At 62.4% G+C, this 82,316-nt stretch carries 72 protein-coding genes, 1 tRNA gene and 2 pseudogenes; 32 read left to right on the forward strand and 43 right to left on the reverse strand.

Features of this window, described 5'->3' with window-relative positions:
* Nucleotides 1-362: 362 nt before the first annotated feature.
* Nucleotides 363-746, forward strand: coding sequence for a DUF982 domain-containing protein (locus LB529_RS25975; protein ID WP_224712720.1), 384 nt, complete (start codon nucleotides 363-365; stop codon nucleotides 744-746).
* Nucleotides 747-777: 31 nt separating this feature from the next.
* Here the strand turns inward: LB529_RS25975 and cysQ are convergent, their stop codons facing one another.
* Genes cysQ through cysD form a run of 3 tightly spaced genes read right to left on the reverse strand, consistent with a single transcriptional unit; the run spans nucleotide 778 to nucleotide 4,410 of the window.
* A complete protein-coding gene (gene cysQ, locus LB529_RS25980; protein ID WP_224712755.1) occupies nucleotides 778-1,557 on the reverse strand; it encodes a 3'(2'),5'-bisphosphate nucleotidase CysQ in 780 nt (259 codons plus the stop codon).
* A gap of 7 nt (nucleotides 1,558-1,564) precedes the next feature.
* Complete coding sequence (gene cysN / locus LB529_RS25985) at nucleotides 1,565-3,502, reverse strand: sulfate adenylyltransferase subunit CysN (protein WP_224637737.1); 1,938 nt, start codon at nucleotides 3,500-3,502, stop codon at nucleotides 1,565-1,567.
* A 2-nt stretch (nucleotides 3,503-3,504) separates the two neighbouring features.
* Nucleotides 3,505-4,410, reverse strand: a complete 906-nt coding sequence (gene cysD / locus LB529_RS25990; RefSeq protein ID WP_263497406.1) for a sulfate adenylyltransferase subunit CysD — start codon at nucleotides 4,408-4,410, stop codon at nucleotides 3,505-3,507.
* A 442-nt stretch (nucleotides 4,411-4,852) separates the two neighbouring features.
* Here cysD and LB529_RS25995 point away from each other — a divergent pair, with 442 nt between their 5' ends.
* Nucleotides 4,853-6,145 (forward strand): O-antigen ligase family protein, encoded by a 1,293-nt coding sequence (locus LB529_RS25995; RefSeq protein ID WP_224712722.1) that lies wholly within the window; start codon nucleotides 4,853-4,855, stop codon nucleotides 6,143-6,145.
* Entirely contained in the window at nucleotides 6,142-7,086 is a 945-nt protein-coding gene (locus tag LB529_RS26000; protein ID WP_224712723.1) for an NAD-dependent epimerase/dehydratase family protein, read from the forward strand. Before LB529_RS25995 ends, LB529_RS26000 begins: the two co-directional genes overlap by 4 nt.
* Before the next feature lie 13 nt (nucleotides 7,087-7,099).
* Here the strand turns inward: LB529_RS26000 and LB529_RS26005 are convergent, their stop codons facing one another.
* From LB529_RS26005 to LB529_RS26015, 3 genes are all read right to left on the reverse strand, one after another.
* The gene (locus tag LB529_RS26005; protein ID WP_224604923.1) at nucleotides 7,100-7,636 is read right to left on the reverse strand and encodes a sugar transferase; all 537 of its coding nucleotides are present in this window, start codon (nucleotides 7,634-7,636) and stop codon (nucleotides 7,100-7,102) included.
* Between the two features lie 3 nt (nucleotides 7,637-7,639).
* Nucleotides 7,640-8,551: a glycosyltransferase family 2 protein gene (locus LB529_RS26010; RefSeq protein ID WP_318012581.1), complete on the reverse strand. Its 912-nt coding sequence runs from the start codon at nucleotides 8,549-8,551 to the stop codon at nucleotides 7,640-7,642.
* 93 nt (nucleotides 8,552-8,644) lie between these two features.
* Nucleotides 8,645-10,678, reverse strand: a complete 2,034-nt coding sequence (locus tag LB529_RS26015; RefSeq protein WP_224712724.1) for a UDP-N-acetylglucosamine 4,6-dehydratase — start codon at nucleotides 10,676-10,678, stop codon at nucleotides 8,645-8,647.
* Nucleotides 10,679-11,249: 571 nt separating this feature from the next.
* On the opposite strand from LB529_RS26015, the gene LB529_RS26020 reads away from it, so the two are divergent.
* From LB529_RS26020 to LB529_RS26035, 4 genes are read left to right on the forward strand one after another with little or no spacing between them, the layout of a single operon-like run.
* Complete coding sequence (locus LB529_RS26020) at nucleotides 11,250-12,380, forward strand: DegT/DnrJ/EryC1/StrS family aminotransferase (protein WP_224712725.1); 1,131 nt, start codon at nucleotides 11,250-11,252, stop codon at nucleotides 12,378-12,380.
* On the forward strand, nucleotides 12,377-13,315 hold the full coding sequence (locus LB529_RS26025; protein ID WP_224515524.1) for a glycosyltransferase family 2 protein: 939 nt from the start codon (nucleotides 12,377-12,379) through the stop codon (nucleotides 13,313-13,315). Before LB529_RS26020 ends, LB529_RS26025 begins: the two co-directional genes overlap by 4 nt.
* Nucleotides 13,312-14,262, forward strand: coding sequence for a WxcM-like domain-containing protein (locus LB529_RS26030; RefSeq protein WP_224712726.1), 951 nt, complete (start codon nucleotides 13,312-13,314; stop codon nucleotides 14,260-14,262). Before LB529_RS26025 ends, LB529_RS26030 begins: the two co-directional genes overlap by 4 nt.
* Nucleotides 14,252-14,632: a hypothetical protein gene (locus LB529_RS26035; protein ID WP_224712727.1), complete on the forward strand. Its 381-nt coding sequence runs from the start codon at nucleotides 14,252-14,254 to the stop codon at nucleotides 14,630-14,632. The genes LB529_RS26030 and LB529_RS26035 overlap by 11 nt, the downstream gene beginning before the upstream one ends.
* 81 nt (nucleotides 14,633-14,713) lie before the next feature.
* Here LB529_RS26035 and LB529_RS26040 read toward each other — a convergent pair whose 3' ends face one another.
* The 10 genes from LB529_RS26040 to LB529_RS26085 form a co-directional block, all read right to left on the reverse strand.
* A complete protein-coding gene (locus LB529_RS26040; RefSeq protein WP_224712728.1) occupies nucleotides 14,714-16,453 on the reverse strand; it encodes a capsular polysaccharide synthesis protein in 1,740 nt (579 codons plus the stop codon).
* Nucleotides 16,389-17,852 (reverse strand): ABC transporter ATP-binding protein, encoded by a 1,464-nt coding sequence (locus tag LB529_RS26045; RefSeq protein ID WP_224712729.1) that lies wholly within the window; start codon nucleotides 17,850-17,852, stop codon nucleotides 16,389-16,391. Before LB529_RS26045 ends, LB529_RS26040 begins: the two co-directional genes overlap by 65 nt.
* Nucleotides 17,842-18,630, reverse strand: a complete 789-nt coding sequence (locus LB529_RS26050) for an ABC transporter permease (RefSeq protein WP_224712730.1) — start codon at nucleotides 18,628-18,630, stop codon at nucleotides 17,842-17,844. The genes LB529_RS26045 and LB529_RS26050 overlap by 11 nt, the downstream gene beginning before the upstream one ends.
* On the reverse strand, nucleotides 18,627-19,544 hold the full coding sequence (locus LB529_RS26055) for an NAD-dependent epimerase/dehydratase family protein (RefSeq protein ID WP_224712731.1): 918 nt from the start codon (nucleotides 19,542-19,544) through the stop codon (nucleotides 18,627-18,629). Before LB529_RS26055 ends, LB529_RS26050 begins: the two co-directional genes overlap by 4 nt.
* A 79-nt stretch (nucleotides 19,545-19,623) precedes the next feature.
* Nucleotides 19,624-23,928 (reverse strand): glycosyltransferase, encoded by a 4,305-nt coding sequence (locus LB529_RS26060; protein ID WP_224712732.1) that lies wholly within the window; start codon nucleotides 23,926-23,928, stop codon nucleotides 19,624-19,626.
* A complete protein-coding gene (gene rfbD / locus LB529_RS26065) occupies nucleotides 23,925-24,833 on the reverse strand; it encodes a dTDP-4-dehydrorhamnose reductase (RefSeq protein ID WP_224712733.1) in 909 nt (302 codons plus the stop codon). Before rfbD ends, LB529_RS26060 begins: the two co-directional genes overlap by 4 nt.
* Nucleotides 24,830-25,990 (reverse strand): dTDP-glucose 4,6-dehydratase, encoded by a 1,161-nt coding sequence (gene rfbB, locus LB529_RS26070; RefSeq protein WP_224712757.1) that lies wholly within the window; start codon nucleotides 25,988-25,990, stop codon nucleotides 24,830-24,832. The genes rfbD and rfbB overlap by 4 nt, the downstream gene beginning before the upstream one ends.
* 14 nt (nucleotides 25,991-26,004) lie before the next feature.
* The gene (rfbC, locus tag LB529_RS26075; protein ID WP_224632402.1) at nucleotides 26,005-26,559 is read right to left on the reverse strand and encodes a dTDP-4-dehydrorhamnose 3,5-epimerase; all 555 of its coding nucleotides are present in this window, start codon (nucleotides 26,557-26,559) and stop codon (nucleotides 26,005-26,007) included.
* Entirely contained in the window at nucleotides 26,552-27,442 is an 891-nt protein-coding gene (gene rfbA, locus LB529_RS26080; protein ID WP_224526296.1) for a glucose-1-phosphate thymidylyltransferase RfbA, read from the reverse strand. Before rfbA ends, rfbC begins: the two co-directional genes overlap by 8 nt.
* Before the next feature lie 221 nt (nucleotides 27,443-27,663).
* Nucleotides 27,664-28,254 (reverse strand): biotin transporter BioY, encoded by a 591-nt coding sequence (locus LB529_RS26085; protein WP_224526298.1) that lies wholly within the window; start codon nucleotides 28,252-28,254, stop codon nucleotides 27,664-27,666.
* 222 nt (nucleotides 28,255-28,476) lie between these two features.
* Here LB529_RS26085 and LB529_RS26090 point away from each other — a divergent pair, with 222 nt between their 5' ends.
* Nucleotides 28,477-29,385 (forward strand): MBL fold metallo-hydrolase, encoded by a 909-nt coding sequence (locus LB529_RS26090; RefSeq protein ID WP_224712734.1) that lies wholly within the window; start codon nucleotides 28,477-28,479, stop codon nucleotides 29,383-29,385.
* Here LB529_RS26090 and LB529_RS26095 read toward each other — a convergent pair whose 3' ends face one another.
* The gene (locus tag LB529_RS26095) at nucleotides 29,386-30,171 is read right to left on the reverse strand and encodes a DUF1499 domain-containing protein (protein ID WP_224712735.1); all 786 of its coding nucleotides are present in this window, start codon (nucleotides 30,169-30,171) and stop codon (nucleotides 29,386-29,388) included.
* Nucleotides 30,172-30,253: 82 nt separating this feature from the next.
* Nucleotides 30,254-31,882: a fatty-acid--CoA ligase gene (locus tag LB529_RS26100; RefSeq protein WP_224712736.1), complete on the reverse strand. Its 1,629-nt coding sequence runs from the start codon at nucleotides 31,880-31,882 to the stop codon at nucleotides 30,254-30,256.
* 189 nt (nucleotides 31,883-32,071) lie between these two features.
* Between LB529_RS26100 and LB529_RS26105 the strand changes: the two genes are divergently transcribed.
* Nucleotides 32,072-32,428, forward strand: a complete 357-nt coding sequence (locus tag LB529_RS26105) for a hypothetical protein (protein WP_095766801.1) — start codon at nucleotides 32,072-32,074, stop codon at nucleotides 32,426-32,428.
* 204 nt (nucleotides 32,429-32,632) lie between these two features.
* The gene (locus LB529_RS26110) at nucleotides 32,633-33,022 is read left to right on the forward strand and encodes a DUF427 domain-containing protein (protein ID WP_095766800.1); all 390 of its coding nucleotides are present in this window, start codon (nucleotides 32,633-32,635) and stop codon (nucleotides 33,020-33,022) included.
* Between the two features lie 83 nt (nucleotides 33,023-33,105).
* Here LB529_RS26110 and LB529_RS26115 read toward each other — a convergent pair whose 3' ends face one another.
* The 4 genes from LB529_RS26115 to ppdK form a co-directional block, all read right to left on the reverse strand.
* Nucleotides 33,106-33,843 carry a polysaccharide deacetylase family protein gene (locus LB529_RS26115; RefSeq protein WP_095766799.1) on the reverse strand — a complete coding sequence of 246 codons (738 nt, stop codon included), beginning with the start codon at nucleotides 33,841-33,843 and terminating at the stop codon, nucleotides 33,106-33,108.
* A gap of 135 nt (nucleotides 33,844-33,978) precedes the next feature.
* Nucleotides 33,979-35,079: a glycosyltransferase family 9 protein gene (locus tag LB529_RS26120; protein WP_140846208.1), complete on the reverse strand. Its 1,101-nt coding sequence runs from the start codon at nucleotides 35,077-35,079 to the stop codon at nucleotides 33,979-33,981.
* Between the two features lie 310 nt (nucleotides 35,080-35,389).
* On the reverse strand, nucleotides 35,390-36,493 hold the full coding sequence (locus LB529_RS26125; protein WP_224712737.1) for a glycosyltransferase family 9 protein: 1,104 nt from the start codon (nucleotides 36,491-36,493) through the stop codon (nucleotides 35,390-35,392).
* A 119-nt stretch (nucleotides 36,494-36,612) separates the two neighbouring features.
* Nucleotides 36,613-39,297, reverse strand: coding sequence for a pyruvate, phosphate dikinase (gene ppdK, locus LB529_RS26130; protein ID WP_224712738.1), 2,685 nt, complete (start codon nucleotides 39,295-39,297; stop codon nucleotides 36,613-36,615).
* A 214-nt stretch (nucleotides 39,298-39,511) separates the two neighbouring features.
* On the opposite strand from ppdK, the gene LB529_RS26135 reads away from it, so the two are divergent.
* The 5 genes from LB529_RS26135 to LB529_RS26155 all read left to right on the forward strand — a co-directional run bounded on the left by LB529_RS26135 (nucleotide 39,512) and on the right by LB529_RS26155 (nucleotide 43,923).
* Nucleotides 39,512-39,856, forward strand: a complete 345-nt coding sequence (locus tag LB529_RS26135; RefSeq protein ID WP_095766795.1) for a VOC family protein — start codon at nucleotides 39,512-39,514, stop codon at nucleotides 39,854-39,856.
* Between the two features lie 201 nt (nucleotides 39,857-40,057).
* On the forward strand, nucleotides 40,058-41,482 hold the full coding sequence (locus LB529_RS26140; protein WP_224712739.1) for a phosphomannomutase: 1,425 nt from the start codon (nucleotides 40,058-40,060) through the stop codon (nucleotides 41,480-41,482).
* 99 nt (nucleotides 41,483-41,581) lie between these two features.
* Nucleotides 41,582-42,565, forward strand: a complete 984-nt coding sequence (gmd, locus tag LB529_RS26145; protein WP_224637712.1) for a GDP-mannose 4,6-dehydratase — start codon at nucleotides 41,582-41,584, stop codon at nucleotides 42,563-42,565.
* Nucleotides 42,566-42,660: 95 nt separating this feature from the next.
* Complete coding sequence (locus LB529_RS26150) at nucleotides 42,661-43,617, forward strand: NAD-dependent epimerase/dehydratase family protein (protein WP_224712740.1); 957 nt, start codon at nucleotides 42,661-42,663, stop codon at nucleotides 43,615-43,617.
* A 231-nt stretch (nucleotides 43,618-43,848) separates the two neighbouring features.
* A tRNA-Gln gene (locus LB529_RS26155) sits at nucleotides 43,849-43,923 on the forward strand.
* Between the two features lie 86 nt (nucleotides 43,924-44,009).
* Here the strand turns inward: LB529_RS26155 and LB529_RS26160 are convergent.
* The gene (locus tag LB529_RS26160; protein ID WP_224628571.1) at nucleotides 44,010-44,519 is read right to left on the reverse strand and encodes an anthrone oxygenase family protein; all 510 of its coding nucleotides are present in this window, start codon (nucleotides 44,517-44,519) and stop codon (nucleotides 44,010-44,012) included.
* 249 nt (nucleotides 44,520-44,768) lie between these two features.
* Here LB529_RS26160 and LB529_RS26165 point away from each other — a divergent pair, with 249 nt between their 5' ends.
* Nucleotides 44,769-46,481 carry an HAD family hydrolase gene (locus LB529_RS26165; RefSeq protein ID WP_224712741.1) on the forward strand — a complete coding sequence of 571 codons (1,713 nt, stop codon included), beginning with the start codon at nucleotides 44,769-44,771 and terminating at the stop codon, nucleotides 46,479-46,481.
* A gap of 31 nt (nucleotides 46,482-46,512) precedes the next feature.
* Here LB529_RS26165 and smc read toward each other — a convergent pair whose 3' ends face one another.
* The 3 genes from smc to LB529_RS26180 form a co-directional block, all read right to left on the reverse strand.
* The gene (gene smc / locus LB529_RS26170) at nucleotides 46,513-49,971 is read right to left on the reverse strand and encodes a chromosome segregation protein SMC (protein ID WP_224712742.1); all 3,459 of its coding nucleotides are present in this window, start codon (nucleotides 49,969-49,971) and stop codon (nucleotides 46,513-46,515) included.
* 63 nt (nucleotides 49,972-50,034) lie between these two features.
* Nucleotides 50,035-50,781: a DsbA family protein gene (locus LB529_RS26175; protein ID WP_140847337.1), complete on the reverse strand. Its 747-nt coding sequence runs from the start codon at nucleotides 50,779-50,781 to the stop codon at nucleotides 50,035-50,037.
* A 154-nt stretch (nucleotides 50,782-50,935) separates the two neighbouring features.
* Nucleotides 50,936-51,445 (reverse strand): DUF721 domain-containing protein, encoded by a 510-nt coding sequence (locus LB529_RS26180; RefSeq protein WP_224637707.1) that lies wholly within the window; start codon nucleotides 51,443-51,445, stop codon nucleotides 50,936-50,938.
* Nucleotides 51,446-51,477: 32 nt separating this feature from the next.
* Here LB529_RS26180 and mutY point away from each other — a divergent pair, with 32 nt between their 5' ends.
* Genes mutY through LB529_RS26195 form a run of 3 tightly spaced genes read left to right on the forward strand, consistent with a single transcriptional unit; the run spans nucleotide 51,478 to nucleotide 53,649 of the window.
* Entirely contained in the window at nucleotides 51,478-52,632 is a 1,155-nt protein-coding gene (gene mutY, locus LB529_RS26185; protein WP_224712743.1) for an A/G-specific adenine glycosylase, read from the forward strand.
* Between the two features lie 10 nt (nucleotides 52,633-52,642).
* Nucleotides 52,643-53,254: an HAD family hydrolase gene (locus LB529_RS26190; RefSeq protein ID WP_224628566.1), complete on the forward strand. Its 612-nt coding sequence runs from the start codon at nucleotides 52,643-52,645 to the stop codon at nucleotides 53,252-53,254.
* An 11-nt stretch (nucleotides 53,255-53,265) separates the two neighbouring features.
* Nucleotides 53,266-53,649, forward strand: a complete 384-nt coding sequence (locus LB529_RS26195) for a hypothetical protein (protein ID WP_224712744.1) — start codon at nucleotides 53,266-53,268, stop codon at nucleotides 53,647-53,649.
* 8 nt (nucleotides 53,650-53,657) lie between these two features.
* Here LB529_RS26195 and LB529_RS26200 read toward each other — a convergent pair whose 3' ends face one another.
* On the reverse strand, nucleotides 53,658-54,791 hold the full coding sequence (locus LB529_RS26200; protein ID WP_224712745.1) for a site-specific DNA-methyltransferase: 1,134 nt from the start codon (nucleotides 54,789-54,791) through the stop codon (nucleotides 53,658-53,660).
* A 173-nt stretch (nucleotides 54,792-54,964) separates the two neighbouring features.
* Here LB529_RS26200 and LB529_RS26205 point away from each other — a divergent pair, with 173 nt between their 5' ends.
* Nucleotides 54,965-55,654 carry an HAD family hydrolase gene (locus tag LB529_RS26205; protein WP_224712746.1) on the forward strand — a complete coding sequence of 230 codons (690 nt, stop codon included), beginning with the start codon at nucleotides 54,965-54,967 and terminating at the stop codon, nucleotides 55,652-55,654.
* Between the two features lie 16 nt (nucleotides 55,655-55,670).
* On the opposite strand, the gene LB529_RS26210 is transcribed toward LB529_RS26205, so the two are convergent.
* Nucleotides 55,671-56,132: a cupin domain-containing protein gene (locus LB529_RS26210; RefSeq protein WP_224605950.1), complete on the reverse strand. Its 462-nt coding sequence runs from the start codon at nucleotides 56,130-56,132 to the stop codon at nucleotides 55,671-55,673.
* A 109-nt stretch (nucleotides 56,133-56,241) separates the two neighbouring features.
* Between LB529_RS26210 and LB529_RS26215 the strand changes: the two genes are divergently transcribed.
* Nucleotides 56,242-57,804 (forward strand): winged helix-turn-helix domain-containing tetratricopeptide repeat protein, encoded by a 1,563-nt coding sequence (locus LB529_RS26215; RefSeq protein WP_224712747.1) that lies wholly within the window; start codon nucleotides 56,242-56,244, stop codon nucleotides 57,802-57,804.
* 60 nt (nucleotides 57,805-57,864) lie between these two features.
* Here LB529_RS26215 and LB529_RS26220 read toward each other — a convergent pair whose 3' ends face one another.
* Nucleotides 57,865-58,608 (reverse strand): hypothetical protein, encoded by a 744-nt coding sequence (locus LB529_RS26220; protein ID WP_224712748.1) that lies wholly within the window; start codon nucleotides 58,606-58,608, stop codon nucleotides 57,865-57,867.
* Nucleotides 58,609-58,736: 128 nt separating this feature from the next.
* Here LB529_RS26220 and thrC point away from each other — a divergent pair, with 128 nt between their 5' ends.
* Genes thrC through LB529_RS26240 form a run of 4 tightly spaced genes read left to right on the forward strand, consistent with a single transcriptional unit; the run spans nucleotide 58,737 to nucleotide 64,941 of the window.
* Nucleotides 58,737-60,134: a threonine synthase gene (thrC, locus tag LB529_RS26225; protein WP_224712758.1), complete on the forward strand. Its 1,398-nt coding sequence runs from the start codon at nucleotides 58,737-58,739 to the stop codon at nucleotides 60,132-60,134.
* 14 nt (nucleotides 60,135-60,148) lie between these two features.
* Nucleotides 60,149-61,441 (forward strand): M16 family metallopeptidase, encoded by a 1,293-nt coding sequence (locus LB529_RS26230; RefSeq protein WP_095766779.1) that lies wholly within the window; start codon nucleotides 60,149-60,151, stop codon nucleotides 61,439-61,441.
* Nucleotides 61,442-61,456: 15 nt separating this feature from the next.
* Complete coding sequence (locus tag LB529_RS26235) at nucleotides 61,457-62,053, forward strand: GNAT family N-acetyltransferase (RefSeq protein WP_140541542.1); 597 nt, start codon at nucleotides 61,457-61,459, stop codon at nucleotides 62,051-62,053.
* Between the two features lie 2 nt (nucleotides 62,054-62,055).
* Nucleotides 62,056-64,941, forward strand: coding sequence for an EAL domain-containing protein (locus tag LB529_RS26240; RefSeq protein ID WP_224605069.1), 2,886 nt, complete (start codon nucleotides 62,056-62,058; stop codon nucleotides 64,939-64,941).
* Between the two features lie 241 nt (nucleotides 64,942-65,182).
* Here LB529_RS26240 and LB529_RS26245 read toward each other — a convergent pair whose 3' ends face one another.
* Nucleotides 65,183-65,791 (reverse strand): YqgE/AlgH family protein, encoded by a 609-nt coding sequence (locus LB529_RS26245; protein ID WP_095767156.1) that lies wholly within the window; start codon nucleotides 65,789-65,791, stop codon nucleotides 65,183-65,185.
* A gap of 125 nt (nucleotides 65,792-65,916) precedes the next feature.
* Between LB529_RS26245 and LB529_RS26250 the strand changes: the two genes are divergently transcribed.
* From LB529_RS26250 to LB529_RS26260, 3 genes are all read left to right on the forward strand, one after another.
* Nucleotides 65,917-66,723, forward strand: a complete 807-nt coding sequence (locus LB529_RS26250; RefSeq protein ID WP_318012582.1) for a protein-disulfide reductase DsbD domain-containing protein — start codon at nucleotides 65,917-65,919, stop codon at nucleotides 66,721-66,723.
* Nucleotides 66,724-66,860: 137 nt separating this feature from the next.
* Nucleotides 66,861-67,343 carry a peroxiredoxin gene (locus tag LB529_RS26255; RefSeq protein WP_140847305.1) on the forward strand — a complete coding sequence of 161 codons (483 nt, stop codon included), beginning with the start codon at nucleotides 66,861-66,863 and terminating at the stop codon, nucleotides 67,341-67,343.
* A gap of 90 nt (nucleotides 67,344-67,433) precedes the next feature.
* Entirely contained in the window at nucleotides 67,434-67,910 is a 477-nt protein-coding gene (locus LB529_RS26260) for a DUF2938 domain-containing protein (protein ID WP_224628551.1), read from the forward strand.
* Between the two features lie 3 nt (nucleotides 67,911-67,913).
* Here the strand turns inward: LB529_RS26260 and LB529_RS26265 are convergent.
* The 12 genes and pseudogenes from LB529_RS26265 to coxB form a co-directional block, all read right to left on the reverse strand.
* Nucleotides 67,914-68,506 (reverse strand): annotated as a pseudogene (locus LB529_RS26265) (histidine phosphatase family protein).
* A 37-nt stretch (nucleotides 68,507-68,543) separates the two neighbouring features.
* Nucleotides 68,544-69,074, reverse strand: coding sequence for a ribonuclease HI (rnhA, locus tag LB529_RS26270; RefSeq protein ID WP_095766771.1), 531 nt, complete (start codon nucleotides 69,072-69,074; stop codon nucleotides 68,544-68,546).
* The gene (locus LB529_RS26275; RefSeq protein WP_224712750.1) at nucleotides 69,071-70,033 is read right to left on the reverse strand and encodes a homoserine kinase; all 963 of its coding nucleotides are present in this window, start codon (nucleotides 70,031-70,033) and stop codon (nucleotides 69,071-69,073) included. The genes rnhA and LB529_RS26275 overlap by 4 nt, the downstream gene beginning before the upstream one ends.
* A gap of 6 nt (nucleotides 70,034-70,039) precedes the next feature.
* Nucleotides 70,040-71,044: a 4-hydroxy-3-methylbut-2-enyl diphosphate reductase gene (gene ispH, locus LB529_RS26280; protein ID WP_140541535.1), complete on the reverse strand. Its 1,005-nt coding sequence runs from the start codon at nucleotides 71,042-71,044 to the stop codon at nucleotides 70,040-70,042.
* Nucleotides 71,045-71,181: 137 nt separating this feature from the next.
* On the reverse strand, nucleotides 71,182-71,937 hold the full coding sequence (locus LB529_RS26285) for an SURF1 family protein (protein ID WP_224712751.1): 756 nt from the start codon (nucleotides 71,935-71,937) through the stop codon (nucleotides 71,182-71,184).
* Nucleotides 71,934-72,320 (reverse strand): DUF983 domain-containing protein, encoded by a 387-nt coding sequence (locus tag LB529_RS26290; RefSeq protein ID WP_224712752.1) that lies wholly within the window; start codon nucleotides 72,318-72,320, stop codon nucleotides 71,934-71,936. The genes LB529_RS26285 and LB529_RS26290 overlap by 4 nt, the downstream gene beginning before the upstream one ends.
* Before the next feature lie 84 nt (nucleotides 72,321-72,404).
* A complete protein-coding gene (locus LB529_RS26295) occupies nucleotides 72,405-73,286 on the reverse strand; it encodes a cytochrome c oxidase subunit 3 (RefSeq protein WP_140847288.1) in 882 nt (293 codons plus the stop codon).
* 1 nt (nucleotide 73,287) lies between these two features.
* Nucleotides 73,288-73,917: a cytochrome c oxidase assembly protein gene (locus LB529_RS26300; protein WP_095766766.1), complete on the reverse strand. Its 630-nt coding sequence runs from the start codon at nucleotides 73,915-73,917 to the stop codon at nucleotides 73,288-73,290.
* Nucleotides 73,917-74,108 (reverse strand): hypothetical protein, encoded by a 192-nt coding sequence (locus LB529_RS26305; RefSeq protein WP_140541531.1) that lies wholly within the window; start codon nucleotides 74,106-74,108, stop codon nucleotides 73,917-73,919. Before LB529_RS26305 ends, LB529_RS26300 begins: the two co-directional genes overlap by 1 nt.
* Nucleotides 74,105-75,049: a heme o synthase gene (locus LB529_RS26310; protein WP_224605091.1), complete on the reverse strand. Its 945-nt coding sequence runs from the start codon at nucleotides 75,047-75,049 to the stop codon at nucleotides 74,105-74,107. Before LB529_RS26310 ends, LB529_RS26305 begins: the two co-directional genes overlap by 4 nt.
* A 76-nt stretch (nucleotides 75,050-75,125) precedes the next feature.
* Nucleotides 75,126-76,775: a cytochrome c oxidase subunit I gene (ctaD, locus tag LB529_RS26315; RefSeq protein ID WP_095766763.1), complete on the reverse strand. Its 1,650-nt coding sequence runs from the start codon at nucleotides 76,773-76,775 to the stop codon at nucleotides 75,126-75,128.
* 38 nt (nucleotides 76,776-76,813) lie between these two features.
* Nucleotides 76,814-77,815, reverse strand: a complete 1,002-nt coding sequence (gene coxB / locus LB529_RS26320) for a cytochrome c oxidase subunit II (RefSeq protein ID WP_411962584.1) — start codon at nucleotides 77,813-77,815, stop codon at nucleotides 76,814-76,816.
* Nucleotides 77,816-78,026: 211 nt separating this feature from the next.
* Between coxB and LB529_RS26325 the strand changes: the two genes are divergently transcribed.
* The 4 genes from LB529_RS26325 (at nucleotide 78,027) to LB529_RS26340 (ending at nucleotide 81,478) form a co-directional block, all read left to right on the forward strand.
* Nucleotides 78,027-78,566 (forward strand): invasion associated locus B family protein, encoded by a 540-nt coding sequence (locus LB529_RS26325; RefSeq protein ID WP_095766761.1) that lies wholly within the window; start codon nucleotides 78,027-78,029, stop codon nucleotides 78,564-78,566.
* Between the two features lie 77 nt (nucleotides 78,567-78,643).
* Entirely contained in the window at nucleotides 78,644-79,111 is a 468-nt protein-coding gene (locus LB529_RS26330) for a YbjN domain-containing protein (RefSeq protein ID WP_224712753.1), read from the forward strand.
* 99 nt (nucleotides 79,112-79,210) lie between these two features.
* Nucleotides 79,211-80,623, forward strand: coding sequence for a metalloprotease TldD (gene tldD, locus LB529_RS26335; RefSeq protein WP_224712754.1), 1,413 nt, complete (start codon nucleotides 79,211-79,213; stop codon nucleotides 80,621-80,623).
* A gap of 195 nt (nucleotides 80,624-80,818) precedes the next feature.
* On the forward strand, nucleotides 80,819-81,478 hold the full coding sequence (locus LB529_RS26340) for a transglutaminase-like cysteine peptidase (protein ID WP_224526378.1): 660 nt from the start codon (nucleotides 80,819-80,821) through the stop codon (nucleotides 81,476-81,478).
* A gap of 246 nt (nucleotides 81,479-81,724) precedes the next feature.
* Here the strand turns inward: LB529_RS26340 and LB529_RS26345 are convergent.
* Nucleotides 81,725-82,316, reverse strand: a pseudogene (locus tag LB529_RS26345) (hypothetical protein); the annotation flags it as partial.

An 82,316-nucleotide genomic window follows, 5' to 3' on the forward strand; every position in this document is an offset into this window, starting at 1 on the left:
GAACGCCCACGGTTGCCGATAGGCATCGACAACATCGTCATCCGGCACTTAACCGTGGGCGAGGCGAAGGTCGACCTGAATTTCCAGCGCGTCGGCGACCGGGTCGTCTGCTATCTCGGCGAGCGGCACGAGGGCCTAGTGCCGCTGGTCGTTCGCTCTTAGCAACCGGGACAGCAGGGCCTGCTATCGATGCTCACTGTAGCATCCAGGTGCTGCTGGTGATGTCTCGCAGCCTCCTCTTGAACTGAAAAGAGCTGCTTCCAATCTTTTCTCTTGTCCCCAGCCGGGCGTGCAGGTGTTCGAATATTAGCGGTGCATCTGCGGAAATGACCAACGGGGTCAGTTGTTGAAGGGAGGTCACTATGGAAAGTGATGCTTTCAAGCAGTCAGTTTTCGTAGGGGAGAATGGCTACATCCAAAAGATCGACTGCGTGATGGATGCCATTGAGTTTTTGGAAGAATGGCCTGTGGAGAGACGCGGCCTGCTTCACGCGGCGGCCTGCGAGGCGTGCTACTCGGCCTATGACGGTCGGAAACCAGTCGAGGCCGCGCACAAGACCTTTATGACTTGGGCCCGCAAGGTTGGCGTTATCGAGGAGGTGCCCACAGCACCGCCGTGGATGACTGGGCCAAAGATCAGCAACGCAGAGCTCTTGGGAGGGGCTCGAAAGGGCTCCTCGTCAGGCGCAGCTTGCGACGAAACGCGCCGGAGCGAAACGCAAACGTCGGCGCGGATCCCCTTCTGACCTGCCGGCCATCCCCCCTCAAGCGGCGAGGTTACGCGCCCTTCCCCGTCGCGATGAAATGCGGGTTGGCGAAATCGCTGTCGCTGGCCTGGTTACGCTTGCCGTAGATCAGCGGCTCGCCGTCTAGTGTCCGCGTCATGCCACCAGCGGCGCGCAGCACTGCGTCGCCGGCGGCCGTGTCCCATTCCATGGTGCGGCCGAAGCGCGGATAGACGTCGGCTTCCGCCGCGGCGAGCAGGCAGAATTTCAATGACGAGCCGATCGAAACGATCTCCGCGGCGCCGAGATCGCGGATGAATTCCTCGGTTTCCGGCGTGTTGTGCGAGCGGCTTGCCACGACCGCGAGCGGCGTGCCCCCTGCCCGCACCGTGATCGGCCGGCGGCCGGCGATGCGATAGTCGGCATCGACCTCCAGCGCCTCGGCCTTGCCGGGTCGCCCGGAGAAAAAGCGTCCCGTGCACGGCGCGAAAACGACGCCGACTTCCGGAACGCCATGGCGGATCAGCGCGATGTTGACGGTGAAATCGGTGCGGCGGTTGACGAATTCCTTGGTGCCGTCGAGCGGATCGATTAGGAAGAAGGCGCCGTCGAGATCGGGCGTTGCAATTCCCGCTGCGACCTCCTCCTCGGCCACGCAGGGGATGTCCGGATAGGCGGCGCGCAGGCCGGCCAGGATGATCTTCTCGCTTTCGCGGTCGGCTTCCGTTACCGGCGAAGAATCGGCCTTGCTGTCGACGGCGCAGCCTTCGTGGAAGACGCGCATCACCTCGCGCCCCGCTTCCAGCGCCAGGCGCTCGAAGACGCCGAGCATCGCCTCGTCAGATGCCGCCGCCATTGTCATACTGCTCCTCGGCAATGTCGCGCTCGGTCAGCCAGCGTTCCAAGGCTTCCGCCATCTCCTGCGGGCTCCTGCCCAGAGTCTGCAGGTGAATTTCCGGGTTCTCCGGCGTCTCATAGGGAGAATCGACGCCGGTGAAATTCTTGATCTCGCCGCTCAAGGCGCGCGCGTAGAGGCCTTTCGGATCGCGGCGGGCGCATTCCTCGAACGGGGTGTCGACGAACACCTCGACGAACTCGCCCTCGGCCATCAGCTCGCGTGCCATGCGCCGCTCGGCGCTGAAGGGCGAGATGAAGGAGACGATGACGATCAGGCCGGCATCGGCCATCAGCTTGGCCACCTCGGCGACGCGGCGGATGTTCTCCACGCGGTCGGCGTCGGTGAAGCCGAGATCGCGGTTGAGGCCGTGGCGGACATTGTCGCCGTCGAGGATGTAGGTGTGGCGGCCGGACGCGAACAGCTTCTTCTCGAACAAATTGGCGATGGTCGACTTGCCTGAGCCGGAGAGCCCGGTGAACCAGAACACGGCCGGGCGTTGGTTCTTCAGGTCGGACCGGCCGCGCTTGCCGACATCGAGCGACTGCCAGTGGATGTTTTCGGCACGGCGCAGCGAATGCAGGATCATACCGGCGCCGACGGTGGCGTTGGTGATGCGGTCGATCAGGATGAAGGCGCCGGTGGTGCGGTTTTCGGCGAAGGGATCGAAAGCGATCGGCGCGCGCGTCGACAGGTTGCAGACGCCGACCTCGTTGATGTCGAGCGACTTCGCCGCCTCATGCGCGAAATCGTTGACGTTGACCCGGTATTTCAGGTCGGTGACAGTCGCGCTCACCTGGTCGGTTTCGGTGCGCAGGATGTAGGAGCGGCCGGGCAGCAGCGCCTGCTCGTCGAACCAGACGATGTTGGCGGCGAACTGGTCGGCGACCTGCGGACGCGCGGCCGGCGACACCAGCAAGTTGCCGCGCGATACCTCCACTTCGTCCTCGAGGACGAGCGTGATCGCCTGGCCAGCGACCGCCTGCTCGAGGTCGCCGCCTTGCGCGACGATGCGCTTGACTCGGGACGCCTTGCCGGATTTCGCGACGACGACCTCGTCTCCTTCAGAGACGGTGCCCGAGGCGATGGTGCCGGCAAAGCCGCGGAAATCGAGGTTCGGACGGTTCACATACTGGACGGGGAAGCGAAACGGCAGCTCGACGGCGGCCTCGTCGACAGACACGGTTTCCAGATGCTCGATCAGCGACGGCCCGGAATACCAGGGCGTGCGCTCCGAGCGGCTGGTGACGTTGTCGCCAAAGCGCGCCGACATCGGGATCGGCGCGACGCTCATGAAGCCCAGTTCCTTGGCGAATTCGCCGTAGTCGGCGACGATCCGGTCGAACACGGTCTTGTCGAAGCCGACGAGGTCGATCTTGTTGACCGCAAGCACGATATGCCGGATGCCGAGCAGCGAGGCGATGATGGAGTGACGCCGGGTCTGGCGAAGCACGCCCTGGCGCGCGTCGATCAGCACGATCGCGAGATCGGCGGTAGAGGCGCCCGTCGCCATGTTGCGCGTGTACTGCTCGTGGCCGGGCGTGTCGGCGACGATGAACTTGCGCTTCGGCGTGGCGAAGAAGCGATAGGCGACATCGATGGTGATGCCTTGCTCGCGCTCAGCCTCCAGCCCGTCGACCAGCAGCGCGAAGTCGATGTCGTCGCCGGTGGTGCCGTGCTTGCGCGAATCCTTCTCGAGCGCGGCGAGCTGGTCCTCGAAGATCTGCTTGGTGTCGGAGAGCAGCCGGCCGATCAGCGTCGACTTGCCGTCGTCGACCGAGCCGCAGGTGAGGAAGCGCAGCAGCGACTTCTTCTCCTGCGCGGCCATGTAGTCGCGGATCGAATCGGTCGGGGCGAGGCTCTTGGCCATCATGTGGCGCATTATCAGAAATACCCTTCGCGCTTCTTCTTTTCCATGGAGCCGGCCTCGTCGCGGTCGATAAGGCGGCCCTGGCGCTCGGAGGTGCGTGCGGTCAGCATCTCGCCGACAATGGCTTCCAGCGTGTCGGCATCCGACTCGATCGCGCCGGTCAGCGGATAGCAGCCCAGCGTGCGGAAGCGCACCAGGCGGTTCTCGACCGCCTCGCCGGGATGCAGTTGCAGGCGGTCGTCATCCTTCATGATGAGCATGCCGTCGCGCTCGACCACCGGCCGCTCCTTAGCGAAATAGAGCGGCACGATCGGGATGTTCTCCTGCAGGATGTACTGCCAGATGTCGAGCTCGGTCCAGTTGGACAGCGGAAAGACGCGGATCGATTCGCCCGGCGCGATGCGGGTGTTGAAGATCTTCCACATTTCCGGCCGCTGGTTCTTCGGGTCCCAGGCATGCTGGGCGTTGCGGAAGGAAAAGATGCGCTCCTTGGCGCGCGACTTCTCCTCGTCGCGGCGGGCACCGCCGAAAGCGGCGTCGAAGCCATATTTGTCGAGCGCCTGGCGCAGCGCCACCGTCTTCATGACATGGGTGTGGGTGTTGGAACCATGGTCGAACGGATTGATGCCGTCGCGCACGCCGTCCTCGTTGACGTGGACCAAAAGGTCGAAGCCTAGCTTCTGCGCCATCTGATCGCGAAAGGCGATCATCTCGCGGAACTTCCAGGTGGTGTCGACATGCAGGAACGGGAAAGGCGGCTTGGCCGGATAAAAGGCCTTCATCGCCAGATGCATCAGCACGGAAGAATCCTTGCCGACCGAATAGAGCATCACCGGCTTGGAGAAAGACGCCGCGACCTCGCGGAAGATGTGGATGGATTCGGCCTCGAGCCGCTGCAGATGCGTGAGCGCGATATTCATGGGGCGTCGAGCGTTCTCTCGTGCCGTGGAGCGGAAATCTTGCATCGCAGGGGCAATCCGATGCCGCCCAGGCGCAGATTTCACTTCAGACAAACTGTTTCGTGCGGGCGTTCTAACAGATCGGTGCCGCCGATAACAATGCAAGACCGGCACGGCGCGCGGTGATTGGAGAACGAATTTTCCAAACACGCCCGGCAAAGCGGAAAATCCTGCCGGAGCCATCGAAAACGCTTAGCGGGAAAAGCCGTGGCGCCTAGACAATTCGGGAACTCGCCGGACCGGGGGATTTCTGTCGCAACATTGTCGACCGCACTATCGCGGATCGGCGCCAGCCGCTATATGGGCTCGGGGTACGGGCAAGGCGCGGCAAACGGAGACCGGCGAGGCGGCCTTTGGCTGGCTCCATGGATCCGGGCGCAACCTGGAATTGCGAAGCAAGCATTTGAACCCGTCTACAACGCTCCGGCGCCATCTCACGCCCGCACAGATCAACATCTATTTCTCGATCGTCTGCTTTTTTTCGCCGCCGGTGCTTGGATCGCTGGTCAGCATCGCCTTCAATGCCGGTGGCGTGTGGTCGGCGATGCTGGTCGCCGCGAAGCGGCGACGCTTCAATATCGACCGGCCGATGCTCGCCGTCACGGCGGCGATCTATGCCTATTGCGCGGCCATGGTTCTCGCTTCGATCGTCAACGGCACGCTGGCTGCCGATTTGCGGTTCTTCCTGCCGTTGATCACCTTCCTGCTTTTCCCCCTCTCCTATTCGACGTGGAGCATCACCGAGAAGACCGCGCTGGCACGCATCGCCATTCTGGCCAGCACCGCGGCCTGCTTCGGCGCGCTCGCGATGGCCGTGTTCCAGTCCCACCGGCTCGGTGTGAGGGCGGAGGGCGGCGCCGGCAATCCAATCGTCTTCGCTACCGTCACGTGCCTTGCCGCCGTGACATGCCTTGCCGGCGCGCTGTCAGGCATCGAGAAACGCTGGAAGCTACTGGTCCTGGCAGCGATAGCCGGAGCCCTGGCGATCGTCTATTCGGGATCGCGCATGATCTGGGTGGCCATACCGGTTGCCGGCATCGTCGTGCTTCTCATCAACCGCCGCCGGTTTACCGGCGCCAGCGTGGCGCGCTTCGTGGCGATCGGCGTCGTGGTCGCCCTTGTGATTGCCGCCATCGGCTCTCGCGTCATCCTGGACCGGGCCGATTTCCTGGTCAGCGACTGGGATGCGCTGAATGCCAATGGCGACCATTCGACCGCGCTCGGCTTGCGCGTGGCGATGTGGGAAATCGGTTTTGCCGCGTTTCGCGAGATGCCGATTTTCGGCCACGGCATCTCGGCAAGCCGGGCGCTGATGAAGCACGGCTTGCAGGACCAGTTCGGCCTACAGCAGGGTTTCAGCCATTTCCACAACGGCTTCCTGACGGCGCTGGTCGAGGCCGGCCTGCTGGGGGCATTGGCCCTGGCGTCGATCTTCGTCGTTGCCGCACGGAACGCGGCACGGACGCTGCGCCGCAGCGCCGATCCGGTGGAGAGGTTCGGCGCGACGATGATCCTGGTCGCCGTCATCACCTATCTCACCGGCGGAATGGCCGGAATCCTGGTCGGCCACGATATCCTCGACGCGACGCTGATGGTGTTCCTGATCTCGGGAACCTACCTCGCTTCCGGACGGACGATAGAACCGACCGGAAAAAGCGCGCCCACCATGGCGCCGGGCGCCAGCCCGCAACCATGAAGGTCCTGGTCACCGGCGCGACGGGCTTCATTGGACGCCGGATCGTCAGCCGGTTGAGCGAGGCCGGATTCGACATACGGATCGCATCGCGCCTGCCGCAGCGGGTTGCAGGCGAGGACGATGCCGTCGCGCTGCCCGCTGCCGATGCACCGCAGGAGGCCTTTCTGACCCTGATGCGTGACGTGACGCATGTCGTCCACTGCGCGGCGCTCAATAATGACCGCAGCGCCGGCGCGGCCGACTTGCGAGCCGTCAACGTGACGCTGACCGGACAGCTCGCCCAGGCCGCCGCCACGCGCATCGACGGGCGCTTCGTCTATCTCTCCTCGATTCGCGCCGTGGTGGGCGCAAGGTTCAGCGGCACGATCGACGAGGCCACGCCCCCTGCCCCGCAATGCGCCTACGGGCGCTCCAAGCGCGAAGGCGAGATCGCAATGCTGGAGGCTTTTGCAACGGCCGGACGCGCCGGCGCGACGGCGCTGCGGTTGGCGCCGGTCTATGGCGAAGGCATGAAGGGAAATCTGCGCGGGCTGATGCGGTTGGCCGCCACCGGCCTGCCGCTGCCGACAGCCGCTCTGACGGCGGTTCGTTCGCTCGTCTCGCATGACGCCGTGGCCGGCGCCGTGACGCATCTTTTGAGCCGTCCCACGGCGCCGCTTCCAACTTATGTGCTGGGCGATGCTTCGCCGGTTGCGGTGTCCGAAATCGTCACCGCGTTCCGGCGCGGATATGGCCGGCCGGCCCGGCTTCTTCCCGTGCCGGCCTGGCCGTTCCGAATGCTGACCACGCTCAGCGGCAGACGGGCCGCGTGGCAAGCTCTGGTGGCGACGCAGGTCTGCGATTCGTCGTTGCTTGCGTCGGAAGGCTGGGAACGGGAGGCCGACACACTCGGCCGGCTTGAAGAACTGGCGCGACAGAGGAGCCGTTCGCCGCTTCCGTGAGCGGTGAACCGCTCTATGTGCGGAAGAACGTGCCCAGCAATATCTTGAGGTCCAGACCGGTCGAGGCGGCCTTGATGTAGGCCGCGTCGGTTTCAGCGCAAAGTCTTGGATCGGACATGTCGATGCCCTTGACCTGCGCCAGCCCTGTGATGCCTGGAAGTGCTGCCAGCACGCCCAGTTCCTTGCGCCGTTCGATCAGTTCCGCCTGCGTCGGCAGGCATGGACGAGGACCCACAAGACTCATCTCGCCCTTCAGCACGTTCCAGAGCTGCGGCAGCTCGTCGATCTTGGTTGCGCGCAGAACCTTGCCGACCGCGGTGACCGAACCGGACGGCGCCTCGTGGGTGGGCAAGGAAGGGGTTTCCCGATACATGGTGCGCAGCTTGTGACAGGCGAAGAGGGCTCCTCCCCGGCCGACGCGGATCTGCGAGAAGATGGCGGGGCCGGTCGACGTCGCCCGGATCGCCAGCATCGCGACAAGCAGGACCGGCGACGCCAGCGCCAGCATCGGAACGGCGACCGCCAGGTCGAGCGCGCGCTTTGCCGTCATGGCTCAGATCCGGCGCCAGAGGAAAGCGACATAGAGCCCGACCGTGCCCATGAATGTCTGCCGGTAGACACCGCTTTTGCCGAGCAGGCCGAAGCGCCTGAGGATATTGCCCTTGCGTGCCCTGATGAACAGGCGAAGGCAAAGCGCTGCATCGCGCGCGATGAGGTCGCGGTTGACGGCTAGGCCGCGCAGATTGGTGTCCGTCCAGGTGGCGAACTGGCCCTTGAACAGACGGCCCAGCCTTGAAAACCTCGCTTTCCATGAAACGTTGGCGCCGACGAGGTTTGCCGCGTGCTGGCGGTATCTGACCAGCGGCCGCGGCTCGTAGCGGACTTTGCCGCCGGCGGCGGTGACGATGAGATAGGCCCACCAGTCATGGCTGACGAATTCGGTTCTGGCCGACGCTTTTGCCAGAAGGTCGCGCGCCTTGCGGTTGAAGAGCATGGTGTTGCCGCCGGCGATGCTTTGCACCAGCGCGTTGCGGAAGGACGGCGGGCGGCGAAAGAGCGGCGAGTAGCCGGCCGGAGCGCCGGCCTCAGAGATAGTCGCCGTGCGCGAGCAGAACAGGAGCGGCGTTTCCATGTCCTCTCCCTCCATCCAGCGGATGGCGGCCTCCAGCCGATCCGGCTCCCAGACATCGTCCTGGTCGCAAAAGGCGTAGCAGTCGGCATCGATGCGCGGATCGAGGATCATGGAGCGGAAATTGGCGGCGAAGCCCCTTCGCGGGCCCTGCAAAAGTGTCAGCGACCCCTTGGTCCAGCGCGATCGCCACGCCTCGACGATCGCGGCCGTGGCGTCCGACGAGCCGTCGTCGGAAACCCAGAGATCGACGAGCGGCCAGGATTGCGTAGCCAAGGATTCCAATTGTTCGCCGATATAGGCCGCGCCATCCTTCGTGCCCATGAGAACGGCCACGCGCTGATCTTTTCTGGTCACGGCTTTGGAATCACTTGCCCGCGAGGTGCTTGAAAGGTTTTCAATATCTAATTGCGGGCCCGCGGCAAAGTTTTAACCGACCTGCCCGGCCGCTTTCGGCACCGCCTCTTCGCGCACGCCGCCCATGTCTTCTTCCGCCCGATAGAGCCCGGCCAGGATGGCAAGTGCCGCGGTCTTGTCGCGAGCTTGCATCGCGGCCGCCAGCGCCGGCAGGGCCGCCTCAATCCTCGGCCATTCGACGACGCCGGTCCTGAGGCCGAAGATCTTGGCGGTGTCGAGCTTGACCACCTCCTCGTTCTCGGCGTGCAGCGTCTCGTGCAGCTTCTCGCCTGGCCTGATGCCGGTGAAGCGGATCGGAATATCGGTGTAGGGGCTTTTGCCGGCCATGCGGATCATGGTTTCGGCGACTTCGAGGATCGGCACCGGCTTGCCCATGTCGAGCATGTAGATGGCGTAGTCGTCCTTGCCCTGGCGCTGCTCGGCATCGGCGGCCGACATGATGACGAGATCGACGGCCTCGGCCATGGTCATGAAATAGCGGGTCATGCGCCGGTCGGTGATGGTGACCGGCCCGCCGGCCTCGATCTGCGCCTGGAAGACCGTCGCCACCGAGCCGTTGGAGCCGAAGACGTTGCCGAAGCGCACGGCGATGAATTTCGTGCCCGAATGACGCAGATCAACGGGGCCGGCATGGCCGTTCGCCGCGCCGGCACGCGGTGGCGGCGAGGCCGCCTGGGCCTCATGCAGCGAGGACACGATCTGTTCGGCCGCACGCTTGGTGACGCCCAGCACCGAGGTCGGGTCGACGGCCTTGTCGCTGGAAATCAGCAGGAACTGTGGCACCCCGCATTCGGCGGCGATTTCGGCGCAGGCGAGCGTGCCGAAGACATTGGTCTCGATCGCCGCTTCCCAATTCTCCTCGAGCAGCGGCACATGCTTCAGCGCCGCGGCATGAAAGATAATCGCGGGTTTGAACTCGCTGACGAGGCGCGTCATGTGAGGCCGGTCGGCGACGTCGACGATGCGGCTGGTCAGCCGGTCGCGGTCGGCGTCGTCGGTCTGCTGATCGAGCTGGAAAATGCCGAATTCGGAATTGTCGGCCACCAGCACCGCCTCGGCGCCCAGCTCTAGCGCGCGCTTGACGAGCACGCGGCCGATGGAGCCGGCGCCGCCGGTGACCATCACGCGCTTGCCGCCGAGGAAGGCGCTGATGCGCGTGGTATCGGTGGCGACCGCCGAACGGCGCATGATGGTTTCCATCTCGACGGCATCCAGAACCAGCTTGCCGCCCTGCCCCAGTTCCGACAGGCCTGCAAACTGGACGACGGCGATGCCGCTGTGGCGGGCGACGCGCACCAGCTCGGCATAGTCTTCGATCTCGCGCTCGACCCCCTGGCCGAAGATCAGGAGGTCGAGGCTTTGCGTGCCTTTGACATAGTCTTCCAGCACCTCGACCAGGCGCGGTCGCAGCGCCACGACCGGAACGCCCTGGATCCGCGTGCCGAGCGGCGCGGCGCTCTCGGTGGCCATGATGCCGGCGATGGCGTATTCGGCGGGCTGAGCCGTGCGGGTGAAGCGCACGATCAGATCCGCCTCGCCCAGCCGGCCGATGAACAGCGCCTGCTTGGTCGAGGCATCGCCGGCGGCGCGGCGCAGGATGCGCCAGCTCGCGCCGTCGCGCAGGAAGCGATAATAAAGCCTGGGCGCGGAGATAATAGTGAAGGAGACCAGGAAGAAGACGATGAACTGGCGCTCGTTGAGGCCGGCGACCGGCTGGAAGAAGAAACGGAAGGCAAGCGAGGCCAGATAGAGCACCACCGTCAGGCTGCCGCAGCCCTTGAGGATGTTGAAGAAGTCGGGCGTGGAGGCAAAGCGCCAGACGGTGTTGTAGAGGCCGCTGGATCGGAACAGCAGATGGGCGATGAGCACGATGAGCGCCCAGCAGGCCAGCCCGCCGACGGAGAACGCGTCGAAGGAAAGCCGCGACTGCGAAAGGATGAGACTAAGCGCCACTGCGACCAGGACCATGACGAGATCCTGGACCATGATGATGGCGCGCCGCATCCTCGGTCGGAGTTCCGATACGGCTTCTACGTATGCGGTCATTGGGCAGTACTGACTCCAGGCGCGGGGGATACTATCAGAACGGCCGCGGACAAAACATCGCCCACCGCCACTTCAGATTGCAATCCCCAACCCCGTCACCCGGTTACCGCCTTAGCGCGGAGAGGGCGGGAGGGCTAGAGGTTTTTTGGGCAATATTCGATTGTGCGAATGATTTGACTTGAAGCCGGAATAACTCAGGCTGGATTGCCAGTCGTTCAGAGAAACTGTCAGGCCCCTAACAGGGGGAGCTAATAAATGTCACGATGTGACGATCCGGCTTCCATCATTGGCTTCAGCGAGCTCGGCGGGCGGTCGAGTGGAGTCGCTGACGGCGGTCCCGATCAGGTCTGCCGAAGCGGCATTGGCCAGCCCCTAGGCCCACAGCGTTCCCCAAAATGACGCCAGCCTGTTGCGACCGAGCCGGAATCTCAATAGTTGTGCATGCGGTTCTGGCTTCCGCTGTTTCCGCGATGCAAGTATTCTCGGTTGTTTTATATTAGAATTATCTGAATTTCCGAATGCTTTGCAGGCGAACACGCCGGAACGAAGAAGACACGCTGTCGAGTTGTCGATGATGAAGCCGAATGCCGTTCCGATGAATGATCTCAAGCGTCTGTACCAGCGCTATGAGGTTGAAATCGCGCGCGAAGTAGCAAGCACGCTGCGGTCCGGATGGTGGCTCAATGGCGCGGCAGGGAAGCGATTCGCAGCGAACTTTGCGACGTTTGCAGGAGCCTCGGATTGCATCCTCGTCGCAAACGGAACGGACGCCCTTGAACTCGCTTTACGCTCTATCGTCGGGCTTGGCGATGCGCATGGACGCGAGGTGATCCTGGCGGCGAATGCCGGGGGATATGCCAGTTGCGCGTGCTGGCACAACGACCTCATTCCACACTACGTCGATATCGAACCAGCCAGCCAACTTGCAAGCGTCCAATCGGTGCTGGAAGCGGTGAGCACCGACACGGCTGCGATTGTCGCTACCCATCTTTACGGCGGCGTGGTCGATGTACCTGCCATCCGGGCGGGACTTGTCAATGCCGGCATGTCGCACATCCCAGTCATCGAGGATTGCGCCCAGGCACATGGTGCTCGCATCAGAGGTGAAACGGCTGGATCACTTGGAGACATCGCCACTTTCAGCTTCTATCCCACCAAAAATCTCGGCGCGATGGGTGACGGCGGCGCGGTTCTCACCTCCAACCCAAGACTGGCGGACCGCGTTCGTCAGCTTCATCAATATGGCTGGAGTTCCAAATATCATGTGGCCCTGCCGGGAGGGCGCAACTCTCGCATGGACGAGGTTCAGGCCGCGATTTTGGATGTGCTCCTTCCGGACTTGAACAGCCGCAACGAACAACGCCGCAGCATCGTCAGCCGATTTAGGGCCGTCACCGGACGCCGGCTCAAATTCCTCGACGGCGGCAACGGCGCCGTCGCACACCTCGCGGTCCTGCTGTGTGACGACCGGGACGCATTCCGCACCTTCATGAAGGAGCGCGGCGTCGATACCGATGTCCACTATCCCGTGCTCGATTGCGATCAGGTTGGTTGGGCTGCCCTGCCCATGAAAGGGACCGAAAATCTTGCGATCTCCAGGGCAAGCATCAGTCGTCTCTGTTCCGTCCCGTGCTATCCGGACATGACGAATGATGAGGTCGAGCAAGTGTGCAGGGCCCTCAGCGACTGGGAGGCAATGTGACTGCGCGCTCTCTTGTTTTTCCCATTTACCGCAATGAGCCGAACATCCCTTCCCTGTTGCGGGCCGTCGCCGATTTCGACGCCATGTATGAGGGCGACATCGAGTTTGTTTTTGTCATCGATGGGTCGCCGGACCAGTCGGGCGGCCTGCTGGTCAGGGCCTTGAAGGACGCCAGCTACAAATACAAGATCATCTTTCACAGCCGGAATTTTGGTTCCTTCACGGCCATTCGGACGGGGCTTGAGCACGCATCCGGCAAACATGTGGCCGCGATGGCTGCCGACCTCCAGGAGCCGCCCGAGCTCATTGTCGAATTCTTTTCGATGCTCGAAAAGGACACGGCCGACGTCGTGTTTGGCCGCAGAACCGGCCGCGACGACCCCCTTCTGACACGCTTCCTGTCCCGGGCCTTCTGGAGCGTTTACCGCAGGCTGATTATGCCCAGCATGCCGAGCGGCGGGGTCGATATATTTGCCTGCAACCGCCAGGCGCTCAATGCGATCCTGTCAATCGAGGAGCCAAACAGTTCGCTTGTGGTTCAGCTGTTCTGGGTCGGATTCAGACGGGAGTTCGTGCCTTACCGGCGGCGCGAGCGGGAGCATGGGAAGAGTGCCTGGGGCATTGGGCGCCGGCTCAGATATATGATGGACTCGATCTTCTCGTTTTCCGACTTTCCGATCGTTTTCATACTCTGGGTAGGAATTGCGGGCTGCGTGCTCAGTCTTGTGTTTGCGGCAATCACCGTCGTCGCCCGCTTGCTTGGCAAAATCGACCCGGCCGGATACACGACGCTGGTGCTGCTGATCGCGGGGTTTGGATCAGCGATCCTCGCGGTGCAAGGCATCCTTGGCTGTTATCTTTGGCGGGCGGTTGAAAATACCAAATCGCGCCCATTGCGGATAATAAGCCGCATTGTCGACGGGACGTCCGCATGAACGACAAACCATTTTTTGTCCATGACCGCGGGATCTGCGAAAGCACGCGCGTCGGCAATGGCACACGCGTATGGGCGTTTGCCCATGTGCTCCCTGGGGCCGTGATCGGCGCGAACTGCAACATCTGCGATCATGTCTTCATCGAAAACGACGTGACCGTCGGCGATGACGTCACGATTAAAAGCGGCGTTCAGCTATGGGACGGCATTCGGCTGGGCAATCGCGTGTTCGTTGGTCCGAATGCGACCTTCACCAACGACCGCTTCCCGCGTTCGAAACACTATCCGGAGCAGTTTCTCCAGACGATCGTCGAGGACGGCGCGTCGATCGGGGCCAACGCAACAATCCTGCCCGGCATAACGATCGGCCGCCAGGCGATGATCGGCGCCGGCGCCGTAGTGACCAAAAACGTCCCGGCAAACGCCGTGGTGGTTGGAAATCCGGCCGTCATCGTCGGCTATCAGACCGGCCCGCAGGTCGAGCCTGTGATGACGCAAGCGGCCCCCGGCGCCGCGGGCGACAGAATGGCGCTGGGCGTCGGCGGATGCGAGCTCTGGCGGCTGCCGCACTTCAGCGACCTTCGCGGCGAGCTGGCCCCCCTCGAGTTCGGACACAACCTGCCTTTCAAGCCCTTGCGCTCGTTTCTCGTTTACGGCGTTCGTTCCGACAAGGTCAGGGGCGAGCATGCGCACCGCCAGTGCCACCAATTCCTGATTGCCACCCATGGCCGCCTGTCGGTGGTCGTCGATGACGGTCACAGCAGAAAGGAAGTGTCGCTGGCGGATCCCTCGGTCGGACTCTATCTGCCGCCCGGCGTGTGGGGCATCCAGTACAAGTTCCAGCCGGACACGGTCTTGCTGGTCATGGCCTCGCATCCATATGATGCAAGCGATTATATCAGGGACTATTCGGATTTCCTCGCTACGGTCAGGCCGGATGACCACTGACCGGATAGGCTCGGATGCGCTTCGTTTTCTTGCTGCGGGAGGACTGAACACCGCGCTGACGAGTGCCGTCTACTTTACTGGCTTGACGATCCTGTCGTCGGGCATTTCGTACACGATTGCCTGGCTGGCAGGCCTCGCATTCGTGATGGTGTTCTATCCGGACCGCGTCTTTCCTGGCGGGCGCACCAGCTTCGTGGATCGGCTGGCGGTCGGCGGCTCGGTCGCGGTGGTGTTTGTTGCCGGGTTGACAACCCTTCATCTTCTTGAGCGGGCGCTGCAAAGCCGAGCGGCGGCGTTCTTTGCAACACTTGTCGTCACCACGATGCTCAATTTCCTGGTTTCTCGATGGATACTGCGCAGACGATACTGATACGCCCCTCCTCGATCCGGGCGGCGTTGTCGGTGACCATGAAGCCGGCGATGGCGTATTAGGTTAGCAAGCCCACGCCCATTAAAGGGGCAATATATCCGAGGATGCGATCGGACCTAGCATGTTACTCGGCCGTATATGCAATGCGTCCAAAGCGGACTTCAACCGGTCATGAAGCATAAGCTTTATCATTCCGACATCGATTGGAGCTGGCTCCCAATCGACGTCGTCCAACTCATGCATCTGATATATCCGAGTCAGCCTTCCTAGCGAGGAAAAGCGTTCTTGATCTGAAGCGTGCCCAGCTTGATCATTAATTGGGTAAATCACCACAACAGGAATTCCCATCGCTATTGCGGGCAGCGCGCAATGCAGTAAGGATGTAACGATCAATTTCGCTCGCGTGCCATACTCTACCAGCAATTCGCTTGCCAGCTTCATGTTCTCTTCGAAATCGTTTGATCCGGAATAGTGAGAAACGAACGTGAAGGGCCCCAGAGTTTCGGGTATATAGTCAATTATCTGCCTATCTCTCGACACTACAAATATCTCATTTCTGTCGCCAAAAATCCTCCTATCTAAGGTTAGCGATAGACAGTTGCTCTCATAAGTCTCTATGCCTTTAGACCGAAGAAGCATCTCGGTATATATGTCTCTGCAGCCAATCGGTTGGAACGTCTTGAAATATTCGACACTCTCGGCGGACAAGAGCTCCGGGCTTTGAAACAGCCGAACATGAAACCCGATGAAAATCGGAAGAATTTTATCATTTGGCGGCCATTCTGAGCCATTCCGTTTGAACCAGCCGTTCATAAGCATCGGCACCCGCCCTGAATAGTCGTTCAGAACCGGAGCGGATCGAATTTCGTCGTCTCGGTCTAAGAAGACTTGCGGCCGAACTCCAAAGCGTCTCAATAAAAAGTTACCAGCTAGAATCTGGATGTGATCGCCCAGGTTCTCTGTTGAGACCTTCAGAGAAGCGAATGTCGTCTCATGAACAGATTGGTGCGCAATATCCAATGGTGAAGAGGAAGCAGTATCTGTTGTTACTGAGTCTGCCTCTTGGAGAGAGCCAAGTACACAAGTCAACAAACTGTCCGGCTTTACCTTATCGATCTCAATCCGATATGTTAGCTTGAATACGGGCGACGCCCAGTCCACCTTAGCGAACACCTTGCTGAAAGCCTCATAAATTCCAGCCGCTTGTATTGAGTGGGGGCCGTCTGCACTGATCTGAGGAACTTTTCGCCAATGGCGCCCGAATTCTCCGTCAACTTCGCAGAGATTTCTAAAGAGGTAGTGGAACCAAAAATAGGTATCCGCTCGACTGCGTCCTCTCCAGTAACTCAGAGTCTCCCTGCACCATAGAGACAGAAGGCGATTGCCAGGCTCCGACGCGAGAAACCAGCTTGAGAGAGGTCGATCAGCGGCAGGGCGAGCGAATGCGAAAAAACCCTCAACTAGTTTCTCAGGCAGCCAGTTATCTAAAGGTTGATTGCAGAATAGCGTAGCATCGACCCAAACTCCTCCATATTCGTGCAACAGAAGTATTCTTACAATATCAGACAGAGACGCGGCAGTCACTTGCTGATTGCCAAGGTCTATGTACTTACTTATTGATACGTACTCCTCTACGTTTGAGGCGTCAACGCACCTAAAATCCCAGCCAGGATTCTTCTCGATCCAACTCCTTAGACACCTCTTTACGATCTCAGGAGCCGATTGCTGACCTTGAAACCAACAAGTCCATATTATCCTATTCAATTTGATCGCCCATACTAGATGACCGAGTCTGCCCGTCTGCGTGATCGATTCCGGCACCGGTATAGAAATACGAAATGATATTTAAATCCACTATTCCGGCAAACGTGGCTTTTCCCTGAACGTTGACACGAAACATAAGTCCATCTTGGACGCGGTGGGCCATTATTCGTTCCCCGCTCTTCCGTTTTCCGGTGCCCGCATTAATGAAATAAACCCCAGGAGTCAGCGCACAATCAAACTCCATCCGCACAGTTACAGTCGATCCCGTCGAAATGTTTTGCTTTGGCCCTTCGATTAGGTTGGTGGCTGTACCTGCTAGCTCGATCCCACTGATCGTCTTTATAAGCATTCCAAAGGAAACATCCTCAGCGTCTTCCTCGTATGACACCTTGTACTCAAACATATATCGCCGACCACTTTGCAAGATGTTAACCGTCTTCAGGTTTTTATTGATCAAGCGCAGGCTATGTATCTTCGCTCCCTTATTTTCATACTCGATCGCGCTTTTCGATACAAAAGACGGATCATATCCTTCCGCGACAAGATTATTCTCTTCGTCCTGCGGATCTTGGAGCTGGGTGCCGCCTCCCGTGATCTCTTGGGCCTTTCCTTGACCTATGTCTTTGACCGCGTTGCGCAGTTGCAATGCTGTTTGTGAACTCGCGTTTACCAACCGCTGATATTGACTCACCACAGTCTTTGGTTCGCCTTCTAAGATTTTCTCGCCTGAATCCATCAGTATCGCACGAGAGCACAGTTGGACGATAGTTTGCGCACCATGGCTGACAAAAAGGATCGTCCCCCCTCGCTCCTTTATCTGTTCTATACGAGCGAAGCATTTTCGCTGAAACGCCTCGTCACCCACGGCGAGCGCCTCATCCACTACCAGGATGTCCGGGTCAACGTTAATAGCGGTCGCAAAGGCGAGCCGCACATACATGCCCGACGAATAGGTTTTTACCGGCTGATCAATGAACGGACCGATGTCGGCAAAACGCACAATATCATCGAATCGCCACTCCATCTCCTTGGCTGGGACACCAAGAATAGAGGCATTGAGGAACACATTCTCGCGGCCAGTGAATTCTGGATTGAACCCTGCACCAAGTTCTAGCAAAGCAGCGATACGACCGTTGACCTCGACCGAGCCACTGGTTGGCTGCAGCGTGCCACAGACGATCTGCAGCAGTGTCGATTTGCCGGAGCCATTTCGACCGATGATGCCGATTGTTTCGCCCCGACCGACTTCGAACGAAACGTCGGACAACGCGGCGAAATCGCGAAAATAACGACGCGGCGGTCGGCCTACAAGACGCTCTAGGCGAGGTACGATCATCTGCTTGAAACGATCTTCGGGTCTCTCGAACATGACATAGTGCTTCGAGACCTCGCGCACACGTATGGCGAAACTGGAATTGCGAACACCGGCTTCGGCGCCCGATCTATCAAAGGACATCGGCAAAGCCTCTTCGGGTCTTCTGAAAAAATTGGTAGCCGAGATATGCGACCACAATCGCCACCAGCGAATAACAACCGAGCGCTGCCCAGTCCGGTTGTACGCCGAAGATGACTACGTTTCGGAAACTTTCGACCGGAATTGCCAACGGGTTGAGCGAAAGCCAAGGTTGAAGCCAAGTTGGCAGCGCAGTTCTCTGGAAGAACACGGGCGACAGGAACATTGTTGCCGTTACCAACGGCGCCACGATCTGGCCCATGTCGCGAAAATAAACGCCGACCGATGCCAACACCCAGGCCATACCTAGAACCAGGACAACTAGCGGCATAAATGCTAGCGGCGCCAGAAATACGGTCAGCGGAATATGGCCGAACACGACGTACGCAAAGGCAAGCAGTACCAGCAGGCTGACGACGACATGAAACAGCGCTGCTCCGGCTGAAACCACCGGCAGGATTTGGATCGGGAAGACGATCTTCTTGACATAATTTGTGTTGCCCACGATCAGGCTGGGCGCCAGTGAAACGACCTCCGCAAAAAACTGAAAGACGATCAACCCGCAAAACAGAACAACCGCATACTCGCCGGTCGAGTCCGTGGCGCTCTGCTCATTAGGCATCGTCCACCGTGACTTCATCACCACGCCGAACACAAAGGTGTAGACAGCCAGCATAAACAAAGGATTGAGTAGAGACCACATCAGACCGAGCGCAGAACCGCGATATCGGCCGACAATCTCGCGACGGACCAAGGAGGTTATGAGAAAAATTAAGTTCATGGCACAGACTGAATCGCCGCTTTATACCCAAGAACGAAGCTTTGTATTGCATCAGAAATATCGTAAACAGCGCTCCACTCAGTTTCTCGCCTTATGGCATCACAGTTCAACTCGACATTTTTTACAAGAAACGGCTTTTCCGAAATATAATTTCGACGGATTGGCCGATCACATGCGTAGGCGCAAAGATCGATTATCTGATTTACAGTGAACGACCTCCCCAAGCCAACGTTGTATATTGCATTTCGCCGCAACTGCGGCCTCAGCATAGTGTCAATGGCAGCGCAAAGATCCCGTACGTCCATGTAGTCGCGCAAAGCTTCGCCGTTACCCCAAACATCAATCGGCACACCAAGAAAGGCAGCTCGGACGGCAGCAGCCACAAGGCCCTGTCCCTTCTCAGAGGACTGGTATCGTCCAATGGGGTTAGAGGGACGAAGAATTGAGTAACTCCATTCTCCTCCGAGTGACATCGTTCTTATGGCATTCTCAATCATAAGCTTGCCGCATCCATAGGCACTTATAGGAAGTGTTGGATGAGCTTCAGTGATACTCGACTGCTGGGGCACTCCGTAGATAGTTCCACCCGACGAGAGATAGATCACATGCCGTATTGAGGTTCCGCGGATACTTTGCAGGAATTTGATATGCGGGAGGACGTTCCGGTTCACCTCGGAAACAAGATCATTTGCAAAGGTGGCCGGAACGGATGCGCTGACAAGCAGCACTACTGCGTCCAGGCCGTTGAGATGATCGCGATAGGTTGAAGGATCATCGAAATCAATAAGTGTCATATTGGGCGATTGGACAAACCGCTCCCGCCGAACAAAGCCGCGGAATGGAACTTTCTTCTGGGCGAAAAGATCGACGAGGTTTCGCCCAATAAATCCGGAAGCTCCAAAAATGCCGATCATCCACGTGCCCCTTTCGGCATCGGGTCCATTTCATTCAGCTTCGGACAGTCAGGGCGGTAGGGCACAGCTTCAAACTGGCTCATGCCGCACGCTTCTCGTCTCTGTCCAAGCGGGATGTCAAACGCTGCAGGATTTCGCGAGCAAAGGCTTCCGACGAAAAATGGGCTTCAAAAACTGCCTTGGCAGCATCTCCGATATCGCGCCATTTTGTTCTCTCGCCAATCGCCCGTTTGAGGGCAGCCGCGAGATTAGCTGGACTGGGATCCTCGGCCACATAACCGGAGACGCCATCCTTAATAAACTCAGCGGTCCCGACGGTGGTCGAGCATATTAGAATCTTTCCACACCGCAGAGCATCGATCGAGACCAGTGGCAGCGTGTCATCGCGCGAAGAGACAAGAAGGATGTCCGTTTCATGCAGCGCCCTCTCGTACTCCGCATGGCTGAGAGCGCCCTCCATCGAAACACCCACTCTAATGTCCGCCATCTCGTTAATCTGGGTGTAGTATCCCAGGTTGAGAATTCGGCCAGCCAATCGCAACTCACACATAAGCCGAGTGTTCTTCTCCAACTTATCCAGAGCCAGAATCGCCAAGTCCTGCCCCTTGCGTGGCTCGTAAGAGCCCAGCACCGAAATGACGACTCTGTCGGTCTCGCTGACGTTCGATTCCAGAAGCTTCGGAACTGAGCCGATCGTCGACGTGCCATACGGGACAACGGAATAGTCCCGAAAGAACGGCTCGACCGCGCGGCCGGCAATCTGGCTCCCGACCCAGACGCCTGCAGCTTTCTCCAGAGCCTGCCTGGCATCTAGATTCGATGAGAAAAGATCCTTCGCGAATTCGCTTTCGTGGATATACCAAAAGGTGGGTACCGCTTCGGCAAGCTGAGATACAACCGGCCACCCGACCACCGTATTCACGATTACCGCATCGAAATTCCTGCCGAACTTGAAAACGGTTTCATGGCGGGCGAGGAGAAGTTCATCAACGATAACCGTTATGCCAAGCTCGTTGATATACGATCGCATCGGGCCGTCGGCAGGCGCAGCCACAACAACGAAGTTTCCTGCATCTGAAAGCGCCTTAGCTAGATCGAGAACAACGCGCGGCGCACCACTTTCAGTCATATCATGAGAAATTATTAATATATCCCGGCCAGTGCTATACAGGCGATCTAAATGGCTAACCGCTCTGGTTCCAGGATATACCTGAAATTCCTCCTGCGAGTCGTGATATAACAACCCTTTCATCTTCCTGGTGTAGAAAGGGTCTCGGCTAATCGCGTTTGTCCACTTTTTTATAAGGTTGATATCAGCTTTATCCTTTTTGTGCTTCGTGTCTTTCTTTTCTTTCTCGCCGATAGATGCATGGCCTATGTGGTATAAGCGTGAATATGGCGAGTAAACGCAGCTGTATCCTCTATCTCTTACCTTAAGGCACAGATCGACGTCAGAATGTGAGATCGGGAAATTCTTGTCGTCAAACCCTTCAATCTCGAAAAATATGTCACGAGCTATCATCAAGCACGCGCCACAAATTAAAGACACATCGCGGACGGACTGAGCAAAGTTGTAATGTTCCGCTGTCATGTCGGGAAGGCAATGAAACGCAGTTCCAACTAGCCCCCGGACCCCGGTCACCATTCCCGCATGCTGAATCAAACCATTCTCATAGAGCAACTTCGGGCCTACAACGCCAACGCCCTCCAGCGTCGCGATCTCCAGTAAGCTCGAAAGCCAGTCCCTCGAAATCACCCGAACATCATCATTAAAGAATACTATGTACTTTCCGAGCGAATCGCGCGCTCCCTGATTACACTTTTCAGAAAAATTAAACACTTTATCAAATACGGAAAATTTAACTTTTCCATATTCTTTTGATAAACTTTCCGCTATTTTCGTATTCGTCACAACGACGATTTCGAAGAGGCCATAATCTGTTTTACTAAAGATTGAACCTATTGAAGATTTGATATTCTCCGCACTATCGGATGGGATTACAATTGATACAAATACCTCCGAAAAGAGACTTGAATCTCGATAAACTCGGTTCGCATATGGCAGAGCTAATGCTTGGCCACCATAGTTTCGGCGCCGCATCGCGTCTTCGAGCGCGGCGATATTCGAGATTCGAGCATAGTCCTTCCCGCCTACCGACGCCGACCCTTCGATCATTCGCCAACCGTAGAGAACACGCTCTATATGCACGACTTTCTTGAAGCACTCTGATACCCGCAAGGCCAGATCATAGTCTTGCGAGAAATCATATTCGCTGCGGAAGCCGCCAACCTCATGAACAAGGCTCTTTCGATACGCAGTTAGATGGGCGGTATACATGCAGTTGAATAGGAGATGAGGACTCCAGTCCGGTTTGCAAAAAATTTCCACAGGGCGATCATCAGCATCGATCTTGCACTCGTCGGAATAGAGGAAATCGACAGCAGGATCTTCCACTATAACTTCTGCGATACGCAGAAGCGCATCCTTTGTAAGGAGATCATCATGATCCAAGAGGGCAATGTACTGACCAGACGACTGGTCTAGCGCGCGATTGGTGGCTTCGGATATGCCTCCATTCTCAAGAAGACCGCTCACCTTTATCCGATTGTCGAGAGAAGCGTACCTCTCCAGGAGGTTCGTGATTTCACTGTCTTGCGAACAATCGTCGACTATCACGAGCTCCCAATTTTGGTATTCCTGAGCTACTACGGACAGTATCGCCCGCTCCAGAAACTTGAGTGGCGGCCTGTAAACCGGCATCAACACGGATATGGTCGGACCGGAAAGACTGGACGTTGAAAACGTCGACAGCTTAAGGCGAGATGCCACCTCTTCTTTTTCCCTAAGAAGATTTTCGGCGATTTGGGCATCTGGAAGGCGAAGAAGGGAGAGCCCATCGAGGGTGGTCTGCCTTACCCCTTTCAGAGCTACCCTGCTATAGATAGCCTTTGCCACATTAAACCAGCTGCCACGATGCGTACGGGACTGCCGTAAGCGCCGGAAAAGCCTAGTGGCATTCATTCGCTCCGGCCGGGCTATTCGCAAAGGATCACTTTTCCCACCAGAGAGGCCCGAAATATCTTCTTGCGTTATCTGAGATTCGAGCGCGCCGTTCTGGCGTTCCGACAACGCTCGAACTCTCTCCGCAATAATTTCCGACTTAGCTTTATTCAACATTTCTGATAATCTTAAATTGTCTTCTATAGCCGTCGAAAGATTGGAGCTAAGTTTCTCTTTCTCTTCGGCGTTACGTTCGATTACCTCATCCATTGCGGCTTGAGCTTCCGCAAGACGGCGACCATATCGGGCTATCTCTGTGTTTTTCTGCTGAATCTCAACTGCAAGCTGAGCAGCCCTGGTCGCTTGGTCTTCTAAGGTTCGCTGCAAACCCACCTGCGCTTCGGAAAGAACCTGCTGTCGTGCCTGCAGCTCAGGAAAAAAAGCTTCACCGAAAACCGGGGCGACGGCGTCGAACTCAGACTTAATGCGATCAAGAACTTCCATGGCCTCGGGGTCATTGGGGTCTGTCTCCAAAACCCTGAGTGCCGAATAGGCATCTTTGACCCAGTTGGCGACACGCTCGTCGGCGAAGAGCGCGCCATCAGACGCCGCATGGTGTTGATGGTCCTGGGATATATGGGCGTCAATTTCAGCTGCGGCCTCTTCTATCGGCCTTGGCCACGTAACCGAAAGCGCCTTCGCAATCCTGTCCAGCCTTAGCCGCCAGTCCTGCATTATCCCCTCGTAGGAAACGAACGCACGCAGCGAACCCCGCGTCGAGCGCTCCGCGTCAAGTTCATGGCGAAGCCAAAGCAGGGCACCGAAGCCTGGTGTTGAGCGATCCCGTTTGCCAAGCGAAGCGATGACCGCAAGCGGATTGCGACTTGCCAGAACGTACCGTACGTCGATTTTCATCGACTTTAAAATGCTGGCGTAGAGCGGCACGAAACGTGAGATGCGCGGCTCCTTGAGCACCAAAAAAGACGCATCGCCATATTCCTCGTCGACAAGGCGTGCGATCTCGGCTCTGTAGAATTGGGCTCGTGCGTTCGGCAAGTTGCCGAGATCGAAGCTCCGCCAGTCATCCCACCTGCTGCCCGCCTCTTCCAACATCTGGTCGTGCAACTCGATCAGTTGCGAGGGTTCCCAGTGGCCCGTTGGGTTTGTCGGATTTGCCCCCAGCAAATTCTTCGGCAGTTCCGCACCAAGCAGGTTGAGCACCCTCGTGAGCGCGCTCGTCCCCGAGCGGTGCATACCGAGCACCATGATGCAGGTGCGCTTCGCCGGCTTGGTCTTAGCCTTCGCGCCCTTCTTCGGCGCCGCTTGATCGGCCGACTGCGCGCTCGCATCGCGCAGTTGCTCCGGTGCTGGATGCTTGTTCATGCACTCAATGCCTGTTTCGTCTCGCCGCCCCCCAGCCGCCGAACCACATTTTCGCTCGACTCCCGCCACCCCGGCGCCTGCCACCCAAACGTCCCCGCAAACTTCGCGCTCGAAAGCCGCGAATTTTGCGGGCGCCTGGCCTTGGTCGGGTAGTCCGCCGTCGCGATATCGCGCACTTTCGCGTGCGGGCCACCAAACGCCTGGCTTGTGTCGAGGATGTGACGGGCAAAGCCGCTCCAGTTGGTGTCGCCCTCGCCCGCCAGATGGTAGACGCCGAAGGCAGCGAAATTCCTGTCGTCGACCAGCTTTGGCGCCGCATGCAGGATCGCGTCGGCGATGTCGAGCGCCGAGGTCGGATTGCCCCACTGGTCTGCGACGACCGATATCTCGTCGCGGTCGGCGGCCAGCCTCAGCATGGTCTTGACGAAGTTCCTTCCGAAGGGGCTGTAGACCCAGGCCGTGCGCAGGATGAGGTGGCGCGGGTTGGCCGCGGCGACCGCCTCTTCGCCGGCGAGCTTGGAGGCGCCGTAGACGCCGAGCGGCGCGGTCGGGTCGGTCTCGACATAGGCGCCGTCCTTGGCGCCGTCGAAGACATAGTCGGTCGACAGATGGATGACGGGAACGCCGAGCCTTGCCGCCGCTTCGGCCACCTTGCCGGCGCCGGTTGCGTTCACGGCGAAGGCCAGGTCCTTCTCGTCCTCGGCCTGGTCGACGGCGGTGTAGGCGGCGGCGGACACGACGATGTCGGACCTTGCCGCTTCAAGGGCCGCGAGCACCGTGTCGGGTCGCGCAAGGTCGAGCGCCGGGCGGCCGACGGCGACGACTTCGACATCGTCGCGGCCCCGCGCCGCCTCGACCAGGCTTGCGGCGACCTGGCCTTCGCGTCCGGTGACGGCAAGCCTCACGTGGTCACCCTGCCCTCGGCCGCGTTCCCGGCCAGGCCATTTTCGGTCTTTGCGCTGCCGATCGGGGCGTTCCCGACCGGGGCGTTCTCGACCGGGCGCGCCGTAGCCCGGCCCAGCCGCGCGCCGTCGTAGCGCTGCTCGCGGATCGGCCCCCACCACCATTTGTTGTCGAGATACCAGTCGACGGTCCTTGCCAGGCCGCTGTCGAAATCCTCCCGCGGCGCCCAGCCGAGGTCGCGCGCGATCTTGGAGGCGTCGATCGCATAGCGGCGGTCGTGGCCGGGGCGGTCGGTGACGAAGGTGATCAGCTCGCGATGGCGCTTGCCGCCGGCGCGCGGGCGCCTGAGGTCGAGAAGATCGCAGATCGCCTCGACGACGCCGAGATTGGTGCGCTCGGAATTGCCGCCAACATTGTAGCTCTCGCCCGGCCGCCCCCTGGTCGCCACCAGCTCCAGGGCGCGCGCGTGATCCTCGACGAACAGCCAGTCGCGCACATTGGCGCCGGCGCCGTAGACGGGCAGCGGCTTTTCGTCGAGCGCGTTGAGGATGACCAGCGGGATCAGCTTTTCCGGGAAATGATAGGGGCCGTAATTGTTGGAGCAGTTGGACAGCACCACCGGCAGGCCATAGGTCTCGTGCCAGGCCCGCACCAGATGGTCAGAGGCCGCCTTGGAGGCCGAATAGGGCGAGGACGGCGCATAGGGCGTCTCCTCCACGAACATGCCGCCGTCGAAAGGCAGGTCGCCGAACACCTCGTCGGTCGAGACATGATGGAAGCGGAAGCCCGCCTTGCGCTCCTCGCACAGGCCGCGCCAATATTCCAGCGCCGCATTCAGGATGCGGTAGGTGCCGACGATGTTGGTCTCGATGAAGGCACCTGGACCGTCGATCGAGCGGTCGACATGGCTCTCGGCGGCGAGGTTCATGACGATGTCGATATCGTCGCGGCGCAGGATCTCCAGCACCGCGCGCTCGTCGCAGATGTCGGCGTGCTCGAAGCGGTAATTATGCGCGTTCTCGATCGGCCGCAGCGAGGCGAGGTTGCCGGCATAGGTGAGCTTGTCGAGATTGGTGACGCGGTAGGCCGGATTGGCGCACAGATGCCGGCACACGGCCGAGCCGATGAAGCCGGCGCCGCCGGTGACCAGGAAATTCATGCCGCCGTCCCTCCTCACGCGAACACCTCCGCCGCGCCCAGCAGCGGCGCGTTGCGGTCCTTGTCCGAAAGCTGGAAGCCGCCCGCGATCTCGGGCCATGCGATGCCGATCGCCGGGTCGTCGAAGCGGATCGAGCGGTCGTGCCCGGGCGAATAGGTGTCGGTCACCTTATAGAGCACCTCGGTATGCGGCACGAGCGTGACGAAACCATGTGCGAAGCCTTGCGGCACCAGGACCTGGTTGCCCTTGTCGGCCGATATCTCCAGCGCTTCCCATTTGCCGAAAGTGGGCGAAGAACGGCGGATGTCGACCGCGACGTCGAGCACGCTGCCGCGGATGACGCGCAGCAGCTTGGCTTGCGCGCGCGGCGGCAGTTGGTAATGCAGGCCGCGCAGCACGCCGGCCGCGGCGGAATAGGAGTGATTGTCCTGCACGAAAGCGAGGTCGATGCCGGCTTCGGCGAAGCGCTCCGCATTCCAGGTCTCGCTGAAAAAGCCGCGCGCATCGCCATGCCGCTTCGGCACGATCTCCAGCACGCCGTCGAGGCCGAGCCGCCTGACCTCAAGCACCGCGTTCCTCCATCAGATCGGCCACCCGCCGGCGCAGATAGGCTGCATATTCGTTCTTGCCGAGCCGCGCGGCGCGATCCAGCACCTTGTCGGCGCTGATCCAGTGCTGCTCCAGCGCAATCTCCTCGGGGCACGCGATCTTGATGCCCTGGCGATGCTCGATCGTGCGCACGAAAGACGATGCCTCGAGCAGGCTGTCATGCGTGCCGGTGTCCAGCCAGGCATAGCCGCGGCCGAGGCGGTGGACATGCAACTCGCCACGCTCGAGATAGACATTGTTGACCGCGGTGATCTCGAGCTCGCCGCGCGCCGAAGGGCGGATCGTCGAGGCGATATCGACTACCTTGTTGTCGTAGAAATAAAGACCGGTGACGGCCCAGTTGGACTTCGGCTTTTGCGGCTTCTCCTCGATCGTCAGAGCCTTGCCGGTGGCCTTGTCGAAGGAGACCACGCCATAGCGCTCGGGATCGTCGACATAATAGGCGAAGACCGATGCGCCGCCGTCGCGCGTCGCCGCCTCGCGGCAGAGCTGCGACAGGCCACCGCCGAAATAGATGTTGTCGCCGAGAATCATCGACACGCTATCCTTGCCGATGAAGTCGCGGCCGATGATGAAGGCCTCGGCAAGGCCGTTGGGCTGCGCCTGCACGGCATAGGACAATTCCAGCCCGAATTCGGAACCGTCGCCCAGCAACGCTTGGAAGACCGGCAAGTCGCGCGGAGTTGAAATGACCAGAATCTGGCGAATTCCCGCGAGCATCAGCACGCTCAGCGGGTAATAGATCATCGGCTTGTCGTAGATCGGCAGTATTTGCTTAGAAACCGCTAATGTTAGCGGATAAAGACGTGTTCCGCTGCCACCCGCAAGGATAATTCCTTTCAACAAGCTCTCCTTGAACTACCGCGGCCCCCGCCTCGACGCCAAGTTGCCCGTGCTTAGTTTTCGGGCGCTGGCTTGTCAATGTCGGCTTTGACTGCTTCCCGACGTTACTTCATCGCTTTCTATCATCCGACAGGAGGCGGTTTCGAGCGAAATCCGACAGCGCCATGAAAAAGGGCCGGCGGGCGCTTGTCGCCCGCCGGCCCTTTTCTCGTCGATTGTTCTCAGCCGCGCTTGAGCAATGTCCACACGGCCGGCACCAGGCTGGCGGCCAAAGCCACCTTGATCAGGTCGCCGACGATGAAGGGCAGGACGCCGAACTGCCAGGACTTTTCCGGCCCGATGAGCGTGGCCAGCCAGGCAAAGCCCATGGCCATCATGACGACCTCGGCCGTCAGCATGGCGCCGAACAACTTGAACGGGTCGCGGTCCCAGCCGCGGTCGGCGGCCCAGCCGGCGATCGCCGCCATGACCACGAAGCCGGCGAGATAGCCGCCCGTCGAGCCCAGCATATAGACAATGCCGATGCCCTTTTCCGGCGTGCCCTGGAAGACCGGCAGGCCAAAAGCGCCCTCGGCGAGGTAGAGAAGGAGCGTCGCGACGGCAAGGCGCAGGCCGAAGGCCGAGGCGATCAACAGCACGGCCAGCGTCTGCAGCGAGATGTCGACCGGGCCGAGCACCACCTTGGTCTTGGCCGAAAGCGTCAGCAGCAGGGTTCCGGCGAGCGCCAGGAAAAGCTGGGTCGCCAGCCGGGCAACACCCCGATCCGGCAGAGTGAGAGAAACAAGCGGGCGCATCGTTGTTGCAGTTGCCATGGTCTTCCCCATTCTGGCTGATTTGCCGGGTGGCTGATTAGCTGGCTCTTAAAGCGCATCGCGCAGAAACGCATTCAGGCGACGCGCTTTAAAAATTGTCTTGATGCATGTTGTTCTCCCAAAAACCGCTGCGCAGTTTTGGGCGACATCCATTGATTTTCCTATATTGGCTTCCGTATCGGACGGCAATCACTTTGCCGCATCGCAACGGAGCCCGCAGGCATGGCCCTTGAATTCGACACCAGCTTCGATCCCGCCTACGGCCGGGCGGTTCCGGTTGCGCCGGATGTGCTGCGCATCACCGCAAGAAATCCGGGTCCTTTCACCTTCCACGGCACCAACAGCTATCTCGTCGGCAGCGACACGCTGGCGGTGATCGATCCGGGGCCGGAAGACGACGCCCATCTCGAAACACTGCTCAAGGCGATCGGCGGCCGACCGGTCAGCCACATCTTTGTCAGCCACACCCATCGCGACCATTCGCCTTTGGCGGCGCGGCTGAAGGAGCGCACCGGCGCGCCAACGCTTGCCGAAGGCCCGCATCGGCCGGCGCGCCCCTTGCGCATCGGCGAGGTCAATCCGCTCGACGCCAGCGCCGATCTCGCCTTCGTTCCCGATGTCGTGCTGGCCGACAATGCGCTGACTGAGGGCAACGGCTGGGCCGTCCGCACCGTGCTGACGCCCGGCCACACCGCCAACCACGCCGTGTTTGCCCTCGAGGGGACCGGAACGCTGTTTTCAGCCGACCATGTCATGGCCTGGTCGACCTCGATCGTCGCGCCGCCGGACGGCGCCATGGCCGACTATATGAGCTCCCTCGACAAGCTTTTGGCGCGCGACGATCGCTTGCTTTTGCCTGGCCACGGCGGACCTGTGGCCACGCCCCAAAGCTTCATGCGCGGCCTGAAGACGCATCGCAAGATGCGCGAAAGGGCGATCCTGGAGCGCATCCGCGCCGGAGACCGGACGATCGCGGAAATGGTCGCGGCGATCTATCGCGACACCGACCCGCGGCTGCACGGCGCCGCCGGTCTTTCGGTGCTTGCCCATCTCGAGGATCTGGTTGCCCGCGGCCTCGTGGCCACAGAAGGCGATCCGGCTATAGACGGCATTTTCAGCCCCGCCGCGTGATCACTCAGCCGGCGCCGCGCCGACCTGCCCGGCGACTTGCTGGTCCAGCTCGCCAAGGAAATCGGTGATGCGAGCGGCGTTGTCGCCGAGGTCGTAGCGGCCGTAGCGCGAGGCCGAGCGCATGTCGACGATGACCTGCTCGCCGTCGTCGGTGATGCGGATGGCGACGTCGGCCGGCAGTCCGAGCACAAAGCCCCTGGCCAGCGCGTTGATCGTCGCCTCGCTCTGCCCGTTGATGTCGGGATAAGGCGCCGTCAACTGCCAGTCGCGGCGGTCGAGCACGGTTTCGACAGCGTCGACGACGGTTTCGAAAGGCAGATTGTAGCTGCGCCCGCTGACCAGCGGATAGGCCTCGGCCTGCAGGGCCTGTTCGCCCGGGGTCGGCGGCGACAGCTCGTTCATGTCGGCGGTGCGGTCGCTGGTGTCCAACGCGGGCGGATCGTCGAGATCGGTCGAGATGTCGCGCAGCGGCGGATAGATCGTCGCCCAGTAGACGGCGACGCCGTAGGGTGCCAGCACCAGCAGCGCCAGCAGCGCGCCGATGGAGAGATCGCGGCCGCCGCGATCGCCGAAGCTCCAGACCCTGGCCAGGCCGAGACCGGCCAGCAACAGGGCAAGCGCAGCCAGCAGCGCCACGAGCGCCAGCACCCACAGGAAAGGCGGAGTCTCGACGAGATCGAGCCGATAACCGGCAACGAGGGTCAGCAGAAGGACGAGCGAAAATGCGCCGATCCGCCGCGACCAGCCGGCCGCCCTCGACGTCTGCCGTTCAGGAATTGTAGCCATTGTCTGCCGCATTACCCCAGTCCGAACCGAGACTTAGAGGTTTTTGGCGCCGGCTTGAAGCCGAAAGATCGAACATTTTTCGTCAATCCGTCGGCAGGCGGTAATCCTTGAACTGGGCACGCAAACTGGTCTTCTGGATCTTGCCGGTGGCGGTGTGCGGAATTTCGCCGACGAAGGCGACGTCGTCGGGCATCCACCACTTCGCCACCTTGCCGCTCATGAAGGCGAGGATGTCGGTCTTGGTCGGCTCCTTGCCGGGCTTGCGCACGACGACGAGCAAAGGCCGCTCGCCCCATTTGGAATGCGGGATGCCGATGGCCGCTGCCTCCGCCACGTCCGGATGGCCGACGGCAAGGTTCTCGAGATCGATGGTCGATATCCACTCGCCGCCGGACTTGATGACGTCCTTGGCGCGATCGGTGATCTGCATATAGCCGCTGGCGTCGATATGGGCGACGTCGCCGGTGTCGAACCAGCCGTCGGCGTTGAACTGCTCGGCGCCGGCGCCGCTATAATATGCTCGGGCCACCGCGGGGCCGCGCACCTTGAGATGTCCGAAGGTCTTGCCGTCCCAGGGCAGCGCGTTGTTGTCGTCGTCCGTCACTTTCATCTCGACGCCGAAGGGGGGAAAACCCTGCTTCCCCTGCACGTCAAGCCGCGCCTCGCCGGTCAGCGCCTCATATTGCGGCTTCAAGGTGCAGAGGGTGCCCAGGGGCGACATCTCGGTCATGCCCCAGGCATGCACCACCTGCACGCCGTAATTGTCCTGGAACTTGGCGGTTATGGCGCGCGGACAGGACGCCCCGCCGATGACGACCTTCTTCAGATAAGGCAGCTCCTTTCCCGTCTCCTCCAGATATTGCAGCAGCATCATCCAGACGGTGGGCACGGCGGCGCTGAGCGTCACCTTTTCGGTGTCGAGCAGCTCATAGATCGAGGCGCCGTCCATCTTGCAGCCCGGCATCACCAGCTTGGCGCCGATCATCGGCCCGCTCTGGCCGAGCCCCCAGGCATTGGCGTGAAACATCGGCACGACCGGCAGGATCACGTCTCGGGTGGACATGCCCATGGCGTCGGGCATGGCGGCCATCATGGCGTGAAGGACATTGGAGCGGTGGCTGTAGAGAACGCCCTTCGGGTCGCCCGTCGTGCCCGACGTGTAGCACATGCCGGCGGCGGTATTCTCGTCGAACGTCTTCCAGGTGAAGGCGCCGTCGGCTTCGGCCAGCCATTCCTCGTAAGCGACGGCGTTCGGCAGCGACGTTTGCGGCATATGCGCCAGGTCGGTCAGCACGATAACCCGTCGCAGCGATCGGACCGCGCCGGCGATCTTTTCCAGGATCGGCACGAAGGTCAGGTCGACGAAGATCGCCTTGTCCTCGGCGTTGTTCATGATCCAGGCGATCTGCTCGGGAAAAAGCCTCGGGTTGAGCGTGTGATAGATCGCGCCGATGCCCATGATGCCGTACCAGGCCTCGATATGGCGGGCGGTGTTCCAGGCAAGGGTCGCGATGCGGTCGCCGAGCCTGAAGCCGTCACGCTCCAGCCGTTGCGCCACCTTGAGCGAACGGTGATGGATTTCGGCATAGCTGGTGCGCACGATCGGGCCTTCGATCGAACGCGACACGACCTCCCGGCTGCCGTGCTGGCGTTCCGCATGGTCGAGCAGCTTATGGCAAAGCAGCGGCCATTCCTGCATCAATCCAAGCATCAATTCCTCCCTTTGCGCATTCGCGTCATTTGTTTCACGCATTGTGAAACGAACCGGCGGTTTGTCCAGCCGCCATAAGTCGAAGCCAGTGGATGGATCGAAGGACCGGGAAAACCGCCATAATCCGGCCATCGTCGCCGTTAAGTTTCGTTAACGGGCTGGGTGAGATTGGCGAATGGAGAGATTCGCATGGACGCGCAGCTCGACGAAAAAGCCCTCGAAAGCACGCTTGCCGAAAGTCTGGACGATCTGACGCCGGACATCAAAACCGTTTCCGAAGATGAATTTGCCGAAGTCGTCGGCGGTGCGCTGGAGGCCGTCGGCGGAACGCTGCTGTTCAAGATGCGCGTTGAAAACGGCGCCGAGGGCGAGCATGTCGCCGCGGCCTGCATCGGCAACGCCGACAATCGTCAGTTCCTGCTGCTCACGCTGCCGACCACCGGCGGCGCGCTGAAGGTCGAGACGGCGGCGAGAAGCACCAATCCGGTCGCGGGCATTGCCGCCGCCTATGCCGGCCTCATGGACGCCTTCAAGACGGCCGCCTGACGACCGGAAGCAGACGTTCAATGAATGGTGATGACGCCAAGCGTGACGCGCGCTTGCGCGACCCGCCTGCCCGACACATGTAAGTCTCCCCTGAGAACGTTTCACCGTTTCGCGGAAACAACGAAACGCTCTCTCTTTGTTTGACGCAATTCCGGACGGAAAACCGCTTCGCACTTTTTCTAGAATTGCTCCAGGAGACCATTCATGGACAAGCTTGCCAATCCAGCCCCCGGCTTCCAGCGCAACCCGGACAAGGTGATCACCGTCGAACCTTATCGCGGCACCGTCACGGTCCGCGCCGGCGATAGGATCATCGCCACATCGACTGCGGCAAAGGTTCTCTCGGAGCCACCTTACCCGGCCGTCTTCTACATCCCGTTCGACGATATCGATTTCGGCAAGCTCACCCCGACCGACCATTCGACACATTGCCCATACAAGGGCGATGCCAGCTACTGGAGCGTCCAGCCGGCCGGCGAAGCCGGCGAGAACGCGATGTGGGCTTATGAGCATCCGTTCGACGAAATGGTCGAGATCCGCAATCACGGCGCGTTCTACACGAACAAGGTGACGGTCGAAGCCACGCCGGACTGAGCCGTAAAGGGAGGGGCGCTTAGGTCGATCTCGGAATGATGTGGCCGCCAAAATTCAGCGGTCGCCACCCTCGCACCACGCTCTCAATCGGTGGTGCCGTCATTGCCGACGCCCTCGGCGTCGTCGAGGCGCACGAAGGTCATGCCCTTCTGCTTCAAGGCCAGCAAGCCCTGAACCACGCCCTCGCCGGCGGCATGGGTCGGCTGGTTGATGTGGGCGATGATGACATCGCCGTCCTTGGCGGCGCCGATGCGGCGCGCCGTTTCCTTCGCGCCGAGCAGCGAACCGCCGTCGCCATTGACCGAGAAGCCTGCGATCTTGAAGCCCAGCCTGCGGATCATGGCGATCGCCGAGGGACTGTATTCGGCGGTGGCGCCGCGAAACCATTTTGCCGCAGGGCCGCCCGCGCCGGCCAGGGCGGCGGCGCCGGATTCAACCTCGGCCTGCACGGCGTCCGGGCTGCCGGCGCTGCGGATGCCGAAGATTTTCCGCGGCGTATCGACCGCCGGAACGTGGCGGCCGCCGTGATTTTCCAGCTCGAACAGGTCGGGATGCGCCCGCATGATCTCGACGGCCTCGGCATTGCGCTTCAGCCAGATGCCGGTAACGAAGATCGTCGCCGGTATCCTGTTGTCGACAAGCGCCGAAAGTATCCTTGTGTCAGTCGTTCCGCCGCAGGCATCGAGCGTCAAGGCGACGCGACCGCCGCCTTCAACGCCCTGCGGCTTCAGATGCAGCGTCGGTTCGAGCAGCGTCGCGGCATTGCCCGCCGACGCCGCGAACAGCGCCATCGCGCAAAGGGAGTTTCGAAGCAGACCCATCATTCATTCCACATCGGCAGGCTCGGCATCATCCTTCGCGCCGCGCCAAAAACTTGTCTCTAGAAGACCGGCATCTAGGCGAAAATCGGGACGGCAAACAGCGTAAAAACAGCAATCGCGAAAATTTGCTTTCGCCTATACAGCTGCTTCCAGAGGCATCTCGGTTCGGGCCAGCAACTGGAGCGCTGCCTCGACGACGGCGTCGACCTCAAGACGCCAGACGCAGCATGCCTTGTTGGGGTCGGGCCGTTCGCACAGGTCGCCACCGACGCAGTCACAAGGCATGGACGGGCATACCGCGACGCTCGGCGCGCCGACTGGCCCCCAGTGGATCGGGCTCTGCAGGCCGAACAGGCCGACGACGGGAGTGCCGACTGCGGCAGCCATGTGCATGGGGCCGCTGTCGTTGCCGAGAAACAGCCGCGCCTGCTTGAACAGTGCCGGCAACGTTTCGAGCGGGAGCGCTCCGACCAGGTTGACGATCGGCGTCTTCGCAGTCGCCAGAATCTTCTCGGCCACCTCGTTCTCGTCCGGGCCGCCGACCAGGGCGACGTCGAGACCGGTTTCGGCCGCTATCCGATCGATTGCGGCGGCAAAGCGCTCGGGCTGCCAGCGGCGCCCAGGGAAGCTTGCCCCGGCATGCACCGCGACAAAGGCGTTCGGCCGAAGGTGCAGCTTGTCCAGCAGCGCCAAGGCTTTCGTCGTCTCGAACGGCAGCGGCCGGAAGGCGGGAGCCCGCGCGCGCAAGTCCACGCCAAGTGCCTCCAGCGGCGAAAGATAACGATAGAGAAAGTGCTGCTCGCCATACCCGAACGGCTTGGCCTTCACATTGGCAGGTTGGCGCGCAAACCAACCCAGGGGCCTTTCGGAGGGGTGATACCCCACGCGAACCCGTGCGCCGACCAGCCCCAAGATGAACCGCGACGTCTTGGTGTCGGTGATGTCGATGGCCATGTCGAAATGGTAGCGGCGCAACTTAAAGAGCGTGAGAACGAGTTCCTGCAGGCGTAGCAGCGGCGTGCCGCGCATATGGGAACGGCGGAAGGTCACAACCTCCGAGGCGATGCCGTTGGCGGTGAGGAGACCGCCGAAGCGGGCGTCGCAGAGGAAGACGATGCGGGCGTCGGAATATTCGAGCTGCAGGTTCTTCGCCAGCGCGGAGGCAAGAACGAGATCGCCAATGTGCTTCGTCTGTAAGATCAGGATCGAGCGGACTGCAAAGGGAGCCCGCAACATCGGTGTCTGAGCTCCGGACAGACCGGAGTTCGCGAAGCTGGATTGAGATGTCGACATGTGGAACCATCACGCGCATTTTCACGTGATCTTATACAAGACGACACGGTCGCGGACCATCGGACTCTCGCGCGCGGATAGAGCGTTTCACCGTTTCTCGGAAACCGCGAAAAATGCGCTATTTCGTCGTCTTTGACGCAATTCCGGACGCAAGGCTAAGGCGAAGTCCCGGGACCTGACCGTTTCACACTTTTCCCTGGCTTGCGCAAAGAGGGGGACGCGGCCGACGGGCGGTCCGCAATTCCAGCAAATGTCAGACCGCGGCTTCCAGGACCATCTCGGTGCGCGCCAGGAGTTCCAGCGCCGCGTCCACCACTGGATCGACTTCCAGGCGCCAGACGCAGCATGCCTTGCTCGGGTCGGTCCGGCGGCACAGGTCGCCCCCGATGCAGTCGCAAGGCATCGATGGCCGCAACGAAATGCTGGGCACGCCGACCGGCGCCCAAAGGACCGGGTTGGTCAGGCCGAACAGGCCGACGACCGGCGTTCCGGCCGCTGCTGCCATATGCATGGGTCCGCTTTCGTTGCCGAGAAACAGCCGCGCCTCCCTGAGCAGCGCCAGCAGCATTTCCAGCCGCAGCGTGCCCGCCAGGTTGACGACGGGCGTCTTCGCCGCGGCCATGATCCTGTCGGTCGCCTCAACCTCGTCCGGACCGCCGACCAGGACCACGCGCAGGCCGGTTTCGCGGACGATTCTGTCGATTGTCTCGGCAAAGCGTTCCGGCTGCCACCGCCGCCCCGCGAAGCTTGCTCCGGCATGGACCGCAACAAAAGCGTTTGGCTGGATCTGGTGCCTGGCAAGCAAGGCCAGGACGCGCGTCGTCTCGAAGGGCAGCGGCCGGATGGCCGGCGCCCTGACGCGCAGATCGATGCCCAGCGCCTCCAGCGGAGACAAATAACGGTAGAGATAGTGCTTCTTGCCGAATCCGAACGGCTTCATCCTGACGTTGGCCGGTTGACGCTCGTGCCAGCGCAAAGGCCGCTCCGTCGGAAAATAGCCGACCCTGACCGGAGCGTTGACCAGTCCGGAAATGATCCGCGAGGTCTTGGAATCTGTGATGTCGACGATCATATCGAAGCGGTGCTGCCGCAACGTGCGCACCATCCGGAAGAGCTCGCGCCCCCGCTCGAGCGGCGAGCCACGCATCTTGGCACGGCTGAAGGGGACGACCTCGGAAGCTATGCCATGGGCAGTCAGGAAGCCGGCGAAATGGGCTTCGCAGAGAAACACGATCCTGACGCCCGGATATTGAAGCTGCAGGTTCTTCGCCAACGCCGAGGCAAGCACGATGTCGCCAATGAACTTGGTCTGCAGGATTAGGATCGATCGGTAAACGGATGGGGAAATCTGCAACATGGGTTTTCCGACACAAATAAATTCGGTGCCGGAAAGTCGCTTGGAACGATGTCGAGATTCAGGGCCGTCACGCGCACGTTCGCGTGACATTGCATACAAAACCGTAAGGTGTCGGGACGTCAGGCCTGTTTTGCCGCGCCCTTCGCCGCCGCCACTGCCGCCTGCGCGGCGGCCAGCCTGGCGATCGGCACGCGGTAGGGCGAGCACGACACGTAGTCGAGGCCGACCTCCTCGCAGAAACGGATCGAGGCCGGATCGCCGCCATGTTCGCCGCAGATGCCGAGCTTGATGCCCGGCCGCGTCGTCTTGCCCTTTTCGGCCGCGATCCGCACCAGCTCGCCGACGCCGTCAATGTCGAGCGACACGAACGGATCCTGTTCGATGATGCCCTTCTGCCGGTAGGTTTCGAGGAAGGACGCCGCATCGTCGCGCGAGATGCCGAACGTGGTCTGCGTCAAATCATTGGTGCCGAAGGAGAAGAATTCGGCCGCTTCGGCAATGACATGCGCGCGGATCGCCGCGCGCGGCAATTCGATCATCGTGCCGGTCAGATAATCGATCTTGGTGCCGGTCTCCTGCATGACGCTTTGCGCGACCGCATCGATGCGCGCCTTGACGTATTGCAATTCCTTCACCAGGCCGACCAGCGGCACCATGATCTCCGGCACGACCAGCGCGCCGGCCTTGTGGCCGGCCTCGACCGCCGCCTCGAAGATGGCGCGCGCCTGCATCTCGGCGATCTCGGGATAGGAGACAGCGAGCCGGCAGCCGCGATGACCCAGCATCGGGTTGAATTCGTGCAGCGCTTCCGTGCGCTGCCTGAGCTTGTCGGCCGACACGTTCATGGCGGAGGCGACCTCGGCGAGCTCGGCCTCGGTCTTCGGCAGGAATTCGTGCAGCGGCGGGTCGAGCAGACGGATCGTCACCGGCAGGCCGGCCATGATCTCGAACAGCTCGAGAAAGTCCGAGCGCTGCATGGGCAAGAGCTTGTCCAAGGCCGCACGCCTGTCCTTCTCGGTGTCGGCCAGGATCATCTCGCGCATGGCGACGATACGGTCGCCATCGAAGAACATGTGCTCGGTGCGGCAAAGCCCGATGCCCTCGGCGCCGAAAGAGCGCGCCATGCGGGCATCGAGCGGCGTTTCGGCGTTGGTGCGCACCTTCATGCGGCGCGCGGCGTCGGCCCATTCCATGATGGCGGCGAAATCGCCCGACAGCTCCGGCTGCAGCATGGCGACCGCCCCTTTGAGCACCTGGCCGTTGCCGCCATCGATGGTGATGATGTCGCCTTTGCGGAAAGTCTGGCCCATCGAGAGCAGCGTGCCGGCCTTGTAGTCGACACGCAGCGAGCCGGCGCCGGACACGCAGGGCTTGCCCATGCCGCGTGCCACCACCGCGGCGTGGCTGGTCATGCCGCCGCGCGTGGTGAGGATGCCTTCGGCGGCATGCATGCCGTGGATGTCCTCCGGGCTGGTTTCGATGCGCACCAGGATTACCTTGCGGCCTTGCGCCCTGGCGTCCTCGGCATCGCTGGAGGAAAAAACGATCTCGCCGGTGGCGGCGCCGGGCGACGCCGGCAGGCCCGTGCCTATGACATCGCGCGCGGCATTCGGGTCGATGGTCGGATGGAGCAGTTGATCGAGCGAGGCCGGATCGATGCGGGCGACCGCCTCCTCCCTGGTGATCAGCCCATCCTTCGCCATCTCGACGGCAATCTTCAGCGCAGCCTTGGCGGTGCGCTTGCCGGAGCGGGTCTGCAACATCCACAATTTGCCGCGCTCGATGGTGAATTCGAGATCCTGCATGTCGCGGTAGTGCTTTTCCAGCCGGTCGGAGATGTCGACGAAAGCCTGGAAGGCGTCAGGCATAAGCTTCTGCAGCGACGGCTTGTCGGAGCCGGCGGCGATGCGCGCCGCCTCGGTGATGTTCTGTGGCGTGCGGATGCCGGCCACCACGTCCTCGCCCTGGGCATTGACCAGGAATTCGCCGTAGAGCTGCCTCTCGCCGGTCGAGGGATTGCGCGTGAAGGCGACGCCGGTGGCCGACGTGTCGCCCATATTGCCGAATACCATGGCCTGGACGTTGACGGCGGTGCCCCAGCTTTCCGGGATGTCGTGCAGGCGCCGGTAGGTGATGGCGCGGTTGTTCATCCAGCTCGAGAACACGGCGCCGATCGCCCCCCAGAGCTGCTCCTGCGGATCTTGCGGGAACGGCTTGCCGAGCTCTTCCTCGACCTTGGTCTTGTAGAGCGAAATCACGCCTTGCCATTCCTGGGCCGTCAGGCCGGTGTCGAGCTCATGGCCGAGGCTCGCCTTCTGGTCCTCGAGGATCTCCTCGAACACTTCGTGGTCCAGGCCCATGACCACGTCGGAATACATCTGGATGAAGCGGCGGTAGCTGTCATAGGCGAAACGCGCATCCCCGGAATCGGCGGCCAAAGCCTCGACCGTCTCGTCGTTGAGGCCGAGATTGAGCACCGTATCCATCATGCCGGGCATCGAGGCGCGAGCACCGGAGCGCACGGAGACCAGAAGCAGCTTCGACGGGTCGCCGAAGCGGCGGCCGGTAATCCGGCCGATATGGTCGAGAGCGGAGACGACGTCCGTCTCGAGCCCGCCGGGATAGGTGCGGCCGTTGGCGTAATAGGCGTTGCAGACCTCCGTGGTGATGGTGAAACCGGGCGGCACCGGCAGCCCAAGGCTGCACATCTCGGCCAGATTGGCACCCTTGCCGCCGAGAAGGTTGCGGTCGCCGGCACGGCCCTCGGCGGCGCCGTCGCCGAAGGTGTAAACCCACTTGGTCATGCTTGCCCTCCAGTTCGTGGGAGATAGAAACATCCGGATGATGGCCGTTTCCCGCCTTCCCCGCTCCGAGCGATAGGATGCTGCACTGCGAAAGGCAAGGCACCGGCAATCAACCACTGCGGCTACAATCGATTAAGCAAAAGCTGCGTCAAAAAGACTTGCTGGAGGGAAACGACCGATATAGAACATAACGGGAACGCAGTGGAGTAGCGTGATGAAACTCAATGGAAAACTCGACTATCTTGAACTGCCGGCGACGGGCGGCACGCTGGACAGCGTCAAATCTTTCTACAGCGCCGCCTTTTCATGGTCGTTCACCGACTACGGCCCGACTTATTCCGCCTTTGCCGAAGGGCTCGACGGCGGCTTCCAGGCGGATGCCGGCGAGGCGCCGGCCAAGCCGCTTCCGGTGCTTTATTCCGAGAGCCTCGAGGAAACGCTGGATGCGGTCGAGAGCGCCGGCGGCACCATCGTCAAGCCGATTTTCGCCTTTCCCGGCGGCAGGCGATTCCATTTCACCGATCCGGCCGGCAACGAACTGGCCGTTTGGGGACATTAGAGCGCTTCACCGTTTTACTGAAACGGTAAACCGCTCTAACTCTTTGATTTTACGCAATTCCGGACGGAAAGCCGCTCACACTTTTCCTGGAATTGCTCCAGGAAAGACGCGGATTTCGAGTTGTTTTTGCTGTTGACAGCCGGGGGGCAGCCGGGCTCATTCCATTGAGCGGCGGCAATCTTCCAACAGCAAAGCAGACTGATGAAATTCGGCTCAAGCGGCGTTCGGGGTTTGGCTTCCGAATTGGTGGGAAGGCCAAGCGGACTTTATACCGAGGGTTTCGCCCGGCGCTTGCGGTCGACCGGATTTCAGCAAGGCAAGGTCTTCGTCGGGCGCGATTTGCGCGACAGCAGTCCAACGATTGCCGAAGACTGCATGGCGGCATTGGCCGCGGCCGGCTTCCAACCGGTCGATTGCGGTCCCATCCCCACGCCCGCGCTCGCCTTTTACGCCCGCCTGCACGGCGCTGCGGCGCTTATGGTGACCGGGTCGCATATTCCCGCCGACCGCAACGGCATCAAATTCTATGGGCCGAGGGGCGAGATCGACAAGGCGGACGAGGCCGCCATCACCCGTCACGTCGCGGAACTGTCGGATCGATATCCCTGGCCTCCAGCCCATGCGGACCGGCAAGCCGGCCATGAACAGGCGCTCGCGGCCTTTCGAGATCGTGTCGATGGCATTCTGCCCGCTCGCGCCCTTTCCGGAATGCGTCTCGGCGTTTACCAGCACAGCACCGTTGCGGCGGAGCTGCTGGTTGAGGTCCTGCGGTCCTACGGCGCCGAGGTGATCCCCGTCGGGAAAGCGGAAACCTTCGTGCCCATCGATACGGAGGCCGTCGGCCAGGAAACGATGGCGAGGGTGAAAGGCTGGGTGCGCGAATTCGAATTCGACGCCGTGCTCTCTGCCGACGCCGATGCCGATCGCCCGCTTGTCATCGACGACAGTGGCGAACTGTTCCGCGGCGACCTGATCGGGCTGGCCACGGCGCTGTTCCTCAAGGCCGACATTGTGGTGACGCCGATCACCTCCAATTCAGGCATCTCCGAGGCTTTCGGATTCGGCGTCAGGAGAACGAAGGTCGGATCCCCTTTCGTCATAGCGGAAATGGACGCCGCGCGGCAGGCAGGCGGCATTGTCGTCGGCTTCGAAGCCAATGGCGGGGTTCTTCTGGGGTCGGACTGCGTGGTGAACGGCAAGGCTTTGTCGGCGCTGCCGACACGGGATTCGTTTTTGCCGATCCTGGCGGTGCTGGGCACGATGGCATCGTCCGGAAAATCGCTTTCCGGCCTGCGCGAAACCTGGAGCCTTCCGGTCTGCGCCAGCGAACGGCTCGAGAACTTCTCTGTCGAGAAATCGCGCGGCTTGATGCGAAAGCTCGCCGACCGCGATGGCTTGCAGCACTTCCTTGCTCCCTTCGGCAGCGTCTTGGGCGTCGATGAGACCGACGGTCTCAGGGCACGGATGACCAGCGGCGAGATCATCCATCTGCGGCCTTCCGGCAACGCTCCCGAATTTCGGTGCTATGCCGAGGCCGCCAGCCATGACAGGGCGAGCGAGATTGTGGCAATGGTGCTCGAACGAGCGCGCGACACCACACTGGCAGATGAATCAGAAGCCGTATAACGAAGATGGAGCCGGCGATCGCCGCAGGCTTGGGGCGCGGCCCGCTCTACAATAACGGGGACACGTGCCCCACGTCTCGCTCGAGCCCTGAGAGCATCGATGACAAGAACGGCGTTGATAACCGGCATTACGGGGCAGGATGGCGCCTATCTGGCGCAACTCCTGCTTTCGAAGGGTTACCGAGTCCACGGGCTGGCGCGGCGGTCGAGCACAGCCGACGTCAACACCATGCGCCTGAAATGGCTGGGGATCGAGAACGACGTGCGGATCGTGGACGGCAACCTGACGGACCTGTCGGGTCTTAGTCGAACCATGCGCGACGTAAGGCCGGACGAGGTCTACAACCTGGCCGCACAGTCTTTCGTCAGATCCTCGTGGCAGCAGCCGATCCTGACAGGCAACGTCACCGGTATCGGCGTCACCAATGTTCTCGAGGCGCTGCGTCTCGAGAACCCCGAGGCGCGTTTCTACCAGGCATCGTCGTCGGAGATGTACGGCCTTATCCAGGAGCCGGTGCAGTCGGAGACCACGCCTTTCCATCCCCGCTCTCCCTATGCGGTGGCGAAGGTCTACGGTCACTGGATCACCGTCAATTATCGCGAGAGCTTCGGCCTGCACGCTTCGAGCGGCATCCTGTTCAATCACGAATCGCCGCTTCGCGGCATCGAATTCGTGACACGCAAAGTCACGGACGCCGTCGCGCGCATCAAGAAGGGCCTGGCAAGGGAACTGCGCCTGGGCAACATCGACGCCAAACGCGACTGGGGCCACTCCAGGGATTATGTCCGCGCCATGTGGCTGATGCTGCAGCAGGATCAGCCCGACGACTATGTGGTCGCCACCGGCAGGACGACGACGGTGCGCGATATGTGCAGGATCGCGTTCGAGCATGTAGGGCTGGAGATGGATGACCATCTTGTCATCGATCCCGACCTGTTCAGGCCGGCGGAAGTCGAAATCCTTCGCGGCAATCCGGCCAAGGCAAAGGCGAAGCTCGGATGGGAAGCGACGATCTCCCTGGAGGATATGATCCGCGAAATGGTGGACGCCGATCTGGCGCGCCACTCGGCTGCCAGGAATTGAAAGGAAGCTCTTGCATCAATAGGTCGATGACTTGACGCACCGTCTTCCGTCACGCATCCGCATTCGGACAATTCGTCGTGGTCCGTGAGGCCGACATGCGCGTTTTGATAACCGGCGCCAACGGTTTCGTCGGGCCCTATGTGGGCGACGCGCTGCGCAGGATTTGCGGCCGCAAAATTGTCATTGCCGCGACCTCCAAGGATGGTGGACCGCATCCCGCTTTCGGCCAGGTCGAAGAACTGGACGTGACCGATCCGGCCGCCGTCCATGATGCCATTGCCCGTCACCAGCCCACCCATGTCATTCACATGGCGGCGGTCGCGGCCCTGGGTGCCGCCCAGGCCGATCCCCGCAACACATGGCGCATTCATGTGGACGGCGCGCTCAACGTGGCCCATGCCATCCTCGACAAAGCACCGGACTGCTGGCTGGTTCATGTCGGATCGGGCCTGGTCTATGGCGAAAGCGCCAAGACCGGACGCCCGCTCGACGAAAGCACGCTGCTTGCTCCGATCGACGACTACGCCGTGACCAAGGCCGCGGCCGACCTCGCGCTCGGCGCGCTTTCGCGCCAGGGATTGAAGTGTGTCCGAATGCGCCCCTTCAACCATACGGGCCCGGGCCAGACCGAGGCATTTGCCGTGCCGGCCTTCGCCATGCAGATCGCCCGGATCGAAGCGGGCCTTGCTCCGCCGGTGATCCGCGTCGGCAATCTCGACGCGAGGCGCGATTTCCTGGATGCGCGCGACATCGCCAACGCCTATGCGCGTGCGGTTCTGAAGAGCCGCGATCTTGCGCCGAACGCCATTTTCAACCTTGCGTCCGGCCTCTCCTGGCGGATGGGAGACATCCTCGATCGTCTGCTGGCCCGCAGCAGCGTCAAGATCGTCACGGAGCAGGATCCGCTGCGGCTGCGGCCGAGCGATCTGCCCTGCATCGTCGGCGATGCGACCCGCGCCCGGACCCTGCTCGGCTGGGCACCCGAGCATTCTTTCGAGGATACGCTTGCGGCCGTCCTGGAGGATTGCCGCGCGCGCGTGGCCCAGGCGTAGGCAATGATGCATCGCCTGCTTCCCTGAACCCGGAGCTGAGCCGCTCGCGGCCTGCACCGCCCGAAGCTGCCGCGCGACGCGTGCGGCTTACGATCCACCGCCGGGCGATCGGCGACAAACTGGCCGGAAATGGCGGCCCCGCCTCACTGCCGATTTTAGTTGATCTCCCGGCATTGAGCTTTGCGCCGCCTCGTCCTATAAGGCCGCGCGCAGCGCGGCATGCCCGCCTGCTGGGGCGTCGCCAAGTGGTAAGGCATCGGTTTTTGGTACCGACATTCCCAGGTTCGAATCCTGGCGCCCCAGCCAACCTCCACATCAGCGCCAAGCTCGAACGGACGATCGGCCAAGGCGTTTGAAGCATCGCGTGGTTCGACCGGAAAGCCGGTCGGGCATTAGGCGCCTTGAATGGCGATTGCGGTGGTGAGCAGGATCAGACTCAGCATCGCCAGTGCCGCGCGGATAACGTGCGATAGTTCCCAGCGGTTGCGCAGCGCCGTCCACTCCTGCGCTGGTGGGAGCGGAGCTCCGTCGCTGCCTTCAGTCGCGAAGAAGCGCTTGGCCGGCGCGTTCAATTCCACGTCCTGCAGCCAGTGCTTGTTGACCGGCTGGGTCATGAACCAGAAGACAAACTGCATGGCGAGGAGCGCGATCAAGGCGCCGGCGATCAGCCAGACATGGAGCGCACCGCTCGACGTCAGCATCAGCGCAAAAGTCGCGAGGATCCCACCGATCTCCGCGATGCCGCCTCCAATCGTGAAACCCGGGTAGTAGATGCGTTGGACAACGAAATACTCTTGCCTGCCGAGTCGCAACTTGCCCGGCAGCTCCAGCGCGTGGGCGAGCGCCATGGCCATCGCACCGGCCACAAGGACGACGGTCAGGACCTCCAGAAAGACATACATCGGATCGGCCTCTCACTCCAGCTCGAGCGCTTGTGCGGGAGCAACCTCGTCAAGACCGAACGTGATCCTGCCGACCGGGTTCCCATCGGCGTACGCTCCAATTCGGCTGGGCGGCGCGCTGTATGGGCCGTGAGCTGGGCGAAACACCGCGATCGTTTCGACGCCAACCATCGGCCTAAACCTTTTCCGCCGACAGGCGTTGTTCGTTCCAGACGGACCGACAAACACCGTTCGGAGAGGTTTCAACCGATGTATTTCATGGCACTGGCCACCGATTATGATGGCACGCTGGCGCATGATGGCCTTGTCGCGGCCAGCACGATCTTGGCACTGGAGAAGCTGAAGAAGTCCGGGCGCAAGCTGATCCTGGTCACCGGGCGGGAACTGCCCGATCTCAAGGAGGTGTTTCCCGAACTTTCCCTGTTCGACAAGGTGGTCGCCGAAAACGGCGCGCTGGTCTACACGCCGGCCAGCGAGGAAGAGCGCACGATCGCCCCCTCGCCTTCCGCGGATCTTGTCGACAGACTCAAGAAGCGCGGCGTGAAGCCGCTGTCCGTCGGCCGCTCGATCGTCGCCACCTGGGAGCCACACCAAGCCACCGTGCTCGACGTCATCAAGCAGCTTGGGCTGGAGCTGGAGATCATCTTCAACAAGGGCGCGGTGATGATCCTGCCTTCCGGCATCAACAAGGCGACCGGGTTGGCGGCAGCGCTCGACGACCTGAAGCTGTCGCCGCACAATGTCGTGGCCGTCGGCGACGCCGAAAACGACCACGCCTTCCTCAGGGCTTCGGGCTGCAGCGTCGCGGTGGCCAATGCGCTGCCCGCCGTCAAGGAAACCGCCGACCTCGTCACCAAGGAAACGCGCGGCAAGGGCGTCGAGGAGCTGATCCGCAGGCTGGTCAAGCACGATCATCTGCTGGCTAAAAAACGCTTGCGCGGCGTGCTGCTCGGGACCTCACGCGGCAAGGACATCTACTTGTCGCCGATGGAAACAGTGCTGATCGCCGGCAGCTCGGGCATCGGCAAATCGACCTTGGCCACGGCGCTCACCGAGCGGCTGGTCGAAAAGGGTTTGCAATTCTGCATTTTCGACCCCGAGGGCGACTATGACGGACTGAAAGGCGCGGTGCCGCTCGGCAACAGCTCGACTGCACCGAACAAGGAACAGTTGCTGGAATTGATCGAGAAACCGCAGACCAATATCGTGGTCAACGGCCTGGCGCTGAAGGTCGATGAGAGGCCCGATTTCTTCGCTGAATTGCTGCCGGGCCTCGGCAATGTCCGCTATCGCACGGCAAGGCCGCACTGGCTGATCATCGACGAGGCGCATCATTTGATGCCCAAGCGACGCGGGGATACGCGATCCGTGCTTTCGATCGAGCTGCCCGGCACGGTGCTGATTACCGTCCATCCGGAAGCGATCTCGACCGATGCGCTCGGCCTGGTGACGGCGGTGATTGCGCTTGGGCCCAAGGCGAAGGGCGTGATCAAGACCTTCTGCAAGGAAACGGGGCTCCAGGCTCCAAAGAGCATTCCGTTGCCCAAGGGCGACCGGGTGCTGTTCTGGCGGCCGCACGACGGCAAGAAGCCGTTCACGGTAAAGGCAATCGAGCCCGATCAGTCGCTGAAGCGCCACAGCCGCAAATATGCCGAGGGCGAGCTCGACGAGGCAGGCAGCTTCTACTTCACCGGTCCGAGGAAGGCGATGAACCTCAGGGCCCACAATCTCATCATCTTCGCGCAGATGGCGGAAGGCATCGACGACAAGACATGGGAATACCATCTGCGCGCCGGCGACTATTCCAAATGGTTCCGCCAACAGATCAGGGACAAGGACCTCGCCCGAGAAACGGCTGAGGCGGAGAAGAACAAGGCATTATCGGCCGACGAGAGCCGCAAGCTGGTGATCGACGCCGTGCGGCGGCGCTACACGGCGCCTGCTACGGCTGCGGAGAAGTAGAGCAGGTTCGCCGGCCTGACCGGCCGAGCTTTCAGCTCGCCTCGCGCATCGCCTCGGCCGCCTGCAAGTCCACCGAAACCAGCTGGCTGACGCCCTGCTCGGCCATGGTAACGCCGAACAGCCGGTCCATGCGCGCCATGGTGATGGGATTGTGGGTGATGATGACGAAGCGCGTCTCGGTGGTCTTCGACATCTCGTCCATCAAATTGCAGAAGCGCTCGACATTGTGATCGTCGAGCGGCGCGTCGACCTCGTCGAGCACGCAGATCGGCGCCGGATTGGTGAGGAAGACGGCGAAGATCAGCGACATCGCCGTCAGCGCCTGCTCGCCGCCCGACAGCAGCGTCATGGTCTGCGGCTTCTTGCCAGGCGGGCGGGCGAGGATTTCCAGCCCCGCTTCCAGCGGATCTTCCGACTCGATCAGCTGCAATTCGGCCGTTCCGCCGCCGAAGAGATGCGAGAAGAGCCGCTGGAAATGGCCGTTGACCACCTCGAAGGCCGACAGCAACCGCTCGCGGCCCTCGCGGTTGAGGCTCTGGATCGCCTGGCGCAGCTTGCGGATCGCCTCGATGATGTCCTCGCGCTCGGAAACGATGATTTCCAGCCTGTCGGACAGTTCCTTCTGCTCCTCCTCGGCGCGCAGGTTCACGGCGCCGAGCCGCTCGCGCTCGATCTTCAGCCGGTCGAGCTGGCGTTCGATCTCGGCCATGTCGGGCATCGGATCGTCGGCTTCGAGGCCGGTATGCTTGATGACCAGATGCGGCGGCGTGTTCAGCGCCTCCTGGATGCGCGCCTCGACCTCGGCGCGGCGTTCATCCGCCGCGGTCAGCCGCTCCTCGGCGCGAACGCGGGTTTCGCGCGATTCGGCGAGCGACTGGATGGCAGCGGTGGCCGCCTTGTCGAGCTCCGCCTGCTTGTTTTCCGCCTCCTGCAGGCGGTCACCGGCAGCTTTGCGCAGCGCCTCGGCCTCGGAAAGCTGCGTCAGCAGGGCACGGCGCTTGGCGTCGATCTCGTCGGGCGCATCGGCCAGCCGCTCGCGCTCGGCTTCGGCCTCCGCCTTGCGCTCGCCAAGGGCGGCGATCTGCGTCGAGGCATTTTCGGCGCGCTCCAGCCAGCTTTTGCGCTCGGCACCGATGGCGTCCAACCGGCGAATGCGCGCCTCGGCCTCGCGCCGCAGCCCTTCATGCACGGCGCGTGCATCGGCAAGCGTGGCGCGGTCGCGTGAGACGTTGGCGGAAGCCTGTTCGAGCTGAAGCTGCAGGTCGCCGAGATCGGGCGCGTCCTTCAGCATCTCCTCGGCTTCGAGGAAGGAGGCCTGCGTCTCCTCGTGGCTGTCAACGATGCGAGCGCGTGCCTCTTCTAGCGCGGCGCGCCGGCTCAACAGCTCGCCGCCAGCCTTCTCGGCCTCGGCCAGCGCGTTACGCGCGGCATCCAGCGTATGCTGGGCATCGCGGCCGGCCTGGCGCGCATTGCGCTCGGCCTCACTTGCCTGGCGCATCGCCTGCTCGGCGCGAGCCAGCGCTTCCTCGGCCTCGCGCACGACGCGCGTCGCCTGCACGGCTTCGGCATCGAGCTCGGCCAGGCGGTTCTTCTGCGCCAGCCGCTGCGCGGCGGGGGTCGGGGCATCGGCGCTCGCGGTCAGGCCGTCCCAGCGCCAGAGCGCGCCGTCGCGGCTGACCAGCCGCTGGCCGGGCGCAAGCTGCGCCTGAATACGACGGCCGTCGGCGCCGTCGACGATGCCGACCTGCGCCAGACGGCGCGCAAGCTGCGCCGGCGCGCGCACCACGCTGGCAAGGCTCTTCACGCCTTCAGGCAGCGCCGCATCGCCGGGCTGCACCGCGCTTTCGCCCCAATGCACCGGGGCGCTGCGGTCGAGCGGGACGTCGAGATCCTCGCCGAGGGCCGCGCCAAGCGCGGTTTCATAGCCGCGCTCGACATTGATCTGCTCCAGCACGGACGGAAAGAGATCGCCACTGGCGGCGTTGAGGATCTTGGCCAGCGTGCGCGCTTCGGTCTCGATGCGCGCCAGTTCGGCCCTTGCATCCTGCAGCGGCGGGCGGGCCGCGCTTTCGGCGGCGCGAGCCTCGGCGACGGCCTGCTCGGCGGAAATGGCGCCGGCCTCGCTCTCTTCCAGCCGAGCCAGCGCGTCCTCGACCAGCAGGCGCTTTTCGGCCGGATCGGGCAGGCCGGAAATCCGCGCGACGATATCGGAAAGCTCGCGGTCGACGTCGGCGAGCTGGCGCGCGAAGCGGTCGCGGCGCTCGGCGGTCTCGCGCAAGCTACGCTCGATCTGGTGGCGCGAGGCAGCCGCCTCGGCGCGCTCGGCGGTCAGCGCGGCAAGTTTTGCCTCGCTTTGCGAGAGCGTCGCGCCGGCCTGCTCGAAGGCGGCGCGCGTGGTCGCCTCGCGCTCGGCAGCACCTGCATTTTCCGAGTTGAGCTCGGCTTCCTCGGTGCGCAGGCGCTCGAGGATGTCGGCATTGTCGCGCACCATCCGCTCCTCGCGGGCGATGTCGGCGTCGAGCTGCTGCAGCCGGCGTTCGAGCTCGGTCTGGCGGGCGCGGATGCGGCCGGCCTCTTCCTCGATCTGGGTCTTGGCGATCGACAGGCGCTGGAAGGCGGCGGCGGCGGCGGCTTCGGCGTCGCGCAGATCGGGCAGCCGGTGCGCGGCGATGCCCTGCTCCCTGGCCGCCGCCATCTGGGCGGCGGCGCGGTCGCCGACCAGCGTCGTGGCGACGGCAAGCGCTGAACGCGCCTCGCCTTCCTGCGCCTTGGCCAGCGTCCAGCGCAGATGCAAGAGCGTTGCCTCGGCCTTGCGGATATCGGCCGACAAGTTCTTGAAGCGCGAGGCCTGGCGCGCCTGGCGCTTCAGGCTCTCGATCTGGCCTTCCAGCTCGCCGACGACGTCGTCCAGCCGCTCGAGATTCTGCTCGGCACCCTTCAGTCTGAGCTCGGCTTCATGACGGCGCGTGTGCAGGCCGGAAATGCCTGCCGCCTCTTCGAGCAGCGCGCGACGGGCCTGGGGCTTGGCCTGGATCAGCTCGCCGATGCGGCCCTGCCCGACCATCGAGGGCGAGCGCGCGCCGGTCGATTGGTCGGCGAACAGAAGCTGCACGTCCTTGGCGCGCGCTTCCTTGCCGTTGATGCGGTAGAGCGAGCCCGCCTCGCGCTCGATGCGGCGCGACACCTGCAGCTCATCGGCATCGTTGAAGGCGGCGGGTGCCGTGCGGTCGGTGTTGTCGAGGAAAAGCGTGACTTCGGCGGTGTTGCGCGCAGGCCGCGCACCCGAGCCCGAGAAGATCACGTCGTCCATGCCGGACGCGCGCATGTTCTTGTAGGAGCTTTCGCCCATCACCCAGCGCAGCGCTTCGACGAGGTTCGACTTGCCGCAGCCGTTCGGCCCGACAATGCCGGTCAGCCCGCGTTCGATGACGAACTCGCCGGGCTCAACGAAGGACTTGAAACCAAGGAGGCGAAGGCGCGAAAACTTCATTCGCGCCGCCCAACACTACAGGGGTGCGCGCCAAAGCCGGACCGCTTCGGCGCGGCCTGGATGTCAGAGCAGAGGGTCGATGATGGCCGACATTTCCTCAATCGACATCGCCCCTTTGTAGGTCTTTCCATTGATGAAGAAGGTCGGCGTCGAGTCGACCTTGAACTCGTCCGCTCCGCGTTTCTGGACTGCTCTCACATCGTCCAGAAGTTTCTGGTCCGTCAAGCAGGACTCAAAGGACTCCTGTGTAAAACCGGCAAGCTTCGAGATCTGCAGCAGCGCTTCCTTGGTATTGCTGACGCCAACCCAGCTCGGCTGCTGCTTGAACAGCACGTCGACCATGGCGAAGTAATTATCCTTCGAGCAGCGCGCCAGCATGAAGCCGGCCTCCGCGCTCGGGTCGAATGGGAATTCGCGCAGGATGTAACGGACCTTGCCGGTGTCGATGTATTTCGATTTCAACTGAGGGAAGGTGGTGTCGTTGAAATGCGCGCAATGCGGGCAGGTCATCGATGCGTATTCGACGATTGTGACCTTGGCGTCGTCCTTGCCGAGCTGCTTGTCGGGCAGCGCGCCGGGCTTCAGCAGCTCCGCCATGTCGACGGTGCCCTGCGCCTCGGGCACCTGGGCCGCCGCCGGCGTCGCGGCCGGCTTGGCAGGCGTCGACGGGTTGGCCGGCTTCACATCGGCGGCCTTGGCCTCCTCGCCGGAGTCGCTGCATGCTGCAAGCAGCGCCACCGCAGGAACAGCAGCCAGCGTGGTCAGAAGGTTTCTGCGAGACAGACTTTTGCCAAACGGGGCACGGTTCATGCGAATCACCTGATATCGGTTGGATTTTGCAATGCAAGGGCTAGAAAAGGCGAGAGTTGGCGCGAATTAAGGCATCGCGATCCTCAATCCAATCGGGAAACTTGATCACAAGCATCACGAATGCGCGAGATCGGTAACGCATTCATGACGCTTCTTACGACCCTTTGGGCTTCCTTTCACCCATAATTGTAGCGCCGAGCCGCTCCAGCGAAGCGCGCAGGCCGTCGTCCTCGATCTTGCCGACCATGCGCGAAAGCTTCGATTTTTCGGCCTCGCTCAAAGGCCGCGGCGCTGGCTTTGGGCGCGCCTTTTGCGAAAGCACCGGTTTTTGCAGGATCTTGATGCGGCCGACCGCGTTGAAACCCAGGAAGGCGTTGACGCGGTTGATCACCTCGCCGGCCTCGTGCTGCAGATGCAGCGCGGCCATGCCCTCGCAGGCGATGATCAATGTCGCCGGCTCGAACGGGTCGTCCTCATGCAGCCGGCGCGGCCACTGGATCTTTTCCGGCCGCGAGTAGGCAGCAAGGCGCGGTCCGGCGATCTCTTCCCAGGACTGTACCAACCCTATCGAGATGCCGGCGCGCTTCTTCAGCACCGGATCGAGGATCTCGGTCGCGAGATCGCTCACCGGAACGGGATTGCCGAAGGGCCTTTTCCCTGCCATGTGCGTTCTCCAGTTCACCGCTCATTCGATCAATGGCACCGCTCGATCAGACCCGCAAGGCATCACAGCAGGCCCCATCCGGCGATACGGGATCCGGAGATGCCAGCAAAGCTGGATCCCGGGATATCGGGGCCCGCCTGCTTGCCTGGTATGATGCGCATCATCGTGACCTGCCCTGGCGTGTGACGCCAAGCGCGTTTGCGCGAGGCGCAAGGCCCGACCCCTATCGCGTTTGGTTGTCCGAGGTGATGCTGCAACAGACCACGGTCGAGGCGGTAAAAGCCTATTTCCGCAATTTCGTCGAGAAATGGCCGACGGTCGAGGCGCTGGCGGCGGCACCCGCCGAGGACGTGATGAAGGCTTGGGCCGGGCTCGGCTATTACTCAAGGGCGCGCAACCTGAAGGCCTGCGCCGACCTCGTGGCGCTGCGAGGCGGCCGTTTTCCCGACACCGAGGCGGGCCTGCGCGAATTGCCCGGCATTGGTGCCTACACCGCGGCGGCGATCGCGGCGATCGCCTTCGATCGGCCGGCGGCGGTCGTCGACGGCAATGTCGAGCGGGTCGTGGCCCGGCTCTATTCGATCGAGACGCCGCTTAGCGAAGCCAAACCGCAAATCCGCGCCCTGGTGGAAAAGCTGGTCCCGCAAACGCGGCCCGGCGATTTCGCCCAGGCGATGATGGATCTCGGTGCGACGATCTGCACGCCGAAGCGGCCGCGCTGCATGCTGTGCCCGGTGCGCGAGGATTGCAGCGCCATTCTCAGCGGCGATCCGGAACGCTTTCCGGTCCGCCTGCCGAAAGACGACAAGCCGCTGCGCAAGGGTGCCGCCTTCGTCGCCGAGCGCGCCGACGGCGCCATCCTCTTGCGCAAGCGGCCCGACAAAGGCCTGCTCGGCGGCATGACGGAGGTGCCGACCACCGCCTGGACCGCCAGGGTGGATGGCGCGACGACGGCGGATGCCGCGCCTTTTCCCGCCGATTGGCGGCGTGCCGGGCAGATCGGCCACGTCTTCACACATTTCGCGCTCGAGCTCGACATCTTTCATGCCCACGTCAAGCGCGATGCGCCCGACGGGTATTTCTGGTCGCTGGCCCATGAAATTTCCGGGGAAGCGCTGCCCACCGTCATGAAAAAGGTAATCGAGACGGCCATACCGGGCGCGACCAAAAAGCAGCACCCGCATTGAAAGGACCGCAATGACCGAAATCCGCCATATCGTCTTCGACATCGGCAAGGTGCTTATCCATTACGATCCGGACATTCCGTTCAGCCGCCTGATCCCCGATGCCGAGGAGCGGCGGTGGTTCTTCGACAATGTCTGCACGAGCGCCTGGAACATCGAGCAGGATCGCGGGCGGACATGGGAAGAGGCCGAGGCGGCGCTGATCGCCGAGCATCCCGCCCATGCCGAGAACATCCGCAACTTCCGCCGCCACTGGCATGATATGGTGCCGCATGCCTATGACGACAGCGTCGCGCTGCTCGAGGGCCTGATCGATGACGGCCGCGACGTGACCCTGCTCACCAACTGGGCGTCGGACACATTCCGCGAGGCTCGCGCCCGTTTTCCGTTCCTTGAAAAGCCGCGCGGCATCACGGTCTCCGGCGACATCGGCCTGATCAAGCCGGACCGCGCCATCTACGACCATCACGTGGCTTCGTTCGGGCTCGATCCGGCGGCTTCGCTATTCATCGACGACAGCCAGAAGAATGTCGACGGCGCCAAGGCCGCCGGCTGGCAGGCGGTGCTGTTCACCGACGCCGAGACGCTTAAAGCAGACCTTGAACATTTTGGCGTAGCGGCCTGACGCCAATCGGAATGGGAAAACTCGTCCTAACCTTCGATCCGGACTGGCCGATCCTCGACATCGATATCGAGCAGGACCATTTTCAAGGCCATGGTTGCGCGAATTTTCCCACGAGCGGCGTAAGCGAATTTCTTGCTGCGCTGCAGACCTATCCGCTTCAGCGTTCTGAGCTGGCTCTGAGGTCGCCTGGTCTCATAAACATCTCAGTCTTTCCTGCCGATGGGGTCGGCCACCTGTTCGTGCAAGTTGAGGTCGCTGAAGCCGTCGAGGCCCGCAACTTTACACGTGTCCGGCTGAAGATCGACTACGCACGTCTGTCCCGCTTCGCCAACCAGCTTTCGCTGATGACGAAAGGGGATGTAACTGAAATCCTCCTTGAGGAAGATAAAGCCTGAGGCCGCTCTCAGCCCCCTGCCCGCTCCATGCCGAGGCGCGCGATGCGGCGCAGCTCGTCGATCGGGGTCAAGCCGCCGCTGCGCTCATAGTGCCAGAAGGTCCAGCCGTTGCAGGCATCCAGCCCCTGCACCTCGGCGCCGATCTTGTGGATGGAGCCGGCGCTGTCGCCGATGGCCAGCGTGCCGTCGGCGCGCACTTTCGCCGCCCAGCGCTTCTTGGCGTCGTAGAGCGTCGCGCCCGGGGCCACCAGGCCATTGTCGAGCAGGCTGATGAAGGCGACGCGCGGTTCGGCGCGCTTGCCGGACAGCACGGTGAGATCGGCGCTTTCCAGGGGCCGTACCGCGGCGATGCGCTCATTGGCGGCATCGATATAGGCTTGCTCGCGCTCGATGCCGACAAAGTGGCGGCCGAGGCGCTTGGCGACGGCGCCGGTGGTGCCGGAACCGAAGAAGGGATCGAGCACGATGTCGCCCGGCTTGGTCGAGGCCATCATGATGCGGGCAAGCAAGGCCTCCGGCTTCTGCGTCGGATGCAGCTTGTTGCCATTCTCGTCCTTGAGCCGCTCGCCGCCGGTGCAGATCGGGAACAGCCAGTCGGAGCGCATCTGCAGGTCATCGTTCGAGGCCTTCAGCGCTTCGTAGTTGAAGGTGTAGCCCTTGGCCTTCTGGTCTCGCGAGGCCCAGATCATCGTCTCATGCGCGTTCTGGAAGCGGCGGCCGCGGAAATTCGGCATCGGGTTGGTCTTGCGCCAGACGATGTCGTTCAGGATCCAGAAGCCGAGATCCTGCATGCGGGCGCCGACGCGGAAGATGTTGTGATAGGAGCCGATGACCCAGATGGTGCCGCTGGGCTTCAGCACGCGGCGCGCCGCGAGCAGCCAGGCACGTGTGAAGGCGTCATAGGCCTCGAAACTCTCGAACTGGTCCCAGTCATCGTCGACGGCGTCGACCTTGGACTGGTCGGGCCGGTGCAGGTCGCCGTCGAGCTGCAGATTATAGGGCGGGTCGGCGAAGATGATGTCGATCGACTTTTCCGGCAGGCGGTCAAGCGCGGCGACGCAATCGCCTTTCAGGATGGTATCCAGCCATTCGGACCGCTGGGGAGCGTGGGAAAGCTCGTCGAGAAGACGCATGGCAGACATCAAAACACCCAAAGCACGCGTTACGGTTTACTGACCGTTATGGTTACCGATCAGCGTAAACATTCAGTGAAGGCTGCAGAGGCTTGCGCGGTTTGCGAAGAGCGGCCCGTTGGTGTATGCCGCACCGCTTGGGCCAGCCATGCCATGCTCCCCTTCTCAACTTCCGGATTGCCATGCCCCAGCCAGACCTTGTCATCTTCGATTGCGACGGCGTGCTCGTCGATTCCGAAATCATCGCCGCGCGCGTTGATGCCGAGCTTCTGACGTCGGCCGGATTCGAGATTTCGGCCGAGGAGCTTGCCGAGACCTATGCCGGCCTGACCTTCAAGGACATCATGCTGCGGGTCGAGGAGAAGTCGCGGATCCCATTCCAGGCCTCGCTGATCGACCGCGAGGAAGAACTCGTCGACCGCAAGCTGCGCGCAGACGTGCGCATCATCGACGGCGCCCGCGAGGCGGTGGCGGCCGTAACCGCGCCACGCGCCGTCTGCTCCAATTCACGCACCGAGCGGGTCGAATTCGTGCTGGAGAAGGTGCGGCTGCTGCCGTTCTTCGCCGGCCGCATCTTTTCGGGCCTCGATATTCCCAGCAAGAAGACCAAGCCGGCGCCGGACGTGTTCCTCTACGCCGCCGAAAAGCTCGGCGCCAACCCGAAAAACACTTTCGTGATCGAGGATTCCGTGCACGGCATCGCCGGCGCCAGGGCCGCCGGCATGCGTGTCATCGGCTTCACCGGCGCCGGGCACAGCCATCCGGGCCATGCCGATGCGCTGACCGAGGCCGGCGCCGAAACGGTCATCCGGCGCTGGGCGGAGCTCAACAGCACGATCGCGGCGCTGTCGGAGTGGTCGGAAGACGCCTAGAACCCAAGGGATCCGGCTAGCAGCGCGTCGTCAGCGTCGACAGCTGGTCTGTGTCGTAGCGGTTTCGCAGATCGGCGAGCGCTTTCGGATCCGGCGCGCCCTGCGCCGTGAGTTCGGCAAGCTCTTCGAAGTAATGTTCGTGACCGGGCGGAGAGACGGTCATCAGCACGCGCGCCGGCTTCTCGCTGACATTCGTGATGTTGTGCGGCATTCCCGGCGGGATGAACAGAAAGGTGCCGGGCGTTGCCCGAATCGTCCTGTCGCCAACATGCCATTCACATTCGCCCTCGAGCAGATAAAAGGTCTCTTCCTGCACCCGGTGAACGTGCCGCCCGGTGGCGAATTCCGGCGGGATCGTCCAGTCGAACATGCTGGTGTGCCTGGTATTTTCATCGGTAACGAGGAAAGCCATTGGATGGCCACGCAACATGACGCCCTTCTTCTCGTCGGGCATGCGGATGACGGCATCAGCGCTCATTTTATCCTCCTCTGACAGGGCGCTTGATTGCGGCAAGCGTTCGCGCAACATCGGCTGCTCACACCGGAAAGTCGTGAATCCGTTGCCAAAAATTTGCTAAAAGACTCCAATGACAGCCAGGGGCGACGCCTACCAGTTCGGCCCGTTCCGCCTCGATCCTGAGGTGGGCATTCTCTTTTACGGGGCCGAGCCGACCATGCTCGGGCGGCGCGCCGTGGCATTGCTGCGGCTGCTGATCCAGAATGCGGGCCAACCCGTATCGAAGGACGCGCTGATCGACGCCGGCTGGGGCGGATCGGCGGTTGCCGATAACAATCTGACGGTTCAGATTGCAGCCTTGCGCCGGACTCTGGCCGACGCGGCGAATGTCGCGAGTTGGATCGAGACTTTGCCGCGCCGCGGCTATCGCTATGTCGGACCGGCCGTCGCCACCAATGTTCCCGACACCTCGGCCACCACCCGCGCCGCGTCGGCACCGAGCTTGCCTGAGAAGCCCTCGATCGCGGTCCTGCCGTTCTCGAATTTGAGCGGCGACCCGCAGCAGGAGTATTTTGCCGATGGGATGGTGGACGACATCATCACAGGCCTAGCGCGCATCAAATGGCTGTTCGTCATCGCGCGAAACTCGACCTTCAGCTACAAGGGTCGCGCCATCGACGTGAAGCAGGTCGGCCGCGAGCTTGGCGTTCGCTATGTCCTCGAAGGCAGCGTGCGCAAGGCCGGCGGCAGCGTGCGTGTTACCGCGCAGATGATCGATGCATCGACCGGCGCTCATGTCTGGGCCGAGCGCTACGATCGCAGCTCCGACGACATCTTTGCGCTCCAAGACGAGATCGCACTGGCAGCAGTAGGAGCGATTGCGCCAAGCGTGCGGAAAGCCGAAATCGAACGAGTCAAGCGCAAGCGCCCCGACAGTCTCGATGCCTACGATCTCGTGCTGCAGGCCCAGCCTGACGTGGATTCAGGCATGCCGGATCAGGTGACCAGGGCGCTGGTGCTTCTCGAGCGTGCGCTCGCGCTCGAACCGGCCTATGCGCTGGCGCATGGCAATGCCGCGATGTGCCATCATTGCCTGTTCCTTCGCGCCGGCCTGCAAGAGATCAACCGTGCGTCTTCGATCCGCCACGCGCGGTCGGCAATCGTCCACGGGCAGGATGATGCGCTCGCCCTCACATGGGCGGCCTTTTCCATCGGAATGGATGCGCATGATCGCGCCGGCGCATTCGCGGCATTGGAAGCTGCGCTTGCCATCAGCCCGTCATCGGCGCTGACCTACATCCTCGGCAGCGTCATGCTCGGATGGAGCGGTGAAGCAGAGCGCGCGATAGAGTGGAGCGAGCAGGGAATACGGCTGAGCCCGTTCGATTCCTGGGCCTGGGCCGCATTTGACGCGCAGGCGATGAGCCATTTGCTGCGCGGCCGTTACGAAGAGGCTTGCCGTGCTGCCTACAAGTCCGTCCAAGCCAATCCGGCGCACAGCATCACCTATGTGCAATTGGCCGCCGCGCTGGCCAAGCTTGGCCGATTGGACGAAGCGAGGGCGGCCGCCGCCCGCGTGATCGAGCTTCAGCCTGGCTTTCGCTACAGCCGCCAGTTTGCAGGCGTGAATTGCGCGCCCGCGCTCGCGCAGGCTCTTGGCAGCGCATTACGGGCAGCCGGATTACCTGAATAGACGACGAACACGTCTGTTTCGTTTGGCCAGCGAGACGCCGTCGTTGTTTCCTGCCCTTGCTCAGTTCGTCGCCGGAGCGCGCTTCTTCCTCTTGCCTTTCGGCTTGTCCGCCGAAGCGACCGGCGTGTTCTCGTCATAGCCGGCATAGGCCTGGTAGTCGCGCGCGGTCGGCTCCGGCACCACGACATTGCTGTCGACGAAGACGAATTGGGTAGCGGCCGATGGGTCGGTAACCTGCACCTGGTACGGATGCATCTGCGAATAAAGCACCTCGTCGCCATGCTGAACCGCGATGCGGATCGGCATGGTGACGGTGCCGGGCGCGAACATCGGCCCCGGCACGATCTTGCCGGCGACAGCTATCTTCATCGACATCTGGCCGTTGGCGTGGGTGCAATCGCGCGTCACGTCGGTGATCGACGCCTGGTAGATAATCTTCGACGGATCGTGAGCGGGATCGATCGGCTGGCCGTTGGGTCCGGTCTGTGCGGCCGCGGCGGCTGCCTCGGCCTCGGCGTCGGCCGCGGCGTCAACCTTCTTTTTCTTGGGCTTCGCCGTCGTGCCCTTGGCATAGGTGTTGAAATAGGCAGTGCCGTCGCGCAGCGTCACCTTCGGACAATAGGCGCGCAGCTGGCTGGCGAGGATCTTGGGATCCTGCGGCGGCGGCGGCGCGACGGGATCCTTCTTGGTTAGACCAAAGTTAAGAATACCATTGTCGCTCGATTGGCAGCCGGCGGCGGCAAGCATAAAGCCGGTGAGCGCCAGACCCGCGACAAAACGACGGTTGACCGAATAAAACGCCATGAAACTGCACTTCCCTCTCACAAAGCCGGTGACGTATAGCAACCGCGCGGCAAAAATGCGACTGAGCGGGCTCGGAAAATTAACCAATTGCCGTGGATGACGCGACCGGCAGCAACAGGCCTTTGACGATGCAATATGTGAGTACCCGCGGGGATGCGCCCGCGCTTGGATTTTCCGACGCTGTGCTGGCCGGCCTGGCGCGCGACGGCGGGCTCTACGTGCCGCGCGAGTGGCCACAGTTTTCGGCCGCCGACATCCGCGCCATGCGTGGCCTTGCCTATCCGGACCTTGCCATCCGCGTGCTGACGCCGTTCCTCGGCGGCGAGATCGCGGCGCCCGTCTTCGAGCGGCTGGTGCGCGAGGCCTATGCGACTTTCCGGCATGAGGCCGTCTGCCCGCTGGTGCAGACCGGGAAAAACACCTTCATCCTCGAGCTGTTCCACGGCCCGACGCTGGCCTTCAAGGACGTGGCGATGCAGTTGCTGGCGCGGCTGATGGATCATGTGCTTTCGGAACGGGGCAAACGCGCCACCATCGTCGGCGCGACCTCGGGCGACACCGGGGGTGCCGCGATCGATGCGTTCGCCGGCCGCGACCGCACCGACATCTTCATCCTGTTCCCGCACGGCAAGGTATCGCCGGTGCAGCAGCGCCAGATGACGACGTCGAGCGCGGCAAACGTCCATGCGCTGTCGGTCGAAGGCAATTTCGACGACTGCCAGGGCCTGGTTAAGGACATGTTCAACGACCACGCCTTTCGCGACAGGGTGTCGCTGTCGGGTGTGAATTCGATCAACTGGGCCCGCATCATGGCCCAGATCGTCTATTACTTCTCGTCGGCCCTGTCGCTCGGCGCGCCCGACAGGCCGGTCTCCTTCACCGTGCCGACGGGCAATTTCGGCGATATTTTCGCCGGTTACGCCGCCAAGCGCATGGGCCTGCCGATCGAGCGGCTGATTATCGCCACCAACGACAACGACATCCTGGCACGCACGCTGGCGAGCGGCGGATACCGCACCAAGGGCGTGCTCGCCACGACCTCGCCGTCGATGGACATCCAGGTGTCGTCTAATTTCGAGCGGCTGCTGTTCGAGGCCGCAGGCCGCAATGCCGAGACGGTGCGGCGCTATATGAACGGCCTGAAGCAGTCGGGCGCCTTCACCATCGAGGAGGGCGAGCTCAAGCGCATCCGCGCCGAATTCGACGCCGGCCGCGCTAGCGTCGACGAGGTCGCCGCCACCATCCGCGCGACGCTCGAGGCGAGCAACTACCTGCTCGATCCGCATACGGCCGCAGCCGTCCGTGTCGCCGCCACCCAGGACTCCGGCGCGGTGCCCATGGTGGTGCTCGGCACCGCGCATCCGGCGAAATTCCCGGCGGCGGTCGAGGCCGCGAGCGGCATCACCCCTGCCCTGCCCGCATGGCTAGGCGGCTTGATGACAGCCGACGAAAAATACACGATACTTCCATCCGACTTGAAAATGGTGGAAGATTACGTGGACCGCCACTCGCGGGCGGCGCGTTAGGGAGTACTTGCCATATGGGTGTTGAGGTAAGCCGTCTGTCGAACGGCCTGACAGTCGCCACCGAAACCCTTCCAAGCATCGAATCGGTTGCCCTTGGTGTCTGGGTCAAGTCAGGCGCCCGCAACGAGCGCGACGAAGAGCATGGCATGGCCCATCTGCTCGAGCACATGGCGTTCAAGGGCACGAAGCGCCGCAGCGCCTTCGAGATCGCCTCGGAAATCGAGAATGTCGGCGGCGAGATCAACGCCGCCACCAGCGTCGAGACGACCTCCTACTACGCCAGGGTGCTTTCCGACGACGTGCCGCTGGCGGTCGATATCCTGGCCGACATCCTGCAGGAATCCGAATTCGATCCCGACGAGCTGGAGCGCGAGCAGCATGTGATCCTGCAGGAGATCGGCGCCGCGCACGACACGCCCGACGACATCGTCTTCGACCGCTTCACCGAAACGGCTTTCCGTCATCAGACCATCGGCCGCTCGATCCTCGGCACGCCGGAGACGGTCAAATCCTTCACCTCCAAACAGCTGCACAGCTTCATCGAGCGCCAATATGACGCCGAGCGGATGGTCGTCGTGGCCGCCGGCGACGTCAAGCACGACAATTTCGTGCGCGAGGTCGAGAAGCGGCTTGGCGGCTTCCGCGCCAAGGCGGCGGGCAATATCCCGCAATATGCGCAATATGTCGGCGGCGACTTCCGCGAGGACCGCGACCTGATGGATGCGCAGATCGTGCTCGGCTTCGAGGGCCGCGCCTACCATGTGCGCGATTTCTACGCCTCGCAGGTGCTGTCGATGATCCTGGGCGGCGGCATGTCGTCGCGGCTGTTCCAGGAGGTGCGCGAGAAGCGCGGCCTCTGCTACTCGGTCTATGCCTTCCACTGGGGTTTTTCCGACACCGGCATCTTTGGCGTGCATGCCGCCACCGGGCAGAGCGACATCGCCAAGCTGGTGCCGGTGATCATCGGTGAATTGCAGAAGGCCGGCGAGAGCATCCAGCAGGACGAGCTCGACCGGGCGCGGGCGCAATATCGCGCCGGCTTGATCATGTCGGCCGAAAGTCCAGCGAGCCGCGCCTCGCAGATTGCCCGGCAACTGCTGTTGTTCGGACGACCGATCGCCAAAGAGGAATTGATGGAGCGGCTTTCGGCGCTGACCGTCGAGCGGCTGACCGACCTCTCCTCGCGGCTGTTCTCGACCAAGCCGACGCTTACCGCGGTCGGTCCCGTGGGCACGCTGGCGCCCTACGAGGCGATCCTCGAATCGCTTGCGGGCCCGCAGACGACGGCCCGCCGGCTTGCCGTCTGATCTTCGACCAAAACCGTGTTCGCGCTCCCTTTCTTTCGCCGCGACCTGCCGGCACTGAAGGGCGACAAGGTCACGCTGCGCGTGCCCTTGACCAACGATTACCGCGAATGGTCGGCGGTGCGCGGCGAAAGCCGCGCCTTCCTCGAACCCTGGGAGCCGCGCTGGCAGCCGGACGAGCTCGACCGCAATGCCTGGCGCCTGCGCATCAGCCGCTACCGCGAGGATTATGCCCAAGGCACGGCCATCGCCTTCTTCATCTTCGAAAAATCGAGCGGCAAGCTCGCCGGCGGCATCACGCTCGGCAACATCCGCCACGGTGTCGCGCAGAGCGGCCATATCGGCTACTGGATCGGTGAACGCTTCGGCGGCCGCGGCATGATGACCGAGGCGGTCAAGCTGGTGTCGCGCTTCGCCTTCGATACGCTGCGGTTGCACCGGATCGAAGCTGCCTGTATTCCCGAAAATGCCCGGTCGATCCGCGTGCTTGAAAAAGCCGGATTCCGGCGCGAAGGACTTCTGCGATCCTATCTCAGGATCAACGGCATCTGGCAGGATCACTACCTCTACGCCCGGATCGCGGACGATCCGCCGGGCGATGGAACGAAGGGCTGATTGTGACGAATTTTCCGCGATTAGCGTCGCTGTTCGCCCTCATCATGACGGTCGTCACGCTTTTTTCGGCCATGCCGGCTTTTGCCGTCGAGCCGATCAAGATCGCGCGCGACGACAAGGCGCTGGACCTGTCGCGCGCCGTGGAAATCTACCGGAACCAGGGTGAAAATTTCCAGGTCTCGACGGCGCCCGGCCCCGACGGCATCGTGCGGCGCATCGAGGTGGAAGCCAATGACGCTCGCTCGAGCGGCGACTGGGCCGTCTTCGCGCTCGCCAACACCACCGACCAGCAGCTTGACCGGCTGATCGTCGCGCCGCATTTCAGGCTGGTGAATTCCGGCATCTTCTGGCCGGATCTCGGCTCCACGCGCATCGCCGCCATCACGCCCAGCGAGGGCTTCGCGCTCGACCGCCAGACAAGCCCCGACGCCGACGTGTTCCGGGTGACGCTGAACCCCGGAACGGTGGTGACCTTCATCGCCGAGCTCGCCTCGCCGAAACTGCCGCAGGTCTATCTCTGGGAGCCGGATTCCTACAAGGACTCGGTCAATTCCTACACGCTGTTCCGCGGCATCGTCATCGGCATTTCGGGGCTTCTTGCGCTGTTCCTGACGATCCTGTTCGTGGTCAAGGGAACCTCGATGTTCCCGGCGACTGCGGCGCTCGCCTGGGCGGTGCTGGCCTATATCTGCGTCGACTTTGGCTTCCTCAACAAGATCATCGAGATATCGCCCGGCAACGAGCAGATCTGGCGGGCCGGCACGGAGGTGGCCTTGGCCGGAACCTTCGTGGTGTTCCTGTTCGCCTATCTCAACCTCAACCGGTGGCATGGTCATTTCAGCTACGGCGCGCTGGTTTGGATCCTCGGGCTCTTGTTGATCGCGGGGGTGGCCATCGTCGATCCGGCGGTCGCCGCCGGCGTTGCCCGCATCTCGTTCGCCGCCACCGCGCTAACAGGCCTCGGCCTCATCATCTTCCTCGGCATCCGCGGCTATGACCGCGCGATCATGCTGGTGCCGAGCTGGGTGATGGTGCTGCTATGGCTATGCGGATCGTGGATGGCGATCACCGGCATGCTGGACAACGACATCGCCCAGCCGGCGCTGGGCGGCGGGCTGATCCTGATCATCCTCTTGATCGGCTTCACGGTCATGCAGCACGCCTTTGCCGGCGGCGCGCTGCATCAGGGCCTGTTCTCCGACCTGGAGCGGCAGGCGCTCGCCGTCGCCGGCTCGGGCGACATCGTCTGGGATTGGGACGTGCTGCGCGACCGGGTGGTGACCAAGCCGGACATCAGCCTGCAGCTCGGCCTTGCGCCCAACAGCCTTGGGGGTGCGGCCCGCAACTGGCTGCCGGTGCTGCATGCCGACGACCGCGACACGTTCCGCACCACGCTCGACGTGGTGCTGGAGCATAGGCGCGGCAAGGTAGCGCAGAACTTCCGCCTGCGCGGCGCCGACGGCCATTACCATTGGTTCTCGCTGCGCGCCCGCCCGGTGATCGGCTCCGACGGCGAGGTGATCCGCTGCGTCGGCACCATGATCGACGTCACCGAGCAGAAGAAATCCGAGGAAAGGCTGCTGCACGACGCCGTGCATGACAATTTGACCGGCCTGCCGAACCGCGAATTGTTCATGAACCGGCTGGAAGCGATCATCTCGATCGCCCGCACCGAGGAGAAGGTGCGCCCGACGGTCTTCATCATCGATATCGATCGCTTCAAGCAGGTCAATGACGGCCTTGGCATCTCCGCCGGCGACACCATTCTGCTCACCGTCGCGCGCCGGCTGCACCGGCTGCTCAAGCCGAAGGATTCGCTGTCGCGCTTTGCCGGCGACCAGTTCGCGCTGATGCTGCTTTCGGAACAGGACCCGGCCCGCATCGCTGCCATGGCGGACGCCATCAAGCACGCGATCAACAATCCGATCACCTTCGCCAAGCGAGAAATCGTGCTCACCGCATCGATCGGTCTGATCACCTGGACGACGGCGCAGACTTCGGCCGAGGACATGGTCAAGGACGCCGAGCTTGCCATGCACCAGGCCAAGCGTTTCGGCGGCGACAGGATCGAGCCCTTCCGTCCCGCCTTCCGCACCGTCGGCACCGACCGGCTGCAGTTCGAATCCGACCTTCGCCGCGCTATCGAGCGGCGCGAGTTCACGCTTGCCTACCAGCCGATCGTGCGGCTGGAGGATGGCAGCGTCGCCGGCTTCGAGGCGCTGCTGCGCTGGGACCATCCGCGCCGCGGCATGATCCCGCCGGGGGACTTCATTCCGGTCGCCGAGAATTGCGGGCTGATCGTGCAGCTCGGCCTGTTCGCCATGCAGCAGGCGGCCGAGGACCTCGCGACCTGGCAGAAGCAGATCGGCGACGCGCCGCTGTCGGTGTCGGTCAACCTGTCCAGCCGCCAGCTCATCCGCCGCGACCTGGTCAGCGACGTCCGCTCGGTCATCGCGCGCGCCAATCTGAAACCGCGCTGCTTCCGGCTGGAGCTCACCGAGTCCCTGGTGATGGACAATCCCGAGCAGACCGCGCATGTGCTGACCAAGCTGAAGCAGCTCGGCATCGGATTGTCGCTCGACGATTTCGGCACCGGCTATTCCTCGCTCTCCTACCTGACGCGCTTCCCCTTCGACACCATCAAGATCGACAAGAGCTTCGTCGACGACGCCACGCCGAAGCGTGCCGTGCTGCTCAAATCGATGGTCAACATGGCGCATGAGCTGGGGCTTTCGGTCGTGGCGGAAGGCATTTCGGATGAAAGCGACGCGCTGGAGCTGCGCCAGATGGGCTGCGAATATGTGCAGAGCTTCATGTTCGGCGCGCCGATGCCCGGCGACCAGGTGCTGAAGACTCTGAGGGAGCAGTATCCGCTGACCCAGGCTTAGGTTGGCGCGCTTGATGCGGCCGGTCGTTCCAATGGAGTAGCGAGACACTCTGCGATTGGCCGTTACGTCCATCACATCGTCATTCTCGGGCTTCACCCGAGAATCCATTCCGTGACGTTAACGCATTGAAAAGCGTTGCAGAGTTCTGCACCGCTGCACTCTATGCTCGATGTAACGGCATGGATCCTAGGGTCTGCGCGCGTCGCTTCGCTCCTTGCTCCGCCCTAGGATGACGAACGTGCTAAGCGTGCCCGGCGGCGGCGCTCAGATGGGCGAGGTCGATGCCGATCGAGGCAAGGATACGGTCGTATTTGCGCTCGATATCGGTGTCGAAGAGAAGCTCCGGCGTCGCCGGACAGGTGAGCCAGCCATTCTCGGAGATCTCCGTTTCGAGCTGGCCGGCGCCCCAGCCGGAATAGCCGAGCGCCATGAGGGCATGGCGCGGGCCGCGGCCGGTCGAGATGGCGCGCAGGATATCGACGGTTGCCGTCAGGCAGATATCGTCGGAGACGTTGAGCGAGGATTCCACGCGATAGTCGCCCGAATGCAGCACGAAGCCGCGGCTGCGATCGACGGGCCCGCCGTTGCGCACGACGAAATCGCGCGTATGCGCCGGCAGGCGGATCGCTTCCTGCTCGTTCATGATGCCGAGTTGCACAAGCAGGTCCGGAAACAGCATCTGCTGCGTCTGATTGATGATCAGCCCCATCGCGCCCTCGTCGCTATGGGCGCAGATGTAGATGACGGAGCGCGCGAAACGGTCGTCCTTCATGCCAGGCATGGCAATCAGGAACTGATCGTCGAGGAAACCGCGTCCGGCGGCCGACTTCTTGTGGCGCAGCAAGTCCATGGCCTCAGCGTAACGCGTTTCGGCTGCGCCGAAAAGATGGTGCCAGTCCCAGATGTCACGCAAATATGATACCGAGAGAGCGATGAAGTCATTGCGCGGCCAAGAACGGACGGTCAAATCACCGCATGCGATACATGAAATTACTGGTTCTCGGCGTCGTTTTCGGGTGGGCTACAAGCCTACCGGCCGAGGCCTCCTCCTCTAACTGGTACAACAGTGAAGGCGGCAAGGTTCGGCTGGTGACCACCGGCAAGCCCGACCAGGTCGGCAAGATCCACGGCGTGCTCGACATCGCGTTGAAGCCCGGCTGGAAAACCTATTGGCGCGATCCAGGCGACGCCGGCGTGCCGCCGCAACTCGACATATCGGGCAGCACCAATGTCGCCGACGCGCAATTGTCTTTCCCGCCGCCACAGCGGCATGACGACGGCTACGGCAAATGGGCCGGCTACGATCGTCCGGTGTCGCTGCCGGTGACGTTCACGCTGTCTTCGCCAGACCAGCCGGCGACCATCGATGCCAACATCTTCCTCGGCATCTGCGAGACGATCTGCATTCCAGTGCAGACCCGGCTCAGCGTCGATCCCGGGTCCGACCCCGATAACGCGACCGACGCGGCCCTGGTGAAAACCGCACTTGCGACGCTGCCCTCCCCGGCCCGGTCCGATTTCGGCATCAGCGTGCTGTCCAGCGACCATGAGACCCTTGTCGTCCAGGCGCAGTCGCCCGGCGATCCGCAATCCGTCGATCTGTTCATCGCCGGCGAGCGCGACTACATGTTCGGCGCGCCGGTGCGCAGTCAGAAGGATGGCAAGCTCGTCTTCACCGTGCCGATCCTCGACCGGCCATCGGCGACGCCGACCGATGGCGGGCTGTATTACACGCTGACCAGCGCCGAGGGTTCGGTGGACGGGCTGCTGCCTTTCCCTTGATCCAGGGTCTTTCTGAGCCGCAATTCCGGACGGAAAACCGCTGCACACTTTCCTGGAATTGCTCTGAAGAGTTGCCGGAGCCCGCGCAGTCCGATATCGAAGGCATCGATCCTTCCCATCCCCCAAGCGAGGCACCCATGACCATTGCGGTTGGCGAAAAACTGCCCGAAGCGACCTTCAAGACCATGACCGCGGACGGCGCAAAGTCGATCACCGGCGATGAGATCTTCGCCGGCAAGAAAGTCGTGCTGTTCGGCGTTCCCGGCGCCTTCACGCCGACCTGCAGCAACAACCACCTGCCTGGCTATCTGGAGAATCATGATGCCATCCTGGCCCGCGGCGTCGACACGATCGCCGTCGTCTCGGTCAACGACGTGCATGTCATGGGCGCTTGGGCGCGGTTCACCGGCGGCGAAGGCAAGATCCTCTATCTCGCCGACGGCAGCGGCGATTTCGCCAGGTCGGTGGGACTAGACAACGATCTGTCCGGGGCCGGCATGGGCCTGCGCTCGAAGCGCTTCTCAATGATCGTCGACGACGGCAAGGTCGTGGCGCTCAATGTCGAGACCAAGCCGGGCGTCGACGAGAGCGGCGCGGCAAAAATCCTCGAGCAGCTCTAGATCAGGTCAGGTTTCGTTGACCCATGATCTTGTCCGAAAACCAGTTCCACTTTTTGCGTTCGCTGACCTTCGGTTCGGGATCATGCTCTGATGTTTGACACCGTCTGGCGCGCAGTGGCGATCGGCGTCGGCGCCACAGTATTCATGGATGTCTGGGCGATCGTCCTCAACAAGGCGTTCGGCCTGCCATTGCCCAACTGGGGCATGGTCGGACGCTGGGTGCGGCATCTGCCGAAGAGGGTTTTTCACGACGATATCGGCAAGGCGGCACCTTATGCGCATGAAAAGGCGCTCGGCTGGGCATTCCACTACCTCGTTGGCATTCTCTACGGCGTGATCCTTGTCGTGCTCGCCGGCGCGGGCTGGCTGGCGGCGCCGACATTCCTGCCGGCCTTCATCCTCGGCATCGTCACGGTCGGGGCGGGCTGGTTCCTGCTTGCGCCGGGCATGGGCGCCGGCTGGGCGGCGTCCAAGCTTCCCAATCCGATGAAGGTGCGCGCGCTCAACCTCCTGGCGCACACAGTGTTCGCGCTCGGCATGTTCTCGACGGCGCTGCTGATCCGCTGACGATCAAATGCCGCTATGCGGCGCCAGTTCGTCGATGGGGCGCCAGCCGTGCAGGATGCGGCGAGCCTCAATGTCATAGGCGAAGTAATTGCCGCCGCCCGCCGGCTGATCCGCGACACGACTGATTTGGCGGGAATCGAGCAGAAGCAGCAGAAGTGTCCCCACGCCTCCATGGCCAATGAAAGCCAAGTTGCCGGTGAGGCCGGTGCCAAGCACGGCGTCGATTCGTCCATGATGCGCTGCTGTGCGTCTATCGCCCTTTCCCATCCGCGGATACTGTCGTGCGGCCTGGCGAAGAACTCGTCGGCAACCGCTTCGAATTCCGGCGGCGGCAGGAAGCCCGTCGCCGATCGGTCGTTCTCGTGCATCCGCTCTCGCACCTCGACCCCGAGATGAAGGTGCTTCGCCAGGATTTCCGCAGTTTCGACCGCCTTGCGTTCAGCGGACGACACGATGCGCCCTATCGAGCCAACCCAGGGCTGGTCGAGCATCGCAACGGCCCTCGCCCGGCCGACGTCGGACAGCCCCCATTCCGGCACCGGAATGCCGGCGTCGATGCGGACCTGGGGATGGGTGATGTAATAGGCTAAGGGCACGGTGAACCTCCCGCCATTGGCCGGCCTGCCGGCAGGCCTAATAGCTTTGGGTCGAGCGTCGCGCCTTCGCAACCGCCGGCCGCTTCGGCTGCGCTGCGGGCTGCGCCGCCAAAACAGGCTTCACCGGGCCCTTCTTGAACGGTGCCATGCCCTGCCGGGCCAGTTCGTCGGCGCGCTCGTTCTCCGGGTGGCCGGCATGGCCCTTAACCCAGTGCCAAACGACCTTGTGACGCCGGTTGGCCTCGTCGAGCGCCTGCCAGAGCTCGCCATTTTTGACCGGCTTCCTGTCGCCGGTCTTCCAGCCGTTCTTCTTCCAGCCGTGGATCCATTTGGAGATGCCGTCCATGACGTATTTGCTGTCGGTGTAGAGGTCGACCGCGCAAGGCTCCTTCAGCGCGTTGAGCGCCGTAATGGCGGCCAGCAGCTCCATGCGGTTGTTGGTGGTCTCGGCCTCGCCGCCGGACAGCTCTTTGGTGACGCCGTTGTAGCGCAGCACCGCGCCCCAGCCGCCCGGCCCGGGATTGCCCGAGCAGGCGCCGTCGGTGAAGATCTCGATCTGCTTGTTCATGTCAGCCCGTATTCGGATGGCGACTTGATGGCGCGGTGGAAGCGCATGCGGCGGATATATTCGGTCGGATCGCGCTTCATCACCAGCCCGCCATCCGGAATGGTCAGCCAGTCATAGAGGCGGGTCAGCATGAAGCGCAGCGCCGAGCCGCGCGCCAGCATCGGCAGCGCCGCCTTCTCGTCGTCCTGAAGCGGCCGCACCGACTGGTAGCCGGCCAGCAGCGCCGTCCCCTTGGTCAGGTTGAAGGAAAAATCCTTCTCGAAGCACCAGGCGTTGAGGCAGGTGGCGACATCATAGGCGTAGAGGTCGTCGCAGGCGAAATAGAAGTCGATCAGCCCCGAAAGCTTCTCGCCGAGGAAGAAGACGTTGTCCGGGAACAGATCGGCATGGATGATGCCCTTAGGGAGGCCGGTGGGCCAATTGCGCTCGAAATCGGCGAAATCGGCATCGACCTCGGCCGCCAAGCCGGGCTCGACCTCGTCGGCGCGCTCGCGCGAGGCCGCCCAGAGCTTGCGCCAGCCCTCGATCGCCAGCGCATTCGGCCTTCGCATCTGAAAATCCTGGCCGGCGAGATGCAGGCCGGCGAGCGCCTTGCCAACTTCCGCGCAATGCGCGGCCGTCGGCCGCCTGAGCGACAGGCCCTCGAGGAAGGTGATGATGACGGCGGGCCGGCCGGCCAGCATGCCGATGACGGTGCCGTCATGCGCGGTGACCGGCAGCGGGCAGGAAATGCCTTTCCTGGCAAGATGGCCCATCAGGCCGAGAAAGAACGGCAGGTCGGCCTTGTCGACCCGCTTCTCGTAGAGCGTCAGGATGTAGGAGCCGGTCGAGGCGTGGACCAGGAAATTGGAATTCTCGGTGCCTTCGGCGATGCCCTTGTAGGAGAGCAGCTCACCCACCGGATAGGCCTTGAGGAATGCGGTCAGCTCGCCTTCGTTGACGTCGGTGTAGACGGCCATCCGGTTTCACGCCGCTCCGTTGACGAAGGCCATGTCGGCCGCCGTCAGTTCGACATCGCGCAAAACCCGCATCACCGGAAAATCCTCCGTTTCCGTGGCCGTGACGGCCAGATCGATGGTGACGTCGAAGCGTTGCCGGAACGCGTCGATGATCTCGTCGACGATGATTTCCGGCGCCGAGGCGCCGGCCGACAGGCCGAGTGTCCTGATCCCGGCGATCTCATCCCACGGAATTTCGGCGGCGCGCTGCACGAGAAGCGACATTGTCGCGCCGGCGCGCTCCGCCACTTCGACAAGGCGACGCGAATTGGACGAATTGGGAGCGCCAACGATAAGGAAAAGATCGGCGCCGGCCGCTGTCTCCTTCACCGCTTCCTGGCGGTTGGTGGTGGCGTAGCAGATCGATTCGGCCGCGGCCGCATGCAGTTCGGGAAACCGCTCCTGGAGCGCCCGGATGATGCCGGCGGTGTCCTCGACCGACAAGGTCGTCTGGGTGACGAAGCCCAGCGCCGAAGCGTCGACGGGCACGAAACGCGCGGCGTCAGCCTCGGTCTCGATCAGTGTCACCGCGCCTTCCGGCAATTGTCCCATCGTGCCGATCACCTCCGGGTGACCGGCATGGCCGATCAGGAGTACGTGGCGACCGAGACGCTGGTGGCGCATCGCCTGCTTGTGCACCTTGGAGACGAGCGGGCACGTGGCGTCGAGATAGAAGAGATTGCGCGCCTGCGCGTCCGCCGGCACCGATTTCGGCACGCCATGCGCGGAAAAGACCACGGGCGACTGTCGATGCTCCGGCGGAATCTCGGACAGTTCCTCGATGAAGACGGCGCCCAGGCTCTGCAGCCCTTCGACGACGTAGCGGTTGTGCACGATCTCGTGGCGGACATAGACCGGCGCACCGTATTTCTTCAGCGCCAGCACGACGATCTGGATGGCGCGGTCGACACCGGCGCAGAAGCCGCGCGGCTGGCAGAGCCTGATCGTCAGCGGTGGCTTTTTCTGGGTCATGAATGCAAGGCCGATTCAGTCGGAACCAAGAACATGATGCCGAAAGGTGTGAAGCGGTTTTCGGACGACATCATGCTCTATCTGTTTGATTAGGCGAAATGATGTGCGCACCCCTGCCCTGTCAAGAGCGAGGACGCTCACTGCTCCTTCGCCGGGCGGCGCAACCTCAGGATCAGCACGGCTGCAAGGGCGGCGGCCAGCCCGTACCACGTGACGGCATATTGCAAATGGTTGTTCGGCAGGTCGATGATGGTGACGCCACCGACCGGCAGGCCGCCAGGATTCGGCGTCTTGTCGGCATCGACGAAGAACGGCACCAGCACGAACCCGGCAGGCAGACCGGCGGTCGCCGCCATGACGTCGCGGTCCTTCCAATAGAAGATGTTCTTGGCGACGTCATTGTCGGGAAGCATCATCGACGGCTTTGCAGGCAGCGGATTGCGGGCGAGTCCGGTCACCGTCACCTTGCCGGCGAGTTCGCCCTGCCGGCGCTTGGAGGGATCCTTGAGGTCATAGGGAACGAAGCCGCGGTTGACGAGCACGAAGCGGCCGTCCTCGAGCTGCAGGGGCGTGTAGACGTTGAAGCCGCTGTCGCCTTGCCAGGTGGAAAAGAAGTGCCGCTCGCCCTGGTGCAGGAAAGTGCCTGTTACCGTCACGGGCGTGTAGTCGACATCGTGGGAAGCGGCGAATTGCTTCTCGACGTCGGTCAGCGGCAACGGCGCGGAATGCGTGCGCTTATCGATGGTCGCGAGCAGGTCCTCCTTCCAGTGCAAGCGCTGGACCTGCCAGGTGCCGAGCCCGATCAGGACGGCGAACAGGATGAGGCCGAGACCGATGAGCAACGCTAAGCGCGGCCGCGAACGGTCGGCAACCGAGCCTGTAGTCTCATTCATTCTTGGGCTTCCAGCCTGCCTTCAGCGGCCTTCTTGGAATATTGCAAGGTGATCAGCACGCCCTTGATGAGGCGCAGCGCCGTCAGGCAGAGCACCAGCGCCAGCGGTATCCACAACATAAAGTGCAGCCAGAGCGGCGGACTGAACGTCACCTCCATCCACAATGCGAGGCCGACGACGACAAAGCCGATGATCAGGATGACGAACACGGCCGGCCCGTCGCCCGCATCGGCGAAGGAATAGTCGAGTCCGCAATTATAGCAGCGCTTGCCGACGGTGAGGAAACCCGAGAACAGCTTGCCTTCGCCGCAGCGCGGACAACGGCCATGCAGGCCGGCAGAAATCGGATCGATCGGTGGCCAGATCGCCTTGTCTTCGCTCATGTTCTCACCGTAGACCTTTTTGCCCCAAAGAATAAGGCGGCCACGTCGCCGCAGCCGCCCCTTGGGATTCCGAAACCCGTCGGTTTAATGGCCTTCGATCAGTGCGCCGTTCGAGGCCCAGACATAGATGGCGCTGAACAGGAACAGCCAGACCACGTCGACGAAGTGCCAATACCAGGCGGCCGCCTCGAAGCCGAAATGCTGCTTCGGGGTGAAGTCGCCGCGCCACGCGCGGATCAGGCAGACGAGCAGGAAGATGGTGCCGATGATGACATGGAAGCCGTGGAAGCCGGTCGCCATGAAGAAGGTGGCGCCGTAGATCGAATCCCTGAAGCCGAACGGAGCGTGCATGTACTCGTAGGCCTGCACCATGGTGAACAGCATGCCGAGGCCGACGGTCAGCACCAGGCCGTTGATCAGGCCCTTGCGGTCGCCATGCAGAAGCGCGTGGTGCGCCCAGGTCACCGTCGTGCCCGACAGAAGTAGGATGATGGTGTTGTAGAGCGGCAAGTGGAAGGGATCGAGGACTTCAAGCCCCTTCGGCGGCCACACGCCGCCGGTGAATGCGGTGCGGGCATACTGGTTCGCCTCGCCGGGGAAGAGACTTGCGTCGAAGAAGGCCCAGAACCAGGCGACGAAGAACATCACCTCCGAGGCGATGAACATGATCATGCCGTAGCGCAGGTGCAGCGAAACGACGCGCGTGTGGTGGCCCTCATGCGCTTCCTTGATGGTGTCCGACCACCAGGCGAACATCGTGTAGAGCACGATGATCATGCCGATGAAGAACAGCCACGGATTGGCGATGTTGTGGCCGAAGACCGGGAAGTTGCCGCCCTTCAGATACTGCATCAGGCAGACACCGCCGATGGCGGTGACCAGCGCGCCGACGGAACCCAGGAAAGGCCAGGGGCTGGGGTTGACGAGATGGTAGTCGTGTTGTGGTTTTGCGTGCGCGTCTGCCATATCAACCCCCGAGGCTTGCGTCGGAATCTGGAACTTTGTTGCTGCTGCCAGCGGCCGGCGCCGAGGAGGCGACCGGCTGTTTGTTTTCGACCGGGAACATCGTGTAGGACAGGGTGATGGTCTTCAAGTCCTTGAGTTCCGGCACGTTGACGATGTCTGGATCGACATAGAACACGACCGGCATGTCCAGCGTCTCGCCGGGTTTCAGCGTCGTGTCGGTGAAGCAGAAGCACTCCACCTTGTTGAAATAGGCGCCGGCCATTTCCGGCTGCACGTTGAACGAGGCGCGGCCGGTAATGGTGCGGTCGAACTTGTTGGTGGCGCTGTAATGCGCCTGCGCCGTCGCGCCGATCTTGATCGTCACCGAGCGGGCGACAGGCTCGAACTGCCATGGAATGCCGTTGGTGTTGGCATCGAAGCGGATGGTGATATCGCGGTCGAGCACGCGGCCGGCATATTGCTTCTCGGCGCGCTGCGTGGTCCCGCCATAGCCGGTGACCTGGCAGAACATCTTGTAGAGCGGCACCGCCGCATAGGCCATGCCGACCATGCCGGTGAAGAAGGCGAGGCAGACGGCGGCGACGATGCCGTTGTTCACCTTGCGGGGCTTGCTGCTGGCCTCGCCGCCCATCAGCCGCCTCCCAGCAGGCCGGAGCCGGTGATGCTGGCTCCGCTGTGACCGAAGCGCACGATGGTGGCGGCATAGAAGACGACGACCAGCGCTGCCAGCGCAAGACCGATGGCGATGGAGCGGTTGCGGCGGGCCTTCTGCTGGCGTTCGGTCAGCGTGACCAGTTCGAGTTTCTTGTCAGCCACGATCATGCTCCCCCCATCATGAGGGCGCGCCCGACCACGCAATCGACGAGATAGGCGGCAAAGATAGCGAAGAGATAGAGCAGCGAATAGCCGAACAGGGCCTTGGCCGGCTTCATCGCGCGATCGTCGTCGGCCATGGCAAGCACTTTCCAGGCATACCAGACGAAGCCTGCGCCGAGGGCCGCCGAGACGACGCCGTAGCCGGCCGTGGTGTAGCCGAGCGCCCAGGGCAGCACCCCGACCGGCGCCAGGATCAGCGCATAGGCAAAGATCTGCCTACGGGTCGAGGCATGGCCGGCGACGTTCGGCATCATCGGGATGCCGGCGCGGGCGTAGTCGTCGGATTTGAAGAGAGCCAGCGCCCAGAAATGCGGCGGCGTCCACAGGAAGATGATCAGGAACAGGATCACGCTTTCGAGGCTGACCGAGCCGGTCACGGCGGCCCAGCCGATTACCGGCGGGATGGCGCCGGCGGCGCCGCCGATGACAATGTTCTGCGGCGTCCAGCGCTTCAGCCACATGGTGTAGATGACGGCGTAGAAGAAGATGGTGAAGGCGAGAAGCGATGCCGACAGCCAGTTGACCAGCACGCCGAGCGTCATCACCGATAGCACCGACAGCACAAGGCCAAAGCTCAACGCCTCGCCTGGGGTGACGCGACCGGACGGCACCGGGCGGCCGGCGGTCCTCGTCATCACGGCGTCGATGTCGGCGTCGTACCACATGTTGAGCGCGCCGGAAGCACCGGCGCCAATGGCGATTGCGAGGATAGCGATCACCGCCATGAGCGGATTGATGGCGACGGGCGCCGCGATCATGCCGACAAACGCCGTGAAGACGACCAGCGACATGACACGCGGCTTCAGGAGGGCGAAGAAATCGCCTGCGGTCGCTTCCGACATGCGAAAACCCGCTTCCTCCATCAATCTGTCTTCGGCAAGGGCCATGCGTACTTAAAGTCCATCATTCCGTTGGCCAAGACCGCCGGGCAAGCCGGCGGCCTCGTATGCGTCGGGACGCTGCCTACCTGATCTTCGGCAGCTGTTCCCACTGGTGGAACGGCGGCGGCGAAGGCAGCTGCCATTCGAGCGTGGTGGCGCCCTCGCCCCACGGGTTGGCGCCGGCGACGCGCTTCTTCTGGAAGGCCTCGAACACGCCGTAGAGGAAGATCGCAACGCCGACGGCCGCGATGTAGGAGCCGTAGGACGAAACCATGTTCCAGCCGGCGAACGCGTCCGGATAGTCGACGGTGCGGCGCGGCATGCCGGCGAGGCCGAGGAAGTGCTGCGGGAAGAAGATCAGGTTGACGCCGACGAAGGTCACCCAGAAGTGGGTGTTGGCGATAACCGGCGAGTACATGTAGCCGGTCATCTTCGGGAACCAGTAGTACCAGCCGGCGAAGATGGCGAACACCGCGCCCAGCGACAGCACGTAGTGGAAGTGGGCGATCACGAAATAGGTGTCGTGCAGCGAGCGGTCGAGACCGGCATTGGCCAGCTGAACGCCGGTGACGCCACCGATGGTGAACAGGAAGATGAAGCCCAGCGCCCACAGCATCGGCGGCTTGAAGGAGATCGAGCCGCCCCACATGGTGGCGATCCAGGAGAAGATCTTCACGCCGGTCGGCACCGCGATGACCATGGTGGCAAACACGAAGTAACGCTGCGTGTCGAGCGACAGGCCGGTCGTGTACATGTGGTGCGCCCAGACGATGAAGCCGACGGCGCCGATCGCGACCATGGCGTAGGCCATGCCGAGATAGCCGAACACCGGCTTCTTCGAGAAGGTCGAGACGATATGGCTGATGATGCCGAAGCCCGGCAGGATCAGGATGTACACCTCGGGATGGCCGAAGAACCAGAACAAATGCTGGAAGAGGATCGGGTCACCGCCCTGATCCGGCACGAAGAAAGCGGTGCCGAAATTGCGATCGGTGAGCAGCATGGTGATGGCGCCCGCCAGAACCGGCAGCGAGAGCAGCAGCAGGAAGGCGGTGATCAGCACCGCCCAGGCAAACAGCGGCATCTTGTGCAGCGTCATGCCGGGAGCGCGCATGTTGAAGATGGTGGTGATGAAGTTGATGGCGCCGAGGATCGACGACGCGCCGGCGATGTGGATCGAGAGGATCGCCAGGTCCATCGCCGGGCCGGGCTGGCCGGATGTCGAGAGCGGCGGATAGATGGTCCAGCCGCCGCCGACGCCGAAGGCGCCCGGCGCGCTCGGCACGAACATCGAGGAGAGCAGCAGGATGAAGGCAGGCGGCAGCAGCCAGAACGAGATGTTGTTCATGCGCGGGAAGGCCATGTCTGGCGCGCCGATCATGATCGGCACCATCCAGTTGGCGAAGCCGCCGATGAGCGCCGGCATGACCATGAAGAAGATCATGATCAGGCCGTGCGCGGCGCCGAAGGCGTTGTACATGCTCTTGCCGCCGTCGATGGCGGCGTCGCCCTGCATGCCGTAGACCATCTGCGCCAGGCCGCTGAAGATCTGGATGCCCGGCTCCTGCAGCTCCATGCGGATGGCGACCGAGAGCGCGGCGCCGATGATGCCGGCCATGATCGCGAAGATCAGGTAGAGCGTGCCGATGTCCTTGTGGTTGGTCGAGTAGACCCAGCGGACCCAGCCATGCGGCCTGTGGTCGCCGTGATCGTGAGCTGCAGCCTCTGCCATGTTCCGCTCCGTTCCCTAAATCTTGCTAACCCGCGGCATCAGTTGCCGGCGGCCGCTACCTTGTTGGTACCATCGATCTCGGCCATCAGCGCCTTGTTGGCGGCGGGCACGTCGGTCTTGGCCGTATCCAGCCAGGTCTTGAACTGCGCATCGGACACCACGCGCACGGCGATCGGCATGAAGGCATGGTCCTTGCCGCAGAGCTGCGAGCACTGGCCGTAGTAGAGGCCTTCCTTCTCCGCCTTGAACCAGGTCTCGTTGGTGCGGCCGGGGACGGCATCCATCTTGATGCCGAAGGACGGCACGGCGAAGGAGTGGATGACGTCGGTGGCGGTGATCAGCACGCGGGTCATGGTGTTGACCGGCACGACCAGCTCGTTGTCGACCGCCAGCAGACGCGGATAGCGGGCGCGATCTTCCTTGCCGGCCTTGGCGCGGTCGGCATCCTGAAGAACCGCCGAGTTGAAGGAGAAGGTCTTGTCGACCTGGTACTCGTAATCCCAGTTCCACTGGTTGCCGGTCGCCTTGACGGTGAGCTTGGCTTCTTCCGGGGGGGTGTATTGAGCGGTGAGCAGTTGGAAGGAGGGAATGGCGATGAGCAGAAGCACGATCACCGGCCCGACGGTCCAGATCACCTCGATCAGCGTGTTGTGGCTGGTCCTGGACGGCACTGGATTGGCACTGGCGCGGAACCTAACGATGCAGACCAGCAGAAGCACCAGCACAAGGATGGTGATCGGGACGATGAACCACATGGTGTAGTTCCCAAACCGCTCGATCTGCCGCATCATGTCGGTCGCGGGCGCCTGGAAGGTCATCTCCCATTCCCGCGGCTGGTCGGCACGAGCCGCCGCACTGGAGAAGAGCACGGCCGAAGCTGCCGTACCTGCCAAGAATTCAGCGCTTGCCAGGAATTTCCTCATCGCCCTCTCGTCTCCCACTTCCCGCGATCTGGTCGCACCAATAACGGACGACACCGGAATTGGGAATCCCGGGCTGTCCCGAGGCTGGTTCAAACCATACTCTATTTCCCTCCGCAAGAAAGGAGCGGAGGAAACCGTGCGGCATTTTTGCGCGCAGGCCGAAGGCTGCGTTCGGCGCCCGCCATGCTATATGCGCGACGGTCGCAATTCGGGCGAATTTGCTTTGGAAAAGCATGCAATTGCCGGTATCGGGGCGGACCGGCGGAGGTCTCGTCCTTTACTTGGCCCCGGCGCGGCTTAAAGTGCCGTGATTCGCAATGGAGCCGTTATGACTTCCTGGCTTTCGAGAACCCTGGCGAAGGTCGTCCTTGCCGTCGCCTTGCTCGGTGTCGGCGTAGCCGTCGGCGCCCCCGCCTCGCCTAACGACGCCAAGCCGCCGAGCGGCACGGTGAAGTCGACGCATGGCGCGTGGTCGATCATCTGCGATACGCCTGCAGGTGCTACCTCAGAGCAATGCGTGATGATGCAGAACGTTGTCGCCGAGGACCGCCCTGAAATGGGGCTTTCGGTCGTGGTGCTGCGCACAGCCGACAACAAGGCCGAGATCCTGCGCGTGCTGGCGCCGCTCGGCGTGCTCCTGCCCAACGGGCTTGGCCTCAATGTCGACGGCAAGGATATCGGCCGCGCCTATTTCGTGCGCTGCTTCCAGGACGGCTGCTACGCCGAGGTGATCCTTGAAAAACCGCTGCTCGACACGCTGAAGAGCGGCACGTCGGCCACCTTCATCGTCTTCCAGACGCCCGAGGAAGGCATCGGCATTCCGGTCGATCTCAAGGGCTTTGCGGACGGCTTTGCCGCCCTACCTTGATCTTCTTGCCCATGCACCGCGGCCATTTCCGACGCTGAGGTCGGATGGCGAATGCGGATTTGGCGGCAGGAGGCTCCATGCGCACGTCATTGTCCGCTTTCATCGCTGGGCTGGCGCTGGCCGGTGCGGTTTCGGTCGCCCGGGCCGAGGACGACGAAATCCTCCAGAGGCCCGACTCGGCGGCGATCCTCGATATCGCCAAGGGCTTCGGTTCCGCCAGGATGGGCACGGACGACAACGGCGATCCGATGATTTCGGGGCGGATCGAAGGCGTTAAATACCTGATCTATTTCTACGGCTGCGAAGACCACGAGAACTGCAAGTCGCTGCAATTCGCGACCGGCTACGCCGACCCGCTTACCGCTGACCAAGCCAACGCCTGGAACGCAAAATACCGCTGGGTGAAGGCCTATTCGGGCAACGGCTCGAATTTCAGGATGGATGTCAGCTTTGCCGGCGGCATCACCAGGGCCAATCTCGAGGAGCAGTTTTCCAATTGGAACGCGATGGCCGGCAACATCAAGGACTTCGTCAGCGGCAAGTGATGGCGGCGCAATCGTCGGCTTGACCCAGTTGGCGATTGTGCGAAGGCGGCTTCGCGCCTACATGCCGAGGAACGATTTGTTTCCACGAATGGATTTGCCATGAACAGCCTGATCGGCCAATTCGACATTTCCGACGATCGCGTCAAGGAGATCGTCACCGAGACCATCAAGGGCGCCGACGACGGCGAGTTGTTCCTCGAATACAGCGAGAACGAAGCGCTGATGTTCGATAATGGCCGGCTGAAGACGGCCAATTTCAACACCGACCAGGGGTTCGGCCTGCGTGCCGTGGCCGGCGAGGCCAGCGGTTATGCGCATTCGAGCGATCTCTCCGAAGCCTCGCTGTTGCGCGCGGCAGACGCAGTCTCGGCTGTCAAAGGCGGCTATTCCGGCACATTGGCCGGAGCGCCCGCCCGCACCAACCGCCATCTCTATGGCGACGAGAACCCTATCCCCTCGCCTTCCTTCGAGGCCAAGGCCAAGCTGTTGCAGGAGATCGACGGCTGGCTGCGCGCCAAGGATCCGCGTGTGCGCCAGGTGACGGCGTCGCTTGCCGCCTCATGGCAGCATGTCGAGATCGTGCGCGGCGACGGCCAGATTGTGCGCGACATCCGCCCGCTGGTGCGGATCAACGTTTCCGTGGTGGTCGGCGATGGCGACCGGCAGGAGAGCGGCTCCTACGGGATGGGCGGCCGCAAGAGCTTTGGCGAGTTCGTCGGCGAGGAAAGCTGGAAGCATGCCGCCGGCGAGGCGTTGAGACAGGCGCTGATCAATCTGGAAGCGGTTCCGGCGCCCGCCGGCACATTCGACATCGTGCTCTCAAGCGGCTGGCCGGGCGTGATGCTGCACGAGGCGGTCGGGCACGGGCTCGAAGGCGACTTCAACCGCAAGAAGACATCGGCTTTCGCCGGCCTGATGGGCCAACAGGTGGCGGCGAAGGGTGTCACCGTGGTCGACGACGGCACCATCCCCGAGCGGCGCGGCTCGCTCACTGTCGACGACGAAGGAACGCCCTCGGCGTGCAACGTGCTGATCGAGGACGGCAAACTCGTCGGCTATATGCAGGACCGCCAGAACGCCCGGCTGATGGGCATGAAGGCGACGGGCAACGGCCGCCGCGAAGGCTACGCGCACCAGCCGATGCCGCGCATGACCAACACCTACATGACCTCGGGCGACATGGAGCCGGAAGAGATCATCGCCTCGGTCAAGAACGGCATCTACGCCGTTTCCTTCGGCGGCGGCCAGGTCGACATCACGTCGGGCAAGTTCGTGTTCGGCTGCACCGAAGCCTACATGATCGAGAACGGCAAGGTGACGCAGCCGATCAAGGGCGCGATGCTAATCGGCAACGGGCCGGACGCCATGCACCGCGTGAGCATGATCGGCAACGACATGAAGCTCGACACCGGCATCGGCATGTGCGGCAAGGCCGGACAGGGTGTGCCTGTCGGCGTCGGCCAGCCGCATCTGCGGATGAACCAGATGACGGTGGGCGGCACCAGGGTTTGAGGGTCTGTCGTCCACTGCCTGACGAACGACCATCCCGAGCAGTCTCCGCGCGCCAGGCGGTTGATTCCGGCGTGAATGCATCCTCCACCTTGAAGTGAACACAATCGTGTTAGGACATTATTAATTGTTTAATTGGCGGGGCGAGCGTTTGCGCATTAGCTTGTCGCCAGTCTTCTCGTTGCGGTGGTGTCGGCAATGCAGCGTTCCCCTGGCGTCCTGACTTCTTCTTTCCTCATTGGCCTCGTTTCCCTGGTTGGCGCATCATCGCTGCAAGTCGGCCCCGCAGCGGCGCAGTCGTCGCTGTTCAAGCTAACGGCTGCGAGTTCCGCCGCAGTCGGCGGCAGCACCAGCGTCCCATATGGCTGGCTCGATTTCTGTCGTCGCCGGCCGAAGGAATGCAAAGTGCCTGCCCTGCCTGCCACAAGCGTCAGGCTGACAGCGCAGAACATGGGCATCCTCAAGCGGGTAAACCAGAAGGCGAACCACTCCATCAAGCCCGTCAGCAATTACGACCACTGGGGCACGATGATGGACCACTGGGACTATCCGACGGACGGCAAGGGCGACTGCAAGATCTACGCGCTCTACAAGCGCAAGCTGCTCCTGGAAGCGGGCTTCCCCCGGCAGGCGCTGCTGATGACGGTGGTGCGCGACCTCCACAATGAGGGCCACACCATTCTGACGGTGAAGACCGACAAGGGCGATCTCGTGCTGGACAATCTGGTCGACGAAATCCGCCCCTGGAACGCCACCGGCTATTATTTCCTGAAACGCCAGTCGCAGCAGAACCCGAACACCTGGGTGTCGATCAACCAGCGCGGCGGCACGGCGAAACGACTGTCTCCGAGTTCGTAAGGGCCAGAGCGTTTCACGGAAACAGCGAGCCGCTCTCTCGCCCTGGGATGCAATTCTGCACGGAAGGCTATGGCGAAGTCGCCGAGCCCGAACCTTCACCTTTTCCCGCAATCGCTCCCGGCGTGACCAGAGCGGTCTTGTCTGCTTTGACGGACTGATCCGTCACATTCTCTACCTCGCAAATTCATAGGCCGGAAAATCCGGCCCGTGAACGAGCGTTGCCGCCCGCGGCCAAGCCTTGCTGGCCTACTGCTGGCAGGGCGGCTCGCCAGGACGCCCGCAGGTCGGCTTTTTGTTTCCCTGCGGCGGCTGCTCCTTGAGCTGCTGCGGCAGGCGCCGTTCCTGTATCTGAGGCTGAGGCCGCTGCTGCAAGCGTCTTTCTTGCATCTGAGGCTCAGGCCTCAACTGCTGCAGGTGTCTCTCTTGCATCTGAGGCCTTGGCTGCGCCTGGAACTCTGGCCTTTGCGGCCTGAGCACCTGCACGTTCGGCCTTTCCTGCTTGAAGCTGCGCTGGACGTTGATGCCTGCGCCGGCGGAACCCTCTTCGCCGTTCGGCAGCCTGCGAAACTTCCTGTTTGCGTTGGCCGAACCCTGATTCTGGTCGGAGAACACACTCGGATTGTTTCTCCTGAGCCGCTCCTGCACGCTCGCCCGGTTGTCGGCTGGCGCACCATTGACGGTCGGCAGCTTGCGGAACTTCTTACCGCTGTCGCCTCCGTTGACCGAGCCTTGATCGCTCGGGCTGAGGGCTGTCTGGCCTCCCGACAGATCCTTGCGTGTCAGCTTCCTCGGTCTGCCTTCGTTCTGGCCGGACAACGCATTCGGATTGTTCTTCCCG

The organism is Mesorhizobium sp. CA5 (assembly GCF_020165105.1).
GTDB lineage: Bacteria > Pseudomonadota > Alphaproteobacteria > Rhizobiales > Rhizobiaceae > Mesorhizobium.

What these genes read in the sequence shown, in the direction of transcription:
- LB529_RS26295 (WP_140847288.1), bottom strand. Translation starts at nt 73,286, where the DNA reads ATGGCAGACGCGCACGCAAAACCACAACACGACTACCATCTCGTCAAC.
- LB529_RS26195 (WP_224712744.1), top strand. Translation starts at nt 53,266, where the DNA reads ATGGGAAAACTCGTCCTAACCTTCGATCCGGACTGGCCGATCCTCGAC.
- ctaD (WP_095766763.1), bottom strand. Translation starts at nt 76,775, where the DNA reads ATGGCAGAGGCTGCAGCTCACGATCACGGCGACCACAGGCCGCATGGC.
- LB529_RS26060 (WP_224712732.1), bottom strand. Translation starts at nt 23,928, where the DNA reads ATGAACAAGCATCCAGCACCGGAGCAACTGCGCGATGCGAGCGCGCAG.
- LB529_RS26105 (WP_095766801.1), top strand. Translation starts at nt 32,072, where the DNA reads ATGGACGCGCAGCTCGACGAAAAAGCCCTCGAAAGCACGCTTGCCGAA.
- LB529_RS26110 (WP_095766800.1), top strand. Translation starts at nt 32,633, where the DNA reads ATGGACAAGCTTGCCAATCCAGCCCCCGGCTTCCAGCGCAACCCGGAC.
- LB529_RS26135 (WP_095766795.1), top strand. Translation starts at nt 39,512, where the DNA reads ATGAAACTCAATGGAAAACTCGACTATCTTGAACTGCCGGCGACGGGC.
- LB529_RS26215 (WP_224712747.1), top strand. Translation starts at nt 56,242, where the DNA reads ATGACAGCCAGGGGCGACGCCTACCAGTTCGGCCCGTTCCGCCTCGAT.
- LB529_RS26340 (WP_224526378.1), top strand. Translation starts at nt 80,819, where the DNA reads ATGCAGCGTTCCCCTGGCGTCCTGACTTCTTCTTTCCTCATTGGCCTC.
- LB529_RS26245 (WP_095767156.1), bottom strand. Translation starts at nt 65,791, where the DNA reads ATGGACTTGCTGCGCCACAAGAAGTCGGCCGCCGGACGCGGTTTCCTC.
- LB529_RS25975 (WP_224712720.1), top strand. Translation starts at nt 363, where the DNA reads ATGGAAAGTGATGCTTTCAAGCAGTCAGTTTTCGTAGGGGAGAATGGC.
- tldD (WP_224712754.1), top strand. Translation starts at nt 79,211, where the DNA reads ATGAACAGCCTGATCGGCCAATTCGACATTTCCGACGATCGCGTCAAG.
- LB529_RS26120 (WP_140846208.1), bottom strand. Translation starts at nt 35,079, where the DNA reads ATGTTGCGGGCTCCCTTTGCAGTCCGCTCGATCCTGATCTTACAGACG.
- LB529_RS26330 (WP_224712753.1), top strand. Translation starts at nt 78,644, where the DNA reads ATGCGCACGTCATTGTCCGCTTTCATCGCTGGGCTGGCGCTGGCCGGT.
- LB529_RS26220 (WP_224712748.1), bottom strand. Translation starts at nt 58,608, where the DNA reads ATGGCGTTTTATTCGGTCAACCGTCGTTTTGTCGCGGGTCTGGCGCTC.
- LB529_RS26005 (WP_224604923.1), bottom strand. Translation starts at nt 7,636, where the DNA reads ATGACGGCAAAGCGCGCGCTCGACCTGGCGGTCGCCGTTCCGATGCTG.
- cysN (WP_224637737.1), bottom strand. Translation starts at nt 3,502, where the DNA reads ATGCGCCACATGATGGCCAAGAGCCTCGCCCCGACCGATTCGATCCGC.
- LB529_RS26100 (WP_224712736.1), bottom strand. Translation starts at nt 31,882, where the DNA reads ATGCTTGGATTGATGCAGGAATGGCCGCTGCTTTGCCATAAGCTGCTC.
- LB529_RS26150 (WP_224712740.1), top strand. Translation starts at nt 42,661, where the DNA reads ATGCGCGTTTTGATAACCGGCGCCAACGGTTTCGTCGGGCCCTATGTG.
- LB529_RS26190 (WP_224628566.1), top strand. Translation starts at nt 52,643, where the DNA reads ATGACCGAAATCCGCCATATCGTCTTCGACATCGGCAAGGTGCTTATC.
- rfbB (WP_224712757.1), bottom strand. Translation starts at nt 25,990, where the DNA reads ATGAATTTCCTGGTCACCGGCGGCGCCGGCTTCATCGGCTCGGCCGTG.
- LB529_RS26310 (WP_224605091.1), bottom strand. Translation starts at nt 75,049, where the DNA reads ATGGCCCTTGCCGAAGACAGATTGATGGAGGAAGCGGGTTTTCGCATG.
- LB529_RS26175 (WP_140847337.1), bottom strand. Translation starts at nt 50,781, where the DNA reads ATGAACCGTGCCCCGTTTGGCAAAAGTCTGTCTCGCAGAAACCTTCTG.
- thrC (WP_224712758.1), top strand. Translation starts at nt 58,737, where the DNA reads ATGCAATATGTGAGTACCCGCGGGGATGCGCCCGCGCTTGGATTTTCC.
- LB529_RS26160 (WP_224628571.1), bottom strand. Translation starts at nt 44,519, where the DNA reads ATGTATGTCTTTCTGGAGGTCCTGACCGTCGTCCTTGTGGCCGGTGCG.
- LB529_RS26255 (WP_140847305.1), top strand. Translation starts at nt 66,861, where the DNA reads ATGACCATTGCGGTTGGCGAAAAACTGCCCGAAGCGACCTTCAAGACC.
- LB529_RS26085 (WP_224526298.1), bottom strand. Translation starts at nt 28,254, where the DNA reads ATGGCAACTGCAACAACGATGCGCCCGCTTGTTTCTCTCACTCTGCCG.
- smc (WP_224712742.1), bottom strand. Translation starts at nt 49,971, where the DNA reads ATGAAGTTTTCGCGCCTTCGCCTCCTTGGTTTCAAGTCCTTCGTTGAG.
- LB529_RS26290 (WP_224712752.1), bottom strand. Translation starts at nt 72,320, where the DNA reads ATGAGCGAAGACAAGGCGATCTGGCCACCGATCGATCCGATTTCTGCC.
- LB529_RS26090 (WP_224712734.1), top strand. Translation starts at nt 28,477, where the DNA reads ATGGCCCTTGAATTCGACACCAGCTTCGATCCCGCCTACGGCCGGGCG.
- LB529_RS26325 (WP_095766761.1), top strand. Translation starts at nt 78,027, where the DNA reads ATGACTTCCTGGCTTTCGAGAACCCTGGCGAAGGTCGTCCTTGCCGTC.
- LB529_RS26000 (WP_224712723.1), top strand. Translation starts at nt 6,142, where the DNA reads ATGAAGGTCCTGGTCACCGGCGCGACGGGCTTCATTGGACGCCGGATC.
- LB529_RS26115 (WP_095766799.1), bottom strand. Translation starts at nt 33,843, where the DNA reads ATGGGTCTGCTTCGAAACTCCCTTTGCGCGATGGCGCTGTTCGCGGCG.
- LB529_RS26030 (WP_224712726.1), top strand. Translation starts at nt 13,312, where the DNA reads ATGAACGACAAACCATTTTTTGTCCATGACCGCGGGATCTGCGAAAGC.
- mutY (WP_224712743.1), top strand. Translation starts at nt 51,478, where the DNA reads ATGGCACCGCTCGATCAGACCCGCAAGGCATCACAGCAGGCCCCATCC.
- LB529_RS26035 (WP_224712727.1), top strand. Translation starts at nt 14,252, where the DNA reads ATGACCACTGACCGGATAGGCTCGGATGCGCTTCGTTTTCTTGCTGCG.
- gmd (WP_224637712.1), top strand. Translation starts at nt 41,582, where the DNA reads ATGACAAGAACGGCGTTGATAACCGGCATTACGGGGCAGGATGGCGCC.
- ppdK (WP_224712738.1), bottom strand. Translation starts at nt 39,297, where the DNA reads ATGACCAAGTGGGTTTACACCTTCGGCGACGGCGCCGCCGAGGGCCGT.
- LB529_RS26300 (WP_095766766.1), bottom strand. Translation starts at nt 73,917, where the DNA reads ATGGGCGGCGAGGCCAGCAGCAAGCCCCGCAAGGTGAACAACGGCATC.
- LB529_RS26015 (WP_224712724.1), bottom strand. Translation starts at nt 10,678, where the DNA reads ATGACCGCATACGTAGAAGCCGTATCGGAACTCCGACCGAGGATGCGG.
- cysQ (WP_224712755.1), bottom strand. Translation starts at nt 1,557, where the DNA reads ATGCTCGGCGTCTTCGAGCGCCTGGCGCTGGAAGCGGGGCGCGAGGTG.
- LB529_RS26260 (WP_224628551.1), top strand. Translation starts at nt 67,434, where the DNA reads ATGTTTGACACCGTCTGGCGCGCAGTGGCGATCGGCGTCGGCGCCACA.
- LB529_RS26275 (WP_224712750.1), bottom strand. Translation starts at nt 70,033, where the DNA reads ATGGCCGTCTACACCGACGTCAACGAAGGCGAGCTGACCGCATTCCTC.
- LB529_RS26020 (WP_224712725.1), top strand. Translation starts at nt 11,250, where the DNA reads ATGATGAAGCCGAATGCCGTTCCGATGAATGATCTCAAGCGTCTGTAC.
- LB529_RS26250 (WP_318012582.1), top strand. Translation starts at nt 65,917, where the DNA reads ATGCGATACATGAAATTACTGGTTCTCGGCGTCGTTTTCGGGTGGGCT.
- cysD (WP_263497406.1), bottom strand. Translation starts at nt 4,410, where the DNA reads ATGAATATCGCGCTCACGCATCTGCAGCGGCTCGAGGCCGAATCCATC.
- LB529_RS26230 (WP_095766779.1), top strand. Translation starts at nt 60,149, where the DNA reads ATGGGTGTTGAGGTAAGCCGTCTGTCGAACGGCCTGACAGTCGCCACC.
- LB529_RS26045 (WP_224712729.1), bottom strand. Translation starts at nt 17,852, where the DNA reads ATGTCCTTTGATAGATCGGGCGCCGAAGCCGGTGTTCGCAATTCCAGT.
- LB529_RS26055 (WP_224712731.1), bottom strand. Translation starts at nt 19,544, where the DNA reads ATGATCGGCATTTTTGGAGCTTCCGGATTTATTGGGCGAAACCTCGTC.
- LB529_RS26200 (WP_224712745.1), bottom strand. Translation starts at nt 54,791, where the DNA reads ATGTCTGCCATGCGTCTTCTCGACGAGCTTTCCCACGCTCCCCAGCGG.
- rnhA (WP_095766771.1), bottom strand. Translation starts at nt 69,074, where the DNA reads ATGAACAAGCAGATCGAGATCTTCACCGACGGCGCCTGCTCGGGCAAT.
- LB529_RS26050 (WP_224712730.1), bottom strand. Translation starts at nt 18,630, where the DNA reads ATGAACTTAATTTTTCTCATAACCTCCTTGGTCCGTCGCGAGATTGTC.
- LB529_RS26180 (WP_224637707.1), bottom strand. Translation starts at nt 51,445, where the DNA reads ATGGCAGGGAAAAGGCCCTTCGGCAATCCCGTTCCGGTGAGCGATCTC.
- ispH (WP_140541535.1), bottom strand. Translation starts at nt 71,044, where the DNA reads ATGACCCAGAAAAAGCCACCGCTGACGATCAGGCTCTGCCAGCCGCGC.
- LB529_RS26210 (WP_224605950.1), bottom strand. Translation starts at nt 56,132, where the DNA reads ATGAGCGCTGATGCCGTCATCCGCATGCCCGACGAGAAGAAGGGCGTC.
- LB529_RS26125 (WP_224712737.1), bottom strand. Translation starts at nt 36,493, where the DNA reads ATGTTGCAGATTTCCCCATCCGTTTACCGATCGATCCTAATCCTGCAG.
- LB529_RS26205 (WP_224712746.1), top strand. Translation starts at nt 54,965, where the DNA reads ATGCCCCAGCCAGACCTTGTCATCTTCGATTGCGACGGCGTGCTCGTC.
- LB529_RS26285 (WP_224712751.1), bottom strand. Translation starts at nt 71,937, where the DNA reads ATGAATGAGACTACAGGCTCGGTTGCCGACCGTTCGCGGCCGCGCTTA.
- LB529_RS26165 (WP_224712741.1), top strand. Translation starts at nt 44,769, where the DNA reads ATGTATTTCATGGCACTGGCCACCGATTATGATGGCACGCTGGCGCAT.
- LB529_RS26305 (WP_140541531.1), bottom strand. Translation starts at nt 74,108, where the DNA reads ATGATCGTGGCTGACAAGAAACTCGAACTGGTCACGCTGACCGAACGC.
- LB529_RS26095 (WP_224712735.1), bottom strand. Translation starts at nt 30,171, where the DNA reads ATGGCTACAATTCCTGAACGGCAGACGTCGAGGGCGGCCGGCTGGTCG.
- LB529_RS26140 (WP_224712739.1), top strand. Translation starts at nt 40,058, where the DNA reads ATGAAATTCGGCTCAAGCGGCGTTCGGGGTTTGGCTTCCGAATTGGTG.